We start from the raw sequence: 115,059 nt of genomic DNA on the forward strand, positions 1-115,059 counted from the left end.
TCAGTTCAAACCTGTTACTGTTTTCGGTTTCGTCAGAAACCGGTCGCTCACTCAACGTACTGACGATGATCAATCCGTCTTTCGACAGATAAACCTTCCTCTAATACTGTGTGAGGCTTTCTGATACTTTTTGCCTTGCAGCAGATCCAGAAGAATCCGCCGCCGCATTCCGCATCAAGCGCCCACACTTATCGGCTGTTAGTTTTTAAAGATCGATCCGCCCAACCCGCTGCGCCTGAACCACCACTACCCGGCACCGCTTCGTTTGCGTCGCTGCTTCTGCAGCAGAGAAACGAGATTATGGAGAGCGGTCGACAACACGTCAATACCCTTCTCACAAATTATCTTAAAAAGTTGAAGAGCTCAAAAATTAAGCAGCGCCACGCACAAGATGGAATTAGTTAGGCGTCCAATTGGATTCACTGGGAGCCGCGTCGAGTGGAGTTGCGAAAAGCCGTTAAGCAGCTTTTCCACAGAAAATGTTCGCAAGGCTGTGGATAACCGCTCCACAACCACGCCAAGTACTTGATCCAAAACCATTCTCGCGCATTGCGCGCGAAGCGTGGCCGCTTGCGCGGCCACGCGTCACGGTCCCATTCAGGCCGACTTCATCGTCACCCGCGCATTCGTTCGCATAAAAGCACTGCGCTCGACCATCGCGCCGAACAACAACCCGATCGTCGTCCACATGACCACCTGCATGCCGATCGCTGCGACGCGGAACTTCCACAGCAGCACGGCCGGGAACGTGGCCGGTACTTCATTGATGACCGGCATCGACAGTTGTACGGCCGCGATGATCACGACGAATACGAGTCCCGCGACGATCGAGCCGTTCCATGCACCCAGCTTCGCCGCCGCGCGGCGCCGCACCTTCAGCGAAAACACCATCGTCGTGAGCGAAATCGCGATCATCAGAAAGAACAGGCCCGTGCGCGTGCCGATCGTGTCCGGATCACCGACCGACGGCGGATTGGCCGGATACTTGATATTCGGCACGACCACGAGGGCAATGAACGCGCCAAGCGCGAGCCACGCGGACAGCGCGCGCACGCTCGAGGTACCCGTGCGTCCATATGAATAAGCAAACACCAGCGAGAACAGACCGCCGAATGCCGCACCATACGTGACCACGCCAGTCAGCAGGCCGAGGCCAGCCTGCGTCTCACGGCTCACGATTTCGGGCTCGGGCGCCTCGCCGCGCGCGGTGGCCGCTTTTTCTTCGAGCGAAATGGCCTGCTCGACCTGTGGTTCGCCGACGATTCGCGCGAAGGCGAACGTGAGCAAGCCCGCGACGATGCCCGCGAGCATCCCGCGCACCAACAATTTACCTACCATGTCGAACTCCGTTAGTGGCAGGGAAAGCCAAGCAGATGGCGGCCGTCGTGCACGAACTCATGCACGTACATGCCGGGCACGAGCGATGTCGCGCCCTGTTCCGCACCAACGAAGTAAAGCGCGAGCAACAGCAGCAAGCCGCCGAACACGACCCACGGCAGCAGTTCGCGCAAAGGAATGGGAGTGGGCTGGGCCGCCGGTTGCGCGGCGCGATCGAAAACAGCGTCGGTCATGATGGACATCTCCTGGGGTAACGCGCCCCGATAGTCGATTGCGGAAGAATGATGCGAAGCTCAGGTCTGGCTTTCGGCTCTTGTGGATTGCAAGGCCGATTACAGTGGCGCGACCGCGCCGGGCTCTCACCGGCTTCCGTGCTTCGCAGTGTCGGTATTCTACGCGCTAAACTGCGGCTTCCGCGACGACGAAGGCTACCTCGCAACGCGCAACGCGCAACGCCCGCAGCGAGCCGATGAAGCCATGCAGGCAAGTGCGAATGAGGCGCCAACGCAAAGAATGGATACGCGACTGTTACTGGTGAGCCATGCGGCAACGGCCGCACAGCGCGCGGGCCGCTTCCCCGCCGACGATCCGCTCGACGCGCGCGGCCGCGCCGAAGCCGAAGCGGCGCGCGCCCGTCTCGCGCTTCCCGCCGACGCCGCCGTGTTCACCAGTCCCGCCGCAAGCGCGCGCCAAACGTCCGCCGCGCTCGGTCTGAGCGCCACGCCTGCCGACGCATTGGCGGATATCGACTACGGCAAATGGCGCGGCCAGCGCCTCGCGGATATTGCCGACGAAGCCCCCCGCGAACTCGCGGCCTGGACACGCGAGCCCGACGCTGCGCCGCCCGGCGGTGAATCGTTCGATCGACTGGTGCGGCGGGTCGGAGAGTGGCTCGACGCGCAACAGGCAGACGCACACTCATGCAACGCGGTCAACGAAGCAGGCTTCGCGGCCTCTGCGCACGGTCGGACCATCATCGCGATCACTCACGCAACGCTTCTGCGAGCGGCAATCGTGCATGCCCTCGGCGCGTCGCCAACCGTGTTCTGTCACATCGAGATCGCGCCGCTGTCGGTCGTCGAATTACGCCACTCGCGACGCGGCTGGTCATGGTGGCCGGCCGCCACCGCCTGAACGGAACCGCCGCTTACCTGCCCGACACCACGAGCCGCAACCGGTTCGACCCCTCGGGCGTCAGCGTGATTTCGGTGCGTCGATTCTTCGCGCCGAGATAAAAGTGCTGACGTCCCGGCGAATTCTGATCGTGGGTTGCATCGGGCAGGCACGACGCGATGTCGGCCGCGACCGCTTCCAATGCATCCGCGTTCGAGCCCGTCGCCTGATGCGGCGTCCACGTGCACTGGAAACTACGATGCGCGGCCGAACATTGCGCGTCGTCGCCATAGGGTTGCGCGACGCCTTTGCCGTCGTCGGGCGTCAGCGAGGTGAAGCCGTCGGGCGCCGCGGCGACGATCCGTTTTAGCGCGCCGCAAGGTCTGGGGCTATCGTCGGCGGATGCGCCGGCCGGCAGCAGCGCAACGAGCGATGCCGCGGTAAGCGCGATAGCGGAGGGTCGATAGGCTTTCATGTTGTGCGTGAAGCTTCCAGAGTGCTGCTGAAAAAAGCTCGCAGCGAGCCACCTTCAACAGCACGCTTCATGCCCATTCGCGCGAGCCCCCGGCACGCAGGCCGCGCAGGACGGCACACAAATTGCGTGGCGCCATACCGGCCGCAACATCACGCCGCTTCCGATCAAAGCCACTGCCGACGTCATTGCAACCATCATGTCGACCACCACCGCCGCCCCCACCCCCGCCCGCTTATCGTCGGGCATCGCAGGAATCGACGACATCCTCGGCGGTGGTCTCACGCCGAACCGCATGTACCTCGTAGAGGGTGAGCCAGGCACGGGTAAAACCACCCTGGCGTTGCAATTCTTACTCAAGGGCCTCGACGAAGGGCAGACCGGTCTTTACGTCACGCTGTCCGAAACCCGTGCCGAACTGCTCGCGATCGGCGCGAGCCACGGCTGGGATCTGAACCGCTTCAAGATACTCGAACAGCTGCCCGAAGAAGGGCTCGAACCACAATACGAACAGAGCGTGCTGCACCCGGCCGAAGTCGAACTCGGCGAAAGCGTGCGCAACGTGATCGAACACGTCGACGAACTGAAACCCGCGCGCGTCGTGCTCGACAGCCTGTCCGAACTGCGGCTGCTGGCGGAGAACCCGTTGCGCTACCGCCGGCAGATTCTCGCGCTCAAGCACCATTTCTCGACACGCGCATGCACGGTGCTGCTGCTCGACGACACGTCGGCCAGCGCCTCCGGCATTCAGCTTCACAGCATCGTGCACGGCGTGATCAGCCTTGACAACATTTCCCACGATTACGGCGGCAACCGCCGCCGTCTGCGCATCGCGAAGATGCGCGGCATCAAGTTCCGCGAGGGCTATCACGACTTCACGCTGAACACCGGCGGTCTGCGCGTCTATCCGCGCCTGGTCGCCGCCGAGCATCACCGCGAATTCGGCACGAGCCCGATGAGCACCGGCACGCCCGGCCTCGACGCGCTGCTCGGCGGCGGCCTCGTTCCCGGCACCAATTCGCTGATCATCGGCCCGTCGGGGGTCGGCAAAACCACCACCGTCGTGTCGTGCCTGCTTGCCGCGCTCGAACGCGGCGAGCGCTGCGCGTACTACGTGTTCGACGAAACGCTCAGCACCCTGGTCACGCGCTGCGCGTCGCTCGGCATGGACCTCGCACCGCATGTCGACAGCGGTCTGCTGACTTTGCGCCAGATCGATCCCGCGGAAATCTCGCCGGGCGAGCTGTCGAGCGACGTGCGCAACGCGGTCGAAAACGAAGGTGTGTGCTATGTCGCGGTCGACAGCCTGAACGCCTATCTGCAGGCGATACCCGGCGAGCGCTTCCTGCTGCTGCACATGCATGAGCTACTCGGCTATCTGAATCAGCAGGGCGTGGTCACGATGCTCGTGCTCGGGCAGCACGGCATCATCGGCGAGGTGCAGACCGAGGTCGACATCAGTTATCTGAGCGACGTGGTCGTGCTGTTCCGCTACTTCGAGCATCACGGCGAAGTGCTGACCGCGGTAACCGCCGTCAAGAGCCGCGCGAACGATCATGAACGCACGATCCGCCAGTTCCGCCTCGGCACCGCAGGCGTCGAGATCGGCGAAGCGCTGCGTGATTTCGAGGGCGTGTTGTCGGGCCTGCCCTCGTATCGCGGCGGCACCGCGATGCTCGGCGCGGCGAACAATCTGATCGACACATCGGGACAGTAAGCGATGGAGCAGCGTGTCCTCATCCTCGCACCGTTCGGCCGCGACGCCGAAGTGATCGCCGCTGTGTTGCACAACGACGCACGCGCGTGCGTGACCTGCGACGACGCCGACGCGCTCACCAGCGAGCTCGACGCCGGAGCCGGCACCGCGCTGCTCACCGAGGAAGCGCTCGCGAACGGCCACGGCTCGGGCCTCTTTGCTTGGCTCGAACGGCAGCCCGCATGGTCCGACTTCCCGTTCATCCTGCTCGCCGCGCGCAGCATCGGCCATCGCTCCACGCGCGGGCTCGAAGTGCTCGAACGGCTCGGCAACGTCGTCGTGCTCGAGCGTCCGCTCAATTCGGAAACCTTGCGGCGCGCGGTCGCGTCGTCGTTGCGGGCCCGCGGGCGGCAATATGAATCGCGACGGCTGCTTGCCGAGCGCATCGAGGCACAGGACGCGCTGGAGCAGCTGAACGATTCGCTGGAAAGCCGCATCGCCGCGCGCACGCACGAACTCGCGTCGGCCAACGACCGGCTGATGGCCGAGATCCACGAACGCGCGAAGGTGCAGGCCGTGCTCGTGCAATCGCAGAAGATGGAGGCGCTCGGCCAGCTGACCGGCGGCATCGCGCACGACTTCAACAATCTGCTCAACGTGATCATGGTGAACGCGGAACTGATCGCGCGCGTGATCGGCGACGAACGCCTGCGCGGCATGGCCGCCACCGTCAAGCGCGCGACCGAGCGCGGCGCGAAACTGACCGGCCAGCTGCTGACCTTCTCCCGCAACAGCAACCCGAATCTGAAAGCGATCGACGTGGTCGCGCTGCTGCAAGGCATGCGCGACATCATCGCGGTGTCGCTCGGATCGAGCATCCGCTACGGCAACGACTTCGAGCGCAATGAAATGTGGACCCGCGCCGACGCGAATCAGCTCGAGCTCGCGGTGCTCAATCTCGCGATCAACGCGCGCGACGCGATGCCCGATGGCGGCCGCCTCGACATTCGCGTGACCCTGCGCGATGCGCCCGACCAGACGCTGAAGCAAGGCCGCTACGTCGTGATCGAAGTCACTGATACCGGAGAAGGCATTCCGCCCGACGTCGTGTCGCGCGTGTTCGATCCGTTCTTCACGACCAAGCCTGTCGGCAAGGGCACGGGGCTCGGCCTAAGCCAGGTGTATGGCATCGCGAGGCAGGCGGGCGGCACCGCGCGCATCTTCAGCGAAGAAGGCATCGGCACCACGGTGCAGATCTGGCTGCCGATGCGCGAGCGGGTGGTCGCGCACAACGAAGCGGAGTCCGACGCGGAAGCGAACGCGGCCGGCGACAAGCACGTGCTCGTGGTCGAGGACGACAACGAGGTGCGCGCGATGCTCGTTGAATCATTGCGCATGCTCGGCTATACGGTGACCGAGGCCGCCGACGGCCAGGCCGGCCTTGACCGCCTCGTCGACGATCATCCCGATCTGCTGATGGTCGACTTCGCGATGCCGGGCATGAACGGCATCGACGTGATCGCCGCGGCGCGCAAGCTTCGTGCCGATCTGCCGGTGATCCTCGCGACCGGTTATGCGGACGTCAACATCTCCGATCTCGCAGTCAAGCATTGCACGATCCTGCGCAAGCCGTTCCAGCTCGACGACCTGGCGCGCACGGTGCGGATCGGGCTGGTTGCGTGATTCGCGCCGCAGACTCCTCCGGTTCGGCCACGATTTCCAAAATCAATAGTTTGCTAACGAATATTTTGGAAATACAATACCGGCCATGTCGAATCTCGATGCCTTGCGCCGCACCGTCAGCAGCACGCTGGTCGTCGCCGCCAGAAAGTGGCGGCGCACGAGTCACGGTGTGCTCGCGGCCTTCAACGTCTCCGAAGCGTGCGCGACACCGCTTCTGACCGCAAGCCGGCTCGGCTCGGCGGTGCGTCAGGTCACGCTCGCCGATCACATCGGCATCGAGGGGCCATCGCTCGTGCGGCTGCTCGACCAGCTGTGCGCGGCCGGCCTGATGCGCCGTGACGAAGACCCCGAAGACCGCCGCGCGAAGACCGTCGTCCTGACCGACGAAGGCCGCGCCGTCACCGCGAAGATGGAAGAGGAGCTGGTCACGCTGCGCGCGCAGGCGCTCAAAGGTGTATCGCGCGACGATCTCGAAGCCGCGCTGCGCGTGCTCGACGCATTCACGACCGATGCCGCCGCACGCTCCGAACCGGGCGGCGGCGAGCCTGAGCCCGCCAAAGGCGAGCCGCTTGCCGGCAAGGTCAAACGGACGAGCGGCAAAAGCGCGGCCAAAACGGCCGGCAAATCCCGCGGCACCGTGAAGGCGCGCAAGTCCACCAGGCGCGGGGCGCGAGCCAGCGCGCCGCACAACGCCGATTCCGCGTAACGGCTCATGGTCTATCCCACTCTCCGCGACTGGCTGTTCTCAATCAAGACGTTCGCCGCGGCCATGCTCGCGCTCTACATCGGCCTCGCGTTCGAACTGCCGCGTCCGTACTGGGCGATGGCCACCGTCTATATCGTGTCGAACCCGTTCGTCGGCGCGACCCGCTCGAAGGCGATCTATCGTGCGCTGGGCACCGCGCTCGGCGCGTCTGGCGCGGTGCTGCTGGTGCCGCCGTTCGTCGAATCGCCGTACCTGTTCAGCGTGATCGTCGCAGCGTGGACCTGCACGATGCTGTACCTCGCGGTAGCGGACCGCACCGCGCGCAGCTACGTGTTCATGCTGGCCGCCTATACGATGCCGATCATCGCGCTGCCATCGGTGACGAATCCGACCGGCGTGTTCGATCTCGCCGTGAGCCGGACCGAGGAGATCATTCTCGGCATCGTGTGCGCGAGCATCGTCGGCAGCGCGGTGTTTCCGAGCCGGCTCGCGCCGACGATCATCGAGCGCACGGACGCATGGTTTCGCGACGCCGCGTTCTACGCGACCGAAACGCTATCGGGCCGCATCGCAAGCTCGGCGATTTCCGGCGCGCGGCAACGGCTCGCGAGCACGATCAACGGTCTCGAACTGCTGCTGAGCCAGCTCGCCTACGACCACACGCGGCCCGACGTGCTCGCGCGCGCGCATGAACTGCGCGGCCGCATGCAGTTGCTGCTGCCTATCATGTCGTCGCTCGCCGATCCGCTGCTCGCGCTCTACAACAACGGCCCGCAACATTGGCCCGAAGGGCTGCAGACGCTGATCGACGACGTCATCAAGTGGTTCAACCAACCGCTGCCCGAGCCGAGCGAGGGCTATCACGCGGACGAAACCGCCAACGCGCTGCGCGCGCGCATCGCCGCAATGCGCCCGCCCGCCGCCGCGCTCGCGCATTGGGACGGCGCGCTGCTGTCGAATGCGCTGTGGCGGCTGGGGCAAGTGATCGACGTGTGGCAGGACTGCCGCTCGCTGCGCATCATCATCACCCGCGAGGAAGGTTCGTGGCGGCCGCATTTCCGTCACTGGCGGCTCGGCGGCACCGAGCGCTTCTACGATCGCGGCATGATGCTGTTCGCGACCCTGTCGGCGGGCGCGGCCGTGGTGCTCGCGTGCGCGCTGTGGATCGGCTCGGGCTGGAACGACGGCGCGAGCGCGGTCACGCTGGCGGCGGTCGCCTGCTGCTTCTTCGCCGCGCTCGACGAACCAGCGCCGTTCATGTTCCGCTTCTTCGTCGCGACTGGCGTCGCCGTCGTGGCCGCGGGCCTCTATCTGTTCGTCGTGCTGCCGCAGGTACACGACTTCGCGATGCTGGTGATCCTGTTCGCCGCGCCGTTCATTCTGGTCGGCACGCTGATTCCGCGCCCGCAGTTCAACATGGTGACGGTGCTGGTCGCGGTGAACACGGCCACCTTCATCAGCATTCAGGACGCTTACGACGCGAACTTCCTGACGTTCCTGAACGCCAACCTCGCGGGCCTCTCCGGCCTGCTCTATGCATACCTGTGGACCCGCGTGACGCGCCCGTTCGGCGCCGAGCTCGCCGCGGCGCGCCTGTTGCGCTCGAGCTGGGCCGACGTCGCGCTGACCGCATCGACGCGGCCGATCGAAGATCCGCGCAACCTCGCGGCGCGCATGCTCGACCGGCTGATGCAATTGATCCCGCGCCTTGCCGCCACCGACGACCAACGCCATCCGTCGATCGAGAGCTTCCGCGATCTGCGCATCGCATTCAACGCGCTCGATTTGCGCCGCCTCACCCGCAAGCTCGGCGGCGAAGCGGCCGGCGCGATCGAGCATGTGCTGGATGGAGTGCGTGCATACTACGAAAGCTGCGTCGCGCGACGCCACCGCGAGCCGGTACCGGACAGCCTGATGTCGTTGATCGACGTGGCCGTCGCGCGTGTCACCGCGCAGGGGCTGGCCAACGCCGCGGCGCCGACCGAGACCTCGCCAACCTCCGCGCGCCAGTTGCGCGATGCGCTGCACGCGCTGGTCGGCTTGCGTCTTTCGCTGTTTCCGGCGACCCTCACGAAACCAACGCCGACCGAACCGGAGGCCGCCGCGTGATGTACCCATTCTTGCGCCACCGTTCGTACCCGCTGGCGCGCCCCGTCCCCCCTTTTCCCAGTTCCCGCGATGATCGGTGAAATCGATATCTTCGGCGTATTCGTACCGTCCGTGCTGGTTCTGATGTTGATCGCGTATCTGATCAACCTCGGCATCCGCACCGTGCTCGATTACGCCGGCTTTTACCGCTTCGTCTGGCATCGCTCCGTCTTCGATCTCGGCATCTATGTGCTGGTGCTGGGCCTTGTCGTCGTCGTTTCGCACAGACTAATAACGTGAAAAAAACCTGGTTCTCCGTCGGTCAGATCCTGCTGACCCTGATCGTCGTGGTGGTCGCGGCATTCGTGCTGTGGAAACTCGTCAACTACTACCTGTTCGCGCCGTGGACCCGCGACGGCCACGTACGCGCCGACGTGATCCAGGTCGCCCCCGACGTGTCGGGACTGATTTCGTCGGTCGAGGTCATGGACAACCAGCAGGTCAAGCAGGGCCAGGTGCTGTTCAGGATCGACCAGGCGCGCTACACGCTCGCCTTGCGTCAGGCCGAGGCAACCGCGCAGCAGCGTCGCGCGACGCTCGATCAGGCGCGCCGCGAATACGCGCGCAACCGCCAGCTCGGCAATCTCGTCGCCGCCGAAGTGCTCGAAGAAAGCCGCTCGCGCGTCGACGCTGGCGAAGCCGCGCTTGCCGATGCGAACGTCGCGATCGACACCGCGAAGCTGAACCTCGAACGTTCGACGATCAAAAGCCCGGTCGACGGCTATCTGAACGACCGCGCGCCGCGCGCCGGCGAATTCGTCGCGGCGGGCCGCGCGGTGGTCGCGGTGGTCGACATGCATTCGTTCCGCGTCGACGGCTACTTCGAGGAGACCAAGCTGCGCGGCATCGACATCGGCCAGCCGGTCGACATCATCGTGATGGGCGAGCCGAAGCCGCTGCGCGGGCACGTGCAGAGCATCGTCGCCGGTATCGAAGACCGCGACCGCACGCAAAGCGCCAATCTGCTGCCGAACGTGAACCCGGCGTTCAGCTGGGTGCGGCTCGCGCAGCGCATTCCGGTGCGCGTCGCGCTCGATGAAGTGCCCGCTGATTTTCGCCTGATCGCGGGGCGTACCGCGACCGTGTCGGTGCGTGATCTGTCGCCGGTCAGAACCCGAGCCGTGTCGGGCACGGGCGGCGCATCTGGCACGCTCGCCGCTTCGGCCGCGCCGGTGGCGCCGGGTTCGTCGGTGGGCTCCGGGTCGGCCGGGGCAACGGCCACCGCACCGTCGGGCGCGTCGCAATGAAGTTCGTGCGTACCTTGTCCTCGCTGGCGCCGCGCTTGCCGCTGCTGCCATTGCTGCCGTTATTGCCGCTCACCGTCGCGCTGAACGCCTGCATCAACGTCGGGCCGAACTACACGCTGCCGAAACAGGCGCTCGTCAATGCGCCGCTCGCAACTGCAGCGATCGAGGGCGCCGATCCCGCGCTGACGTCGAACCTCAACACGCCGACCGTCTGGTGGAAGCTGTACGACGATCCGGTGCTGAACGGTCTGGTCGACCAGGCGTTGAAATCGAATACCGACCTGCGCGTCGCGGCCGCGAATCTCGCGCGCTCGCGCGAGGCGCTGGGCGTGGCGCAGGCGCAGGGTGGCTTTTCCGGCAACGCGTCGGTGGCGATCCAGCGCGCGCAGGAATCGGCCGAGCAATTCCTGCTGTTCGAGAAACTGCCGGTCGCCAATCTGGGTGACATGGGCATCAACGTCTCGTACGAAATCGATCTGTTCGGCAAGCTGCGCCGCGGTGTCGAAGCGGCGGCGGCGGACACCGAGGCCGTGGAAGCCGCGGCCGACCTCGCTCGCATCACCGTCGTCGCGGACGTGGTGCGCTCGTACGTCGAACAATGCTCGGCGGCGGAGGAACTGCACATCGCGCAGCAATCGCTCGCGTTGCAGAAGCAGCGCGTGGATCTGTCGCGCCGTCTGCGCGACGCGGGCCGCGGCAACCAGACCGCGGTCACGAGCGGCCAGACCCAGGTCGAGACCCTGACGGCCGACATTCCACGCTACACCGCGCGCCGCAAGATCGCGCAATACCGGCTCGCAATGCTGCTGGCGCAGTCACCGTCGCAATTGCCGCCGGCCGTGCTCGCGTGCGACCGGCTGCCGCAAATCCACCAGCCGATTCCGATCGGCGACGGCGCCGGGCTGCTGCGGCGGCGCCCGGATGTGCACGAAGCCGAGCGTCAGCTCGCGGCGTCGACGGCGCGCATCGGTGTCGCGACCGGCGCGCTTTATCCGAGCATCAGCATTGGCGCGTCGGCGGGCTTCACCGGCATTCTGGAAGACATTCCCACCCAGCCGACGGCGCGTTGGGGCTTCGGTCCGCTGATCAGCTGGAACTTCCCGGCCAATGGCGCGCGGCAGCGGGTCCGCGAAGCGGAAGCGTCGAGCCAGGTCGCGCTCGCCAAGTTCGACGGCGTGGTGCTGGGCGCGCTGCGCGAAACCGAGACTAACCTCGCAACCTATTCGTCCGATTACGCACGCGCCGAAGCGCTGCGCGCGGCGCTGAAGTCGGCTGCGCAATCGGCGGATGAAACGCATCGGCTGTATCGCGCCGGCCGCGAGTCGTTCCTCGCCGATCTCGACGCGACGCGCACACTGACGGCCGCAAAGTCGCAGCTCGCGGCGGCGGAAGGCCAGGTGGCGGTCGATCAGGTCAATCTGTTCCTGTCGCTGGGCGGCGGGTGGGAGGTCGGCGGGCAAAGCACGCCGGGAGAAACGCGCCCGCAGTTGAAGGCAACACCCGTAGCGGGCAAGCCGAGCGCGAAGTCGGGAGCGTCGAGCGCCGCGACTGTGAAAGCGCCTTGATCGGCCGTCTTACGATTTATTTTTGACAAGCTTTCTTTTTGCTTTCTCTTTCGGTTAAATACGTGACACCACTTCAACTACGGGGTCTCGTATGTCGCCATTCATGCAGGGTGTAGTCACGTTGGGCGGATGCATCGGTGTCTTCACCGCGGTGGTTACGGTGGTCGAAATGTTCGCGCGTTGAGTTGGGCGGGCGGCGGTCCGGAAGAGCGGCTCAGCTCTTGCGCGACTTCGCCGCCGCCTGATGTATCGCCGCCCGCACCCGCGGATACGTGCCGCAACGGCATACCACCGGCGTCATCGCCTCGTCGATGTCGGCATCGGTCGGATCGGGTTTGTGCTTCAGCAACGCGCAAGCCGCCATCAATTGCGCGCTCTGGCAATAACCGCACTGCACCACATCGAGTTCGAGCCACGCGGCCTTCAGCGCCTGCGCCTCGGGCCCCTGCAAACCCTCGATCGTCGTGATCTTCTGCGTATGCAGGCTCGACATCGGCGTCTGGCAAGCGAGGCACGCGGCATCATCGAGATTGACCGTGCACGCGCCGCAGATGCCGACGCCGCAGCCGAACTTGGTGCCGGTCATGCCGAGATCGCAACGCAGTACCCATAGCAGCGGCATGTCCGGGTCGGCATTGACCAGCACCCTGCGTCCGTTGATGTTCAGTACCGCCATGCCTGCCTCCTGAGTCGCCACGCTGCATCGCAAGCTGTTGCCTGTCCGCCGTCCGTCATGCAAGCCGCAACGGCAGCGTCCGCAAACGCTGCCCCGTCAGCGCGAACACCGCATTGCCCACCGCCGGCGCGATCGGCGGCACGCCCGGCTCGCCGACACCTTGCGGATGCAGCTGACTCGGCATGATGTCGACTTCGATCGCCGGGCACACATTCATCCGCACGACGGGAAAGTCCACGAAGTTCTTCTGCTGCACCTGGCCGTTGAAGATCGTGATCTCGTTCTGCAACGCGCTCGACAGCCCAAACACGATGCCGCCTTCCATCTGCTGACGGATCAGGTTCGGGTTCACCGGTAAACCGCAATCGATCACGCACACCACGCGATGCACGCGAATCTGCCGGTTCGCCCCGACCGACACCTCCGCGACCTGCGCGACGACGCTGCCGAATGCCTCGTGCAACGCGACGCCACGCGCGCAGCGCGCGCCATCGGCGGCGGGTTTGAGCGGACGTCCCCAATCGGACAACTTCTCGACACGCTTCAGAACCGCCAGATGACGCGGATGCTCGGCGAGCAGCATCGCGCGAAACGCGATCGGGTCCTGGCCGGCCGCGACGGCGGCTTCGTCGGTGAAGCTCTCGGTGAAGAAAGCCTGATGCGAGTGGCCGACCGAGCGCCAGAAGCCAATCGGCACCGGCAATTCGACGATCTTGTGCGACACGCGCGCGGCCGGCCACTCGTACGGTTGATCGAACGCGCCTTCGCAGGTGGTCTTGTCGATCGGCATGTGCGGCACGCCGTAGTAGCGCGCGAGCGCATCCGGCACGATCGCCTGGCCCGCCGACTTCGCTTGCCACGCGACCAGCTTGCCGTGCTCGTCGAAGCCGGCCTGCAGCCGTGCCGCGCACGCGGGCCGGTAGAAGTCGTGCGTGAAATCCTGCTGGCGCGACCAGATGGTTTGCACCGGACGGCCATCGGCCTCGCGCGCGATCGCGGCGGCCTGCGCGACGAAATCGAGTTCGAGGCGCCGGCCGAACGCGCCGCCCAACAACTGCGTCTGCACATCGACGAGATCGACGTCGAGGTCGAGCACTTTCGCCGCATGGTGCCGCGCGAGCCGCGGCATTTGTGTCGACACCCAGACGGTCGCCGCGCCGTCGGCGACCTGCACGGTGCAGTTCAGCGGCTCGACCGCGCCATGCGCGAGGTAGGGCGCGTGATAGACCGCTTCGATCTTGCGCGCCGCGCGACTCATCGCGTTGTCGACGTTGCCGATGGCGTAATACACGTGGCCGTCCGTATGGTCGAGCGCGTCGACGAGGTGGCGATCCACCTCCGTGCTCGACAGCTTCGCGGCCTCGCCGTGATGCCAGGTCACGTTGATCGCCTCGACCGCGTTCATAGCGTGAAACGCGTTGTCCGCGATCACGGCGACGCCGCCGGTGCCGCCCGCATACGGCCGCACGGCGAGCGCCTTGATGAAGCCCGGCATCTTTTGCGCGGGCGTCGCATCGAAATGCGCGACCGTACCGCCGAGCGTCGGGCACATCACGACGCTCGCATAAACCAACCCGTTCGGCAGCACGTCGATGCCGAAGCGCGCCGCGCCGTCGATTTTCGACGCGGCTTCGATGCGCCGCACGGGCTGGCCGATCAGCTTGAAGTCGGCGGCCTGCTTCAGGACGACGCTGCGCGGCAGCGGCTGGCCCGCGGCCACCGACGACAATTCGCCGAACGTCGCCTTATGCCCCCACGAATGAAGCACGTGGCCCTTTTCCGCGCGACATTCGTGGACCGGCACGTTCCAGCGGTCGGCCGCCGCCCCGATCAGCATCGCGCGCGCCGACGCGCCGGCCTCGCGCATCGGCGTCCAGAGATCGTTCATGCTCGACGAGCCGCCCGTCATCATCGTGCCCACCTCACGCACCGCCTTGCTCGTAATCCACACGGTGCCGCGCCGGATATAGCTGTCGTCGTCCGGGCGAAACGGCAGATCGTCGACGATGCTCTGCACCGCGTTGTAGATCCGGTCGATCGGCGCCTCTTCGACGTGCACCTGCGACCAGTCGGCGTCGAGCTCCTCGGCGAGCAGCATCGCAAGCCCCGTATGGATGCCCTGCCCCATCTCTGCCTTCGGCACGATGATCGTCACGCGGTTGTCGGTGTCGATCTTGACCCAGCCGTTCAGCGCGACCTGAGTGCCTTGCGTCGGCAGCGGCGTCGACGTCATCAGGCGCTGGCGCGGCGGCAGCACGCCCCAGCCGACCAGCAGCCCGCCCAACGCACTGGCGCCGCCAAGCAGAAAGGTTCTGCGCGTCAACATGGCATGGCTGGCTCGATGGTAGGAAAACGGCGACAGCGCCGATGCACCCGTCTTTGACTGCGAATAGTAATAAGACGAATCGGCGTGCGTGATACTTAAATGCTCGCGTGAACCTGGAGCGGCCGTGCGGCGTGGAAAGGCGGGTACGGAAAGCGGCGGGGGAAAGTCGTGGGGTGTTTCATTAACTGCTATCGCGCGGGCCGCGGTGTGCGAGCGAGATTAAAACCGCTGGCACACCGCGAACCTTGCGCCTGATTCGATCAGGCGATCTTGCGACCGGATCAACGGCGGTTCGAACCCGACACCACGTCGATCCACACGGCCAGCACGAGGATGCCGCCCTTCACGATCATTTGCCAGTACGCGTCGACGTCGAGCATCGACATGCCGTTGTCGAGGCTCGCCATCACGAGCGCGCCGATCAGCGCGCCGTACACGGTGCCGGAACCGCCGCGCATCGACGTGCCGCCGATGAAGCACGCGGCGATCGCATCGAGCTCGCCCATCGAGCCGGCCGACGGCGAACCGGCGGCGAGCCGCGCCGTGTTGACGATGCCGGCGAACGCGCACATCAGCCCCATCAGCGCGAAGATCGCAAGCTTCACGCGGTCGGTGTTGACACCCGACAGCCGCGTCGCTTCGAGGTTCGAGCCGACCGCGTAGATGCGGCGTCCGAACACGGTCTGCGTCGCGATCCACGTGAAGATGCCGAGCAGCGCGAGCAGCAGCAACACCGGCACCGGAATGCCGCCGTAGTTGTCGAGCATCGCGACGAAGCCGGCGAGAATCGCGCCCGCGCCGACCACCTTCGCGACGTCCTGCCAGAACGGCACGACGCGCAGCTGATAACGCTGCCGGTTGGCGCGTTGGCGGATCGTCAGGAAGGCCAGCAGCACGAACAGCACGACGGCGAGCGTGTCCCCGGCAATGCGCGGCAGATAGCCCTGGCCGACGAACACGAAGCTGTCCGACACCGGCGCGATCGTCGAGCCGCCGGTAATGCCGAGCAGAATGCCGCGATACGCGAGCATGCCGCCGAGCCCGACGATAAACGACGGCACGCGCCGATACGTCGACCACCAGCCGTTGAACAAGCCGACCACGATGCCGAGCAGCAGCACGACCGGAATCGTCACGCCGATCGGCCAGTGCCGGTTCACGTCGAGAATCGCAGCGACGCCGCCGAGCAAACCGAGCAGCGAACCGACCGACAGATCGATCTCACCGGCGATGATCACGAACACCATGCCGCACGCCAGCATGCCGGTAATCGACATCTGCCGCAGCAGATTCGACAGATTACGCGGCGTCACGAACGCGCCGTGGGTGAGCGCCGAAAAGAAAATCCAGATCACGGCGACGGCGATCAGCAGCGCGAGAATCTTGTAGCGCGCGAACAGTTGCTGGAGCCGTTGCGTGCCGCCGAATGCGCCTCGCGGCGCGGCGTTGTCGGTGCGTTGGGAAGTTACGTCGGGAGTCATGCGGCACTCGCTGCGGTTGGGTTCGTAGATAGATGCACGGGGCGGATCGCGGCGCCGAGAATGTCTTCCTGCGTGAGACCGTCGTTGACGAAGTCGCCGCGCAACTCGCCCTCGCCGATCACCAGCACACGGTCGCTGATGCCGAGCACTTCCGGCAATTCGGACGACACCATCACGATCGACATGCCGCGCTGCGCCAGCTGGAAGATCAGCTTGTAGATCTCGTACTTGGCGCCGACGTCGACGCCGCGTGTCGGTTCGTCGAGGATCAGCACGGTCGGGTTGGTCAGCAGCATGCGCGTGAGCACGGCCTTCTGCTGATTGCCGCCCGACAGACTTGCAATCGATAGCATCGGATTCGCGGCGCGCACCGAAAGCCGCTTCATTTCCGTATGAATCGTGTCGAGTTCGGCCGCGGAATCGATGCGTCCGCCCGACGCGAAGCGCTGCAATACCGCAAGCGTGATGTTATGGCCGACGCTCATGCCCGGCACGATGCCGTGGCGTTTGCGGTCCTCCGGCACCATCGCGATGCCGGCGCGAATCGCGTCGATCGGCGCGCGGATTTTCAGCGGCTTGCCGTCGAGCACGACGTGCGCCTCGCTGATCCCCGCATACGCGCCGAAGATCGCCTGCATCAGCTCGGTGCGGCCCGCGCCGACGAGCCCGGCGACGCCGAGAATCTCACCGCGTCGCAACGAGAACGACACGTCGTCCACGCGCTTGCGGCGCGGATTCGTCACGTCGAAACACGTAACGTTGCGGGCTTCGAAGATCACGTCGCCAATCGGATGCGGCTCGCGCGGAAACAGGTTCTTGATCTCGCGGCCGACCATCAGCGAGATGATCCGCTCGGTCGTCAGCGAACGCATCGGCTCGGTGGCGACATGGCGGCCGTCGCGAATCACGCTGATCGTGTCGCAGACTGCCGCGACTTCGTCGAGCTTGTGCGAGATGTACACGCAGGCAATGCCGCGCCGTTTCAGATCGCGCACGATGTCGAGCAGGATCGCGATTTCCGAGGCGGTCAGCGAGGACGACGGTTCGTCGAGAATCAGCAGCTTCGCGCGCTTGTTCAGCGCCTTCGCGATTTCGATCAGCTGCTGATGGCCGCCGCCGTAGTTCATCACGGGCTGCGCGGCGTTGATGCCGCTGATGCCAAGTTCGCGCAGCAGTTCGTCCGCGCGCTGATACATCGCCGCGTAATTCATGCGGCCGCCCGGCAGCGTGATTTCGTTGCCGAGAAAGATGTTTTCCGCGACCGACAGCTCCGGCACGAGCATCAGTTCCTGGTGGATGATGATGATGCCCGCGCGTTCGGTGTCGCGTACGCTCGCGGCCTTCAGCGTTTCGCCTTCCCAGGTGATTTCGCCATCCCAGGTTCCGTGCGGATACACGCCGGATAGCACCTTCATCAGCGTCGATTTGCCCGCGCCGTTTTCACCGCACAGGCCCACGCATTCGCCCGGCGATACGGTCAGATCGATGCCGTCGAGCGCCTTTACGCCGGAAAAAGCTTTGACGATGCCGCGCATCGTCAGAAGAGGTTGCGTCATTCGCTATGCCTCGCTGCAAGTTGGGCCGATGTTCGAGCACGCTCCCGGGCGCGACGGCCCGGGAGCGTGGCGTTCACATCAAACCCGTCTCAGTGTTATTTGCTCGCGAGTTGCTGTTGCGTGTAGAAGCCGTCCTTTACGACGGTGTCGAGGTTCGCCTTCGTCAGCTTGGTCGGCTGCAGCAGCACCGTATCGACCTTCTTCTTGCCGTTGTCGTACTGCGCGTTGAACCCCGGCTTGTCACCCTTCGCCAGCGCGACCGACAGCTTGGCCGCTTCGCCCGCGATCAGCTTCAGCGGCTTGTAGACCGTCATCGTCTGCGTGCCGGCCGCCACGCGTTTCACCGCTGCGAGGTCGGCATCCTGGCCCGAGATGGGTACCTTGCCCGCGAGGCCTTGCGCCGCGAGTGCCTGGATCGCGCCGCCAGCGGTGCCGTCGTTCGAAGCGACGACTGCGTCGATCTTGTTGTTGTTCGCGGTCAGCGCGTCTTCCATGATGCGCAGCGCGGTCGATGCGCTCCACTCCGGCACCCACTGCTGGCCGACGACCTTGATGTCGCCCTTGTCGATCGCCGGTTGCAGCACCTTCAGCTGGCCCTGGCGCAGCATCTTCGCGTTGTTGTCGGTCGGTGCGCCGCCGAGCAGGAAGTAGTTGCCCTTCGGCCGCACGTCGTAGACGCCCTGCGCCTGCATTTCGCCGACTTTCTCGTTGTCGAACGAGATGTATGCGTCGATATCGGCGTCGAGGATCAGGCGGTCATACGACACGACCTTGATGCCCGCTTTGCGTGCTTCGGCCACCACGTTGCCGAGCGTCTTCGAATTGAACGGCACGATCACGATTACGTCGACGCCGCGCGAGATCAGGTTTTCGATCTGCGAGATCTGACGCTCTTCGCTCGCATCGGCCGACTGCACCGACACCTTCGCGCCGAGCTTTTCCGCTGCGGCGACGAAATAGTCGCGATCGCGCGACCAGCGCTCGACACGCAGATCGTCGATGCAGAAGCCGATTTCCGGATGATCCTTGCTGGCATGCGCGAGCGGCGCGGCGAGCGACAGGCTGGCGAGTACCGCGCCGCACAGCAGCGAGCTCAGTACGTTACGACGCATTGCGAACTTCATTTTTGTCTCCTTCGTTAGTGATCGCCGGAATACCGGACGTATCGGTCTGCGCTGCGAGCCGCAGACTCGGACAAGCGACAACCCACAGCTTGCTGGTGCGCGCGGTCCGCGTGGCCGCGCGATCTTTATTCAACGTCCGCTATAAATCGCCTGATTTACGATGTTTTCCATCTGTTCCTGCTGCCCGCTCACATGCCGCGGATTCAGATCGCGCGCCAGTGTGTCGTCCGCGAGCGTCGCCAGCGAATACTCGCCGGACAGGATCTTGCGGCCGAACTCGCCATCCCAGCCCGCGTAGCGTTGCCGCTTGAACTGCTCGAGGCGCTCGTTTTCGACCAGCACCGCCGCGCGTTCGAGACCGAGCGCGAGGTTATCGATCGCGCCGATGTGGCCATAAAACAGGTCTTCAGGATCGACACTCTGGCGCCGCACTTTCGCATCGAAGTTCATGCCGCCGGTCGTAAAGCCGCCGTGGCGCAGAATCTCGTAGAAGGCCAGCGTCAGTTCCTCGACGCTGTTCGGGAATTGATCGGTATCCCAGCCATTTTGCGGATCGCCGCGATTCGCATCGACGCTGCCGAAGATGCCGAGCGCAAACGCGGTCGCAATCTCGTGATGGAACGAGTGGCCCGCGAGCGTCGCGTGATTGGCCTCGATGTTGACGCGGATCTCCTTGTCGAGACCATGCTGCAACAGGAAGCCGTGCACGGTCGCGACGTCGTAGTCGTATTGGTGCTTGGTCGGCTCCTGCGGCTTCGGCTCGATCAGCAGCGTGCCCTTGAAACCGATCTGGTGCTTATGCTCGACCACCATGTGCAGGAAGCGCGCGAACTGCTCACGCTCGCGCACGAGGTCGGTGTTCAGCAGCGTGTCGTAGCCTTCCCGTCCGCCCCACAGCACGTAGTTCTCGCCGCCGAGGCGCAGCGTCGCGTCGAGCGCATGACGCACCTGGGTCGCCGCAAAGGCGAACACCTCCGGATTCGGGTTGGTCGCGGCGCCGGCCGCGTAACGCGGATGCGAAAACAGATTCGCGGTGCCCCACAGTAATTTGATACCGGTATCCTGCTGCTTGCGCGCGATGTAGTCGGATACGCGCAGGAAGTTTTCGCTGTATTCCTTGACGCTCGCGCCTTCGGGCGCGACGTCGGTATCGTGGAACGTGTAGTACGGCGTGCCGAGCTTCGAGAAGAATTCGAACGCGGCGTCGGCTTTCTGAAGCGCCCGCTCCATTGCGTCGCCGGGTTGCTGCCACGGCCGCCGGAACGTGCCCTGACCGAAGATATCGACGCCGGGCCATACGAACGTATGCCAATAGCACACGGCGATACGCAGATGCTCCTCGAGCGTTTTGCCGAGTACCTTCCTGGTTTTGTCGTAGTGACGGTACGCGAGTGGGTTGTCCGATTGCGGGCCTTCGTATCGAATCTCGGGAATGTGTTCGAAGTAGGACATCGGCGTCTCCGGTCGGCCCGAGTTGCCGCAAGGCGACTACTCGGGTCCCATGAAAGGTTTTCTTTGCATTCTTCACTGCGACCCGCGCGACTTGGCCGTGCAGGCCGACGAGGTGACGCAATGCTGCCGCTTGCACGATGTGCCGGCAATTGCGAAATTTCGCAGCGCGCTTGATGTTTCTTACCGCCCGCGCGTTTGTTTACTGCCGGCGCGCGATTCGACGCCTAGAATAGCCAGACGCTTAAAAACGGGATTGCCCCCAGGCACCCGACACAATGGAGACACAGGCGCGTGGTCCATCGTCCGCACGCCGCACACCGCCATGACCCGTCCACAAGCACCTCAGACAACCCATCGGATCGCGCTGCTGTTCAACGCGAACAAGGTCTACGATCGCGAGATCATCACCGGCATCGGCAACTACCTGCTGTCGACGCGCGTCGCGTGGGATCTCTTCCTGGAAGAGGACTTCCGCTGCCGGCTCGCCGGTATCCAGCGCTTCGACGGCGACGGCATCATCGCGGACTTCGACGATCCCGCCGTTGGCGAAGCCCTGCGCGACTGTCCGCTGCCGGTGGTCGCGGTCGGTTCGTCATATGAAGATCCGACGCAGTACCCCTCGGATTTACCCTATATCGCGACCGACAACAGCAAGCTCGTGTCGCTCGCGTACACGCATCTGATCGGCGCGGGCCTCGAAAACTTCGCGCTGTACAGCCTGCCGCAGGCGCAGGAAAACCGTTGGGCGCAACAGCGCGAACTCGCCTTCGCGCATCTGCGCAGCGCGGACGGACGCAGCGCGGCGCAGATCGATAGCGAGATCTATCGCGGTCTGTCGACGAGCGCGCCCTCCTGGAACCAGGCCATCGAACAGCTGACCACATGGCTGCGGCAACTGCCGAAGCCGGTCGGCATCATCGCGGTGACCGACGCGCGTGCACGGCATTTGCTCCAGGCATGTCTGATCGCGGGCATTCCGGTGCCCGAGGAAGTCGCGATCATCGGCATCGACAACGATCCGCTCACACGCACGCTGACGCGCATTCCGCTGTCGTCGGTGATACAGGGGACCGAGGAAATGGGCCGTACCGCCGCGCACATCCTGCATCAGATGCTGCACGGCGCGCGCTTTCCGGGGCGCCGCATTCTGGTGCCGCCGGTCGGCATCAACGTGCTCGAATCGACGCGGCATCAGCCGCTCGCGAGTCCGTACGTGATGCGCGCGCGCCATTTCATTCGCCAGTACGCGTGCCAGGGCATCCGCACCGAGCAGGTGGCCGACTATGTGGGCGTGTCGCGTTCGTCGCTCGAAGAGTATTTCCGGCGCGAGCGGCAATGCACCGTGCATCAGGAGATCCTGCGCCACAAGCTCGACGTCGCGAAGTCGCTGCTCGCGAAACGCGATGCGTCGAGCGCGGAGGTCGCGATTCGTTGCGGCTTCACGTCGCTGCAATACATGTACGCGGTTTTTCGCCGCGAACTCGGCTGCACGCCGCGCGAATACCAGGAGCGCGTAGGCCCGAAGACGAAAACCACTGGCTGAGCATGCTTTTCTATTTTTTCTTCGCACCGACCACATGATCAGCATCGCACAACTCTCTTCCGAACCATGGGGCACGCTGCAGGGCGGCGATCGAGTCCGGCTCTATACGCTGCGTAATGCACATGGCATGAAAGTCGCCATCAGCGACCTCGGCGCGACGCTGGTTTCGTGGCACGCGCCGGATCGCGCCGGACGTCTCGGCGATATTCTGCTCGGCCACGACACGCCCGCCGAGTACGTGGCGGCCTCGACTTACATGGGCGGACTGATCGGCCGCTGGGCGAACCGGATTGCGGGCGCGCGCTTTGCGCTCGACGGCATCGAGTACACGCTGGATCGCAACGAAGGCCCGAACCTGCTGCATGGCGGCACGGTCGGTTTTCATCGCGCGTTGTGGGACGTGGCCGAGGACGACGGCGCGCTGCTGATGCGCCTGGAGTCACCCGAAGGGGACGCCGGTTTTCCGGGCAACGTGACGGTGCAGGTGCGCTATTCGCTCGACGACGACGGCACACTGACGATCGGCTACGAAGCGATCACCGACGCGCCGACGCCACTCAATCTGACCAGCCATCCGTACTTCAACCTGACCGGGCGCGCGGGCACCGACATTCGCGGCCACGTGCTGTCGATCGACGCCGAGCGCTTTTTCGAAGTCGACGCGACGATGATTCCGTGCAAGCTCGCCGACGTCGCGGGCAACGCATTCGACTTCCGGCAGAGCGCGCCGATTGGCGGCCGGCTCGACTGGCCGCACTCGCAACTCGCGCGCGCTGGCGGCTTCGATCATTGCTACGTGCTGCGCGAGGCGCCGACAGACGCGATAAACGGCGACCACGGCCACACGCCGCCGCTGCGCGAAGTCGCCTGCGCATACGATCCCGGGAGCGGACGCGAACTGACCGTCGCGACCGATCAGCGGGGCTTGCAGTTTTACACGGGCAACGCGTTGAACGGCAACCCGGGACGCGGCGGCGTTCGCTATCAACGGCACGCCGGCTTGTGCCTCGAGGCGGGCGGTTTTCCGAACGAGGTCAATATGAGCGGCCTGGACGAAGTGATCGTGCGACCCGGCGATACTTACCGGCAAATCACGACTTATCGCGTCGATGTGCGCGAAGGTGTGTGACCAGATTCACGGGCGCTTTTCCAGTGTTTTACGAACACCGCGACGGCGAGATTACAGCTCGCCGACTAGCCGTTCTCTGCAATACTGAATTAGTCGACTAGTGGTTTTCCCGAAGTACGCACCCTTCTAGACTGTTTTTATGGCGCCGGCATCCTGCGGCGCCCGATAGACAACTACGGAGGGAAACATCATGAAATCGCTTATCCAGGCAGTTGCGCTTACGGCCGTGATCGCTGCTGCGCCGGTCGCGTCGTTCGCACAATCGGAACAGCCGATCACGCGAGCCGAAGTCAAAGCGGAACTGCAGCAACTCGAACAGAATGGCTATAACCCGGCCATCTCGCTCGATGCGCAGTATCCCGCGGACATTCAGGCGGCCGAGGCACGCGTCGCCGCGATGAACGGGAAGGGACAAGCCGATACCTCGGGTTACGGGTCGCCGATGGGCGGATCGTCGCAATCAGGCCATCATCCGATGGTAGTTAATCCGGACGGTCAATAACGAGTCGCGAACGTGTTGCGAATATCCGCAGCGAGGAAAGACTCGTGAGTTAGCGGCTTTCCAGTCTTTGCGGTTTTCGCCGTTTCTGACCGATATGAAGCGAGCGCATGTTTTCAACGCATGCGCTCGCTTTTCTACTTATGTGCGGCGCTAACAACGTACCGCTAATTCCGACGCCGCCGCGGATTCAGCCTGACCGTGCTTGCGGGCATTCCGTCTGATACCACATGTTCACCTGACGCTGCGCGCGTTCGAGACTCGCCGGATAGTCGGGATCAAAGCGTCGTTCAGGGTGGTAGCCTGCCTGCTGCAGAGCTGTCAGTTCGCTCATGCTCCGCTGATGCGTGGCCGGCGCCTTGTTCCTGAGGTCGGTCAGGTCCTGGCATTGCGTCGCACTCAGATGGGTTTGCGCGCCGCCGTTCCCGCCGCCCGCGGCGCAGCCAACGAGTGTGAGGAACAACAGGGCAGGGATCGACCGCATCTGCGTGGCGATGTTCATGTCGCGCCTCCTTGATGAAAGTGTCCTTCGCATTTCCGAGCCGGCTTGTTCGCCTGTCGGCATTTTGAATTATTCGCGCCACCTGTGAAAGTCGCAGCCAATTTCATCAGCCGCGCTTTCGATACGGACATAGACTTTCCCCTGGTGAATGCCGATTTGCCCACGCATCAGTTGAACCGACGTTTTCCCCTCAAAGAGGGAGCCGCGCTCCCTCACTCCAAGGAGACCCGCGATGCCCCGCACCGCCGCTGAAAAACGCGCCGCTTTCCGCGCGCTGCACTCGTCTGGCTGTTTCGTGCTGCCCAATCCGTGGGACGCGGGCAGCGCCCGTTATCTGCATACGCTCGGCTTCAAGGCGCTCGCCACCACCAGTTCTGGTTTTGCGTGGTCGACCGGACACGCGGACAACACCTTGCCGCGCGAAACGATCCTCGCCCACCTGCGGGCGATCGTCGATGCGACCGATCTGCCGGTCAACGCCGACTTCGAAAACGGCTTCGGCCGCGATCCGGACGAAGTCGCCGAGAGCGTGGCGCTCGCGGTGGCAACGGGCGTCGCGGGTCTGTCGATCGAGGACTCGTCCGGCAACCCCGCCGCGCCGCTGTTTCCGGTCGACGTCGCGGTGCAACGGCTCAGCGCGGCGCGCCGTGCGATCGATCAGAACGGCGGCGATACGCTGCTGGTGGGCCGCGCGGAAAACTTCCTCGCCGGCAAGCCCGATCTCGACGATGCGATCGCGCGGCTGAAGGCCTATGCGGCGGCGGGCGCCGACTGCCTGTATGCGCCCGGCATCCAGACGCCCGAGCAGATCGAAGCAGTGGTCGCGGCCGTCGCGCCGAAGCCCGTCAATCTGCTGATCGGCTCGACCTCGACGCTGACGTTGCAGGACGTGGCCGCCCTCGGCGTGCGGCGGATCAGCGTCGGCGGCGGCCTCGCTCGCGCGGCGTGGGGTGGCTTCATGCAGGCCGCTCAGGCGCTGGCCGATGGCCGCTTCGACTTCACCGGCGCGGTGGCGGGCAAGCAGCTCAATGAGCTTTTCAATCGCAACGCGTGAAAAACGGCGTGCGCACAGGTGTTCGCGCGCCGCGTCGACGTGATTGGAAAGCGGCGGCGTTTCCGATGAGAAAAGCGCGCGAACGCCTGAATCGGCGCCCAACGGCACCGATCACGCCAAATGTTATGATCGGAAACATTGTTCGCTCCGATTCAGCGCATACCCGACCCGCAGCAAGCCTCATGGACACCCATCTCAGCAAATCCGCCGACACCGCGTCCACCGATCTCGGCCGGCGCGTGCGCGCCGCCCGTCAGGCGCAGGATCTGACGCTCGAAACCGCGAGCCGCCTGTGCGGCGTCTCCCGCTCGACACTGTCGAAAATCGAAAACGGCCTGATGTCCCCCACTTTCGACGTGCTGCAGAAAATCGTGCTGGGCCTGAAGATCGAAATCGGCGAACTGTTCGGCTCGACGCCGAAAGTCAGCGCGAGCGGCCGGCGCGCGCTGACGCGCAAAAGCGAAGGCCAGCGCCACGCGTATCGCGGCTATCAGATGGAGTTGCTCGCTACCGAACTCGCGCACAAGGCGATGCTGCCGTTTCGCATCCGCATCTCGGCGCACACGCTCGACGCTTTCGACGACTGGGGCCGCCACGAAGGCGAGGAGTTTCTCTACGTGATCAGCGGCAGCGTGTGCCTTTATTCGGAGCTGTACGCGCCGACGCATCTGAACGCGGGCGACAGCCTCTACTTCGACAGCCGCACGGGTCACGCGGCGGTGTCGACCAGCGAGGAAGACGCCGAAGTGTTGTGGATGGCGACCAATGCGGACCTTCCGCATACACCGCCTGCCGCGAACGATTCAGCGAAGAAATAGCGCGCCCTGCACGGCGCGCGTGTACTCAGCGCGCAGCCAGCGCGCGTTGCGCGAGTTGCGCGATATGCAATGCGTGTCGCCCCGTGCCGTGCTCGATCTGCTCGCGACAACTGAAGCCATTGGTCAGCACGATCGTTTCCGCGTTCGCCGCCATCGCGTCTCGCACCAACGGAAATAGCTTGTCCTCGCCGATCTTTTCCGACAACGCGTGATGCTCGACATTGAAGCCGAACGATCCCGCCATCCCGCAGCAACCGGTATCGAGCAGCTTCCATCTGACGCCGAGCTTGTTCAGCAGCGCCGCATCGCCCTGCATGCCGAATAGCGCCTTCTGATGACAATGGCCATGCACGATCACGTTGGCCGCGAGCGTCGGCCACTCGAACGGCTGACGCGCGACGAAATCGGCGAACAGATACGTTTGGGCGGACAGCTTCTTCGCCAACGCATGATCGGGGAGTTGTTTCAGCAACTCGTCCTTGAACACCGATAGACAGCCAGGCTCCAGACCGACCAGCGGCACGCCGGCGGCGATGTCGTCCGCGAGATCGTCGACGATATGCGTAAGCAGTTCGCGCGCGCGTTCGAGCAGACCGAAGTCGTATAGCGGACGCCCGCAGCACAGACGCTTCTTCGGCAGCACCACGTGCCAGCCGAGTTGCGCGAGCACATCAGCTGCGGCCCGCGCGATCTCGGGCGTGAAATGGTCGTTGAACGTGTCGACCCACAGGATCACTTTCTTTGCGTCGCCGCCGCGCGCATCAATCGCGGATGCTTGCGACGATGCGCTCCGTCTATAAGTCGCGGCGGCGAAGCGCGGCAACGCACGGGTCTGCGCCACACCCGCCATCCATTTGCCGAGCGCGGACAAACCGGGCGCCGTCGTCAGAAAATTGGTCACGCGGGAAAAACGCGCGGCCCACGGCGCCCATTCGCCGATCCGCCCCATGAACAGCGCCTGACGCGGCCGCCGATTGTTCTCATAGTAGTGAGAAAGGAACTCCGCCTTGTACGACGCCATGTCCGTATGCGTCGGGCAATCGGATTTGCAGCCCTTGCATGCAAGGCAGGTATCGAGCGCATCTTTCACTTCGCGGCTGTTCCAGCCATCGGCGATCACGTCGCCTTGCAGCATTTCCCAGAACAGATGCGCGCGCCCGCGCGTCGAGTACTTTTCCTCACGCGTGCCGCGATAGCTCGGACACATCGTGCCGCCTTCGAGCGAGCGGCATTTGCCCATGCCGATGCAGCGTTCGATCGCACGCTGAAAGCCGTCGCCTTCCTGGCTCGCGAACGCGAGCTTCGTATGCAGCGTTACCGGCTTGTACGCGGGACCCGTGCGCAGGTTTTCGTCGGCGCGGTATGCATGCACGACCTTGCCCGGATTCAAACGATTCGCGGGGTCCCAGATCGCCTTGAATTGCTCCATTGCCTGCATCAGTTCAGGGCCGTACATGATCGGCAGAAACTCGGCCTTCGCCTGGCCATCGCCGTGTTCGCCCGACAGCGAGCCGCCGAATTCGACCACCAGTTCCGCCGCTTCGCGCAAGAACCCGCGCCACGTCGCGATACCTTCCGCGCTGCGCAGATCGAACGTGATGCGCGCGTGCACGCAGCCGTCGCCGAAATGGCCGTACAGGCTCGTCTCGTAGCCATAGCGATCGACGAGCGCCTGAAACGCGCGCAGATAATCGCCGAGCCGCAGCGGATCGACCGCGGCGTCTTCCCACCCGACCACCGGATCGGGCTTGTCGCGATCCACCGATAACGCAACCGCCGACGCGCCGGTCTCACGAATCGACCACACCTTCGCCTGCAATGCGCGATCTTCGACGAGCACCGTCGAGATATCCGGACCCGCCGCGCCCGACTGAAAATACGCGGCGGCGTCGCGCGCCTGCTGCAGTCCTTCATGCTGGGTGTCCGCGCCGAATTCGAGCACGACCCACGCATCGCCTTCGGGCAGCAGTGCGATCTCATCCTTCTTCAGACCGCGCGCCTGCAAGCCGCGAATGATCGCGCGGTCGAGTCCCTCGACTGCGATCGGCCCGCAGCGCATGAAATGCGGCACGGCGTCCGCCGCCGTATAAATGTCGGTAAAGCCGACCACGACGATCACGCGCCTCGCCGGACTCTTCACGAGCCTCACTTTGGCCTGCAACGTGACCGCGCAGGTGCCTTCGCTGCCAACCAGCGCACGCGCGACGTTGAAGCCGTTTTCCGGCAGCAGTTGATCGAGATTGAAGCCCGACACGCGCCGCTTGATCCGCGGGAACTTCGCGCGAATCCGTTCCGCGTAGGTGTCGCGCAGTTGCTTGAGCGCCGCATAGATTTCGCCTTGACGACCACCCGCCGCGATGATGCGTTCGAGTTCTTCTTCGGAGGTCGGGCCGACCCAGAAACGCGCGCCGTCGAAGGTGGCGATTTCGAGCGCCTCGATGTTCTCGACGGTCTTGCCGGCCATCACCGAATGCGCGCCGCACGAGTTGTTCGCAATCATGCCGCCTAGCGTGCAGCGGCTATGCGTGGCGGGATCGGGCGCGAACGTGAGACCGTGCTGTTCGGCGGCATCGCGCAACGAGTCGCACACGACGCCCGGCTCGACGATCGCGACGCCCGCCAGCGGATCGATCGAGACGACGCGGTTCAGATACTTGCTCGCATCGGCGACGACCGCGACGTTCACGCACTGGCCGTTCTGCGACGTGCCGCCGCCGCGCGCGAGGAACGGCACGTCGTTGCGACGGCATGCGGCGAGTGTCGCGAGCAGATCGTCGAGATCGGCCGGCACCACCACACCGAGCGGGATTTGCCGATAGTTCGACGCATCCGACGCATACAGTGCTTTGGAACCCTGATCGAAGCGCACTTCGCCGCGCACATGCTGGCGCAGGTCGCTTTCGAGCGCGTGCAATACCGCGGCGCTGCCCGCGAAAGGCCTGGCGACATGCGGTTCATTCGAAGCGCCGCGCTCGCCGACGCCGCGCTCTTCATCCAATGACAATGACGTCCCCACTGCGCTCCTCGTCTGCGATGCCGGCGCTCGCGCCGTCGTATGCGCTCAGGCAGCCTGGCTTGCGGTCATCCGGAAGATGCCCTGCGCGTTGCCCGCGTCGAAACGCAGGTCCGTTTCCCAGCGGCGCGTGTCCTGATCGAAACTGCGCTTGCGCGTGATGAATTCGTAGAAAGAGCCCGGCACGTCGCGCATGACGACACTGCCGTCGGCCGCGCGAAATTCGCGCTGCACGAGATCCGCGCGATACGCGGTCTGGAACACGCGCCCGGAACGCGAATGCTCGACTTCCGGCTTCATCGGCCGGCCCTTCGCCTTCTCTTCGTCCGACAGCTTGAATACATCCGCGACGCGGTCGGTCGCGTGATTGAACGCGTTACCTTCGGTCGCGATCCACGCCATCTCCGCCGATTCCTTCAACAATACTTCGTAGTCGGCTTCGCGTGGCATCTCGTGCTGACGCGCGAACGCACCGACTATTACCGGTAGCAACTCTTGCGCCGCATCCATCGGCAGCACGCCGTCGCGTTCGAGTTCCCACAACAGGCCATTAGCGCGCGGCGTCAACGGATCGCGCGATGCACCGGTCACGTTCGTCACCGCCTGCTGGAACGCCGCGGAAAAACGTTCCGGGTGCAGTTCACTGACGAAGAACTGCGCGATCTCGTCGGGCGCGTCGTCATGCGCCCACGCGCGGCCGGTCATGCCGAGCCGATCGAGCGGATAACGGCCGTTGATCCGAAAGCCGAGCGGCCGCAGGATGCGCGCGAACGCGGCCTCGCCGGGTGGCAGTGCGCCGCTGTGCGGCCAGCGCACGGTGCGCAGCGCGCCATGATCGAAGTACACGCTGCCGCCGGCGGCGACGGTTTCCTCCGTATAGCGGCGGCCGTTTTCCGAGCGCGCGAGCAGATCGTCGAACAGCGCCATGTTCATCGCCTGCGCGAGTTCCGCACGCGTGACGCCGCCGCTTTCCCACTCGTTCAACACATGCGGATGATTCAGCGTCGCAAACAGGCGCGCGGTTTTCTCCGCGCCCAGCAGTTTCACCAGCAGTTGTTCGACGTTCGCATTCTTCGAGTTTCGCATCCGGCTTCTCCACGCTATACGCTGAGCGCCCCCAGAAGCGCTCATGACGGGCGAGATTATTCAAAATCCGCTCCGCCCCCGTAAAGCGAGATAAAATCGCCACTTGATGCGTTTTTGGAATTAAGGTGCGAAAGTTCAAGATTCCCAACATGGGCGCGCTGCTCGCGTTCGAAGCCGCGGCGCGGCACGAGAGCTTCACGCATGCGGCGCGCGAGCTGTTCCTGACCGAAAGCGCGGTGTCACGACAGATCAATACGCTCGAAAGCAATCTCGGCGTGCGGCTGTTCGTGCGCGTCAAGCAACGCGTGGTGCTGACACGCGCGGGCAAGGTCTACAGCGCGCAGGTGCGACGCTCGCTCGAACACCTCGATCGCGACACGTTGTCGATCATCGCGCACGGCAGCGGCGGCGGTTATCTGGAACTCGCGGTATTGCCGACGTTCGCATCGCAATGGCTGATTCCGCGCATGGCCACATTCAATGAACGATACCCGGACGTGCGCGTGAACATGGGCGTGCGTACCGCGACGTTCCCTTTCGCCGACACGCATTTCGAAGCGGCGATTCACTACGGCAAGCCGACGTGGCCGGGTACATCGGCCGATTTTCTGTTCAGCGAGGAAGTCGTGCCGGTCTGCGCGGCGAGTCTGCTGAAGCGGCCGATCCGCAATGTCGCCGAACTGCTCAACTATCCGCTGCTGCATTCGACGACGCGACCCGATGGCTGGGCAACCTGGTTCGCGAATTTCGGCGTCGACGACAACCGCACGATGCAAGGCGTGCGCTATGAACTGCACACGATGCTGATCAGCGCAGCCGCGGCCGGACTCGGCATTGCGCTGGTGCCGCGCTTTTTCGTCGACACGCAGTTGCAGCAGTTCGGTCTCGTGATTCCGTTCGACGGACCCGCCATCGCCGACGCCGCGTATTACCTCGTGTACCCAACGGAGTTGAGCCACGGCAAACCGCTCGCGAATTTCCGCGAGTGGCTGCTGCGCGAAGCGGCCGCGTACGGTGCGATTTATCCGGAGTTGGCGGAGCGGCCCGAGGGGGCGTGAGGAAAACACCGGTCGCATGCGTGATTGGATCAATCACACATGCGACCGTGTGAAACTCAGTTGCCGGCGCGCGCCTGCGCCAATGCAGCCAGGTTGCCTTCGCCGAAGCCATGATGTCCCTGGCGTTGCACGATCTCGAAGAAGATCTCGCCAGCGCGACGGCGCACGAAGGTCTGGAAAAACAGCAGCGGCACGCCGTCCGCGCCGATCTCGCCATCCACGAGCACGTGCGTGCGCCGCAGCCGCTCGACATCGAGCCCGTGGCCCGGCAAGCGCGCATCGAGCTGCTCGTAGTAGCGCGGCGGCGGCTCGACGAATTCGACGCCGTTCGCGAGCAGACGCTCGACGCACGCGAAGATGTCGTCGGTAGCGAGCGCGATGTGCTGCACGCCTTCGCCCGGATGATCGGGCAGATACTCGTGCATCAGGTTGGTCCGGCGCGTGCCTTCCTCGTACAGCGGTACGCGGATCGCGCCGCACGGCGACACCATCACGCGCGATTCCGCCGACACGTGCCAATTCGCGTGCAACTCGTGAATCTCGCGGAAATTCAGCAGGTCGCGATAGAAGTCGATCCACTCCTGCATGCGGCCTTCGCCCACGGTTTGCGTCAAATGGTCGACCGCGATCAGGCCGCTGCCCGCGTGACTCAGATCGGCCTCGGCCGTGTCGATTTCGATGGGGCGGAAGTCGATGTCGAAGATCGAGATGTCGCCGAGGCCGCCGCGCTGGCCGCCGCGCCCGCGCCAGCGATCGACGAAATAGATGTGCGAATCGCCGATGCCTTGAATCGCCGGAATCAGCAGTTCGCCGGCACCGAGACGTTCGCCCTCGAACTCCCACGCGCCGAGTTCCACCGCGCGTTCGAACGCGCGCTGCGCGTTGGCGACCCGAATCCCGATCGCGCAGATGCCGACCCCGTATTCCTCCGCGTAGCGCGCCGCGAACGAATCGGGCTCCGCGTTGATCAGGAAATTCATCTCGCCCTGACGGTACAGCGTCACGTCCTTGCTGATATGACGCGCAATCGCCTTGAAGCCGAGCCGCTTGAAGGTCTCGCCGAGCGCTTGCGGATCGCGGGCGGCGAACTCGACGAATTCGAGGCCGGCCGTGCCGAGCGGATTGTGCTCCGGCGCCATTACGGCGTGCTGCGCGGCCTCGGGAGTGGGCAAGTCGCTGGGCATGGCAATCTCCTTGTACGGTCTTTCGATGCGGCGGCCGGTCGTTCCGGGATTCGGCGCGAACCGTTCCGGCCGTTCGCGTGGTCTGCGTGACGCTCGCCCGCTCGTGGCTTGCACGCGGTGTGCCGCGAAAAAAACGGGCTGCGGCGGCTTTCGCACCGTGTTTTTACACCGGGTCGCGGGGCATTCGCAACCGTCATTTTGTACTGGATGGTTCATCCATCGACCGGCATGCCGATGGGCGCGCGGGGGCATACGTGCGGCAGGCCGCCGGATCACTCGAGCGGCGCGTCGCCCGGGCCGCTTTTGCGCACCGTTTTGCCGCCGGTTTTAGCGGTGTTTTTGCCCGCATCCTTGCCCGACACCGCCGCCATTCTGCCCCGCGCGACCTCGCGCACCGCCTCGATGAACGCGCGCCCCACCGCCGACGGCTGCGTATCCGAGCGACGGATCAGCCCCACCGGCTCGCCGGTGCCCGCAAACGGCAACGGCAAGCGCACCAGCATGCCGTGCGCGAGTTCGTATTCGACCGCGCTTTGCGGCACGAACCACACCGCGCCGTTTTCGAGCGTCAGCGCACGCCCCGTCGATACCGACAACACCTCGACGAACCCCGACAACGGCGCCACGCCCCACGCGCTCAGCAGGCTTTCGGTCGACTGGCGGATCAGCGTGCCGAACGGCGGCAGCACGATCGGAAAATCGTCCAGCGACGTGGCCGGCAAGGCCGTTCCCTGCGCGAGCGGATGCCCGGCGCGCACGACCGCGATCAGCGGCTCGGTAAACAGTTGCTCGAAGCTCAGGCCGACCATCCGCTCGGGGTCCGCGAGGCGGCCGATCGCGAATTCGATCGAGCCCGCTTTCAGGCGTTCGAGCAATTCCGGATTTGCGCCGGTCGCGAGGCGCACGATCACGCGCGGCCACTGCGTCGAGAACTGTTTCAGCACGGGCGGTATCAGCGCCGCGGCGACGGTGGGCAGCACGCCGACTTCGAGCGTCGCGGCGGCCGCGCCCTCGTCGCGCGCGAGCAGATCGACGCCCTGGCGCAGCGCGCTCACGCAGGCGCTTGCGTGCGGCATGAAAAGCTGCCCCTCGCGCGTCGGCACCGCGCCGTGACGGCCGCGCTCGAACAGCTTCACGCCGAGAATGGTTTCCAGCTCGGCGACGGTCTTCGATACCGCCGGCTGCGTGATCGACAGACTGTCCGCCGCCCGCTGGACGCTGCCGAACTGCGCGACGGCCAGAAAGCACTGGAGATGACGAAATTTGACGCGGCTATCCGCGAGACTGCGTTGCATAACGAAAGGTTATACGAAACGGGCAAAAACGTCATTTTTCATAACCGCCTGCTTTGTATAAAGTGCGAGTCATAACGCCGCATCCCCCGATTCCTCCAACGGAGACACTTCATGGAAGATTCAATTCTTTCCCCGCGAGATTTCGCGTCCCATCCCGAGTACATCTATCCGCCGTACGGTTCGTCGGTCAAGCGCGGCCCGACCCGTCCGCTGATTCCGCTGAAAGAACGTCTGCGCGACCAGCGCGTGCCGGTCTACGGCACCGACGACCTCGACGCGCTCGACAACGACCTCACCCGCAACGCGGTGCGCAATGGCGAACCGCTCGGCGAGCGCATCATCGTGACGGGCCGCGTGCTCGACGAAGGCGGCCGTCCGGTGCGCAACACGCTCGTGGAAATCTGGCAGGCGAACGCCGCGGGCCGCTATGTGCACAAAGCCGACCAGCACGACGCGCCGCTCGATCCGAACTTCCTCGGCGCGGGCCGCTGCATCACTGACAACGAAGGCCGTTATCGCTTCCTGACCATCAAGCCGGGCGCGTATCCGTGGGGCAACCATCCGAACGCATGGCGTCCGCAGCACATCCACTTCTCGCTGTTCGGCGACCACTTCGGCTCGCGTCTCGTCACGCAGATGTACTTCCCCGGCGATCCGCTGCTCGCGTTCGACCCGATCTACCAGGGCACGCCGGAGAGCGCCCGTGAGCGCATGATCTCGAAGTTCTCGCTCGACACTACGCAAGAGGCCTATGCGCTCGGCTACGATTTCGACATCGTGCTGCGCGGCCCGAACGAAACCCCGATGGAGCGCTAAGCCATGACGACTCTCAAGCAAACGCCTTCGCAAACCGTTGGTCCGTACTTCGCCTACGGTCTTGTCCCGCAGCAATACGACTTCGACTACAAGAGCCTGTTCACCAACGTTCTGGCCGAGATGGAAGCGGCTGGCGAGCACATCACGATCGTCGGTCAGGTGTTCGACGGCGACGGCAAGGTAGTCGGCGACGCGATGATCGAAATGTCGCAAGTCGACTCGAACGGCCACTATCCGGAATCGCGCGACGAGATCCTGAAGACCGGTTTTCACGGCTTTGCGCGCGTCGGCACCGGTACGGACCCGCATAAGCGCTTTATCGTCGAAACGGTGAAGCCGGGCCGCGCGAACCCCGACGAAGCGCCGTACATCGACGTGATCCTGACGATGCGCGGCATGCTGCTGCACACGTTCACGCGCATCTATTTCGAGGACGAAGCGCAGGCGAACGAGCAGGACGCCGTGCTGGCGTCGGTGCCGGCCGAGCGCCGTGGCACGCTGATCGCGCGCCGCGTTGCCGGGACGGCCAACGTGTATCGCTTCGACATCCACATGCAGGGCGACAAGGAAACCGTGTTTTTCGACCTGTGATGCGCGATTCGTCGCGAAGCGCCGAGCAGTAAAAATCGAGCCCGCCTCGCGCGGGCTTTTTTTCGCGCGGGCGTTTCGCGGTGCGGCTGCGCGCGCTCAGCAGCGGAAGTGATCGATGCTCTGTCCGGCGTGAATCGCGCGCGCGAGCCACGCCGGTTTATCGCCGTGACCGTCCCACGTGTTGCCGAACGCGTCGCGATACTGCACCGCGGCCACGGCGTTCGCATCGGCTTCGAGCGATTCGGCCAGTGCTTCGAGGGTGATGTTGTGGTCGTCCATGCGTCGGCGGATCCACGCGATCATGCGCTCGCGCAGGTTCTCGTCGCGTTCGAACAGTCGTTGTTGTCCTTCTCGTTGTTTCATAACGTATTGGTGTCGCAGCTCTTGCTGGCATTAGACAAACTGGCAACTCGCATAGCAACGCGAGGCTCGTGCTTAATTCAATTTGAACGAATGCAATTCGACGAATTCACGCGATCCCTGCAAATGCGTAAAAACCCGCATTTGCAACTGATGCCTGTCAGAGTCTGGATTAAAGCGCTGGGATCAAGCGAATCGGCTACTCGAAGAATCGAAGGGGGCTCGAATTGCGCCCGTGTTTCGCTTCGTGCGTCGCCTCGTCGTGGCGAGGGAACATTATCGAAAGCGATTCTAGCATTCGATGTATTTTGGCCGCAGCAAAGAAGTTTTTCTAATTGTACTGATTGCGGTACTTCCGAGTTTTCGGTAATCGTGGCTTCCACCATCCGATTGGCGGACAATGCGAAACTCGGGATTCGCCAGAACATCTGGCATCGGCCCGACATCAGGAGACACGACCATGCCCGCCTCGACCGCCATCCTCACGATCCTCGCCGCGCTGCTATTGGGCGCGATGAGTCCGGGGCCCAGCTTCGTCATCGTCGCGCGCAACGCGATCGGTCTGTCGCGCGGCGACGGTCTCGCCACGGCGCTCGGCATGGGCATCGGTGGTGTGTTTTTTAGCGGCATCGCGCTGCTCGGGCTCTATACGCTGCTCGCGACGGTCGAATGGCTCTACGTCGGGCTGAAAGTGGCCGGCGGCGTCTACCTCATTTATCTGGCGTCGAAAATCTGGCGCGGCGCCGCGAAGCCGCTCGCGTTCAGCGAAACGCAAACCCGCAATGGCGTCAATCCGCGCAAGTCGTTCTGGATCGGCTTGAGCACGCAGCTCAGCAATCCGAAAACGGCCGTCTATTACGGCAGTATCTTCGCCGCGCTGCTACCGCAGCATCCGCCGGTGTGGTGCTATTTCGCGCTGCCGCCGGCGATCTTCGCGATCGAAGCGGGCTGGTACACGATCGTCGCTCTGTGCTTTTCGAGCCAACGTCCGCGCGAAATCTATCTGCGCTGGAAGGCGTGGATCGACCGCATCGCCGCGAGCGCGGTCACCGCGCTGGGCCTGCGGCTGATTCTGAACGCGCACAAGGTGGGGATTTGACCTCAGCATGAAACGGCGCGCGCCGACGTGACTCGGTGCGCGCCGCCGTGAGACAGCGGTAGTCGCGACGCGTTACGCCTTCCCCTCCGCCTTGATCCGCGCGCGCAACTCGAACTTCTGGATCTTCCCCGTCGAGGTTTTCGGCAACTCGCCAAAGCGCACCGCCTTCGGCAACTTGTAGCCGGCCAGGAACAGCCGGCAGTGCGCGATGATTTCCTCCTCGGTCGCCTGCGCGCCTTCCTTCAACTCGACGAACGCGCACGGCACCTCGCCCCACTTCGGATCGGCCATCGCGACCACCGCCGCCACCGACACCGCCGGATGCCGGTACAGCGTGTCCTCGACCTCGATGCTCGAAATGTTCTCGCCACCCGAAATGATGATGTCCTTGCTGCGGTCGCGGATGCGGATATAGCCGTCGGCCGTGCGCACGCCAAGATCGCCGGTGTGGAACCAGCCGCCTTTGAAAGCGGCTTCGGTCGCGCGCTCGTTCTTCAGATAGCCCTTCATGCAGATGTTGCCGCGAAACATGATCTCGCCGATCGTTTCGCCGTCGTCCGGCACCGGCGCGAGCGTGTCCGCATCGAGCACCGCGACCGCCGCCTGCAGGTGATACCGCACGCCCTGGCGTGCGGTCAGGTCGGCGCTGATTTGCTCGTCGAGCGCGTCCCACTCCTGTTGCTTCGCGCAGACGGCCGCCGGCCCGTAGGTTTCGGTGAGCCCGTACACGTGCGTCAGATCGAAGCCGATCTGCTTCATCTTCGCGATCACTGCGGGCGGCGGCGCGGCACCCGCGACCATCGTCGACACGCGATGCGTAATGCCCTCGCGCCATTCGGCCGGCGCGTTCGCGAGCGAACTCTGTACGATCGGCGCTCCGCAGTAGTGCGTGATGCGCTCGCGGCGAATCAGCTCGAACACCGTCTTCGCGTCGAACTTGCGCAGACAGACGTTGACGCCCGCGCGCGCGGCCACGGTCCACGGAAAGCACCAGCCGTTGCAGTGAAACATCGGCAGCGTCCACAGATAGACCGCATGCTTCGGCATATCCCATTCGAGAATATTGCTCAGCGCGTTCAGATACGCGCCACGGTGATGGTAGACGACGCCCTTCGGGTCACCGGTCGTGCCCGACGTGTAGTTCAGCGCGATCGCGTCCCATTCGTCGGTGGGCGGAGTCCACTCGTAGGACGGGTCGCCGGTTTGCAGGAACTGCTCGTAGTCGGTCGCGCGGATGAACTGCGCGGCGTCGGCGGGCTGCGCATCGGCCACGCTGATCACGCGCAGCTCCGGGAATTCGAGCGCAGCGCGATGCGCGAACTCGCCATATTCCGTATCGACGATCAGTGCCTTCGCCTCCCCGTGGCGCAGCATGAACAGCAGCGTCGCGACGTCGAGCCGCGTGTTCAGCGTATTCAGCACGGCGCCGGCCATCGGCACGCCGAAGTGCGCCTCCACCATCGCCGGGATGTTCGGCAGCAGCGCGGCGACCGTATCGCCGCGGCCGATGCCGGCCCCGTGCAGCGCGCTCGCGAGCCGCCGCGCGCGCTCATAGGTCTCGCGCCAGTTCCGGCGGGTCTCCCCGTGGACGATCGCGAGCCGCTCGCCATACACTTGCGCTGCGCGCACGAGGAAATCGATCGGCGTCAACGGGACATAATTGGCCTCGCGCCGCCCGAGGCCTTCGTCGCACATGTGCTGTGTCATTGCTTCGTCTCCTGAGGCGCGAGCCGCGCCGCCGATGGTTGTGATCGTTTTCTATGAATAACCAGCGCCTAGCCTAGCAATTGTCGTCATGAACTGTCTGTCATTCAAATGACAGAGTGGCGCCACTGACGTCCCGCCTTGACCTGGCTCAGCCGGAACCGCTCCCAAGCCGCTTATCGCCGATGACCGACGCTCCTCTCACCGACCGCGCCGACTCCCGCCCGCCGCAACGCGTCGCGCTCGCCGACCTTGCGCGGCTGTTCTCCACCTGCGCATGGTTTCGCGCGCTCGCCGCCGAGCATCAGGCGATGGTGCTCGCCAGCGCGCACGCCGAGCACTTTGAAGGCGGCGCGTGGATCGCGCGTCGCCAGCAACCGTCCGACTATTGGATCGGCGTGCACTCGGGGCTAATCAAGCTCGCTATCTACAATGCGTCGGGCCGCAGCTGCACGCTGTCGGGCGTGCCGCCGGGCGGCTGGTTCGGCGAAGGCAGCGTGATCAAGCGCGAGTTGCGCAAGTACGACGTGGCCGCGATCCAGCCGTCGCTGGTGATGTTCGTGCCGTCCGCGACTTTCCATGCGCTGCTCGAAGCGAGCCTGCCGTTCACGGGTTTCGTGATCCGCCAATTGAACAACCGGATGGGGGAATTCATCGCGTCGATCCAGAACAGCCGGCTGCTCGACGTGGACGCTCGCGTCGCGCAATCGCTCGCGCAGCTGTTCAACCCGGATCTGTATCCGGACACGGGCCGCACATTGGCGATTTCGCAGGAAGAGGTCGGTCTGCTCGCGGGGGTGTCGCGGCAGCGCATCAATCAGGCGCTGCAGAACCTCGAGAAGCTGCGGATTTTGCGTCTGTCGTATAACCAGATCGAAGTGCTCGATCTCGAGCGGTTAGGTGCGTACGGACGAGAGCAGATCTAGCGGCGCGGCTGGCGCGGGCTACCCGGCGCGCACGCCGCCCTTGCGTGTCGCGCGCGTTTGGATTGCGGCGTCGGTCTTGAACAGCGCGAGCATGATCGCGCTCAACACGCCCGATCTTTTCCAGCGCAGATAGTAGCGATGCGCGGTCTGGTACGGCACGTAGTGCCCGGGCATCGCGCTCCACGGCGCACGCGAGTGCAGCACCCACATCACGCTATTGAGCACGTGGCGAATATCGATCGGCGGACGACCACGCCGCGGGACGCCGTCATGCAGGGTTTCGGGCAATAGCGGCGCGACCTGCTGCCATTGCTCGTCGGTCAATTCCTGAACGACCGGCGTGGTCCCGATGGATTCGGAAGATGGACTATTCATGCGTGAAAGCGCACGCGTCAGGCGCGTGCTGGCGTCGCTCCAAAAGTAGTGTCGATACATCAACTCGTTCGAGACTACTCGAAGCTTGCCTGGGAGAAAGTCAACTTTTGTGATCCGAGCCGACGCAATCGTCAAATATGGCAATAGGTTATTGCGTCAAAGCCCTGATGGCCCAACGCGGATCGTGGTCTATGATCGGCGCGCCCGGCGCCGCCGCCCCTCGGCGCGCGCCGCGGCCGAACTAGAAAATCTCTCTCCACACGCAGGAAATCCCTTGAGACACATCCGCTTTATCAAGGCCGCCGCGCTCGTCGGCGGCGCCGCGCTTGCCGTGACGTCCGAACAGGCTTCGGCACAAAGCTCGATCACGCTGTACGGCGTCGCCGACGTCAGCGTGCGCTATCTGACGAACTCCAACGCCAAAAACGACGACCGTCTGTACATGACCAACGGCGCGATCACCAACAGCCGCTGGGGTCTGCGCGGCTCGGAAGATCTCGGCGGCGGCCTGAAGGCGATCTTTGATCTGGAAAGCGGTATCAACCTGCAGAACGGCTCGGCCTCGGATAGCCAGCGCATTTTCAATCGCAACGCATACGTCGGCGTCAGCAGTCAGTACGGCACGCTGACGCTCGGTCGCCAGAAGACGCCGCTGTTCGACCTGCTCGGCGACACCTACGACCCGCTCACGGTCGGCAACTACAACGAGAACTCGTGGCTGCCTGGCGCGCTCGGCGCGGGGCTGTACGCGGATAACGCGGTCAAATACACGGGCACGTTCAAAGGTCTGACGGTGGCCGCGATGTACTCGTTCGGTACGAACTCGCAATCGACCGGCGAGGGCGGCTTCTCGGGCCAGGTGCCGGGCCATCTCGGCGCGGGCAACATGTACGGCTTCACGCTGTCGTACGTGGCGGGTCCGTTGTCGGTCGCGGCCGGCATGCAGCAGAACAGCGACAACAGCAATCACAAGCAGACCATCTTCAACGCGAACGCGGTGTATGCGTTCAGTTCGACGAAGCTGTACGTCGGCTACCTGCATTCGAAGGACGACACCGGCTTCGTCGACAGCGCGCTCGCGCAGCAGACGCTCGTGCCGGGCGTCGATATCGTCAAGGGCTCGGGCCGCATCGACAATGGACCGTTCGCCGGCGTCACGTGGCAGGCCACGCGCGCGCTGACGCTGACGGGCGCCGCGTACTACGACCACATGTCGAACGCGGCGATCGGCAATGGTCAGGTCGGCAGCGGCTATCGCTACACGTTCGTCGGGTTGGCCGAGTACGCGCTGTCGAAGCGTGCCGAGGTGTACGGCACCGTCGATTTCGACAAGGTGTCTGGCGCGGCCTCGGTCGAACTGCCGGGCCGCAACAACCAGACCGGCGTTGCGCTCGGTCTGCGGACGATTTTCTAGGTCTCCGGGTCGTAATGGCAAAACGGGCGTTCCCAGGGACGCCCGTTTTTTGGCTCGCATACGGAAACCGGCTTACCGGTTTGCCGCGCGCATAAAAAAAGGTGCCGCGAACGGCACCTTTCTGTACTACAGGCAGCTTCTGCTGAAGCTTAGAAGCGGTGACGCAGACCGACCGTAGCAGCCGTCTGGTTCTTCGACGACGAGGTCGGAACCGTGTTGTCGCCGCTGTAGATCGAAGCCACGCCGCCGTCGCCCATTGCGTGCTGATACACAGCCTGAGCGTAGACGTCGGTGCGACGCGACAGCGAGTAGTCAGCCTGCAGGCCGATCTGGTGGTAACGGGTCTTCATGTCGTTACCGTCGGCGTTGATGCCGTAGCCGCGTGCGTCGGTGAACGTGTACGCAACGCCGAGAGCCATCGCCGGGGTCACGTTGTACTTGCCGTTGATTTCGTAGTTGTTGGTGTGGCCTTGACGCTGACCAGCTGCAGCACCAACCAGGTTGTCGATGCGCGATTGCGTCCAGGCCACGCCGACCAGCGCCGGGCCGAAGCCGTACGAAGCGCCTGCGCCGAACTGACGCTGACGGAAGTTGCCCGTCAGGACGCCCGCGGTGTTCGCCACGACGCCGTCCGATGCGCCGCTCGTGTTAGCAGCCGGGTTGTTTTGCTGTACGTACGCAGCACCGAGGTGCAGGCCTTGCCACTGGTATGCAGCGCCCAAGCTGTACTGGCGGTTGTTTGCGAAGTTACCAGCCTGGTTCGAGAAGCCGTACGTGCCGCCGAACGTGAAGCCAGCGTAGTTAGCGCTCGAGTACTTGACCGAGTTGTTGACCGACAGACCACCGTTGGTGCTCAGGTTGTCGTTGTTGAACGGGTGCGCGAAGTTCGTGCCGCCCCAGCTGCCCGTTGCGGTCAGCGGTGCAAGGTAGTCCTGCGCTGCGTCGTACTGGCGACCCAGCGTGACCGTACCGAATTGCGCGCTCGACAGACCGACGAAGGCCTGACGGTTGAACATGCCCTTGTTGTTAGCGAACTGGCCGTTGTTGATGTTGAAGCCGCTTTCCAACGTGAAGATTGCCTTCAGACCGCCGCCCAGATCTTCCGAGCCACGCAGGCCGAAGCGGCTCTGGTCGATGCCGCCGCTATTTGCTGCCCACTTGGAGCTGCCAGCAACGTTGCTGGTGTAGGTCAGACCTGCGTCGATCAGACCGTACAGGGTCACGCTGCTTTGTGCGTGAGCGACCGAAGCGAACGATGCGGCAGCCGCAACGACGATGAGACTCTTTTTCATGGGAACTCCAATTCGAAAAATTTATACGGGGAGCAGGACCTGCCTCAGCAGCCGATGCATCGCATCTGCCGCCGCCCGCTTGGCCGACCCGTTCGGATCGACCGGGCACCCTTGAAGCGAAGCGTGAGTGTAGGGGGACACCCTGGTATCGACGCCGACAATTCACGCAACAGGGTTTTTCGAATTTCGCAACAATGTTGGAGCCGATGGGGATAACTTCTTGTTTTTCCGACGTTTATCGCAAGATCTAAGTGCCCGATCGCCAGCCCCAATCAAAACGAATTTGCAACGCGCCAATATTCGAAGTTGTGCGTTTGCAACAGTGTTTTAATACGCGCGACGTAATCGGGTCGGAGCAAATCGACGAAAAAGCAGTCGATATTTCTGGTAATCGAATGGCTCGAATGACGGTTTTCCGCGTTGTTTTAAAATTTACTTTGAGCTGAAGGGAACTTAATGAGGTTAATGCAGTCTTCCTGGCTCATGTGGCAATTAATCGTTTCGAGCGAGCACGATTAACTCGTCGAATCGACAAGACCGCCTATTCACCTGGTCTTTATTGGCCAACGTAAGCAGTTGCTGCCACTCCTTGGCAGCACAACGGTCTCAGCCTGTCGCGTCGAATCAGCATTCACTATTGAGACACCGCCATTGCGGCGGGCTTCTGATTTCACGCTTTAGCAAGCCCCCTCTGTCACGTCTCTAAAGATGCGCTCGCGATCACTCGAAAAAGCCTTCAGCACGGGCATTGCCCGGAGGTGAATTGCGGCGCCGGCCGCCGCGTGATAAGACCCGCGCTGAAAGCGGACGGCGTGCATCAACAGGCCTTCCACATTCAATTAACGGCCGGGCGGCACCCGCATTTACACGGAGTTTCCCTGATTACGCGCGATCGGCGCTTATGGCTTGCGGGGAGCGCGCTCGAGCGCCTCCTCGTCCTCGGGCGAGGAACCCGGAGCGAGCGGGTCGGTATCGGGCGGCGTGTCGGGCAATGGACGCGGCTGGCCGTCGGATTCTTCGAGCGGCTGATTCGGAGGCGCGACGGGATCGATGGTTGGGTCGGTTTGCATGACGGCCTCCACGTGGACGGGAACTTCTCCCTACGTTGGATGCGCAACGGCTATTCCTGCGATCGCTGGCAAGCTCGCCGGCGGCGGCGCCTGTAGAAGTTGCGTTGGCTCGAAACCGAAATTGCAACGCCCGACGCCTCAGTGACGTTCGAAGCGCGAATCCCCCACCTCATCCGACGAAGCCGTGAGGAACGGCTCCAGCCCGAATAGCCACGCGAAGCAGAATGCGACCCGCGTCAGTGCTCGCACTGATGGCTGCGGCGGGTCTTCGTTGGCGTCATCGAGCGACGCGGGCGACGCGGCTGGCAGGGGTTGGGGCGGGATTAACTCGGCTGCGCTGTGGTCGGTTCGCATGATCGTTCTCGTTATTGGATGGGCGTGGAAGCCGAGTCAGAGCAAGCGACATGCCAATGAGTGTCGCGAAACACAGGCAGCCGAAGGCCGCCCAAAAACAAAAAAGGGTTCCGGAATTCGGAACCCTTTCTTCAATACTTTGGTGGGCCGGGTGGGGTTCGAACCCACGATGTCCTTTCGGAGGTGGATTATGAGTCCACTGCCTGCAACCAACACGGCGTCCAGCCCAAGAAAAAGACCCGGTCGTGAAGGCCGGGCCCGTTTCGTCGATTGGCCGACATACTACACGAAAAAGGGGCCTCCGCAACCGCTTCGCTTCCGCGAAACGACCGGGAGGCCCCTTTAATCGCATCATTTGCGGCGAGCCGCGGCCGTCGACGTCAATTGCCTTCGAGGAACGACTTCAGCTTGTCCGAACGGCTCGGATGACGCAGCTTGCGCAGCGCCTTCGCCTCGATCTGACGAATCCGCTCACGCGTCACGTCGAACTGCTTACCGACTTCTTCGAGCGTGTGATCGGTGCTCATCTCGATACCGAAACGCATGCGCAACACCTTCGCTTCGCGCGGCGTGAGCGAGTCGAGCACATCCTTCACGACGTCGCGCATGCTCGCGTGCAACGCCGCATCCGCCGGGGCGACCGTGTTCGTATCTTCGATGAAGTCGCCCAGATGCGAATCGTCGTCGTCGCCGATCGGCGTTTCCATCGAGATCGGCTCCTTCGCGATCTTCATGATCTTGCGGATCTTGTCTTCCGGCATTTCCATCTTCTCGGCCAGCGTTGCCGGATCCGGCTCGAGACCGGTTTCCTGCAGGATCTGACGCGAGATGCGGTTCATCTTGTTGATCGTTTCGATCATGTGAACCGGAATCCGGATCGTGCGCGCTTGGTCGGCGATCGAACGCGTAATGGCTTGGCGAATCCACCACGTCGCATACGTGGAAAACTTGTAGCCACGACGGTATTCGAATTTGTCCACCGCCTTCATCAGGCCAATGTTGCCTTCCTGAATCAGGTCGAGGAACTGCAGACCGCGGTTCGTGTACTTCTTCGCGATCGAGATCACGAGACGCAGGTTGGCCTCGGTCATCTCGCGCTTCGCCTGACGCGCCTTCAGTTCGCCGGCCGCCATCTGACGGTTGGTTTCCTTCAGGTCCTTCAGCGGCAGCACCACGCGCGCCTGCAGATCGAGCAGACGCTGCTGCTGTTCGCGAATCGCCGGAATGTTGCGCGTGAGGATCGCGCTATATACATGCCCCTCGGCTACGATCTTGTCGGCCCATTCGAGGTCCGTCTCGCTGCCCGGGAAACGCGCGATGAATTCCGCGCGCGGCATGCCGCACTTGTCGACTACGGTATGCAGGATCTGACGCTCGACCTGGCGCACTTCATCGACCTGCGCGCGCAACGTGTCACACAGACGCTCGACGGTACGCGCGGTGAAGCGGATCGTCATCAGCTCGTTCTGGATGGTTTCCTGCGCCTTCAGGTACGACTTGGACTTGTAGCCTTCCTTCTCGAACGCGCGACGCATCTTGTCGAACCATTCGCTGATCAACGCGAATTTTTCGAGCGACGCGCGCCGCAGCGCTTCGAGTTGCGCGGCGTTGGCGGTGGCTTGCGCCGAGCCGTCGTCCTCTTCCTCGTCCTCTTCGTCCTCTTCCTCGGCTTCCTCGTCTTCGTTCTCGATCGCTTCCGCTTCCTGGGCGGAGAAGCCGTCGGCGTCTTCCGCGTCGGCGTCGATCAGACCGTCGACGAGTTCGTCGATGCGCACTTCGTCATTGGCGACGCGCTCGGCCATCGCGAGGATGTCGGCGATCGTGGTCGGGCACGCGGAGATGGCCATCACCATGTGCTTCAGGCCGTCTTCGATGCGCTTGGCGATCTCGATTTCGCCTTCGCGCGTAAGCAGCTCGACCGTGCCCATTTCGCGCATGTACATGCGCACGGGATCGGTGGTGCGGCCAAATTCGGAGTCGACGGTGGACAGCGCGACTTCGGCTTCCTCTTCGACTTCATCGTCCGACGAAGCCGCGGGCGCGTTGTCGTTGAGCAGCAGCGTTTCAGCGTCAGGGGCCTGTTCGTAGACCGCGACGCCCATGTCGTTGAACGTGCTGATGATGCCTTCGATCGCCTCGGTCTCGGTGAAGTTGTCCGGCAGGTGATCGTTGATTTCAGCGTACGTGAGGAAGCCGCGCTCCTTGCCGAGTTTGATCAGCGCGCGCAGCTTGGAGCGACGCTCCTCGAGCTCCTCCACCGTGCCAGGCTGCGACGACGCGAACGCATCCTTCAGCAGCGCTTTTTCCTTTGCACGACGGTCGCGAGCCTTGACCTTTTCCACCTTGCCCGGTGCGGCGGCAGCGGTTTCTTCGGCCTGGGTTGCATCGTCATCGACGGGTACTTCATTCAGCTTTTTCGTCATGGAGTTCGCCGTACCGGCTGTAGTCTCGACCCCCGGCTGTTGGACAACAGCCGGATGAACCGTGGATACTGAAGTCACGCGCGCTGCCGCATCGTCCTTAACGGCAGCCGCTTCCCTTGCGCTTCTGACACCCGCCCGCTTGGCAGCCGGCGGTGCTACAGCTTTCGCCGCCCGAACCGGTGCGGCCTGCGCGGCCGCAGTGGTCGACGACTTCTTCCCGGCAGCTGGTGCAACGCTGACAGCAGACGTCCTTTTGGCGGATGCAGTCAGCCTGGCTTCGGTAACTTTTCCGGTGCGCTCTTTAGCGCGTGAGCCAGTTGTCTGATTTCCGCCTGTCGTCTTTGCCATCGCATCGCCTTTCGCCTTTGCTAGGAAAACCCTTGAAAAAACAAACTGCTAGAAACTTTTGATTATAGCACCCGAGGTTTTGCCCTCTCCGCTACAGACCGAGTTGACGCTTCATGTCGGCCCGCTTCCGGTTGAGCTCCGAAAACTCGGCAAACTCTTCCGGCGTATGTCGTGACTGTCGCGAAAGCTGTTCGAGACGATCGCAATAAGCGTCGTATCGCATCTTCAAAATTGCGGCCTTCAACTCCTCGCCGACGATTCGTTCCTGCTCGCGCCGCTCCTCGATGACGGCCGCGTCCTGCGGGTCTTTCAGCAGCAAATCCCGGACGTTTTCATCATAGTCTAGAATTTTGCGAAAGATTTCCTCGAAAGTTGGGGCGTTCGCGCCATTTCGCAAGAGATCTGACAACAACTGGAACGCCGCCGAATCGCCGAGGGCGCGCGCGTGCGTCGTCACTTCCGCGAACAGTTCGCCGTGCCGGGTCACGGTGAGCAGTGCCTCTTCGGCCTCTTCGTCGAGCATCGCGACCGTGCGCGGATACATCACCAGGTTGCGCAGCGTCTTTTCCTCGATTCCGGTCACGCTGCGGCGGTCCTTGCGGGCCGGCGCCTCGCGCGCCGCGGCCGCAATCCGGGCATCGACTTCGCAAAGCGCCGCGACTTCGCTGAACGGCACATCGAGCCGGTCGGCGAACATATGCATGATCTGCGCTCGCAGCGCGTTGGCCGGCAACGCCTGCAGCAGCGGCTTCGCGTCGAACAGCGCGCGGGCTTTGCCTTCGGGCTGATCGAGCTCCTTGCCGGTCAGTACCTCGTTGAGCATGAACTGCGACAGCGGCATCGCCCGTTCGACCTGCTCGGCGAAAGCCTCGGTGCCGAACTCGCGCACGTAGCTGTCGGGATCGTGCTCGCTCGGCAGGAACAGGAAACGGATCGTCCGGTTGTCGGCGGCATGCGGCAGGCACGCGTCGAGCGCGCGGCGCGCTGCACGCCGGCCGGCCGCGTCGCCGTCGAAACTGAAAATGACCGTGTCGGTCTGGCGCATCAGTTTCTGCACATGAATCGGTGTGCAAGCGGTGCCGAGGGTCGCGACCGCGTTCTGGAAGCCCAATTGGGCCAGCGCAACCACGTCCATATAACCTTCGACGACCAGCACGTAATGTTGCTCTCGAATCGCCAGACGCGCCTCGAACAGCCCGTACAGCTCGCTGCCCTTGTTAAATAGCGGCGTTTCGGGCGAATTCAAATATTTCGGCTCGCCGCCGTCGAGCACGCGGCCGCCGAAGCCGATCACCTGCCCTTTGACATTGCGGATCGGGAACATGATCCGCTCGCGGAAGCGGTCGTAGCGGCGGTTCTGACCCTGCGCGTCCGACTTTTCGCTGACGATCACGAGGCCCGCTTCGACCAGCGCGTCGTCGCGATAGTTCGGGAACGCCGCCTCGAGGTTTTGCCAGCCTTCGGGCGCATAGCCGAGACCGAAGCGCGCGGCGATTTCGCCGGTCAGACCGCGCTTTTTCAGATACTGGATCGCGCCCGGCGCACCGCGCAGTTGCTTGCGGTAGTAGTCACAGGCGATCTGCATGAGATCGGACAGCGCTGTGGTGACAGCCTTCGACGCCGCCGGCACGTAGCCGCCGCCAGCTCCGCCACCACCGCCATATCCGGGCGAAGGCTCGTTCGGCACGGTGAGACCGACCGATTGCGCGAGCTCGTTGACCGCTTCGGGAAACGACGCCCCCACGTGTTCCATCAGGAAACCGATGGCCGTGCCATGCGCACCGCAGCCGAAGCAGTGATAAAACTGCTTAGTCGGACTAACCGTAAACGAGGGACTCTTCTCGTTGTGAAACGGGCACAGCCCCATGAAGTTCGCGCCGCCCTTTTTCAGCTGCACATACCGGCCGACCACGTCGACGATATCGACGCGGTTGAGCAGGTCCTGCAGGAATGACGGTGGGATCACAGTAAATAACGCTGCCTGGAAAGCTTCAAAATCCAAGCCCGGAGTCCGGGCTCGACACCGCGGCCAAGCCCCGCGCCTCGCCTTCCGGAGGGGCGCGCGACCCGGACAAATCGACAGGGTTACTTCGCGAGCGCGGCCTTGACCTGCGCGGAGACGGCGGTCATGTCGGCGCGGCCGGCCAGCTTCGGCTTCAGCACGCCCATCACCTTGCCCATGTCCTGCGGGCCGGCAGCGCCAGTCTGCGCGACCGCCGCCTGCACTTCGGCAACGATTTCCGCTTCGGACATCTGCTCGGGCATATAGGCGGAAAGAATGGCCAGCTCAGCCTTTTCCTTGTCCGCGAGATCCGTGCGTCCGGCGGCCTCGAACTGGCTGATCGAATCTTTGCGCTGCTTGATCATCTTGTCGACCACGGCGGTTATGCCGGCATCGTCGAGCGTGACCCGCTCATCGACTTCACGCTGCTTGATCGCGGCGAGCAGCAGGCGGATCGTACCGAGACGCTCGGTCTCGCGCGCCCGCATGGCAGCTTTCATATCGTCGTTGATCCGGTCCTTGAGACTCATCACTCACCTGAATTGCGTTGAAAAGTTGAAAAACCGGCCGGTCGATGGCGGCGATACCGCCGCATCAGCACGAAAACCCGCTTGGGACTTCTTCCTCAAGCGGGTTGGCGCAATATGCGTAGTGGATGCGACCCTGCCGGCTGGCCCGATGGGCCGGGTTTGCCGTGATGGCACTGTGGTGCCGCCATCGGCTGGGATGCTGCCGCGCCGCGTACAGCGGGGCAACGCCAGAATCAGTAGAGCTTTTTTGGCAGCATCTGGCCACGCAGACGCTTGAAATGACGCTTCACCGCCGCCGCTTTCTTGCGCTTGCGTTCGGCTGTGGGTTTCTCGTAAAACTCGCGAGCGCGAAGTTCCGTCAGTAAGCCGTTTTTCTCCATGGTGCGCTTGAAACGGCGCATGGCGACTTCGAACGGCTCATTGTCTTTTACGCGGATAGTCGTCATTTTTCAATAACGGAACTTTGTAAAGGTTCAGGAGTATAGCAGAGCTTTCTCACAAAGCCATTGCGCCGTCAAGCCCCCCGGGCATATTGGGCGGCCGCCTCTCCGGCCGCGACACCCGACGCCCACGCCCACTGGAAGTTGTAGCCGCCGAGCCAGCCGGTCACGTCGACCGCCTCGCCGATGAAGTAGAGGCCCGGCACCCGCGCGCTCATCATCGTCGTCGATGACAAACCGCGCGTATCGACGCCGCCGCGCGTCACTTCGGCCTTGCGATAACCCTCGGTGCCGTTCGGCGTGAGCGTCCAGCGCGACAGCGCCTCACCGATGCGGCGCAGCGACTTGTCCGGCAAATCGGCGACGCGGGCCTCGGCGGCCACCTGGTGCGTGTCGAGCCACACGTGCGCGAGCCGCTGCGGCACCCACTCCGACAGCAGATTGCCAATCTGCCGCTTAGTGCCGTTTTTCGCGTCGATCAGCGCGACCGCGGCGTCGCGCTCCGGGAGCAGATTGATGTGAATCGGCTCGCCGGGCTGCCAGTAGCTCGATATCTGCAGCACCCCCGGACCCGACAGGCCGCGGTGCGTGAGCAGCAGATCTTCGGTGAACTCCGCGCCGGTCTTCTTATTGCCGGTCGACAGCTGGACTTCGAGCGACACGCCCGACAGCGCCGCAAACGGCTCCCAGTCGGCGGGCGCGAAGGTCAGCGGTACCAGCGCGGGGCGCGTGTCGATCAGCTTGTGGCCGAACTGCTTGGCGATTCGGTATGCGAAATCGGTCGCGCCGATCTTCGGGATCGACAGACCGCCCGTAGCGATCACGAGCGCACGGGCGGCGATCGTGCCCGCCGTCGTGCCAAGCAGGAACCGCCCTTCTGCGTCCTGGCGCACTTCTTCGACGGACAGCGGCGTGCGCCATGCAACGCCACCGGCGTCGCACTCGTTTTTGAGCACGTCGATGACCGCGTCGCTCGACTGATCGCAAAACAGTTGGCCCTTGTGCTTCTCGTGCCATGTCACGCGATGCTGCTTCAGCAGCGCCATGAAGTCGCGCGGCGTATAGCGTGCAAGCGCCGAGCGGCAAAAATGCGGATTCGCCGACAGATAATTGGCCGGCCCCGCATACAGATTCGTGAAGTTGCAGCGGCCGCCGCCGGAAATGCGGATTTTTTCCGCGAGACGCTGCGAGTGGTCGATCAGCGCCACACGCCGACCAAGTTGACCGGCAACTGCAGCGCACATCATGCCGGCCGCGCCCGCGCCGATCACCGCGATATCGAAGGATTCCATGGGGCCGCATTGTACCTGCCGGGCCCTCGCGCCCATGCCCGTGCGCAGCCGGCCGCCAGCGGCCGCTTGTGCGCGCTGGTATACTTTCAGGCCTACCTTTTACTTTCGGACGCGCGTCGCGCGCGCCCGTCCCAAGCGATTCATCATGCTCGTTCTCGGCATCGAAAGCTCCTGCGACGAAACCGGTCTCGCGCTCTACGACACGGAGCGCGGCCTGCTCGCGCACGCGCTGCATTCGCAGATTGCGATGCATCGGGAGTACGGCGGCGTCGTGCCGGAGCTTGCATCGCGCGACCATATCCGCCGCGCGCTGCCGCTGCTCGAAGAGGTGATGGAGCGCGCTGGCGTCGCGCGCGGCGACATCGACGCGATCGCCTACACACAAGGGCCCGGGCTCGCAGGCGCGCTGCTGGTCGGCGCGAGCGTCGCCAATTCGCTGGCGATGGCGTGGAACAAGCCGACCGTCGGTATTCACCATCTCGAAGGGCATTTGCTGTCGCCGCTGCTCGTCGACGAGCCGCCGCCGTTTCCATTCGTCGCGCTGCTGGTGTCGGGCGGCCATACGCAGCTAATGCGCGTGACGGACGTCGGCGTCTACGAGACGCTCGGCGAAACGCTCGACGACGCCGCCGGCGAAGCCTTCGACAAAACCGCCAAGCTGCTGGGCCTCGGCTATCCGGGCGGCCCGGAAGTCTCGCGCATGGCCGAGTTCGGCACACCCGGCGCGGTCGTGCTGCCGCGCCCGATGCTGCATTCCGGCGACCTCGATTTCAGCTTCAGCGGCCTGAAGACCGCCGTGCTCACGCACGCCAACCGGCTGGGCGGCGCAAACATCTGCGAGCAGGCCAAGGCCGACCTCGCGCGCGGTTTCGTCGATGCCGCCGTCGAAGTGCTGGCCGCGAAATCGCTCGCCGCGCTCAAGCGCACGAAGCTGAACCGGCTGGTGGTGGCGGGCGGCGTCGGCGCGAACCGGCAGTTGCGCGAAGCGCTGTCGGCCGCCGCGCAGAAGCGCAATTTTTACGTGCACTATCCCGACCTGTCGCTGTGCACGGACAATGGGGCGATGATCGCGCTGGCCGGCGCGCTGCGTCTGCAACGCTGGCCCGAACAGGCCGTCAACGACTACGCGTTCACCGTGAAGCCGCGCTGGGATCTGACGTCGCTCGCGCACTGAACCGGCGCCGCAAGACGATAAAAAAGCCGCTTTAAAAGCGGCTTTTTCATGGGTTCAATGCTTTTGCAACGAGCGGCGTAGACCGACACAGAACGTATCAGGCCAGGCGCTTGTCCTGCTCAATCACCGCATAAGCGCTGTGATTGTGAATCGACTCGAAGTTCTCGGCTTCGAGCACATACGCGACGATGCGCTCGTCGGCGTTCAGACGCTGGGCAACGTCGCGCACGAGGTCTTCGACGAACTTCGGATTTTCATACGCGCGCTCGGTAACAAACTTCTCGTCCGGACGCTTGAGCAGACCCCACAGCTCGCACGACGCTTCTTCCTCGGCGATGCGGATCAACTCTTCGACAGCGACGTCGCCGATGAGCTCGGCATCGATCGTCACGTGCGAGCGCTGGTTGTGCGCGCCGTACTGCGAGATTTTCTTCGAGCACGGGCACAGGCTCGTGACCGGCACCAGCACCTTCAGAAACAGCCGCGTCGCGCCATGGCGGGTCTCGCCGGTCAGCGTGACTTCGTAGTCGAGCAGGCTCTGCACGCCCGACACCGGCGCGGTCTTGTTCACGAAGTAAGGGAATGACACTTCGATGCGGCCCGCCTCGGCCTCGAGCTTATCGAGCATGGCCGCGAGCATCGTGCGGAACGTGGCCGGTTCGAGCGGCGCCTTGTTCTCTTCGAGCAACGCGACGAAGCGCGACATGTGCGTGCCCTTCTGCTCGGCCGGCAGATGCACGTCGAGATTCCACGTGCCGACCGTTGGCTGCACTTCACCGGCTTGCGTGCGGACCGTCAACGGATGACGCACGCCCTTCACGCCGACCCGCTGGATCGGAATCTGGCGCGTGTCGGGGGTGCTTTGCACGTCGGGCATCACGAAGGCGGGATTCATCTGATTCATTCTTCTGTCCTTTCTGGAAAGCGCCTGGCTACGTCAAGGTCTCGCTGCATCGGCGACCATCGCGCAGCGAGCTCGAAGCGCCCAGCGGCCGTGCAGATCAGCGCGCGCAACGGCGAACGCCGGCTGCCGCCGGCGTTGGGTGACGGGCCGCAGGACCCGTCGATTCAAACTGGAGATTGCCGAAGCCGCCGTCGCATGACGGCGGCATGAGTCGTACCGCGGCGGCACGACAGGCGACAGCGCCTTAAGCGACGCGCTTCACCGACGACTGACCGCCGACCGCGCCGCTTGCGAGGAAGCGTTCGCGAATCGACCGGGCGATACCCGCGGCGTCGAGACCGCACGCGGCGAGCAGCTTGGCCGGGTCCCCGTGATCGATGAACCGATCGGCGAGGCCCAATTGTAGTACGGGGCGCATAACCCCACTTGCGAGCAGGGCTTCGACGCAGGCCGAACCCGCGCCACCCATGATGCAGCCTTCCTCGACGGTGACGATCGCGTCGTGCGTCTCGGCCAGCTTGCGCACGAGTTCGGTGTCGAGCGGCTTCACGAAGCGCATGTTCGCGACGGTGGCGTCGAATTGCTCGGCGGCCGCGAGCGACGGCGCGACCATCGTGCCGAACGCGAGAATCGCGATGCGCTTGCCAGCCGGCGCCGACGTCTCGCGACGCAGTTCACCCTTGCCGAGCGGCAACGCGGCCATCTGCTTGACGGTTGCGACACCGGTACCCGCGCCGCGCGGGTAGCGCACAGCGGTCGGATGCGACTGCTGCAACGCGGTGTACAGCATCTGACGGCACTCGTTTTCGTCCGACGGCGCCATCACGGTCATGTTCGGGATACAACGCATGAACGCTAGGTCGTACGCGCCCGCATGCGTCGCGCCGTCCGCACCGACGAGACCCGCGCGATCGATGGCGAACACCACCGGCAGGTTTTGCAGCGCGATGTCGTGAATCAACTGGTCATACGCGCGTTGCAGGAAGGTCGAATAGATCGCGACGACCGGCTTCATGCCGTCCGCGGCGAGGCCGCCCGCGAACGTCACCGCGTGCTGCTCGGCGATGCCGACGTCGAAGTAACGATCCGGGAAGCGCTTTTCGAACTCGACCATGCCCGAGCCTTCACGCATCGCCGGTGTAATGCCGACCACGCGCGAGTCGAGCTCGGCCGCATCGCACAGCCATTCGCCGAACACCTGCGTGTAGGTCTTCTTCGACGGCGTCGCGGCCGGCTTGATGCCCTCGGCCGGGTTGAACTTGCCCGGGCCGTGGTACAGCACCGGATCGGCCTCGGCCAGCTTGTAGCCCTGGCCTTTCTTCGTGACCACGTGAAGGAATTGCGGCCCGCGCAGTTCCTTGATGTTTTGCAGCGTCGGGATCAGCGAATCGAGATCGTGACCGTCGATCGGCCCGATGTAGTTGAAGCCGAACTCTTCGAACAGCGTGGCCGGCACAATCATGCCCTTCGCGTGCTCCTCGAGCTTGCGCGCGAGATCGAGCACCGGCGGCGCAACCCGCAGCACGCGCTCGACGCCCGCACGCGCGGCCGCGTAGAAGCGCCCAGACATCAGACGCGCGAGATGGCGATTCAGCGCGCCGACCGGCGGCGAGATCGACATGTCGTTGTCGTTGAGGATCACGAGCAGCGGGACGTCGTCTTCGACGCCCGCGTTGTTCATGGCCTCGAAGGCCATGCCGGCCGTCATCGCGCCGTCGCCGATAACCGCGATACCCATGCGATTGTCGCCCTGCAGCTTACTCGCGATCGCCATGCCGAGCGCGGCCGAGATCGACGTGCTCGAGTGCGCGGTGCCGAAGGTGTCGTATTCCGATTCGTCGCGTTTCGGGAAGCCCGAGATGCCGCCCAACTGACGCAGCGTGTGCATCTGGTCGCGACGACCGGTCAGGATCTTGTGCGGATAGGTCTGATGGCCTACGTCCCAGACGATCCGATCGTGCGGCGTGTCGAACACGTAATGCAGCGCGATGGTCAACTCGACCGTGCCGAGGTTGGACGAGAGATGGCCGCCCGTCTGCGATACGCTGTCGAGCACAAAGGCGCGCAACTCGTCGGCAAGCGGTTGCAATTGACGGCGATCGAGGCGGCGCAGGGCTGCCGGGTCGTCGATGGTTTTCAGCAAGTCGTACATCGTCGTTCCATTGTAGGAAAACTTACGCGCCCGCACTTCATTCATGCACCCCGGGGATGGAGGGTGCGCGGCGGCGGGCTTTCGCGTTCAGCTGACCCGGTTCACCACCAGGTCGGCCAGTTCGGCAAGACGCTGTGCGCGAGCGCCGAACGGTGCAAGCGCCGCGTGAGCGTCGCTGCGCAGTTGCGCCGCGAGCGCGCGCGACGCGTCGAGCCCGATAATCGACACGTAGGTCGGCTTGCCGTCCTTCGCGTCCTTGCCGGCGGTCTTGCCGAGCGTTGCGGAGTCGGTCGTGACGTCGAGAATGTCGTCGACGACCTGAAACGCGAGACCGACCGCGGCGGCGTAGGCGTCGAGCGAAGCCAGAGCCTGCGCGTCCGGCGTCTCGCCAGCCAGTGCGCCCATGCGCACGGCCGCGCGCAGCAGCGCGCCGGTCTTCATGCGATGCATGGTCTCGAGTTGCGGGCGGGTCAGCGTGTGGCCGACGCTCGCCAGATCGATGGCCTGCCCGCCGCACATGCCGATCGAGCCGCTGGCGAGCGCGAGTTCGCGCACGAGCGAGGCCTGCTGCGGCTGGCCCAATACGTCGGACGTGAGCACGACGAATGCCTGCGATTGCAGCGCGTCGCCGACCAGCAGCGCGGTCGCTTCGTCATACTTGACGTGGACCGTCGGCTTGCCGCGGCGCAGTTCGTCGTCGTCCATGCAGGGCATGTCGTCGTGCACGAGCGAGTACACGTGGATCATTTCCAGCGCCGCCGCCGCCGCATCGAGGCGTTCGGCGCGCGCGCCGGTCAGCTCGCCGGCCGCGTGGCACAGGAGTGGCCGCACCCGCTTGCCGCCACCCAGCACCGCATAGCGCATCGCCTCGTGTAGCTTGGCGGGTTCGGTCGTCTCGGCCGGCAGATAGTGTTCCAGAGCCGTTTCGACGCGTTCGAGCACCGAGCGCGTCCATTGTTCGAATGTCATAGGTCGTCCCCGCTCTCAGTCGCGGCTGTGCCTGCGGTATTCATGGGCAGCGGCTTGAGGGTCTCGCCATCGAGGACCCGCACCTGCTGCTCGACCTTTTCGAGCTGCTGTTGACAGAATGCGACAAGTGCCGCCCCGCGACGGTAGGCGGCCAGCGATTCCTCGAGGCTCAGGCTGCCGCCTTCCATGCGCGCAACGAGCTCTTCCAGCTCCGTCTGCGCTGCCTCGTAATTCTCCGGCAGCGGCGCGCTGTCGCCGCTTTCGGCTGGCGCGGCGGCGGAATCGTTCGATGCGGTCTTCGCCATGAATAGTCGCAAAATTAAAACAAGTCGGACATTCTACGGCAAAAGCGACATTTTCGATCCGCTCGAAGGCCTGCGCTCCGCCGTGCCACCTTGCTTCGAGCCTGTCCGATGTCCACCTTTGCCCCGCTTCGACCCTGAAGTCTCGCAGAAAAAAAGCTCGAGGTCTGCGGCGAAAATGCCGAACTTTCTTGACATTTTTAACCCAAATCAGGGACTTAAGTGTCCCTGTCACAGGGAAACGGGTATAATCGCGGGCTCCCTAAATCGAATCTTCGATGGTTGGGTTGTTCACTGCTTTCACGTCTTCATCGGGAGTGGGAATGTCCAATCTGAGCAATGCATTGCAGTTGCGGTCTGTTCACAGCCAGCTGCCAGTCACGGCTTACTTTGACGAAGCGCTTCTTACGCGCGAAATCGACACCCTTTTCAAGAAAGGTCCTCGCTACATCGGCCACGATCTCATGGTGCCCGAAGCGGGGGATTATTTTGCCTTGCCCAGCGAACGCGAGGGGCGGGTACTCGTCCGTAACCAGCAGTCGCAAGTTGAGTTGCTGTCGAATGTGTGCCGCCACCGGCAAGCCATCATGCTCAACGGCCGCGGGCAGACGCAGAACATCGTCTGTCCGCTGCATCGCTGGACGTACGACCTGAAGGGCGAGCTGCTCGGCGCGCCCCATTTCGCCGACAACCCGTGCCTGAATCTCGGCTCCACGCCGCTGCAGAACTGGCAGGGTCTGCTGTTCGAGGCGCAAGGTCGCAACGTCGCGAAAGATCTCGCACGCCTCGGCACCAAGCGCCACTTCGACTTCTCGGGCTTCATGTTCGATCACGTCGAAGTCCACGAGTGCAACTACAACTGGAAGACCTTCATCGAGGTCTATCTGGAGGACTATCACGTCGCGCCGTTCCATCCGGGCCTCGGCAGCTTCGTCAATTGCGATGATCTAACCTGGGAGTTCGGCGACTGGTACAGCGTGCAGACAGTCGGTGTGCACAAGGCGCTCGAGCAACCGGGAAGCCCGACGTATCGCAAGTGGCACGATGAAGTGCTGCGCTTTCGCGACGGCAATCCGCCCGAGTTCGGCGCGATTTGGATGGTGTACTACCCGGGCATCATGATCGAGTGGTATCCGCACGTGCTGGTGGTGTCATGGCTGATTCCGCGCGGTCCGCAGAAGACCACCAACGTGGTGGAGTTCTATTACCCCGAGGAAATCGCGCTGTTCGAGCGCGATTTCGTCGAAGCCGAGCGCGCCGCCTATATGGAGACGGCCCGCGAAGACGACGAGATCGCCGAGCGCATGGACGCCGGCCGTCTCGCGTTGATGGAGCGCGGCGAGTCGCAGGTCGGTCCGTATCAGAGCCCGATGGAAGACGGCATGCAGCACTTCCATGAGTTTCTGCGGCGCGAACTCGGCACGATCTGATCCGCGCCGCGCGGCGCATCGATCGACTCAAGGAAAGACGGGCTTCGACCCGTCTTTTTTTGTTTAGACTAACGACATAGACCGGCGATTGCGCCAACCGCGTGAACGACGCGGCCCGCAGCCGCCATCGCCCGTATCGAGGAGACGCTCATGCCCCACACTCATTACACCACCCTGATCTCCGCGACCAATCTTGCCGAGCGGCTCACGGCCGCGCCGGGCAGCGTGTTCGTGATCGACTGCCGGTTCGACCTCGCCGATACCGACGCGGGGGAGAAAGCCTGGCTGGCTGGCCATCTGCCGGGCGCGCACTATCTGCATCTCGATCGCGATCTGTCCGGGCCGAAGAACGGCTCGAACGGCCGGCATCCGCTGCCCGATCGCGCGCGGCTCGTCGAAACGCTCGAGTCGCGGGGGCTGAAGCAAGGTCAACAGGTCGTCGCATACGACGCGCACGGCGGCATGTACGCGGCGCGCGTCTGGTGGCTGTTGCGCTGGCTCGGCCACGACGCGGTCGCGCTGCTCGACGGCGGGCTGCAGGCATGGGAAGCGGCTGGCCAACCGCTGACGCAGGCCGTACCCGCGCAGAATACCGGCGACTTCAAGGCGGCCGCGCCGCTCGCGGTGACCATCGATAGCCAGGCGATCGAGCGCAACCTCGACTCGAAGGAGCGAATCGTCGTGGATGCGCGCGCGCCCGATCGCTATCGCGGCGAAAACGAGACGCTCGACCGCGTCGGCGGCCATATCCCGGGCGCGCTGAACCGCTTCTTCAAGGACAACCTGACCGCCGACGGCCGCTTCAAGCCGGCGCACACTCTGCGCGAGGAATTCCATGCGCTTCTCGGCGACACGTCGCCGGAGCACGTGGTGCTGCAATGCGGCTCGGGCGTGACCGCCTGCGTGAATTCGCTCGCGATGGAGGTTGCCGGCCTGCATGGCTCAGCGTTGTACCCGGGCTCATGGAGCGAGTGGAGTTCCGATCCGAAACGGCCGGTGGCGACCGGAGCGAACCCCTGAGCACTTGCCGCGGCGAGTCGTCATCAGACAAAAAGGCCGTTGCCGATTCGAAGCGGCAACGGCCTCTTTTTATCGGATTTATCGCTAGAGAAACAAACACATGAGGGTTTTCAAGCAACCCCATGTTGCTTGAACCACACGAGCGTGCGACGCCAGCCATCCTCGGCATCGGCCTTCTTGTAGCTCGGACGGTAGTCGGCGAAAAACGCGTGACCTGCGTCGTCATAAACGACGAACTGCGAGCCGCGTCCCGCTTGCGGCCCTTGCGCGATCGCCTGCTTCATCTGCTCGAGCGTGTCCTGCGGAATGCTTTGATCCTGGCGTCCATACAGGCCGAGGACGGGCGCATGCAGGTCGGCGACGAGATCGAGCGGATTGGCCGGCGTCATCGCATTCTTCGCGCCGGTCACGCGACCATACCAGGCGACGCCCGCCTTCACGCGCGGATTGTGCTCCGCATACAGCCACGAGATGCGCCCGCCCCAGCAAAAGCCGTTCACGCCGAGCCGGTTCAGGTCGCCGCCGTTCTCGCCGGCCCACGCGGCGGCCGCGTCGAGGTCGGCCAGCACCTGCTCGTCGGGCACTTTGCTGACCAACTGCTCGTTGAGTTGCTGCATGCTCGTGTAGGCGGTCGGGTCGCCCTCGCGCTCGTACAGATTCGGCGCGATCGCCAGATAGCCCTGCTTCGCGAAGCGCCGGCACACGTCGGCGATATGCTCGTGGACGCCGAAGATTTCATGCACGACGAGGATCACCGGCAGATGCGTCTTGCCCTTCGGCTGCGCGCGATAGGCCGGTATCAGCGTACCGCCCGAATGGAACGCCACTTCCCCTGCTTCGAGGCCGTCGCTGTCGGTATGAATGGTCTGCGCCGAGACTGGCAGCACCGCTGCCGCGAAACCAGTGCCGAGCGCCGCCTTCATGAAGGTGCGCCGATCGAAGGAAACGTGCGGAATCAGACAATCAACTTCAGGCTTCAGCATGGGGCGCTCCTCGAAGAATTGTTAGAGGCAACAGGATACGCCTTGCGCGCATCCCGTTGCAGATTCAACTGAGCAGAACGTCCGCCCGCGCCGATGCAGTCAGTGCAGCTTGACGCGCGGCAGCGTGGTACGGCGCAACCAATGCGCGAAGGTGTCGAGCATCATGCGCGGATAGCCGTGCAGCGCCGCGATATGCAGCCGGTACAGCGACATGTACATGAAGCGCGCGAACAGCCCTTCGATCAGCATATTGCCGCCGATCACCCCGCCCATCAGATTGCCGACCGCGCTGAAGTGTCCGAGCGAGACCAGCGAGCCGAAGTCGCGATAAGTGAACTCCGGTAGCGGCCTGTTCTCGAGGCGCGCCGCCAGTCCCTTCATCAGAAAGCTCGCCTGCTGATGCGCGGCCTGCGCGCGCGGCGGCACGTTGCGCTCGTTGCCCGGCCACTCGCAGGCCGCGCAGTCGCCGAGCGCGAAGATGTTGTCGTCGACCTCGGTTTGCAGCGTGCGGCGCACCACCAGCTGGCCGAGCCGGTTGACCGGCAAGCCGTCGAGCTGGCCGAGCACCGCCGGCGCCTTGATGCCCGCCGCCCACACGGTCAGATCGGCCCGCACTGTGTGACCGCTCGCGGTGCGGATGTAGCCCGGCGCAACCTCGGCCACGGTCTCGCCGATCATCAGCTTCACGCCGAGCTTGGTCAGCAGTTCGGCGGTGGCCGTGGAAACGCGTTCCTGCAACGCGGGCAAAATGCGTGGCCCCGCCTCGATCAGCACGATGCCGACGTCATGCCGCGGATCGAGCTTGTGCAAGCCATATGCGGACAGCACCTGGGCGGTATTACGCAACTCCGCCGATAACTCGACCCCCGTCGCGCCGCCGCCGACAATCGCCACCTGAATGCGCGGCTCGCTGGACGTCCACGTGCCGGGTCCCGGTCGCGACTCGACGGGCTGGTGCGCCTGATGTTCGGCGCGCATGCACGCCGCGATGAGCCGCTTGCGGAAACGCTCTGCCTCGCTAACCGTATCCAGTGCAATCGAGAATTCGGCCGCTCCCTTGACGCCGAAGAAGGCCGTGGTACTGCCGATCGCGATGACCAGCGTGTCGTACTCGAGCACACGTTCGGGCAGCAGTTCCGCGCCGTCGTCGTCGAGCACGGTGCCGAGCGTGATGCGCCGGTTCGCGCGGTCGAGTGCGGTCAGATCGCCTTGCTGGAACTCGAAGCCATGCCAGCGCGCCTGCGCCGCGTAAGGGAGCTCCTGCGTGAACGGGTCCATGCTGCCCGCCGCCACTTCGTGCAGCAGCGGCTTCCAGATATGCGTCGGAAAGCGATCGACCAGCGTGACCTGGGCCTGCGCGCTGCGCCCCTTCTTGCCGGCCCCGTAGCGATCGCCAAGACGCGTCGCCAGTTCCAGTCCTCCCGCACCTCCGCCAACGACGATAAATCGATGCATTGCACTTCTCCGTGTAGCCGATGAATTATCTGTCGCGACGCGGCGCATGAATGCGCCGTCCTGAAACGATTGTCCTCGACCCGCCGGGGAAGTCACAAGTGACCAATACCCATGTGTGACATGCGCACGACGTTATCGTGCGCGTGTCACGGGCATGTCAATGTGCCTCCTCCCAGTTCAGCCCCGCGCCGACTTCGGCGACCAGCGGCACCTTCAGCGCGGCGACACCGCACATCAGTTCTGGCAGGCGCTTGCGGACTTCGGACAGCTCAGCGTCGGGTACTTCGAGAATCAGTTCGTCGTGCACCTGCATGATCATGCGCGTGCCGATCTTCGAGTCTTCGATCCAGTTCTGCACGGCGATCATCGACATCTTGATGAGATCGGCCGCGGTGCCCTGCATCGGTGCGTTGATCGCGGCCCGCTCCGCGGCCTGGCGGCGCGGACCGTTGCCGCCGTTGATCTCGGGCAGCCACAGCCGGCGGCCGAACACCGTTTCGACGTAGCCCTTCGCCTTCGCGCTCAAACGCGTCTCGTCCATATAGCGAGCGACACCGGGATAGCGCGCGAAATAGCGGTCGATATACATCTTCGCCGCATCGCGCGTGATGCCGAGATTCGACGCGAGGCCGAACGCGCTCATGCCGTAGATGAGACCAAAGTTGATGACCTTCGCGACCCGCCGCTGATCGCTCGACACTTCGAGCGGCGTCACGTTGAAGATTTCCGATGCGGTGGCGCGGTGAATGTCTTCGCCCTGCGAGAACGCGCGCATCAGCGATTCGTCGCCGGAGATGTGCGCCATGATGCGCAATTCGATCTGCGAGTAATCGGCGGATACGAGCTTGTGCCCCGGCGGCGCGATGAACGCTTCGCGGATGCGCCGGCCTTCGCCGGTACGCACCGGAATGTTCTGCAGGTTCGGATCGTTCGACGCGAGCCGCCCCGTCACCGCGACGGCTTGCGCGTAGTTCGTATGCACGCGGCCGGTTTGCGGATTGACCATGCGCGGCAGCTTGTCGGTATAGGTCGACTTCAGCTTCGACAGGCCGCGATGTTCGAGCAGGATCTTCGGCAGCGGGTAGTCTTCGGCGAGCTTCTGCAGCACTTCTTCGTCGGTGGAAGGTGCGCCGCTCGGCGTTTTCTTGATGACCGGCAGTTCGAGCTTCTCGAAGAAAATCTGGCCGATCTGCTTCGGCGAGCCCAGGTTGAATTCACCGCCAGCCAGTTCGTACGCCTTGCCTTCGAGCTCGATCAGACGCGTGGCGATCTCGCTGCTCTGCTGACGCAGCTTCTCCGCGTCGATCAGCACGCCGGTGCGCTCCATCTTGCGCAGCACGCGCGAAGTCGGAACTTCGATCTCGCGATACACGTGGTCGAGCGACTTCTCCACGGCGATTTGCGGATACAAGGCCTGATGCAACCGCAGCGTGATGTCTGCGTCTTCGGCCGCATATTCGGCGGCTTTGTCCAGCGCGACTTCGTCGAAGCCGATCTGCTGCGCGCCCTTGCCCGCGACCTCTTCATACTTGATCGTCTTCACGCCGAGATGACGCAGCGCGAGGCTGTCCATGTCGTGCGTGCGATGCGATTCGAGCACATACGATTCGAGCAGCGTGTCATGCTCGACGCCGCGCATTTCGATGCCGTAATTGGCGAGCACCTGTTCGTCGTACTTCAGATGCTGACCGACCTTCTTATGGTCCGCGCTTTCGAGCCACGGCTTGAGCTTCGCGAGCACTTCGTCGAGCGGCAGCTGCACCGGCGCGTCGGGGCCGCGATGCGCGAGCGGCACATACGCGGCGCGGCCCGCTTCGACCGACAGCGATAAGCCGACGATCTGCGCGACCATCGGATCGAGCGACGTGGTTTCGGAATCGAACGAAGTTATCTCGGCCGCATTGATCTTGTCCAGCCACGCGTCGAGCTGCTCCCATGTTTGCACGGTCTCGTAGTGGCGCTCGTGATCGACGGACAACGCGGGCGGCACGTCGGTTTCCGGACCTTCGACCGCGTCGGCAATCTCGACTTCGCGCAGCCACGTCTTGAAGCCGTGGCGCGTGAACACCTCGCGCAACTCTTCGCGCGACTCGGGAAGGCTCGGCAAGCTTTCTTCGATCGATACGATGTGGCCGGTCAGATCGCAATGACGCTCGACTGTGACGAGCTTACGCGCCATCGGCAAGAAGTCCAGCGCGCGGCGCAGATTATCGCCGACCGCGCCCTTGATCTCGTTCGCATGCTCGACGATGCCATCTAGCGACTCATATTGCGTCAGCCATTTGACCGCGGTTTTCGGACCGCATTTCTCGACGCCCGGCACGTTGTCGACGGTATCGCCGATCAGCGACAGATAATCGATGATCCGCTCCGGCGGCACACCGAACTTCGCGACCACGCCGTCGCGATCGAGCGTTTCGTTGGTCATCGTATTGACGAGCGTCACGCGGTTCGACACCAGCTGCGCGAGGTCTTTGTCACCGGTCGACACGACCACGTCCATGCCGAGCTTTTCCGCCTCGGTGCACAGCGTGCCGATCACGTCGTCCGCTTCGACACGATCGATCATCAGCAGCGGCCAGCCGAGCGCACGCACCGCGACGTGAATCGGCTCGATCTGACGGGCAAGATCTTCCGGCATCGATGGACGGTTCGCCTTGTACTCCGGATACCAGTCGTCGCGAAACGTTTTGCCCTTGGCGTCGAACACGCACGCGCTATACTCTGCTGTGACTTCCTTGCGCATGCGCCGCAGCATGTTGATCATCCCGTAGAGCGCACCCGTCGGGCCACCCTCGGGGCCGCGTAGATCAGGCATCGCATGGTAGGCCCGGTACAGATAACTCGAACCGTCGACCAACAGCAGGGTCTTACCTTCAAGGCTTCGTTCTTCAGGCATTATGACTAAGAGAAAAGTGATTCCGAGTCTGCGATCGCTCGCAGATCAAGAGCGCGCAACGGCCAAAAAAGCCCGCGCATCGTGGCAGATGTTCACGATTATGGCAGAGTTTATCGAGGCGACCGAGTACCTGTCGGAGATTCGACCGGCGGTCAGCATCTACGGTTCGGCGCGCCTGAAACCGAACTCGCCGTACTACAAACTCGCCACGCAGATCGCGCGCAAATTGTCGGATGCTGGCTTCGCGGTGATCTCCGGCGGCGGCCCCGGCATCATGGAAGCGGCCAACAAGGGCGCGCATGCGGGTAAGGCACCGTCGGTCGGTCTGAACATCGAGTTGCCGCACGAGCAGTCGGGCAACCAGTGGCAGGACATCTCGTTGCGCTTCCGCCATTTCTTCACGCGCAAGGTCACGTTCGTGAAGAACTCGGACGCGGTGATCGTGATGCCCGGCGGCTTCGGCACGCTCGACGAACTGGCCGAAGTACTCACGCTGATCCAGACCAAGAAGTCGCGCCACGTGCCGATCATTCTGGTCGGCGGCGAGTTCTGGGAGGGTCTGCTCGCGTGGTTCAAGAGCTCGCTGATTCCGATGGGTTTGATCAATCCGACCGATATCGATCTGATGCAGGTGATCGACAATCCGGACCAGGTGCTCGAAGCGGTGCTCAAGTTCTACGAAGACCGTGAAGAAGGCGAAGCGCATCCGGTCAAGTCGGACGAAGACCGGATGTTCTACCTGTGATCGCATGACGCTGCGCGCCTCGCAATACGCGTAGCACGATGCATTGCGCACCCATCAGGTCGCGCACATGGCGGGCAGCCTTCCGGCTGCCCGCTTTCGTTTTGCAGGCTTGCCGTTCGGCGCTAACCTCCCCAGCTTGTACCCGAAGCTCGCGATATGAACAACGACCTCACCTCGCCCGAAGCCGCGCTCGCACCCACGCCAACGTTGCGTGAGATCTTCGGCGGCTTTCTCGGGCTCGGCCTCATTTCATTCGGTGGCGCGTTGCCGCTCGCGCGCCGCGCACTCGTCGAGCAACGCCGTTGGCTGACCAGCGACGAATTCACCGACCTGCTCGGCCTCTGTCAATTCCTGCCCGGCGGCAACGTCATCAACCTATCGGTCGCGATCGGCATGCGCTTTCGCGGCGTGCCCGGTGCGCTGGCCGGTTTGCTCGGCTTGATTGCCGGGCCTTCGCTGGTGGTGATCGGGCTCGGCGTGCTGTACGAACACACGCAGAACGATCCGCACGTGCGTCATCTGTTCACGGGGCTCGCCGCGGCGGCTTCGGGCCTGCTGATTTCGATGGCATTCAAGATCGTGCTGCCGTTGCGCAACAAGCCGCTCGCCGCGTTGATCGCCGTGCTCGGCTTCGTCGCGATTGCCGTGCTGCGCTTGCCGCTGCTGCCAACGATGCTCGTGCTCACGCCGCTCAGTATTTATCTTGCGGCAAGGAGCGCGCGATGAACGACACGCTCGTATCCCTCGCGGCGATTTTTAGTCAGCTGTCGCTGCTCGCGTTCGGCGGCGGCAATACGATCCTTCCGGAGATGCAGCGGCAAGTGGTCGACGTGCATCACTGGATGCCTGCCAGCGAATTCAGCGCGCTGTTCGCGCTCGCTCAAGCCGCGCCCGGCCCGAACCTGATGATCGTCACGCTGATCGGCTGGCATGTAGCGGGTTGGGCCGGCATGCTCGTCACGTCGATTGCGAAGTTCGGGCCTTCGTCGCTCGTGACGATCCTCGCGCTGCATGCGTGGGACCGCTTCAAGGACCGCCCGTGGCGCCGCTATGCGCAACTCGGACTCGTGCCGGTGACGGCCGGCCTCGTGGCGGCGAGCGCGGCGCTGATCGCGCGCGCGTCAAATCCGACCGCGATAGCGTGGGCGATCACCGCGTTCACGTCCGTGATGGCGACGAAGACGCGGATTCATCCGTTGTGGCTGTTAGCCGCTGGAAGCCTGATCGGGTTGACCGGGTTCGGGCAGGGTTGAACACGCGAGCGTCACCCTGCCTCGGCCCGAGTTACTGAAACGCGACTTCCGCGAAACTCCGCAGCTTGCGGCTATGCAACCGATGCAGCCCGTTCATGCGCAGCAGTTCCATCGCCTTCACGCCGATCTGCAGATGCTGGTCGACCTGCGCGCGATAGAACTGATCGGCCATGCCCGGCAGCTTCAACTCACCGTGCAGCGGCTTGTCCGACACGCATAGCAGCGTGCCGTAAGGCACCCGGAAGCGAAAGCCGTTCGCGGCGATCGTCGCGCTTTCCATATCGAGCGCGATCGCGCGGCTCTGCGATAGCCGCTGCACCGGCTCGCGATGATCGCGCAGCTCCCAGTTTCGATTGTCGACGCTCGCCACGGTGCCCGTGCGCATCACGCGCTTCAGCTCGACGCCATCGAGTTGCGTGACCTGCGCGACCGCGCGCTCGAGCGCGACCTGCACTTCGGCGAGCGCCGGAATCGGCACCCACAGCGGCAGATCGGCATCGAGCACATGATCTTCGCGCACATAGCCGTGCGCGAGCACGTAGTCGCCGAGACGCTGCGTGTTGCGCAGCCCCGCGCAGTGGCCGAGCATGATCCACGCATGCGGGCGCAGCACCGCGATGTGATCGGTGATGGTCTTCGCATTCGACGGCCCGACCCCGATGTTGACCATCGTGATGCCACTGCCGTCCGCGCGTTTCAGGTGATACGCGGGCATCTGCGGCAGACGCGGCGGCGGCGTGCCCTCCTGCGCCTGCTCGCCGAGATTCTCGTTGTAGGTGACGACGTCACCGGGTTCGACGAACGACGTGTATTCGCTGCGATACGCGCGCAACTCCGCGTCGTCGGTGCGGGCCATCATGGCGCGGCCGAGCTTGACGAATTCGTCGATATAGAACTGGTAGTTCGTGTACAGCACGTAGTTCTGCACATGCGTCGGCGAAGTCGCCGTGTAGTGCTTCAGCCGATGCAGCGAAAAATCGACGCGCGCCGCCGTGAACAATGCGAGCGGATGCGGCTCGCCCGGCAGCGGCTCGTACGTGCCGTTGACGATGCGGTCGTCGAGCAGCGCGAGGTCCGGTGTATCGAAGATGTCGCGCATCAGGAACAGGCGCTCGCGGTCCAGATCGCCTTCGAGGTGGATGCCCTCGGCGAATGCGAAATGAATCGGAATCGGCTGGTCCGATACGCCGACCTCGATCTGCACGTGATGGTTTTTCGCCAGCAGCCGCAATTGCTCGCGATAGTAGTTACCGAACAGGTCCGGTCGCGTGACGGTCGTCTCGAACACGCCCGGCCCCGCGACGAACCCGTACGAGCGGCGCGAATCGATGTGCGTGTTGACGTCGGTACGCACGCGCACGAACGGATAGCAGGCGCGCACACGATGGTCGAACTGCTCGTTGCGGCGGTAGCGCGCGAACGCATCGCGCAGGAACGACGTGTTCGCCTCGTAGATCGCGGCGAGGCGGGTGACGGCTTCGGCCGCGTCGTCGAAGCCTTCGGTGGGGAAGCTGTTGGCGGGAGTCTGCACCGTGCGCTGATTGATATCGTTGTTCATCATCGTTCACCCTTTTTGATGAGACGACATTACCACGGAACCCGCTATTGCCAAATGTCGGCGGCTACGCTCGCAACAGCGCTCGCGAGAACGCGCGCGTGATGTGCGAAAGCGGCGCAAAATAAGGCTTCGCGCCCGAACGCCAGGCCGGATTTGCTAGAATCCGGGCACCCCATTGGAGAATCACCATGAAGCCGCTCCTTCCCATCGCTGTTGCGCTGGCTCTCGCCTTCGGCAACGCCGCGATGGCTGCCCAGCCCGTCGACGAACCGCCGCCCGCCGGCGTGCCCCAGTCCGCCAATGAACGGGCCGGTCTGCCGGACCTCGCCAAGATCAACCGTCCAGCCGCAGAGGTCAGCTCGAAGGTCGACATCAACAACGTTCCGCGCACGCCGAGCTTTCACGAGGTCAGCCCGAACGGCACCGAAATCACTGAATTCCGCGACAAGGGCAAGCCGGTCGAAATCAACGTGCAATCGAATTTCGGCACGCGCTACCAGATGAGCGCGTCGCCCGACACCTCGCCGACCGTTCACGACAGCGGCAAGCCCAGCACCCGCCTGCCGTCGGTGAATCTCCGCTATTGATCGTTACGAAAGCGGCCCGCCGGCAACGGCGGCCGCGGCGTGGTCGTGACCCGGTTACACCCGATCGCGGCCGCGGCGCGATGAACTTGCGCTGAATGCGGCGACGCGTACATTTCGCCGTTCCGCACTCGTCGCGCGCTGCACCCCATTCGCTTGTCTCACCTCGCACTGGCCGCACAGCGCCAGCCCGAACAACCTGATCCGACGTTTCCGCATGGCCGTCTTCACCGCTGTCAACGAATCCCAACTCGCAGAATGGATGAGTCACTACGATCTCGGCGATGTCGTCGAGTTTCGCGGCATTTCGTCCGGCATTGAAAACAGCAACTTCTTTCTGACGACGACGCGCGGCGAATACGTGCTGACCATTTTCGAGAAGCTGACAGCTGAACAACTGCCGTTCTATCTGGACCTGATGCGGCATCTTGCCGCGCATCGCGTGCCGGTGCCGGATCCGATGCCGCGCCTCGACGGCGCGCTGTTCGGCATGCTGCTCGGCAAACCCGCGACGATCGTGACGAAGCTCGAAGGCGCGCCCGAACTCGCGCCCGGCGTCGAGCACTGCGCCGAGGTCGGCCACATGCTCGCGCGCATGCACCTGGCGGGCCGCGACTATCCGCGTTATCAGCCGAACCTGCGCAGCCTGCCGTGGTGGCGCGAGACCGTGCCGACGATCCTGCCGTATCTCGAAGGCGAGCAGCGCGATCTGCTGGCGTCCGAGCTTGCGCATCAGGAGGCGTTCTTCGCCTCCGCAGATTACGCGGCCATGCCCTCGGGTCCGTGCCACGCCGATCTGTTCCGCGACAACGCGATGTTCGCGCACGCGGCGCCCGAGACCGGCCACGAAGTGCGGCTCGGCGGTTTCTTCGATTTCTATTTCGCCGGCTGCGACAAGTGGCTATTCGACGTCGCGGTCACGGTCAACGACTGGTGCGTCGACCTCGCGACCGGCAAGCTCGACTCCGAACGCACCGAGGCGCTGTTGCGCGCGTATCAGACGGTGCGGCCGTTCACCGTCGAGGAAAACCATCACTGGGGCGACATGCTGCGTGCGGGTGCATACCGTTTCTGGGTCTCGCGCCTGTATGATTTTCATTTGCCGCGCGCGGCCGAACTGCTGAAGCCGCACGACCCCGGTCATTTCGAACGCATTCTGCGCGAGCGCCTGCTGGGCGTCGCGAATCCAGGCATCCATACCCCATGCAACTGATCGAAGTCCCCGCGAAAACCGGCTACGTGTGGTTCCGCCAGGGCATCTGGCTGTTCCGCAAGAATCCGCTCGCTTTTCTGACGCTGTTCTTCACCTATTTGCTGGTGATGACGCTCGTGTCGCAAATTCCGGTGGTCGGCGGCGTGTTGCCGCTGTTGTTCATTCCGGGTGTCGCGGTCGGCTTCATGGCCGCGTGCCGCAACACGATCGCGGGCAAACCGGTGTTTCCGACCATTCTCGTCGACGGCTTTCATTCGTATGGCCCGGTGGTTGCGCGGCGGTTGCTCGTGCTCGGCGCGCTGTATGTGATCGCGATGGCGCTCGTGCTGGCCGGCTCGGCGCTCGCCGACGGCGGCATGCTGCTGAAGGTGATGCTCGGCAACGCGTCGATGGATGAAAACGCAATCGCCAACAGCAATATCCCGCTCGCGGTGATCACCGCGCTCGCGTTCTACGTGCCGGTCGCGATGCTGTTCTGGTTCTCGCCGATCCTCGCCGCCTGGCATGACGTGCCGCCCGTCAAAGCGATGTTCTTCAGCGTCGTCAGTTGCTGGCGCAATCGCGGCGCTTTCATCGTGTTTGCGGCGCTGTGGTTCGCAGTCGCAACGGTCGTGTCGATCGGGCTGTCCGCGCTGATGCAGGCGCTCGGCGCGGCGGACTTCGCGTTTGCGATCCTGATGCCCGCGACGATGATCGTGACGACCATGCTGTACTGCTCGTTCTACGCGACCTATCGCGGCTGCTTCGGCGTGCAGACGCCGCAAACGCCGGATCTGCCGACCACGCCGGCGGCCTGATCCGTCGTTCCCGCGCGGGTGCCGTTCTGGCGCCCGCGCATTGCGTGTTACGCATCTCCCCGACGTCTCTGTCGGAACACCTGCTCCCAACGCCCGGCATTCTGAATCGATTTGCGGCACAATGGTTTGTGTGCAATCCATTTGCACGCTTTTTTTTGCCGAGGTGGATCATGACCCAGCGCCCCGCTCTCCCCTTCACGCTCGACGAGCAACTGTGCTTCGCGCTCTACTCGACCTCCCTTGCGATGACGAAAGCGTACAAGCCGCTGCTCGAAAGGCTCGGACTCACGTATCCACAATATCTGGCGATGCTCGTGCTGTGGGAAACCGACGACGTCACCGTCAAGGACATGGCCACGCGTCTGAATCTCGACCCGGCGACGGTCACGCCGCTGCTCAAGCGCCTCGAAGCGCAGGGACTCGTGGAGCGCGCGCGGGGCACCGACGATGAGCGCCTCGTCTACATTCGCTTGACCGGCGCGGGCAAAGCGCTCAAGCGTCAGGCGCGCGACGTGCCCGGCGAGATCCTCTGCGCGACGCAGCAGTCGCCGGACTTCCTGCTGCGTCTGCGCGACGACCTCACCCGCCTGCGCACGACGCTCAACGACTTTATGGACCAGTAGTGCGATAACTGAAACGGACTAGTTCCGGTTTAACCGCAAAATTAATTTGCACACAAATGATTTGTGTACTATCTTACTCACATGCCGCTTCGCTAGCACTTCGCCAGACCGGCGAACCGGCAGCCAGCGGCAAACATGCCAACTTCGACACCCAAAACAAGGAGCTGCACCATGAACATCCTCTACAAGGCAAGCGCAACGAGCACCGGTGGCCGCGACGGCCGCGCCGTATCGTCGGACAATGCATTGGAAGTGAAGCTGGCCGCGCCGCGTGAGCTCGGCGGGAATGGCGCGGCAGGCACGAACCCTGAACAGCTGTTCGCGGCCGGCTACTCGGCCTGTTTCCTGAGCGCCATGAAGTTCGTCGCCGGCCAGCGCAAGCAGGCCCTGCCGGCCGACACGCAGGTTTCCGCCGACGTCGGCATCGGCCCGAACGACAAGGGCGGCTTCGCGCTCGACATCGATCTGCGTATCTCGCTGCCGGGCCTCGCTGCGGACGCAGCGAAGGAACTGGTCGATGCGGCACACCAGGTCTGCCCGTACTCGAACGCTACGCGTAACAACGTCGCGGTTCGTCTGCACGTTGCTTGAGGTGAGGTCGGCCGTCGCGCCGATCAGCACCGCCAGGGAAGAACCGCTGACGGCGCATTACCCGGCGCCGTCGCGAGCAGCGCCCGCACCCTGCACAATAGGGACGGGCGCTGATCATTCTGGCGCGTGCGGCACGCTATGTGCGATGCCGGTCGTCAACTACCTTCATTCCGACCGCTCTTCCCGATGACACGCGCCCGCCGCCTGCACGACAGTTTCGACGCCGGCCTCGTCTGGTTTCGCCGCGATCTGCGCAGCACCGACCATGCCGCGCTGTACTACGCACTCAAGCATTGTGAGCGCGTCTGGTGCGTGTTCGTGTTCGACACGACGGTCCTGCAGCCAATCGTCGATGCCTGGCAGACGCGCCACCCAGGCGAGCCGGTGCGGGATCGCCGCATCGACTTCATTCTCGCGTCACTGGCTGAACTCGACGACGCGTTGCGCGTGCTCGGCGGCGGCATCGTCGTGCTATACGGCGATCCGGCCGAACTGGTGCCGAAGCTCGCGGCGGAGTTGCGCGTCGATGCGGTGTTCGCGAATCACGACTATGAGCCAGTGGCGATCGAACGCGACGCGACAGTCGGCGAGCGTCTCGAGAATGCGGGCCGGCAGTGGCTAACGTTCAAGGACCAGACGATTTTCGAGCGCGACGAGCTGCTGAACGGCCAGGGCAAGCCGTTCGCGGTCTTCACGCCGTACAGGAACGCGTGGCTCAAGCAATTGAACGGGTTCGATCTCAAGCCCTACCCGGTGGAGACCTACACGAAGCATCTGGCGGCGCTGCCGCGCGAGCTCGATCGTCGCTTGCCCACGCTCGATCAGCTCGGCTTCGCGCCGAGCAACCTGACGGACTTGCAACTGCCCGCCGGCATGAGCGGCGCGCAACAGTTGCTCGACGATTTTCTGACGCGCATCGATAGCTACGCGGACAGGCGTGATTTCCCCGCTGCCAAGGGGCCGAGCTATCTGTCGGTGCACCTGCGCTTCGGCACGATATCGATCCGCACACTCGCACGGCTCGCGTACGAGATGTCGCTGCAACCCGACGGCAAAGGCGCGGCAACGTGGTTGTCGGAACTGATCTGGCGGGACTTCTACTTCATGGTCCTGGCGCACCATCCGCGCATCGCGAAAGGCGCGCCGTTCAAACCGGAATACGAGCATTTGCGCTGGGAAAAAGGTCCCTCGGCCGACGCAGCGTTCGCCGCCTGGTGCGACGGCCGCACCGGCTATCCGCTCGTGGATGCCGCGATGCTGCAGTTGAACCGGACCGGCTATATGCACAACCGCCTGCGGATGGTCACGGCGAGCTTCCTCGCGAAAGATCTCGGCATCGACTGGCGTCTCGGCGAGCGCTACTTCGCCGATCTGCTGAACGACTTCGATTTCTCGGCGAACAACGGCGGCTGGCAGTGGGCCGCCTCGACCGGCTGCGACGCGCAACCTTACTTCCGTATTTTCAATCCGGTCACGCAATCCGAAAAATTCGACCCCGACGGACGCTTTATCAAACGATATCTACCCCAGCTCGCCAAGTTGCCGGCAAAATGGATTCACGCGCCGTGGCGGGCAGGTGCGGAGCGGCTCGCGGAGTTCGGCGTGGTGTTAGGCGGAAATTATCCCGAGCCGATCGTCGATCACGCACAAGCCCGCGAGCGCACACTGGCCCGATACGGAAAGTGAGTGCCTGCTCACATCGTTGAATAAGAACGTCTGGAGGGGGTGAAGATGCGCCGTCTGCCGTCGCTGCTCGTGTTTCTGATTCTGACGCTGGCGGCCGGCTGGGCCGCGAGTCTGTCGCTGCCGGATGCGTGGTACACGGGCCTGCAAAAGCCCGTGTTCAATCCGCCGAACTGGGTTTTCCCGCCCGTGTGGACCGTGCTTTACGTGCTGATGGCGTTTTCCGCCTGGCGCGTGTGGAAGCGCGACGGCCCGAGCGCGGCGATCGTACTGTGGGTCGTGCAGTTGCTGTTCAACGCAGCATGGATGTGGCTGTTTTTCGGCCTGCATCGGCCGCAGATAGCACTGATCGACATCCTGATCTTGCTGCTGCTGATCGTGATGCTGACGTATGTGTTCTGGCGACGCGATCGCCTCGCGGGCATTGTGCTCGTGCCGTACGTCGTGTGGGTCGCGTATGCGGCCCTTCTGAACTACGCGTTGTGGCAGCTGAATCCGGCTGCTTAGCCGTAGTGCTGGCTCATCCACGACGGCGCACGCAGGTTCGATTCCTGATCGAGCTTGCGCATACGGAATTCGAGGTCGTAGAGATCGGTCGCTTCGGCCAGATAAGCGTCAGCGCGCTCTTTTGCGAGCTGGTCCGGCGACTTGGTCAAAAAGAGGAACAGGCGGCTGAGCAGATACATGGTTCACCTCGGCAATGATAGCTAGGCGTTTGCGCCTAAGGGATAACCCGTATTATAGGGAAAACCCTGAGTTCGCGCTACTGTTCATTTTCGAGGTGTTGCTCGGACGTCACCGCCCAGCCGAAGACGCCGCGAATCCCTCCGCGAAGCGGCCCGCGTCCGTGCGACGCTGGTGCCGGAAAAACTCCCACAACATAGCGCTCGCGTCCGGGCCCTTGGACGAATGGAACGGCAGCGCATCGTCGCCGCCGGCCCATGCGTGACCGAGCCCTTGCACGCGACACACCCGCACCACGCGCCGCCCGCCGCGCAGATAATCGCGCACCACGACGCCATTTTTGCGGTCTTCGCGCGTCTCGCCGGCTTTGCGCGCGCCGTTTGCGTCGATGAGGCGGTTCAGGCGCACGAACTGTGTCGCCAACTGGTCGGCGTTGACCGGCGTGACCACATGGTCGGCGTCGCCATGGATGATCAATGCCGGCATGCCCGGGTACTGCGCGACGTTCGTCGTTTCGTCGACGAGTTCGACCGGCTCGCGACGCGCGCCACGCCGCATGACGTCCATCGCGGTAATGCCGGAGCGGGCTTCGCCGAACGCGGGGCCGGAATGCAGCGCGACAGCGGCGAAATGCTGCGGATACTTGACGGCCAACAGCGCCGTCAGCCCCGCGCCCGCCGAAATCCCCGCCACGTACACACGCTCGCGGTCAAAGCCGTGCTGCTCGACCAGCGCATCCACCAGCGAGACGACCGCGCGCGCTTCCGCGCCGCCCGCGTTGTCGCCGGCGTCGTACCAATGCCAGCAGCGGTGCGAGTGCGCGTGCTTCGATTGTTCGGGGTACACGACCGCGAAGCCGTAGCGATCGGCGAGCAGGTTCATCCGCGTGCCTTCGGCGAACTCGTCGATCGACTGCGTGCAGCCGTGCAGCATCACGACAAGCGGCATCGCCTCGTGCGCGTGCCCGGACGGTATATAGAGCCCGTACTGCAAATGATTGACCAGCCGGCCCGGCGCGGCCGGCGCGGAATGGAACGAGCGCGTCCACGCGCCGCTCGCCCATGCGGCCGCGCGGGGACGCACGCGCGACTCGCGCGGCGCTTCGCGTTTCGCGGGCTTGCGCAGCGCCGCAGTCGGCTTCAGTGGATGAGCCTTGCTCGACGGTTTGGTGGTAGCGGCGCGAGCCGGTCGCGCCTGTACTCGCTTGGCGGTTTTTTGCGCGTGTTCGGTTTGGATCGCGAGCAGGCGCTTGAAACCGCGCAGCCAGATTTTCGACAGGCTTTTTGCCATCGGCGATAGCCTCGCAAAAGGGACAAAAACGGACCCCAGATACCGCGGATCAGATGAAGTTGTGCAATGCACAATAACATCATTTTTCCTGCGTTGCTGAACGTCGGCGCCGGTCTTCGTGCCCATTTCAGTCACCGCGAACCTTGCCTGCGGCCTGTCGTCAAACTGCGTCGATAGCTGTTCGGCAGCCCACACTTCGGCGCGCAAATGCGCCGTGCGCCGCGAGACCGTTCGCGCGACACCCGACTATACTGGCGGTTGATTTCCCGACGTGTCGATCCTGGCCGCAGCGGCGTTTCGCGCCGGCAGCGCGCCGATTTCCACCAACCCGATTTCACGCGACCCCGTCGCGCTTCGCCCATGCCCGATTTACCGATCCACCTGTGGTATTCGATCACTAGCCTCGGCGGCGCCGGCTTGACGCTGCCGCTCGCGTTCGCCATAGCGCTGTGGTTGGCGGTCGGCTACTCGTGGCGCCTCGCGGCCTGCTGGCTCGCACTGCTGGGTACGGCGATCGGCGTCGTGACCGTGACCAAGCTCGCCTTCCTCGGGTGGGGCGTCGGCGTACGCGAACTCGATTTCACCGGCGTCAGCGGTCACTCCATGCTGTCCACGGCCGTCTATCCGGTCGCGTTATTTTTGATGCTATTGCCTGCGCGCCGCGCCATCCGGGTGCTGGGTGTGCTTGCAGGGCTTGCCGCCGGCCTGGCGGTGGGCTTGTCGCGCGTCGTGCTGAGCGCGCATTCGCCGTCCGAAGCGGTGACTGGCTGCCTCGTCGGCGCGCTTGCCGCGCTCGCGTTCGTGCGAATCGCGTGGAATGCCGAAGCGGACCGGCTGTCGGCGCTGCCGGTCGCCGTCAGCATGATGGTGCTCGCACTGCTGATGCATGGCGTGCACGTGCCCACGCAGCGCTGGGTCACGCATATCGCGCTGAAGGTGTCCGGCCACGACCGGCCGTTCATTCGCGCGACATGGCGGTCCACCCGCATCATTCGGCCATCGGCCGCGCCGCTGTCGCAAACTCGCAATACGCTCGAGCCGATGCGCGCGTCGGACATCTGAACGCTGCGCCGGCCCTTCCGGCGCGTTTTCGAGCTTCCTTTTACAGCTTCGTAACAGTTCGCTTGCGCTCGCGCTATGCGCGAAGCGCAACACCGAATCGATCGTTTCGCCCACCGCTATAACCGCGCATATATTACGATAGAGTTTTTAAGCCGCTGCTTCTCGTTCACGTCAGACTCCAGAGCCTACATGACCCTCTCTCGCCATCTGAAGCAGTACGCGCTGTGCGTCGCAGCCGCTGCCTCCGTCGTGGTCAGCGTGAATGCGCACGCCGATGAACTGGTGGTCTCGGCCGCCGCCAGTCTGACCAATGCGTTCAAGGCGGTCGGCGACGCGTTCGAGCAGCAGCATCCGGGCACCAAGGTTCTGCTGAACTTCGGCGCGTCCGACGTGCTGATGCAACAGATCGTCAAAGGCGCGCCCGCCGACGTTTTCGCGTCCGCCGATCAGAAGGCAATGGACAAGGCCGCCGCAGAAAAGGTGATCGTGCCTGCGACGCGGCGCGACTTCGCCGCCAACTCGCTGGTGCTGATCGTACCGGCCGACAGTCATCTCGCTCCCGCCAACCTGAACGCGCTGACGACCGCGAACGTCAAGCGCGTCGCATTCGGCGATCCGGCCTCGGTGCCGGTCGGCCGCTACACGCAGGGCGCGCTGCAGGCCGCGGGCGTGTGGGACGCGGTCAACGCGAAGGCGGTGCTTGCGTCGAATGTGCGTCAGAGCCTCGATTACGTCGCGCGCGGCGAAGTCGACGCCGGTTTCGTGTTCGGCACCGACGCCGCGATCATGCCCGACAAGGTCAAGGTCGCGATGAGCCTGCCGACGCAAACGCCGATCACCTATCCGATCGCGCAGGTCGAAGGCAGCCATCACGCAGCCGACGCTCAGGCATTTATCGACTTCGTGCTGTCGCCGGCCGGCCAGGCGGTGCTCGCGAAGTACGGCTTCAAGCCGGCGCATTGATTCACACGGAGAGCACACGCTCATGGAACAGGCCTGGGTTCCGCTGCTGCTGTCGCTGAAGGTCGCGGGCTGGGCCACCGCGCTCAATCTCGTGCTCGGCGTCGCGGTGGCGCTCGGTCTGTCGCGCTGGCGCTCCGGCGCGCGCGACGTGATCGATTCGCTACTGATGCTGCCGCTCGTGCTGCCGCCCACCGTGCTCGGCTACTACCTGCTCGTGCTGCTCGGCCGACGCGGCGTGATCGGCGCGTGGCTCGACCGCTTCGACATCCAGCTCGTCTTCACGTGGCAGGGTGCGGTGATCGCGTCGACGGTGGTCGCGTTTCCGCTGGTGCTGAAGTCGGCGCGCGCCGCCTTTGAAGGCATCGATCCGCAGCTGGAGCACGCGGCGCGCACGCTCGGGATCAGCGAGCCCGCGGTGTTTTTCCGCGTGACGCTGCCGCTCGCCGCGCGCGGCATCCTCGCCGGCGGCCTGCTCGCGTTCGCGCGCGCGCTCGGCGAATTCGGCGCGACGCTGATGGTCGCGGGCAACCTGCCGGGCCGCACGCAGACACTGTCGGTCGCGGTCTATTCGGCGGTGCAGGCCGGCGACGACCGCACGGCCAACTTCCTCGTGCTCGTGACCTCGGTCGCGTGCGTGACGATCCTGCTGCTCGCGGGACGCCTCGTGCCGCAGCACACGCTTCTGAGAGCCCGCTGACATGCCGCTCAACGTCGCCATCCGCAAGACCTTCGAGACCGCCGAGCGGCGCTTCACGCTCGACATCGCGTTCAGCGCGAACACGCAACGGCTCGTGCTGTTCGGACCGTCGGGCGCGGGTAAAAGCCTGACGTTGCAGGCGATCGCCGGCTTGCTGCGTCCTGATGAAGGGATCATCACCCTGCACGGCACCACCTTGTTCGATAGCGCGGTCGGTATCGATCAGAAGCCGCAGGCGCGCAAGATCGCGTATCTGTTTCAGGACTACGCGCTGTTTCCGCATCAGAACGTGCGGCAAAACATCGGCTTCGGGCTACACCAGGGCTGGCTCAATCCGCGCGCGCGCGGCGCGCACACGGAGGTCGATTACTGGCTCGACGCGCTCGAATTGAGGGGCGTGGCGGGCAATCATCCGGCGCAACTGTCGGGCGGGCAGAAGCAGCGGGTCGCGCTCGCGCGCGCGCTCATTTCGCAGCCGCGCCTGCTGCTGCTCGACGAGCCGTTTTCCGCACTGGATAGCCAGTTGCGCCAGCGCATGCGGCGCGAGCTATCGGACCTGCAAACGCGGCTCGACATTCCGATGGTGCTGATCACGCACGATCCCGACGACGTCGCCGCATTCGGCGATCAGGTCGTGCAGATCAGCGACGGCCGCGTGCTCGAGGATCATCCTTTTCCCGGGTATGCGCGCAGCGAGGCGTCACCTCGTTGAGCGGGCGGCCTGGCGTCCTCGCTTCGAGGCTTGGCTTGCGCCTCCACTACGCCCCGGCAACCCTCAATCCTTCACGCCGAGTATCACGCTCGACGCCTTGAACACGGCGACCGCACTCGCGCCTTCCTGCAAACCGAGCGTGTCGACGCTGCCATTGGTGACGATCGCGGTGACAACCGCGCCGCCTTCGAGCCCGAGCGACACTTCCGCGTTCACCGCGCCGCGCTTCACGCTCTGCACGGTGCCGCGCAACTGATTGCGCGCCGACAGCTTCAACGGCGCATCGCCATCGCCGTCACCCGCAACGAGCAGCACGACCCACGACGCCTTGATCAGCGCAAACGCCGCCACGCCGACCGCGAGCCCGAGCGCTTCGGTGCTCTCGTGCGTGAGCACCGCGACGATCGTGTGGCCGCCGGGCAGCGCGAGCGACACCTCGTCGTTGACGGTGCCGCGCTCGATCGTCGACACCGTGCCGTAGAACTGATTGCGCGCGCTCGTCTTCACGCCGATGCGGCCGATCAGGTCCCAGTCCGTCGCGAAGCCTTCGCCGATCGCCGCGCCGGCGCGTTCGAGAAAGCGCCGATGCTCGCGCTCGACCGCGCGAAACGTGTCGATCAGCTTCACCGCGCGCGGCGTCAGCGTCGTGCCGCCGCCGCCCTTGCCGCCGGTCAGACGCACGACGAGCGGCTCGCCGGCGAGGTTGTTCATCGTGTCGATGGCATCCCACGCGCCTTTGTAGCTGATGCCGACCGCCTTCGCCGCGCTCGTGATCGAGCCGGTCTCGCCAATCGCTGCGAGCAGCGCGATACGGGCCGCGCCGCCGAGCGTCTGCGTGCCGGCTTGAAACCAGACGGAGCCGCCGAGTTCGAGAGCGTCGCGCGGAGGATCGGGGCGGTCGGTGGTCATGACGGACAGTAGTCGAGCGTACGTGGTCGGGGCGGAAAATCATTATAGCGACGCGCTCTTGCGCCGCTGGCCGCTGCGCTCGCGGCTCACCACGGCACGACTCTGCCGAGGTAGTCGAGGTAATGCAAACCGGTGCGGCCTTCGTAAGCGTCGATCGTGCTGACCAGGTTCGGGATGCTTTCGTCGATGCTCAGACGCGCGTCCGGGCCGCCCAGGTCGGTTCGCACCCAGCCGGGCGCCATCAGCAGCAGGGTTTTGGTGTCGCTTCGATGACGCGCGGCAAAGCTGCGCATGAACATGTTGAGCGCGGCCTTGCTGCCGCGATAGACCTCGTAGTTGCCGTTCTCGTTGTTGGCGACGCTGCCCTGCCCCGACGACATCACGCCGATCGTGCCGCTCGGCCGAACGAGATCCTGCAGCGCCTCGACGACCCGCATCGGACTCAACGCGTTGGTCACCATCACGCGCACGAATTCGTCGGTCGATACATCCGCGATCGTTTCGCGATCGTCGTTCTTGACGCCGGCATTGACGAAGAGCATGTCGATCGGGCGTCCTTCGAGGCGGCCGCGCAGCGCGGCGACCTGTTCGGGAATCGTGATGTCGACCGTTTCGACTTCGAGCGCCGCAGGTGACGCCTTCGCAAGCTGAAGGAGCCGGCTCGTGGAATTTTGCCTGCCGGTGGCGATGACTCGCCAGCCGCGTTTCAGGTACTCCTCGACCATTGCGAAGCCGAGGCCGCGCGAGGCGCCGATCAGAAGCACGGTTTTTTGTTCGGTTGCGGGTTGCATGGAGCGTTTCCTGTCGATGGACTCGGGTTGAAACTGGTCAACGAAACATAGTCACGCGTGACACGGCGCGGAAGATGCAATGCTTGCACTTATCGACCGTGAATCGTCGACAATGAGCAAAAGCCCGAATCAGGAGACCGCCCGATGCCACTCTCTGATCACTACTGGTTCCCGGCTAAACGCTATGGCTGGGGCTGGGGCTTTCCCGTGCGCTGGCAAGGATGGGTGACGCTGCTCGCGTATCTCGTGTTGCTCGGGGTGGTCGCTTTCCGCTTTCATCCCGCGGGTCATCCGCTCATGTTCGCGTTGCTGGTCGCGCTATTGACCGCGGCTCTCGCGCTCGTGTGCTGGCTGAAGGGCGAGCCGCCACGCTGGCGGTGGGGTAAGCACTAGCCAGCCCGCTCGGCCACGCCAGCACCCGCGTCTTCAGCCGGGCATGCAGGTGCTCGGGTTAAGGGTTCATTCGGTTTCGCTGTCGTCGGTGTCGGCATTGGAGCTGATTTCGTGCCGCATCGCCGCGCCTGCAAGCAGGCTCCCCTGCATCGGCGCAGCCTCCTTGCGCTCGCTGTACCGATCGGTCAGATAGTCCGAACGGTCCCGCACCAGCAGCGTGAACTTGAACAGCTCTTCCATCACATCGACCACGCGGTCATAGTAGGACGAGGGCTTCATCCGGCCATCGGAATCGAACTCCTGGTATGCCTTCGCGACCGACGACTGATTGGGGATGGTCACCATCCGCATCCAGCGGCCAAGCACGCGCAGCGCGTTCACCGCATTGAACGATTGCGAACCTCCGCACACCTGCATCACAGCCAGCGTGCGGCCTTGGGTCGGCCGTATTCCCGCGCTTTCGAGCGGCAGCCAGTCGATCTGATTCTTGAATACGGCCGTGAGATTGCCGTGGCGCTCCGGGCTGCACCAAACCTGCCCCTCCGACCATTCGGACAGCTTGCGCAGTTCGACGACTTTCGGATGGTCTGCAGGGACACTATCGGCGAGCGGCAAGCCGTGCGGGTCGAATACCCGCGTTTCAGCGCCGAAATGCCGGAGGATGCGCTCGGCTTCGAGCGTCAGCAACCGGCTATACGACGTTGCTCGCAGCGAACCATACAGCAGCAGGATGCGTGGCGGATGCGCCGAAATCGTCACGGGTGCCAGCTTGTCCGCGTCCGGTATGTCGAGGTGCAAAGGGCTGACGTTCGGCAGGTCACTCATCACGGTCCGTTTCTCCCCAAGGCGGGCGCGATTTTTCGCTGCCCTGATTCGTACCATCCTTGCGAACGCTTCACGACGCCCACGACGAGCAGCATCACCGGGACCTCGATCAGGACGCCGACCACGGTCGCGAGCGCGGCACCCGAATGAAAACCGAACAGGCTGATCGCCGTGGCCACGGCGAGTTCGAAAAAGTTGCTCGCGCCAATCAGACTCGACGGGCCAGCGACGCAATGCGCGACGCCCAACTGGCGGTTGAGCAGGTAGGCCAGTCCCGAGTTCAGAAACACCTGGATCAGGATTGGCACGGCGAGCATCGCGATTACCAGCGGCTGCTCGAGGATCTGTTGACCCTGAAACGCAAACAGCAGGACCAGCGTCAAGAGCAAAGCGCAGATGGACCAGGGACCGAGACGGGCAACGACACTAAGGAAATGCTCTTCGCCCTTTCGAAGCAAGCGGTGGCGCAGCAGTTGCGCGAAGATGACCGGGAACACGATATACAGGCCAACCGAAGCAATCAGTGTGTCCCACGGCACCGTAATCGCGGACAGCCCCAGCAGCAATGCGACGAGTGGCGCGAACGCTACGACCATGATCGAATCGTTCAGCGCGACCTGCGACAGAGTGAAATACGGATCGCCCTTGCACAACTGCGACCACACGAAAACCATCGCCGTGCACGGCGCGGCCGCGAGCAGAATGAGACCCGCGACGTAGCTGTCGAGTTGCCCGTCGGGCAGCCACGGCCTGAACACATGACGAATGAACACCCAGCCCAGCACGGCCATAGAGAACGGTTTGACGAGCCAGTTGACCGCGAGCGTGACACCGATGCCGCGCCATTGGCTGCCGACCTGCTTCATCGCCGAGAAGTCGATCTTGATGAGCATCGGGATGATCATCACCCAGATCAGCACGCCGACCGGGAGGTTCACGTGCGCGACTTCCATGCGCCCGAGCGCCTGAAACACGTTGGGCGAGATCTGGCCGAGTATCACGCCTGCCACGATGCACAACGCGACCCACACTGTCAGATAGCGCTCGAAGAAGCCGATAGCTGGGCGCGCGGCTGCACGAGCGTCAGCGCGACTCATTGGTTTCCTCTGCCGGACGCTCGCCGATCGCACGCATTTCGCGCTCGATCGTGTCGTGGCTGAGCGCATGCAGCGGCAGGTTCACGAACTGGTTCACTCGGTTCATGATCTGTCGATAGATCTTGTCGAAAACTTCGCGCTTTTCGTCGTCGGTTCCGTGGCAGGCTGCGGGATCTTCAAAGCCCCAGTGTGCGCTGACCGGCTCGCCGGGCCAGATCGGGCAGACCTCGCCCGCAGCCTGATCGCATACGGTAATGACGAAGTCCATCCGCGACGCGCCGGGCGTGGCGAACTCGTCCCAGCTCTTGCTGCGCATCTTCGCGGTGTCGTAGCCAAGCGCCGCGCATTTCTCGATCGCGAACGGATTCACTGCGCCGGACGGATGGCTGCCCGCGCTGTACGCGCGAAACTGGCCTTTGCCGAGCACGTTGAACAGCGCCTCAGCCATGATGCTGCGGGCGCTGTTGCCAGTGCAGAGAATCAGCACGGAATACGGTTTGCCGCTCACGTGCGGCTCCGAAATGAAATGCTTGTCTGCGACGGAGCGCAGCAGGCTGCCGCGGGTTCGTTCGCTGCCAATGCCTGGGTATGAGACTGTCCATAGATCGGAGCTGATTCGAGCGTCCGGAAGGTTTCCCAGGCCACGCCCTGCGGATCGACTGTCCATGCCTTGTCCGACTTCGCGTAACAGCATGTCGTGCCGCTCTGATGTTGCACGGGAACTTCAGCGGCGGCGAAACGCGCGTTCATCTCTGCCAGTTCCTCGTCGGTTTCGACCTGGATGCCGATGTGATCGACGCCAGGCTTCGCCCCGCGTTGCGAGATCGCGAAGTTCACGACCGGGTCGCTCAACTCCCACTTGCAGTAATCGCTCTTGATGACCGTCGGCTCGACGTTGCCGAACATCGCGCTGTAGAAGCGGATGCTGTCGGCAAGATTGTCGACAGCCACGTGAATGTGCATGCGTTTCATGTTTCGTCCGGGCAGCAGTTGGGAAGGTCGCTGGCGGCACACGAGGTACCGGAGCAGCAGTTCTCTGTGAGGAAGCCGATCAGCGACGTCATCGCGTCGAAGTTCGCGGTGTAGATGACGAAGCGCCCTTCCTGCCGCGGATTCACCAGTGCGGCGTGGGTCAGGTCTTTCAGGTGGAATGAAAGGCCGGAAGGCGAAATGCCCAATTGCTGCGCTATTTCGCCAGCCGCCATGCCTTTGGGACCGGCAACGACGAGCTGGCGAAAGATCGCGAGACGGGATTCGTGAGCGAGCGCGCCAAGCGCGCGTACGGCATTGATCGTGTCCATGAAGACACTATAGCCACTCCATCTCTACATTTCAACATTTGTTGAAATGTAGAGATCAGGGCGCTAGTCGGGACGGCTCGCGTACTGCGCAATCCCATTCCCAAACGACCAGTTCTCCTTCTCGACCTCGACGAGATTGATGAACACATCCTCGGGCCGCACGCCGGGCGACTTCCCGAGTTCATCGACGATCCGCCGGTACAGCGCCTTCTTCTGCTCGACCGAGCGCGTGTTGCTGACGGTCAGCTGGATCACGACGAGATCGTCGCCGCGCTCGATATTCTGGTATTGCCGGTCGTAGATCATGTTGTCGGCCGAGTGCTCCGTGATCAGCATGAACATGTCGTCCTTCGGCACGTTGAACGTGTCCACCAGCGAGCGTTGAATACCGGCGGTCAGCGCATGGCGATAGTCGGCCGGCTTGCCGGCGCGCAGTGAGATTCGGGTGAGCGGCATGATGGGCTCCTTGTTGCGGTGTTGGAATGAACACAGCTTAGGCGCACTCGATCATAATAAACAGATATCCATGTCTATTTCATCCATTTCCATCCGAAATGAAAGTCCTCGATCTCGATGCGGTGCGGGCCTTTGTGCTTGTTGCCGATCTGCGCAGCTTCACGCGCGCCGCGGACGCGCTCTACACCACGCAATCGGCCGTCAGCCTGAAATTGAAGCGACTGGAGGCTCACCTTGGCAAGCAGTTGCTGGAGCGCACGCCGCGCGTCGTGCGTCTGTCCGCCGACGGCCAGGCGTTTCTCGGCGCCGCGCGCGAGTTGCTGAACGCGCACGAGCGCGCGCTCGGCGCGCTGTCGGTGGAGCGGCGGCGGCTCGTGCTCGGGCTGAGCGAGCACGTCGCTGGGCCCGATCTGCCGCACCTGCTAGGCCGGCTCAACGCGCACGATCCGGGTCTGGTGGTCGAGCTGCATATGGGCACGTCGGCGGCGCTGCTCGCGCAGTTCGACGAACGCCGGCTCGATGCGGCGATCGTCCGCTACGGCGCCGACGAACCGCCGCGCGACGACGGGCAGACGCTGTTCAGCGAACCGCTCGGCTGGCTGGCGACGCCGACATGGCTACCGCGACTCGATGAGCCGCTGGCGCTCGCGTTATTGAGCCCGCCGTGCAACGTGCGCGACGTCGCGTTGCGCACGCTCACAGCGGCGGGGGTCGCATGGCAGGAGGTGTTTGTGGGGGGTGGTGTCGCGGCGGTGGGCGCGGCCGTGGCCGCCGGGCTCGCCGTGTCGCCGCTCGCGCGCCGGGTTGCGCCGCGCGGATTGATCGACGTCGGCGCGCGGCTCGGCCTGCCTGCGCTACCGGAATCGCGTGTAACGCTGCATTCCCGCGTGCGCGAGGCTCGCTCGGCGGAAACGCTGCGGCTGCTCGCAAACGGCCTCGCCGCGGCGTGACACGTCGACCGATGCCGCACCACGCGGCATCGGTCGACGGAGTCTCAGTGGATGATCGGCGGCAGCGAACCGCTGCTGGCGGTCGCCGGATTGGGCACGGAGCCCATCGGCGCGACGCCGCTAACGTTTGCGGACGTGTCCGGCGAAGTCTGCGTAGCGGGCCTGATCGGATTCGCACGGGAATCCGCCGGCTTGACCGCAACCTTGTCCACATGCGGACGCGCGGTGTGAACTGCCGCGAAATCGACGTGCACGACCTTGCCCTGAGCCGGCTTTGCGTGCGCCAGTTGCACATGCGGCTGCGCTTGCTGCGCGGTCCGCGCGGCCACGGTGGCGTGCGACCGGTTCTGGCTCGACGCCGCGACTTTCACGCCGCCGCCATGCGCCGCGACTTTGCCGCCGTGGCTCGCGCCGGCCGATGCGACATGAGGCGCCGCGTGCCGGACACTGGCCGCCTGCTGCGCATGCGCACCGGCCTTGGACTTGACGCCACTCCGCGTGCCCGCCTTCACCTTCACCTTCGTCGCCTCAGGCTTTTTCCGCGCGTGCGCCTGCCTGACAACGTGTCCGCTCGCCTCCGGCGGATTCCATACTTCCGCATAACCGGCGGCCGACGCCACCTGCGACACACACCACACGGCCAGCGCCGCTGCCACTGCTCGAACCCGCATCTGCTGCTCTCCTGATCGACGACTGCCCAAACGAGCCGGGATTATATTCTCTTGCAAAAATCCATTTATGGACTAATATCATTGAAAAGTACACATAGGGACTTACCCGAAATGGCTCACGCTGCCCGAATTTCCTCGCCCGAGGCGTCGCCGCGACGATCGCTTTCGGAACCCACGCTAACGCAAATGTCCGCGGCGGGTCTGCGTGCGTTCTTCAACATCGCGCGCGACTGGGACCTGAGCGCCGACGAGCAGATCGTGCTGCTCGGCAAGCCGGGCCGCTCGACGTTCTTCAAGTGGAGGGCGACGCCCGAGACCGCACGCCTCAGCCACGACACGTTGGAGCGACTGTCGCTGCTGCTTGGCATCTACAAGGCGCTGCAGATTCTGCTGCCGCAGCCCAACGCCGCAGACACTTGGGTCAAACGCCCCAACAGCGCACCGCCGTTCGGCGGCAAACGCGCGCTGGACCGCATGCTGGCGGGCAACATCAGCGATCTCGTGGCCGTGCGCCAGTATCTCGACGCAATGCGAGGCGGCTGGGCGTGACAAAACCGCAATGGCAGGACCGCTGGACCAGCGCCGCGCTCGACTGGACGCCCGCGTATCGCGTGATTCCGACGCGCTTCCCGGCCATCAATCTGTTCGATCGGGTCGCGTCGCCGGAAGATTTCGAAGCGCTGTACGCGCTCGAAGCGATGACCAACGACCGTCTGCGCACCGAAATCGGCGAACTCGATCTGGTGCCGCGCGAGGAGCGCCGCTTCGGGCCGGGCTACGGGCCGATCATGGCCGCGCTCACGCATTTGAATCCGCTTGGCAGCCGCTTTTCCGACGGCACCTACGGCGTGTTCTATTGCGCGCGTTCACGCGAGACGGCGATCGCCGAAACGCGCTATCACACCGGTCAGTTTCTCAAAGCGACCGCCGAGCCGCCGATGCGTCAGCAGATGCGTCTTTACACGGTAGCCGCGCAAGGCAGCGTGGTCGACTTGCGTCGCGACCCCGAGCTCGACGCAGCCGTGCTATCGCCCGACGACTACGTTGCCGGGCAGGCGCTCGGGCGCGCGGTGCGCGAGGCGGGCGCGCCGGGCATCGTCTATCCGTCGGTGCGCGACAGCGCTGGCGAATGCCTCGCGGCGTTCCGCACGGCGCTGCTGCGCGACTGCCATCACGCGGCATACCTCGAATACAACTGGAACGGCACGAGCGTGGATATGGTGTTCGAGTTGAACCAGGTCGGCTGACAGAAAAGCGGCGCAGCCGCGTGGCGACTTCAGCCGCTCAAGGCAAGGCCAGTTCCGCCGCGCCTTCCGCGCGAGCGGCTTCGACCGAGATCGACCAGCGGCGCAGCGCCTGCGGCTGCACGATCGTCAGCGTGCCGTCCGGCCCGAACGCGCCGGTATCGATGAACACCTGCGAGCCGATCTGCGTGATGTCGCGCACCGGCGTATGGCCGCAATAGGTCAGCGACAGTCCGCGTTGCCGCAGCGGATCGCCATGACCGAGCGCGAGCTCGCGGCCCCACAGCAATTGCTGGCGCGTTGCGGCCGAATAATTGCCCGCGTCGAGATCGGCGTCCGAGCCGAAGAATTCGGCGTGCAGAACGTTGAAGCGCGTCTTGCCGCTGCCGACCACGCGCACGAGCGGCAGCATGCGCAGATGCTCGGCGTAGTAACGCAGACGTTCGTCGGGCACGTTGGCCGCCCACGCGCCGCCGATGCCGTACCACCACTGCCGCCGCAAGCGGCCGTCGGCGACCGCGCACAGCGCGTCTTCGTGATTGCCGAGCACCGCATAGAACCACGGCTTCGCGAGCAGCGCGAGCGCCTGCTCCGAGTGCTCGCCCCGATCCACCAGATCGCCGACCGAAAACAGCCGGTCGCACGTCGGATCGAACGCGATCTGACGCAGCAGGTAGCGCAACGCATCGACGCAGCCGTGCAGATCGCCGACCACGAAATCGCGGCCGGCCTCGTTGGCGTCGTGATGCTGAACGAAGTTGGCGGGGGTGGCGTTCATCTCATCATGATAATGCCGCCGACGCGCCCGCGTATGCGGGGTGCCTATCGTATCGGCGCGCGTCATCGAGCAAGAAAGAGATCGAACGACGCAAAAACGACGCTGAAACGACACGTTCGCGGTATGCGTTACCGGAAATGCACGCTTTCGCGAGTCACTCCTGCCGCGCGCGCGAGTCGCCTCGCGTGCTATTGCAGCGTGCGCAGCTTCGCCACCTGGCCGGTCGTGATCGTCGCCTGCGGATTGCCGAACTGTTTCGTCACGTAGTTGGTGATCGCCGCGATCTGCTCGTCGTCGAGATGGCCGCAGAACGCGGGCATCAGCACGTCCGCGTGCGCGGTCGTGCGGTTCACGCCGTGCAGAATCACCAACGCGAGATTGTTTGCGTCGTTCGCGCCGACCGTCGAGTTGTGGATCAGCGACGGATACGCGCCCGGCGCGCTCGCACCCACGCCCTGCCCGGTCCAGTTATGACAGGTCGCGCAATTGGCGACGAACAGCTGTGCGCCGTTCACGCCGGTGATCGCGGTGCCGCGCAGCGCGGTGACATCGTTGGCGGGATTGCCCCATTGATGACGGGGACGCGCGTCACCGCCGCTCACGGCCGGCACCGAGCGCAAGAACTCGACGATCGAGCGCAGATCCACCGGCGTCAGATACTGCGTGCTATTCGCGACCACCTCGCCCATCGGTCCGGCAGCGTTCGCGCGGCCCGGCGCCGCGCCGGTCGACAGATATGACGTGAGTTCGTCGTCGCGCCAGTCGCCGACGCCGCTCAGCTTGTCCGGCGTGATATTGAACGCATGCCAGCCGGCCTGCACCGCACCGGAGAAACGCGCGCTCGACTGCAGACCCTGCATGAAATTGCGCGGCGTGTGGCATTCCTCGCAATGCGCAAGCCCTTCGACCAGATACGCGCCTCGGTTCCATTCGGCGCTCTTTTTCGGGTCCGGCACGAAGCGCCCCTCGGTGAAGTTGAACATGTTCCAGAACACCATCAGCCAGCGCTGATTGAACGGGAACTTGAGACTGTTCGCGGGCGGCGTGTAGTGAATCGGCGTCAGCGTGTTCAGATAAGCGCGAATCGCGAGCACGTCCTCATTGGTCGCGCGCGTGTAGGCCGTGTACGGAAACGCCGGATAGAGCCGCTCGCCGCCCTTGCCGATGCCTTCGTGCATCGCGCGCATGAAATCGGCGTCGCTCCATCGGCCGATGCCGGTGTCGGGATCGGGCGTGATGTTCGGTGTCACGATCGTGCCGAACGGTGTGCTGATCGGCAGGCCGCCCGCGAATGGGCGCGACTTGTCCGCCGTATGGCAGGCCGCGCAATCAGCGGCACGGGTCAGGTATTGGCCGCGCTTCACGAGTTCGCCATTCGTGGCGCTGCCGTCGAGCGTGGCCGGGGCGCCGTCCGTCGCCTGCGCCGCGTCGTCTGCGCGCGCCTGGGTGATCGGCATTTCGTCGGTCGAAACTGCGTCCGGGCCGTGCGACTCGTGCCACGCAATCGACAGCGCGAACAGCGAAAACGCGGCCGCGAGCGCCGCGCCGCCGAAGCGGCGGCGCTGGGCCACGTGCGTCCGCGCAGGATCCGGCCGCACGCGAGAGATGTTCTTCAGCATTTGTGGCTCCCCGGTCAGCGCTCAGATTTCGCGCTTCAGCCTGTCGGCCAGCTTCAGCGACAAGGCCGCGATCGTCAGCGTGCAGTTCACCGACGCGGCGGTAGGCATCACGCCGCTGCTGGCGATGAACAGGTTCGCATGATCGTGCGTGCGGCAGTCGGCGTCGACGACCGAACTCGCCGCATCGCTGCCCATGATCGTCGTGCCCATGATGTGATTGTTCGGCGCGAAGCTGTCGTCGAACGAGACCTCGCTGCCGCCGAATAGCGCTGCGATCTTCGCGTACTGTTCGTGCGTATCGGCGGCGCTCTTCTTCACGTAGTCGTTGATCGAGTAGCAGATCTCGGGCTGCGGAATGCCGAGCGCGTCCTTGTGATCCGCCGACGGCACGATGCGGTTCTGCGGCTCCGGCAGATGTTCGTGAAAGCTGTTGATACTCAGCGTGCGCGCCGCGCGGTCGCGAATCTGCCGGTCGAGCTCGGCGCCGGTCAGGCCGCTTTTCAGCAGGTCGGCGGTAACGCCCATGGTCGGCACGCCGTTCGACAGATGCAGCTTCTTCGACGCGTAGTCGGAGCGGAACGCGCCGTCGCGGAAGTTGACGATCGAGGTCATCTCCATCGGACCGCGGCCGGGCCACAGCGGTTCGTTGGCGAGAAACGTGACGCCGGTACCCGGATGGTCCATCAGGTTGCGGCCGACCTGATCGGAGCTGTTGCCGACGCCGTGCGGGAACTTGTCCGAGGTCGACATCAGCATCAGCTTCGGCGTTTCGATGCCGTTCGCCGCGAGCACGAACAGCTTGCCGGTGACGCGTGTGCTATTGCCGTTCGGGTCCTTGTAGTGGACCGCGGTGATGAGCCCTTTGTCGTCCGCTTCGATGCGATACACGACCGCTTCGGGAATCAGCTTGGCGCCGGCCTGCTCGGCCTTCTCCGCATGGATCACGCCGTTGTACATCGCGGCGATCGGGCAGATCGGCATGCAGTTGTTGTTGCCGCAGCAGGTCGGTCGCGCATCGTAGGGCCGGCTGTTGCGCGCGACCGGCTCGGGCACGACCTTGAAGCCCTGGGCATTGAGCACGTCGCTGAAACGCTGATCCATGTACGACAGCGGCAACTGGCGCATCGGATAGGGCTTCGAGCGCGGCGAACCGAGATCGATCGAACTATCCGGACCGGACACGCCGAGCTGCACTTCGGCGGCGACGTACCACGGCTCGAGCGTTTCGTACGGATATGGCCAATCGCGCCCGACGCCATACAGCTTGTGCAACTGGAAGTCCGACGGCAGCAGCCGCCACGCGGCGGCCGCCCAGTGCCACGTCGTGCCGCCGACGAGCCGCACGTATTGTGAGTTGTACGGATAATCGCCCTTCTGGATCAGGTAGTTGTTCGCGGGCGCGTACTCGGGATGCGGCGCGTAAGGCGTCGACGGATACGGCGTCGCGAAGTCGGACTTGGCCGGCGAGTTGCGGAAGTTCTCGACGATCTGCCAGCGTGGAATGCGCGGCCCAGCTTCGAGCAGGATCACCGACGCGCCCGCCAGCGCCAGTTGATGCGCAACCAGACTGCCGGCGACGCCCGAGCCGACCACGACGATATCGGCGGATTGTGTGTTTGCCATCGTTTCTCTCTTCGGTGCCCTGCCTGTTGCGGGCTTTGTTCGTGCGCTGCTGGCGTGGCCCGCTAGCGGGCCCGCGCGGCTCACGCGTGCAGCGGCTTCTGCGTCCAGTAGAACGGCACGTCGCGGCAATAAGAGGGAATCGTAAGCACGTCTTGCACGGGCTCGAACATCAGCGCCTTTTCATACGCGACCACCTGGACGTGCGGCATGTCGCCGACGAGTCCGAGATACCACGCGCGCATGATCGCGCCGACCGCTTTCGCAAGCGCCGGATGGTCGGTCTGCAGCGCCTGCGTGACGGTATCGGACGGCACGCCGCCGTGGCCTTGCAGCCACGTATTCAGCGCCGCGACGTTCTGCGCGAACTGGTTATCGGCCCGCGACAGCGCATCGTAGACACGCTGGCCGAGCACGGTGTCGAAACTGCCACGACCGGTGAGGTGTTGCGACAGCGCGAGGAAGGCATCGAGTCCGCCGCCGGCTGGCGGCGTCGCGGCGAAGACGGGCGCGAGCCACGACAGCGAACGGCTCGCGCCGGCGAACGCGAGCGCCGCGGCCGCCGCGCACGAACCGAGCACCGAGGCCCTGCGCGAAGCGGAAAACGACTGGGATAAACCGGTGAAACGCGTGGCACTGCGATAGGACTTCGCTCCTTGCCGATGCGTCATGTGGGGATGCGCATCGTTATCCTCAGGAACATCTGTCATGGGGGCTCCAGATGATGAGTCGTTCTCGACGAGCCGCACTCGGAAGGCATGATGCCGTTCGCGTGCCGCTTCGTTTGCTCTTCCCCAAACCTGGTCTGACGCCGCTTCAGCGGTCTCGAATCGTGCGCGCGATTCACGCGCGCCGCATGTGTGGTGTTGCATGCATGAGCGAAATGGCAACGATTACTGCCGTTTTCTGCCAATCGCCTTTCAACTGAAAGCGGCGCGCAAGGCCGCTGCGAAAGACTATAGCCTGTGACCCACCATTCGACAATCGGTCCTCGTTGCACGCGTAGAATCCGCGACACCGACTGCCCTATACTTCGCCGTACATCTCGACTCATGGCCATCAACTACTATCCGCAGGTTCTTCGCAATCGGCCCCGCACGGTGATCGGCCTCGTGATCGGGATCGTCGTCGCGTTCCTCGTGCCCGTTCATACGAGTCCGATGGCGCGCACACTGATCGGCTGGGACGCGGCCATCTGGAGCTACCTGCTGATGATCTGGGTGCACATGGCTCTCGCCGACGAGCACCGCGTGCGCGAATACGCGATACGCGACGACGAAAACGCGGGCGTCGTACTGATCGTGATCTGCGTCGCGACAATCGCAAGCATCGCCGCGATCGTGCTCGAACTCGCGTCGGCCAAGGGCTCGGGCGGCGCAACGACCTTCTGGCACTACCTGCTGACCGGTCTGACGCTGATCGGCGCATGGTTTCTGATTCCGACGATCTTCACGCTGCACTACGCGCGCCTCTACTACGACACCGACGCCAAAGAGACCGCGTTGAAATTTCCCGATCATCATTTACTGCCGAATTACTGGGACTTCCTGTACTACTCGTTCACGATCGCGGTCGCGTCGCAGACCTCCGACGTGGTGCTGCGCTCGCGCGAAATTCGTCGCGCGACACTCGCGCAATCGGTCCTGTCGTTCTACTTCAACGTCGCGGTGCTCGGCTTGTGCGTGAACATCGCGGCGGGGCTGCTCGGTTCGTGACTCGGCCATTGCGCAGCGCTCGCATGAATTTCATGCGAATGCCACGCGCGTGCCACATGGTTGCCACGTGAGCGTCACGCTGGCATCGCGCGTCCGTCCGTGTAAATCCGACCCGCGTGGTCCCGTTTTACATGCCGCGCCACCCGCGGCGTGCGTAACAATGCCCGCTTAATCGCACGCGCTCCGTGCGGACGCGCACCTTCGGCACCCGCCATCTCAACGTAACCTCCCCCTTTTCCCGCTAGCGGGTCGCCGCGTTGGCACACGGTTTGCTCCCTTTCCGCCACGAGTGACGACCAGTCCCACCGGACCGGCGTCTGGCGCGAAAGCACCCGCGACTGGCCAGCGGCGTGACGATCTTTGCACTACATTGACCAGTACGTGCCCCCGCTGACGCATCGCGCGGTATCCGGCTCGGGAAGCCCAATGAGCGCTGTGATCGCATGCCAACTGCATCCACACCGCAGCAGGACAACTCTGGAAACGACCGATGGAACCTCCAAACGGGTACGCGCCGCGGATTTACTTTTTTCACTCTCTTCTCGTCGGGCCTCTCGATGCCTGGCCCGCGCAGTTCGCTCACGCGGCCGGGCTCGGCTTCGATCACGCGTTGATCGCCGGGCTGTTCGAGCCGGGCCAGGCGGGCCACGCTCAGGTGGTCGGCAATCACGCGCGGCTGCATCCGGTGTTCGAGGCGCAGCATTCGGTGCCCGACGCCGTACGCATGCTCGCCGATGCCGCGCGCCGCAATAATCTGACGCTGCTGATCGATCTGGTGATCGACCGCGTGGCCGCCGACGGCGTGCTGTACAGCGAACATTCGGACTGGTTTCACGCGCGCGAGTCCGAGCTCGCGCGGCTCGATCCGCGTCACGTGCATCGTGAAGACAACGTCGCCTATGCGAATTTCGACGACCCCGCGACGAGTGCCTCGCTGTGCGTCTGGTGGACCCAGCAACTGCTCGCGCTCGCCGAGGCGGGCGTCGGCGGCTTCCGTTTCGATTCGCCGCACCGCGTGCCGGCTGCCGTATGGCGGCATCTCGGCGATGAAGTGCGCGCGAAGCATCCGCATATGCGCTTTCTCGCGGCAACGCCGGGCCTCGCGCGCGGCGATCTGCCCGGGCTCGAAGCAGCCGGCTTCGACAGCGCGTTTTCGTCCGCGCGCTGGTGGGACTTCCGTTCGAGCTGGATGGCCGAGGAGCATGCGGCGCTCGCGCGCGTCGGTGCGCCGATCGCCTTTCCCGAAGCGCCGTACGGCACGCGCCTCGCCGCCGAGTTGAGCGACGTGCACGATGCGGCGATCGTCGAGCGGGCGTATCGGCGCGCGCTGTTCACGTCGGTTGCACTGGGCAGCGGCTGGATGATGCCGATGGGCTTCGAATACGGCATCGCCGAACCGATGTCGCAAACGCGCGGCGACGCCGCGCAGTTCGCGCGCGCCGTGCAGTCACGGCGCTTCGATCTGAGCGCCGCCGTCACCCAGGCGAACGACTTCGCGCGCAATACGCCGACGCTGCATGCGAACGGTGAATTGCGCCAATGGAGCGGACCCGGCGCATCGGCCGCGGTTCTGCTGCGCGCCGACGCGGCCGATCTGCGCGACGCCAGCGAAGCACTCCTGATCGTCGTGAATCCCGAACTCGGCGCGCCAGTGCGGGTCGATCCCGCGCGCTTCCTCGCGGGCGTGCCGGGCAGCTTCACGCGCTTCGTGCCGCTCGATGCGCGCGGCCGGAACGAACCCGCGGCCCTCGCGCCGTTCGCGCTCGCGCCGGGCGCGGTGCGGCTGCTGCGCGCGTTCGCGGAACAGCCAATCTACCTCGCGCCGCCCATCGACAAGTCGAACAGCAAGCGCAGCGGCCACAAGACCGTGCTCGACGCGATCGAAGCGCCGCGCGTCGCAATCGAGAGCGTGTCGCCGTCGGTGGAAAACGGCCGCTTCGCGGCCAAGCGCAGCGTCGGCGAGCGCGCGGAGATTCGCGCGGCGATCTTCGCCGAAGGTCACGACAAGATCGCGGCCGCCGTGCTGTGGCGCGCGGCCGACGAAACCGCGTGGCACGAAGAGCTGATGTCGCCCGCGCCGCCGGCCGGTCTCGACTTGTGGAGCGCGCGGATTCCGCTCGAGCGGATCGGCCGCTATGAATTCACCGTGATCGCGTGGCGCGACGACTTTGCCTCGCTCGTCGAGCACATCCAGAAGAAGTTGAAGGCGAACCAGACCGTCGAGATCGAACTCGACGAAGCCGCGCATCTGTTCGCGCTCGTGCTCGCCGAAGTCGAGACTAGCGAAGGCGCGGACAAGGAGCAGCTCGAACACATCGTGCGCGACTTCCAGAAGGCCGACGCCGAACAGAAGCTCGCGCTGATTCTCGCGCCCGCCACCGCGGCAGCGATGACCGCCGCGCGCCACCGGCCGTTTCTGAGCCGCGATCAGGTGATCTACAAGATCGACGCGGAACGCACCGCGGCCTATTTCGCGAGCTGGTACGAGATCTTCCCGCGTTCGATGAGCGACGACGAATCGCGCCACGGCACGTTCGCGGACGTGACCGCGAAACTGCCGCGCATCCGCGACATGGGCTTCGACGTGCTGTACTTTCCGCCGATTCATCCGATCGGCCTCGCGAACCGCAAGGGCCGCAACAACACGCTGACCGCGCAGCCGGGCGATGTCGGCAGTCCCTATGCGATCGGCGCGGCCGAAGGCGGCCACACCGCCGTGCATCCGCAGCTCGGCACGCTCGACGATTTCAAGGCGATGCTGGCCGCCGCGCATGCGCACGGCCTCGAAATCGCGCTCGACTTCGCGATCCAGTGCTCGCCCGATCACCCGTGGCTGAAGGAGCATCCGACATGGTTCGCGTGGCGCCCCGACGGCACGCTGCGCTATGCAGAGAATCCACCGAAGAAGTATCAGGACATCGTCAACCCGGACTTCTACGCGCACGATGCGAAGCCCGACCTGTGGCTCGCGTTGCGCGACGTGATCCTGTTCTGGGTCGACGCGGGTGTGCGCATCTTCCGCGTCGACAATCCGCACACCAAGCCGCTGCCGTTCTGGGAATGGATGATCGCCGACGTGCGTGCGCGCCACCCCGATGTCATCTTCCTCGCCGAAGCGTTCACGCGGCCGCGCATGATGAACCGGCTCGGCAAGATCGGCTTCTCGCAGTCGTACACGTACTTCACGTGGCGCGAGTCGAAGCGCGATTTCATCGAGTACATGAGTGAGCTCACGCAGACCGGCGCGCGCGATTTCTACCGGCCGAACTTCTTCGTCAATACCCCGGACATCAACCCGCGCCATCTGCAATCGCAGGGACGCACGGGCTTTCTGATCCGCGCGGCGCTGGCCGCGACACTGGCCGGGCTGTGGGGCGTGTATAGCGGCTTCGAACTGTGCGAGGCCACCGCGCTGCCGAACAGCGAAGAGTACCTGGACTCCGAAAAGTATCAGTTGCGCGCGTGGGACTGGCACCGGCCCGGCAATATCGTCGGCGAGATCACCGCGCTGAATCGCATCCGGCGCGCGAATCCCGCGCTGCAAACGCATCTCGGTCTCACGTTCCTCACCGCGCACAACGATCACATCCTGTTCTTCGAGAAAGCGACCGAGTCGCGCGACAACGTGATCGTCGTCGCGATCAATCTCGATCCGTTCAACGAACAGGGCGCGGACATCGAGTTGTCGTGGGACACGTTCCAGCGCTGGCATCTGCACGACCACGCCGCGCTCGAAGTGATCGACCAGATGACCGGCGCACGCTTCGAATGGCACGGACGCTGGCAGCACGTGCGGCTCGGCTCGGGCCAACCGTTCTCGATCTGGCGCATCGCGCCGCTAGGCGGCCTGCCCGCCGATCGCCCGGAGGACAGCGACCACGAACACGACAGCACTCTTCACGCAGACGCTGTCACCCCAACCTGGATGGAAGGTGGAACATGAAGCGCGACGATCCAGCCCAATCCACGCACGAGGCGCAAACGGCCGCGGCCGTCGGCACTGCGGCGAAGGTACGCACGCGCCGGCGCGGCAAACCCGCGGCGCTCAGCGACGATCCGCTATGGTACAAGGACGCGATCATCTACCAGGTGCACATCAAGTCGTTTTTCGATGCGAACAACGACGGCGTCGGCGATTTCCCCGGCCTGATCGCCAAGCTCGACTACATCGCCGAGCTCGGCGTCAACGCGATCTGGCTGCTGCCGTTCTATCCGTCGCCACGCCGTGACGACGGCTACGACATCGCCGACTACCGCAACGTGCATCCCGACTACGGTCAGCTCGCGGACGTGCGGCGCTTCATTCAGGAAGCGCACGCGCGCGGCATCCGCGTGATCACCGAGCTCGTCATCAACCACACGTCGGATCAGCACCCGTGGTTCCAGCGCGCGCGGCGTGCGAAGGCCGGCTCGAACTATCGCAACTACTACGTGTGGTCCGATACCGATCAGAAGTACGCGGAGACGCGCATCATCTTCATCGACTCGGAGCCGTCGAACTGGACGCACGATCCGGTTGCGGGCGCGTACTACTGGCACCGCTTCTACTCGCACCAGCCCGATCTGAATTTCGACAATCCGGCGGTGATGCGAGAGGTGCTGCAGGTGATGCGCTTCTGGCTCGACATGGGCATCGACGGGCTGCGGCTCGATGCGGTGCCGTACCTGGTCGAGCGTGAAGGCACCAACAACGAGAACCTGCCGGAAACGCACGAGATCCTGAAGCGGATTCGCGCGACCATCGACGCCGAGTATCCGAACCGGATGCTGCTCGCCGAGGCGAACCAGTGGCCCGAGGACGTGAAGGAGTACTTCGGCAACGAAGACGAATGCCATATGGCGTTCCACTTCCCGCTGATGCCGCGCATCTACATGTCGATCGCGAGCGAGGACCGCTTCCCGATCACCGACATCATGAAGCAGACGCCGGACCTCCCCGATTCGAACCAGTGGGCGATTTTCCTGCGCAATCACGACGAGCTGACGCTCGAAATGGTCACCGATTCCGAGCGCGACTATCTGTGGAACACCTATGCGAGCGATCGCCGCGCACGTCTGAATCTCGGCATTCGCCGCCGTCTCGCGCCGCTGATGGAGCGCGACCGCCGCCGCATCGAGCTGATCAACTCGCTGCTGCTGTCGATGCCCGGTACGCCCGTCATCTACTACGGCGACGAACTCGGCATGGGCGACAACATCCACCTCGGCGACCGCGACGGCGTGCGCACGCCGATGCAGTGGTCGTCGGATCGCAACGGCGGCTTCTCGCGCGCCGACCCCGAGCAACTGGTGCTGCCGCCCGTGATGGGTACGCTGTACGGCTTCGACGCGGTCAACGTCGAAGCGCAGAGCCGCGACCCGCACTCGCTATTGAACTGGACGCGCCGCATGCTGTCGACGCGGCGCTCGAAGCAGACCTTCGGACGCGGCACGATCCGCTTTCTGAAGCCGGAAAACCGCAAGATTCTCGCGTATCTGCGCGAGATGCCCGGCGAGGCGCCGATCCTGTGCGTCGCGAATCTGTCGCGCGCGCCGCAGGCGGTCGAGCTGGACCTGTCCGAATTCAACGGCTTCGTGCCGGTCGAGATGACCGCCGATTCGGTGTTCCCCGCGATCGGCCAACTGACCTATCTGCTGACGTTCCCGCCATACGGCTTCCTGTGGTTCATGCTGTGCGAAGGCGGCGGACGGCCGACGTGGGCGCAGGCGCATTCCGAGCCGCTGCCCGAGTTCGTCACGATCGTGATCCGCGAGGGGCAGACCGGGCCGACACCCGAAAACGTGCGGCTGCTCGAATCCGAAGTGCTGCCGTCGTGGCTGAGCCGGCGCCGCTGGTTCGCGTCGAAGGATCAGAAGATGCATGCGGTGCGGCTCGCCGCGCTGACGACGATTCCGAACGGCGGCTTCGCATTCACCGAAATCGAAGTGGACGTCGGCGATCACACCGAGCGCTACGTCGTGCCGATCGCGCTCACATGGGGCGGTGAAACCACCACGCCGCTGTTCCTGCAATTGGCATTGGCGCGCGTGCGACGCGGCCGCACCGTCGGCCATCTGACCGACGCGTTCTCGCTGCCGATCTTCGCGCACAACGTGCTGCGCAAGATGCGCGAACACGCAGTCGTGCCGACCGTGCAGAAGAGCGAAATCAAGTTCCTGCCGACCGAGCGCTTCGCCGAACTCGACAATCTCGGCGAGCGGCCCGAGATTCGCTGGCTTGCCGCCGAGCAGAGCAACAGCTCGCTGATCATCGCCGATGCCGCGGTGCTGAAGCTGGTGCGGCGGCTCGTCAGCGGCATCCATCCGGAAGCGGAAATCAGCCGCTATCTGACACAGCTCGGCTATGCGAACACCGCGCCGTTGTATGGCGAAGTGGTGCGCGTCGATCCCGAGGGCGTGCCGCATACGCTCGCGATCCTGCAGGGCTTTATCGACAATCAGGGCGACGCGTGGAACTGGTCGCTCGATTATCTGCGCCGCTCGGTCGACGAGCTGGCAATCGCGGTCGACACCGAAACGCAGACCGCACCCGATCGCACGAACGAGTCGATTCTGCTGGACGGCTACGGTGAACTCGCGGGCATCATCGGCCGACGGCTCGGCGAGCTGCACGTCGCGCTCGCCACGCCGAGCGACGACCCCGCGTTCGCGCCGGAACATGCCAACGCCGAGCAGGTGAAAGCATGGGTCGACGCAACGCAGACGATGCTCGCGAGCGCGCTCGATCTGCTCGCGCCGCGCATCGCGGAGATGAGCGACGCGGACACGAAGGGGCTCGCGCAAAGTCTGATCGATCGGCGCGCCGCGCTGGTCAAGGCGGTCGACAATCTCGTGCCGGGCGACGCGGGGGCGTTGCGCATCCGCATCCACGGCGACTTCCATCTCGGTCAGGTATTGGTCGCGCACGGCGACGCGTATCTGATCGACTTCGAGGGCGAGCCCGCGCGTTCGCTCGAGGAACGTCGCCAGAAATCGAGCCCGTTGCGTGACGTGGCCGGTCTGATGCGCTCGCTGTCGTATGCGAGCGCGGCCGCGCAATCGACCACCGAAAGCGCGCCGCAACAGACCGCGGATCGCAAGCGTGCTCTGTTCGAGCGCTTCCGCTCCCACGCGACCACGGCGTTCCTCGCCGAATACCGCGCGGCGGCCGCTCAGTCATCGGAGCCGCTCGTCGCGCCCGAATCCGAAGAGGCGCTGCTCGATCTGTTCCTGATCGAGAAGGCCGCTTACGAGATTCGCTACGAGGCGGCCAACCGGCCGACATGGCTCGGCTTACCGGTACGCGGCCTCGCCGCGCTCACGAGCCGACTGCTGGGCGATACCGGCGCACCGCCGCATTACGATCCATCAACCCGGGTGTCCGGCTCCGCTACGCCGCCCAACCCGGCCGAGGGCGACTATGAGTGAGCATGATCCGGCCGCAGGCCTTCAACCCGTCGATATCGACGCGCTCGTCGAAGCGCGCCACCCCGATCCGTTTTCGCAGCTGGGGCTGCATCAGACCGCCGCGGGTCCGATCGTGCGCGCGCTGCTGCCGAATGCCGCGCACGTCACCGTGATTTCGCGCGCCGATGGCGCGACGCTCGGCGAGCTCGAGCAACTCCGGCCTGGCCTGTTCGCGGGCCGCATCACGTCGGCGATGCCGTATCGGTTGCGCATCGACTGGCATGGCGTCGTGCAGGAAGTGGAAGATACCTATTCGTTCGGTCCGGTGCTCGGCGACGAGCCGCTCCAACGTCTTGCGCACGGCGATCCGTACGCGGTGCTCGAATGTCTGGGCGCGCGGCCGGTCGACATCGACGGTGTGCCGGGCGTGCGCTTTGCCGTGTGGGCACCGAATGCACGGCGCGTGTCGGTGGTCGGCGACTTCAACGCGTGGGACGGCCGCCGTCATCCGATGCGGCTGCGTCACCAGGCGGGCGTGTGGGAGCTGTTCGTGCCGCGCGTCGGCGCCGGCACGCGCTACAAGTACGAGCTTCTGTCGCGCGACGGCCATCCGCTGCCTTTGAAGGCCGATCCGTGCGCGATGCAGACTGAAAAGCCGCCGGGCACCGCGTCGATCGTCGCGCACGTGGACGAGATCGAGCAGTTTCCGTGGACCGATCACGAGTGGATCCAGTCGCGCGCCGGCAAGCAGACCGCGCGCACGCCGATTGCGATCTACGAAGTGCATGCAGAGTCATGGCTGCGCATCGCCGAAGAAGGCCAGCGCGGTCTCGTCTGGGAAGAGCTCGCCGAGCGGCTGATTCCCTACGCGAAGAGCATGGGCTTCACGCACATCGAATTTCTGCCGATCGCCGAGCATCCGTTCGGCGGCTCGTGGGGCTATCAGCCGCTCGGGCAGTTCGCGCCGTCCGCGCGCTTCGGCAAGCCCGAGCAGTTCGCGCGTTTCGTCGATCGCGCGCACGAAGCGGGGCTCGGCGTGATTCTCGACTGGGTGCCCGCGCATTTTCCGAACGACGCGCATGGCCTGATCGATTTCGACGGCACGCCGCTCTACGAACATGCCGATCCGCGCGAGGGCTATCACCAGGACTGGAACACGATGATCTACAACCTCGGCCGCAACGAGGTGAGCGCGTTCCTGATCGCGTCGGGGCTCGCGTGGCTGCAGCGCTATCACGTCGACGGCCTGCGCGTGGATGCGGTTGCGTCGATGCTGTATCGCGACTACTCGCGCGCGGCCGGCGAGTGGGTGCCGAACATCTATGGCGGGCGCGAGAATCTCGAATCGATCGCGTTCCTGAAGCGCTTGAATCATGAAGTCCGCTATGTGCCGGGCGCACCCGGCGCGATCACGGTCGCGGAGGAATCCACCGCATGGCCCGGCGTGACCGCAAGCGTCGCGGACGGCGGTCTCGGCTTCGACTTCAAGTGGAACATGGGCTGGATGCACGACACGCTGCACTACATGCACGAAGACCCGATGTATCGCCAGTACCACCACCACAACATGACGTTCGGCATGGTCTACGCGTATTCCGAGCGCTTCGTGCTGCCGCTTTCGCACGACGAGGTGGTGCACGGCAAGGGTTCGCTGCTTGGCAAGATGCCCGGCGACCGCTGGCAGCGTTTCGCGAATCTGCGCGCGTACTTCGGTTTCATGTGGACGCACCCGGGCAAGAAGCTGATGTTCATGGGCGGCGAATTCGGCCAGATGGCGGAGTTCGATCATGACGGCTCGCCGCATTGGAATCTTCTCGACGATCCGGCTCACCACGGCGTGCAATTGCTGGTGCGCGACCTGAACCATCTGTACCGCAACGAGCCGGGGCTGCATCTGCTCGACAGCGAACCGGGCGGCTTCGAATGGTTGATCGGCGACGACAGCGCCAACAGCGTGTTCGCCTATCGGCGCACCGACGGCGCGGGCCAGGAGTTCGTCGTGGTGTGCAACATGACGCCGGTGCCGCGGCTCGGCTATCGGCTCGGCATGCCGCGCGGCGGGCGCTGGGTGGAAGTGCTCAATACCGACGCGGCCGTATACGGCGGCTCGAACATGGGCAACGGCGGGCTGATCCATTCCGACCAGGTAACGAGCCACGGCAGGCCGCATTCCGCCGCGCTGACTTTGCCGCCACTCGCAACTATCGTCTTGCGCGCGGACTAAGGAAACGTGCCGCAGCACAGGCGCGCGGCGCGAAGGCAAGCGCCGCGCCCCCGTTGCATGAAGACTCGGACGGACCCGGGCTCTAGCTCGACAATCAGAACAGGAAAGGGAAAACATGTCGCATGCGTTGCCCGACCGGTTGCTGCCCGGCTCACCGTATCCGCTCGGCGCGAGCTGGGACGGGCTGGGCGTCAACTTCGCGGTGTTCTCGGCCAATGCGCAAAAAATCGAGCTGTGCCTGTTCGATTCCACCGGACGCAAGGAGATCCGCCGCTTCGCCATGCCCGAATGCACCGACGAGATCTGGCACGGCTATCTGCCGAACGCGCATCCGGGCACCGCGTACGGCTTTCGCGCGCACGGGCCGTATCAGCCGCATTTCGGGCATCGCTTCAATCCGCACAAGCTGCTGCTCGACCCGTATGCGCGCAAGCTCGTCGGGCAGTTTCGCTGGTCCGACGCGCTGTTCGGCTATCGCGTGCATTCGAATCGCGCGGACCTTTCGATCGACCGGCGCGATTCCGCGCCCGCGATGCCCAAGTGCGTCGTCGTCGACGAGGCGTTCGACTCGTCGCACGACCGGCGTCCGGACGTGCCGTGGGGCGAAACCGTGATCTACGAAACGCACCTGCGCGGCGCGTCGATGCTGCGCTCCGATCTGCGCCAGCATGAACGCGGCACGTTCGCGGCACTCGCGGCGCCGGAATTCATCGAGCATCTGCTGAAGCTCGGCGTGACCGCGGTCGAGCTGCTGCCCGTGCACGCGTTTCTGAACGACCGCTTCCTCGTGGAGCGCGGCCTGCGCAACTACTGGGGCTACAACACGGCCGCGTTCTTCGCTCCGGAGCCGACCTACCTGAGCACGCACCGGCTCGACGAAATGCGCATCGCCGTGCGGCAACTGCACGCGGCCGGTATCGAGGTGATTCTCGACGTGGTCTACAACCACACCTGCGAAAGCAACGAGATGGGCCCGACCATCTCATGGCGCGGCCTCGACAACGCCAGCTACTACCGGCTGATCCCCGGCGACGAGCGTCACCATATCAACGACACGGGCTGCGGCAATACGGTCAATCTGCCGCATCCGCGCGTGATGCAGATGGTGATGGATTCGCTGCGCTACTGGTCGACCGCGTTCAACATCGACGGCTTCCGTTTCGATCTCGGTGTGACGCTCGGGCGCGAAAGCCACGGCTTCGACCCGGGTTCGGGCCTGTTCGACGCGTTGCGCCAGGACCCGGTGCTGTCGCAACGCAAGCTGATTTCCGAGCCATGGGATATCGGCCCTGGCGGCTATCAGCTAGGCAATCATCCGCCGGGCTTCAGCGAATGGAACGACCGTTTCCGTGACACGGTGCGACGGTTCTGGCGCGGCGACGCCGGCCTGCGGCCCGACCTCGCCGCGCGCCTGACCGGTTCGGCCGATCTGTTCAACCGGCGGCATCGCAAGCCGTGGGCGTCGCTCAACTTCGTCACGTCGCATGACGGCTTCACATTGGCCGATGTCACCGCGTACGAGCAGAAGCACAACGAAGCGAATCAGGAAGACAACAACGACGGCCACAACGAGAATTGCAGCCGCAACTGGGGTGTCGAAGGCGCGACCGACGACCCCGCGATTCTCGCCACGCGCCGTCGCGTGTCGCGCTCGCTGATCGCGACACTGATGATCGCGCTCGGCACGCCGATGCTGCTCGCCGGCGACGAAGCGCTGCGCACCCAACGCGGCAACAACAATGCTTACTGTCAGGATAACGACCTATCGTGGATCGACTGGGACCTTGCGGATTCGCCCGAAGGCCGGCGCATGACCGAGTTCGTCGCGCGCGTGATCGGCTTGCGAAAGCGCCACCCGCTGTTGCGTGAAACGCGCTTTCTGTTCGGCGACCGCGAGGTGCTGCCCGGCCTGTTCGACGTCGGCTGGTTCGACGAACACGGCGATCCGCTGACGATCGAAGCGTGGCAGGACCCGGAGGGACGCGCGTTCACGTTGCGTCGCGCGGGACCGGGCCTGAATGGCGAAACCGAAGTATTGTTATTGATGCTCAACGCTCACGACGAACCGCTGCAGTTCTCGCCTCCCGCGCCGCATCTGGAATGGCATGTGCTGCTGGACACCGCCGATCCGGACCGCGCGCCGCAGAGACTCGCCACGGCCGAACTCGAGGTCGGCGCACACGGCCTCATGATACTAGCCGCGCAGCCGACCGGCGAAGCGGATTGGCAAGCCGGCTGGGTGGCCGGCGCGCAGCACGGGCCGCGGTTGTTGACCGCGCTGCCGCCCGACCCCGGCGCGCAGACACCAGACGACGATGGCTCGCAATGAACGATGCACTGCGGCGACATAGTTCGAGCGTGGACAAATCGCAACGCGGCCGGGGTGGCAAGAATGTTGCGACGCAATGCTTGCGTTGCGTCACCTTGCTAGCCAGGCGCGTTTGCAGATTCGAATGGTGAAGACATGTCCGATAGTCCGATTGATCCTCACACGCATCATCACGCGCACTGTCTGCCGTTCAGCGCGCAGTTGATCGGCGCGAGCGGCGCGCGACCGCGCACGCGGTTCCGTTTCTGGGCACCGTCGTGCAACAGCGTGCAGGTGGTCATCGAAAGCGACCACGCGCAAGGCACGCACGACATGGCGCCGACCGGCAACGGCTGGTTCGAGACCACCGTGGAGAGCGGTGCGGGCACGCTGTATCGGTTCCAGCTCGACGGCAAGCAGACAGTGCCCGATCCCGCCTCGCGATTCCAGCCGCGGGACGTGCATGGCCCGAGCGAGGTCATCGATCCGCGCGCCTACCATTGGGAACACACCGAATGGCACGGCCGGCCCTGGGAAGAAACGGTACTGTACGAATTGCACGTCGGTGCAATGGGCGGCTATGCGGGCGTGCAAAAACGTCTGCCCGAGTTCGCCGCGCTCGGCGTCACCGCAATCGAACTGATGCCGTTGAACGACTTTCCCGGCCGTCACAACTGGGGTTACGACGGCGTGCTGCCGTATGCGCCCGACTCCGCGTACGGCCGCCCTGAAGGACTGAAGGCGCTGATCGACGCCGCACATGGTATCGGCCTGATGGTGTTTCTCGACGTCGTCTACAACCACTTCGGACCCGACGGCAACTATCTGCATACTTACGCGGAGCCGTTTTTCCGCGCGGGCGTAAAGACGCCATGGGGCCCCGCGATCGACTTCGAGCGCAGCGAAGTCAGCGACTTCTTCACCGACAACGCGGTCTACTGGATCAACGAGTACCGCTTCGACGGCCTGCGCTTCGACGCGGTGCATGCGATCGACAACCCCGCGTGGCTGCGCGAGCTGTCGGACCATATCCGCGCGCGCGTGCAGCATGGCCGCCATGTGCATCTGGTGCTCGAAAACGAGCACAACAGCGCGAGCCTGCTCGACGCGCATTTCGACGCGCAATGGAACGACGACGCGCACAACACGCTGCACGTGCTGCTGACCGGCGAAACCGAAGGCTATTACCACGCGTATGCGAACGAACCGATTCGCCGGCTCGCGCGTGTGTTGTCCGAAGGCTTCGCGTATCAGGGCGAGCCGTCGCCGCTGCACGATGGTGCACCGCGTGGCGAAGCGAGTGCGCATCTGCCGCCGACGTCGTTCGTGATGTTTTTGCAGAACCACGATCAGATCGGCAACCGTGCGTTCGGCGAACGTCTACGCAAGCTGACTTCGGATGACGCGCTGCGCGCCGCGACCGCGTTGCTGTTGCTGTCGCCGCAAATTCCGCTGCTGTTCATGGACGAAGAATACGGCTCGACGCAACCGTTCCTGTTTTTCACCGATTACACCGGCGATCTCGCCGACGCGGTGCGCGAAGGGCGACGCCGTGAATTCGCGCGCTTCGCCGCGTTCAGCGACGAGAAAAGCCGCGCGCAGATTCCCGATCCGAACGATGCCCAGACCTTCGCCGCGTCGTCGCCGCCCGCGCCCGATGCGAAGCCGACACCGGATCGGCTCGACTGGATGCATTACTACAAGTCAGCGCTCGCGGTGCGCGCGAAGCTGATCACGCCGCGCCTGAAACATACGAAGGCGTGCGGCGCGACCGTGCTGCGCGACGCAGGTGGCGGCGACGCGAACGCGCTAGTCGCGCGCTGGAAACTCGGCGATGGCGAGACGCTATCGATCGCGCTGAATCTGTCGAAACAGAGCGTCGCGTTCGACGACATCCCCGCCGGCAAGATCATTTTCGAAACGCCACCACGCGCGCGCGAGCAGGCCGACGCGCGGCTATTGCCCGCTGACGCGTGCATCGCATGGCTGACCGGCGACATCAACGAATTCGCCAGCCGCCACGATGCGCGCATCGCATCGCACGAGGAGCAGCGCGCGTGACGACCCGACGCCCCAACGACCGGCTCGTCGCGCTCGCCACCCGTGCAGGCTTCGAGGTGGAGTGGCAGGACGCGCACCACAACGCGCAGCACGTGCCCGAGAAGACGCTTGGCACGCTGCTCGAACGCATGGGTCTGCCGTGCGGCAATGCCACCGATATCCGCCACAGCGCCGCTGCTCTGGAGGCCGAACTATCGGGCCGACGGCTACCGCCGCTGATGACCGCGGTGATCGGGCGTGGCATCGCGCTGCCGGCGGCCGCGGTCAAGTCGGGCAGCCATTACCGGATCGAGTTGGAGAGCGGCGCGATCATCGACGGCCGCTTCACCGCGCCGAAAGGCGAGGGAGCGCTGCTCGCGCCGATCGACGAAGCCGGCTATCACACGCTCGTGATCAACGACCAGCGCATGACGCTCGCGGTCGCGCCGCCGCGCTGCTACACCGTCGCCGACGCGTGGCGCACGCTGCACGGCGGCGAAGGCGATGGCGAACGCGAGGGCGTGCCGCCCATGCCGCCCCTGTGGGGCATCGCCGCGCAGCTGTATGGCTTGCGTCGCGTCGGCGATGGCGGCATCGGCGATTACACGGCGCTCGCGCAGCTTGCACGGCACGGCGCGCAGCGCGGCGCGCACGCACTCGCCGTCAGTCCGACCCACGCGATGTTCAGCGCGCAGCCCGAGCGCTTCAGCCCATACGCACCGTCGTCGCGTTTGTGGCTCAACGTCACGCATATCGATCCGGCCGCGGTGTTCGGCGCCCACGCGTGCGCATCGGCATCGGCGCGGGCCGGCAACGCATCGTCGAAATACGAAGATCTGCCGCTGATCGACTGGCCGCACGCGACAGCGTTGAAACTCGCGGTATTGCGCGCGCTGTACGAACAGTTCAACGCGCACGAGCGCCCGCAGCACTCGCCCCGCGCACTCGAATTTCACGGCTTCTGCGAACGCGCGGGGCGCGCGCTCGAAGATCACGCGCGCTTCGAAGCTCTGCAAGCCGCGCAACTCGCGCAAGGCGGCGACGGCCATTGGCGCAACTGGCCCGACGCGTTGCGCGACCCGCGCAGCCCCGAAGTCGACGCGTTCGCCGCCGCGCATCGCAACGAGGTCGACTTTCATCTGTTCCTGCAATGGCTGGCCTCGCGCGGCCTGTTGCACGCGCAGCACACCGCGCGCGAAGCCGGCATGGCGGTCGGCCTGATCGCCGATCTCGCGGTGGGTTGCGACAGCGCCGGCAGCCATGCATGGTCCTACCCCGACGACATGCTTCAGGGCGTGTCGGTCGGCGCGCCGCCCGATCTGTTCAACCAGGCCGGCCAGTCGTGGGGACTCACCACCTTTTCGCCGCGCGCGATGCGCACGCAAGGCTTCGCCGCGTTCATCGACATGCTGCGCGCGGCGTTCGCGCATGCGGGCGGCATCCGCATCGATCACATTCTCGGCTTGCGGCGCCTGTGGCTCGTGCCCGAAGGCGAAAGCGCGCGCAACGGCGCGTATCTGCGCTATCCGCTCGAAGACCTGCTGCGGCTGATCGCGCTCGAATCGTGGCGGCATCGCGCGATCGTGATCGGCGAGGATCTCGGCACCGTGCCGTCCGGTTTTCGCGAGCGGCTCGACGAGCACGGCATCGAAGGGATTCGCGTGCTGTGGTTCGAAGGCGCGCCAGATGGCCACGGTTTCAAGGCGCCCGCCGATTGGGACCGCTACGCGGTCGGCACGACGACCACGCACGATTTGCCGACCGTTGCCGGCTGGTGGCGCGGCAGCGACATCATGTGGCGCAATCGCATCGGCCAGACGATGGCGCGCGCCGACGGCCGCGACCCCGAAGAAGCGGCGCTCGAAGAGCGCGCGCAGCAGCGCGCCGACTTGTGGCGCGCGTTTCAGCGAGCGGGCGTGGCCGCGCCCGACGTCGCGCCGCCGGACGCCGACAACCCGCCAGTCGACGAAGCGCTCGCATTCGTCGCCGCGACGCCCGGGCCGCTCGTCACGTTCCCGCTCGAAGACCTGCTCGCGCTTGCCGAGCAGCCGAACCTGCCGGGCTCGATCGACGAACATCCGAACTGGCGCCGCCGCATGACGCTGCCCGTCGACGCGATGTTCGACGACCCTGTATTCACCGACCGACTGCTGGCCGTCGACGGCGCCCGCCGCGCCGCCGCGCCTTCACCGAACACTTCCGCGGAGCCCGACACGCCATGACCGTCCCACGCTCCACACTGCGCCTCCAGTTCCATCGGGGCTTCACGTTCGACGACGCCGCGCGCCACGTCGAATATTTCGCCGCGCTCGGCATCAGCCATCTGTACGCGTCGCCGATCACGACGGCCGAGCCCGGCTCGATGCACGGCTACGACACCGTCGACTACACCCAGGTCAGCGCCGAATACGGCGGCGAGGCGGGCTTGAGGCGCCTCGTCGACAAGCTGCGCGCGCACGACATGGGGCTCATCGCCGACATCGTGCCGAATCATATGGGCGTCGGCGGTTCGAGCAACGCGTGGTGGCTCGACATCCTCGAATGGGGACGCCACAGCGCGTTTGCGCGTCATTTCGACGTCGACTGGCATTCGCCCGATCCCGCGCTGCGCGGCAAGGTGCTGCTGCCGACGCTCGGCGCGTCGTACGGCGATGAACTGGTGGCGGGCCGCATCGCGCTGCATTTCGCCGCTGACAGCGGACGCTTTTATATCGGCTACGGTCCGCACGTGTTCCCGGTCTGCCCGGTCGATTACGCGGCGATCCTGCAAGGCGCCGACCGCGCCGATCTGAGCGCGCTCGCCAATCGCTTTCACGGACTCACGACGCAGCCCGCCGATCAGCCGCGCGCCGCCGAGGCGCGCGACGCGCTGCGCGAGTTCGTCGCGCGCGAAGGCGCGTCGGCGATCGAGTTCGTGCTGGAGACTTACTCGCCGCAAGATCCGGTCACGCGCGACCGGCTGCATCGGCTGATCGAGCGGCAGCATTTCCGGCTCGCGTGGTGGCGCACCGCCTCCGACGAAGTGAACTGGCGGCGCTTCTTCGACATCTCCACGCTCGCCGCCGTGCGCGTCGAGCGGCCCGAGGTGTTCGAGGCGGTGCATGCGCTGATCTTTCGCCTCTACCGCGAAGGGCTCATCGACGGCTTGCGGATCGATCATATCGACGGGCTCGCCGAGCCGCGCGAATACTGCCAGCGTTTGCGCCAGCGGCTCAGCGAGTTGCGCGACACCGCGCCGTACGTGGTGGTCGAGAAAATTCTCGGCCGCGGCGAGCCGTTGCGCGACGACTGGCCCGTCGACGGCACGACCGGCTACGACTTCATGAGCGACGTCGGCGCGCTGCTGCACGATCCGGCCGGCGCAGAACCGCTCGCCAACACCTGGGCCGAGCTGACCGGCCGCAGCGCGCGCTTCGCCGATGAAGCGCACGCGGCACGGCGCAAGATTCTCGCGGAAAACTTCTCGGCGGAACTGGACCGCGCGGCGCGCGCGCTGCATCGGATCGCACGCGATTCGCTGAGCACGCGCGACTTCACGTACCCGGCGCTGCGCCGCGTGCTGACCGAACTGGTCGTGCATTTCCCCGTGTACCGCATGTATCCGCTGGGCGGACTGCGCAGCGCCGCCGACAACGTCTATTTCGAGCAGGCGCTCGCCGGCGCGCGCGCTTCGCTGCCGCGCTCGGACGACGCGACGCTCGAGCGCGTGAATGCGTGGCTCGGCGGCAGCGCCGAAGAGGGGCCGCCCGCGCGGCCCGGCGCGCAGTCGCAGCAGCAGGCGCAAGGCGGCGGGCCGCCGCCGCACGCGGGATCGTCCCGGCGCAGCGCGCAAACGCTGTTTTCGCAGCTGACCGCGCCGCTCGCCGCCAAAGCGATCGAGGACACCGCCTGCTATCGCTACGGGCGTCTGCTGTCGCGCAACGAAGTGGGCTCGGATCCCGGCGAGTTCGCGCTGTCGGTCGAGCAGTTTCATGCGGGCAATCTCGAGCGCGCGCAACGTTTTCCGCATGCGATGCTGGCGACCGCCACGCACGATCACAAGCGCGGTGAAGACGTGCGAGCGCGGCTCGCGGTGTTGAGCGAGATCGCCGACGAATGGGGCGCGACGCTGCGTGCATGGTCGACGTTGAACGCGCCGCAGCGTCGCGCGCTCGACGGCACGCCGATCAGCAGTGTGAGCCAGGACAAGAGCGACGCATGGGCTCCCGGCCCCGCCGCCGAGGATATGCTGTACCAGACGCTGGTGGGCTGTTGGCCGCCCGATCTGCGTGCCGACGACGAAGCCGGCGTCAAGGAGCTGGCCGAACGCGTCGCGCAATGGCAGTTGAAGGAGCTGCGCGAGGCGAAGCTGCAAACCAGCTGGCTCGCCCCCGACGAAGCCTACGAAGCCGGCTGCCGCGAGTTTCTGTTCGGCATCCTCGCGCCGCAGCGGCGCGACGCGTTCCTGAAGGAACTGTCTGCGTTCGTCGAGCGAATCGGTCGCGCGGGCGCGCTCAACAGTCTGCAGCAGACGGTGCTGCGTCTCGCGTCACCAGGAATCCCCGATCTTTACCAAGGCACCGAGCTGTGGGACTTCAGCCTTGTCGATCCGGACAATCGGCGGCCCGTCGATTTCGCGAAACGCGAGGCATGGCTGCCTCAGCCGCAAACGCCGCCGTCGGAATTCCTCGCGGACTGGCGCGACGGGCGCGTGAAGCTCGCGATGATCCAGCGCGTGCTGGCGCTGCGCGCGCATCTGCCGGAGCTGCTGAGTCAGGGCACGTATTTGCCGCTCACGGTGCGCGGCGTGCATGCGTCGAATGTGATCGCGTTCGCGCGGCGCCATGGCAATGCGTGGGCCGTAGTGATCGCCAGCCGGTTGGCCGCGGGCCTGCTTGGCGACGAAGGCGATCTGCCGCTCGTCGAACCGGCGCAATGGGCGGATACGGCCATCGAGATGCCGCCCGATCTGTCGGCGCGCGCGCTGTTCGACTGGCTGAGCCCCGCGGCGCCGAAAGTCGACGATCACGGGCTGCTGTATCTGCGCGACGCGCTCGCCGCGATGCCGGTCGCGGTGTTGGTGGAGGATGGAGTGCCTCGAAGCTGAGGCGGATGAACCGGGTTGAGGCTGCGGGTCGGCTCGGGCCTTCAACCGCCCTCGTCGTCGAACACCTTCGGATACACGCGCACCAGCACGATGCGCGGTCCCTTCATCTTCTTGACCACCACGTCGAAGTCTTCGAACTCGACGCGCTGCCCTTCGCCGGGCAGATCGTTGAGCGCCTGGATCACGAGGCCGCCCACGGACTCGGCCTTGCCCTCATCGATGTCGATACCCAGCGCCCGTTCGAGCGACACCACCGGCAAGCTGCCCTTGCCCATCAGCGTGCCGTCGTCCATGCGGGTCCAGTCGGCGTCGCCCTGACGGAACTCGTCGTGGATCTGTCCGACCAGCGCGCCGAGCAGGTTGTCGAGCGTCAGGAAGCCGATCGGCTTCTCGTTCTTGTGGCCGACCAGCGCGAAGTGCGGCGCACCTTTGCGAAAGCGCCGGAACAGTTCCAGCGCCGGCATGTCCGGCTTCACGTACTGCACGGGGCGCACGTAGCGCGACAGGTCTTCGAGCGTGCTGCCCGCCTGGCGCGCGAGCAGCAGATCCTTCAGATGGATCATGCCGGCCACGCGCTCGCCCGCGGCATCCTCGAACAGCGGATAGCGGCTGAAGCGGTGCCGCGCGACCACCTGCATGTTGTCGCGCAGCGGCAGATCGCGCCGCAGACAGACCATTTCATGCGACGGCCGCATCAGGTCGGATACGGTCATACGCGAGAAGTCGAGCGAGTGCGCGATCGTGTTCCATTCGTCCTGGCTGTACGCGCCGCTCGACGAACCGAGTTCGCTCGCGACGTTCGCGCGGCGGCCGCGCAGGATCAGCTTGAGTTCCTCGGTCGAGTAATGCGAGTCGTGGCCGTGGTCGGTATCGAGGCCCGCGGCCTTCAGCACCGCGTTCGCGCTCGTGTTGAGCAGCCAGATGGCCGGGTACATCGCCCAGTAGAACGCGTACAGCGGTGTGGCGGCCCATAGGGAAATTTTCTCCGCCTCGCGGATCGCCAGAGATTTCGGCGCGAGCTCGCCGACCACGATATGCAGGAACGAAATGCACGAAAACGCGAAGAACAGCGAAATGCCGTGGATCAGCTTCTCGGACTCGACGCCGATCAACGAGAAAAGCGGCATCAGCAGTTGCGCGAAAGCCGGTTCGCCGATCCAGCCGAGCCCGAGCGACGCGAGCGTGATGCCGAGCTGACAGGCCGACAGATAGGCGTCGAGCTGTCCGTGCACCTTCGCGAGCAGACGGCCGCGCATGCCATGCTGGGCGGCGAGGCTTTGCACGCGGGTCTGCCGCAGTTTGACCAGACCGAATTCGGCTGCGACGAAAAAGCCGTTGAGTGCAACCAGAAACATTGCACCGATGAGGGCGACAACCTGTATCAAAGCGACGGGCTCCGGCAACAAAAGTTGTCAGTATAGGGGCTGAAAGCTCAATGAAATCTTTATTGTGCGCAAACGCATTCGCGTGCGACGCTCATTTCGGCACCGCCGCGCTGAACGGCACGCGCAGCACGAGCGTAGCGGGCGTCGCGGTAACGCTGCCCGCTTCCGTCGAATCGCTTTGCTCGAAGCTGCCGCCGTGCGCCTCCGCGACGCGCTTGCACAACGCGAACACCCACGCGATGCGCTTCGCCTCGCGCGGCTCGCCCGCCTGCTTGCGCGCGAACGCTTCGAGCACGTGCGGCAGCGCGGCGTCGTTCAACGCGGCCTCGTTCGGCTCGTACGTGACGCTCGCATGCCATGTGCCGTTGTCCGCGCGCGCGGCCAGTGCGACCTCGGCGCCCCGCGCGCTCGCTTCGACGGCGAACGTCAGCATCAGCCACAGCGCGGCGGCAAGACGAGCGCGGTCGCCGTTCAGTTGCTCGGTGGCGATCTGCGAGTCGAGCCGCACGTCGACGCCGCGCGCGCGGGCGAGGCCGGCGCGGACTTCCTCGACGGTTTCGGCAAGCAGCGGATGCAGCGGAAAAGGCTCATACGTGAGCGCGAGCGATTTGGTTTCGGCGCGCGTCGTATCGACGATCGTCTCGAGCAGCTTCACCTGCTGATCGACGCCGCTGCGAATGCCGGTGATCGCGCGCTGCGAGTTGGGATCGTTCGCGTCGAGCTTGCGCTCGAGCACGTAAGCCCAGCTATGAATCGCATTCAACGGACCGCGCAGGTCGTGCGACACCAGCGACAGCACATGATCGCGCATGAACAACGCGGTTTCCGCGCGCAGCAGCGCGCTGCGTTCGGAGATGACGAAGCCGGCCGACGCCGGCTGGGCGCCAGCAGTCCCGGTGGGTGACGTAGTCACGATCGAGTCCTCTCAGGCAGTGCTGGATGATGGGGGGAAGCCTCATTATAGGCATCCCGTTCGGACCGACCAGTGGAGGCCGAACCGCGAGACGCGACGCAATCCGCATGCCATGCGCGAAACCGGACAAGATTCGGCGATCGGCGTCAACGCGCCTACAATGTCGGTTTTACGTTTTTGATCTGAGGAGCAACGCATGTCGACTATGACGACCGAATCCGGCCTGAAGTACGAAGACCTCGTGGAAGGCACCGGCGCCGAAGCCGTCGCCGGCAAGAGCGTGACCGTGCACTACACGGGCTGGCTGACCGACGGCCAGAAGTTCGATTCGAGCAAGGACCGCAATGACCCGTTCGCGTTCGTGCTGGGCGGCGGCATGGTCATCAAGGGCTGGGACGAAGGCGTGCAAGGCATGAAGGTCGGCGGCAAGCGCAAGCTGACCATTCCGCCGCAACTCGGCTACGGCGTGCGCGGCGCGGGCGGCGTGATCCCGCCGAACGCGACGCTCGTGTTCGAAGTCGAACTGCTCGCGGTCTGAGCTAGACCCAAGTATTGCCATGAGCCACGCCGCCGTCACCGCCCCTAACGTTTCGCTGCGCTGCTACGGCGCGATCGAAGCGTCGGACGTGCACGACTTCCATCAGGTCGTGCTGGGACTCGACGGTGCGATGGTGATGGCGGTGGACGGCGTCGCGGAGCAGATCGACGCCGGCTCCGCATGGCTGATCCCGGCCGGCGCGCGGCACGATTACTCGGGCGTCGGCACGAACCGTCAGCTCGTACTCGATTTGCCCGCGACGTCGCT

General features: G+C 64.6%; 100 protein-coding genes, 1 tRNA gene and 1 riboswitch (1 of these 102 only partly in view). Of the genes, 50 read left to right on the forward strand and 51 right to left on the reverse strand.

Annotated elements, in window-relative coordinates; all coding sequences use genetic code 11:
• Positions 1–597: 597 nt before the first annotated feature.
• Together AB3X89_RS15500 and AB3X89_RS15505 are read right to left on the reverse strand one after the other, a co-directional pair.
• Complete coding sequence (locus AB3X89_RS15500) at positions 598–1,338, reverse strand: CbtA family protein (RefSeq protein ID WP_368584073.1); 741 nt, start codon at positions 1,336–1,338, stop codon at positions 598–600.
• A gap of 11 nt (positions 1,339–1,349) precedes the next feature.
• On the reverse strand, positions 1,350–1,571 hold the full coding sequence (locus tag AB3X89_RS15505) for a CbtB-domain containing protein (protein ID WP_368584074.1): 222 nt from the start codon (positions 1,569–1,571) through the stop codon (positions 1,350–1,352).
• A 40-nt stretch (positions 1,572–1,611) separates the two neighbouring features.
• Positions 1,612–1,767: riboswitch (cobalamin riboswitch) on the reverse strand.
• An 84-nt stretch (positions 1,768–1,851) separates the two neighbouring features.
• On the opposite strand from AB3X89_RS15505, the gene AB3X89_RS15510 reads away from it, so the two are divergent.
• A complete protein-coding gene (locus AB3X89_RS15510) occupies positions 1,852–2,472 on the forward strand; it encodes a histidine phosphatase family protein (RefSeq protein WP_368584075.1) in 621 nt (206 codons plus the stop codon).
• A gap of 13 nt (positions 2,473–2,485) precedes the next feature.
• Here the strand turns inward: AB3X89_RS15510 and AB3X89_RS15515 are convergent, their stop codons facing one another.
• Complete coding sequence (locus AB3X89_RS15515) at positions 2,486–2,926, reverse strand: hypothetical protein (RefSeq protein WP_368584076.1); 441 nt, start codon at positions 2,924–2,926, stop codon at positions 2,486–2,488.
• A gap of 196 nt (positions 2,927–3,122) precedes the next feature.
• Between AB3X89_RS15515 and AB3X89_RS15520 the strand changes: the two genes are divergently transcribed.
• The 7 genes from AB3X89_RS15520 to AB3X89_RS15550 all read left to right on the forward strand — a co-directional run bounded on the left by AB3X89_RS15520 (position 3,123) and on the right by AB3X89_RS15550 (position 11,968).
• Positions 3,123–4,640, forward strand: a complete 1,518-nt coding sequence (locus tag AB3X89_RS15520; protein WP_368584077.1) for an ATPase domain-containing protein — start codon at positions 3,123–3,125, stop codon at positions 4,638–4,640.
• Positions 4,641–4,643: 3 nt separating this feature from the next.
• Positions 4,644–6,302 carry an ATP-binding protein gene (locus tag AB3X89_RS15525; protein ID WP_368584078.1) on the forward strand — a complete coding sequence of 553 codons (1,659 nt, stop codon included), beginning with the start codon at positions 4,644–4,646 and terminating at the stop codon, positions 6,300–6,302.
• A gap of 85 nt (positions 6,303–6,387) precedes the next feature.
• On the forward strand, positions 6,388–7,008 hold the full coding sequence (locus AB3X89_RS15530; protein ID WP_368584079.1) for a MarR family winged helix-turn-helix transcriptional regulator: 621 nt from the start codon (positions 6,388–6,390) through the stop codon (positions 7,006–7,008).
• A 6-nt stretch (positions 7,009–7,014) separates the two neighbouring features.
• A complete protein-coding gene (locus AB3X89_RS15535) occupies positions 7,015–9,117 on the forward strand; it encodes an FUSC family protein (protein ID WP_368584080.1) in 2,103 nt (700 codons plus the stop codon).
• A 69-nt stretch (positions 9,118–9,186) separates the two neighbouring features.
• Entirely contained in the window at positions 9,187–9,396 is a 210-nt protein-coding gene (locus AB3X89_RS15540; RefSeq protein WP_176123222.1) for a DUF1656 domain-containing protein, read from the forward strand.
• A complete protein-coding gene (locus AB3X89_RS15545; RefSeq protein WP_368584081.1) occupies positions 9,393–10,403 on the forward strand; it encodes an efflux RND transporter periplasmic adaptor subunit in 1,011 nt (336 codons plus the stop codon). Before AB3X89_RS15540 ends, AB3X89_RS15545 begins: the two co-directional genes overlap by 4 nt.
• Positions 10,400–11,968 (forward strand): efflux transporter outer membrane subunit, encoded by a 1,569-nt coding sequence (locus AB3X89_RS15550; protein ID WP_368584082.1) that lies wholly within the window; start codon positions 10,400–10,402, stop codon positions 11,966–11,968. Before AB3X89_RS15545 ends, AB3X89_RS15550 begins: the two co-directional genes overlap by 4 nt.
• A gap of 214 nt (positions 11,969–12,182) precedes the next feature.
• Here AB3X89_RS15550 and AB3X89_RS15555 read toward each other — a convergent pair whose 3' ends face one another.
• The 6 genes from AB3X89_RS15555 to xylA all read right to left on the reverse strand — a co-directional run bounded on the left by AB3X89_RS15555 (position 12,183) and on the right by xylA (position 20,583).
• Entirely contained in the window at positions 12,183–12,644 is a 462-nt protein-coding gene (locus AB3X89_RS15555; protein ID WP_368584083.1) for a (2Fe-2S)-binding protein, read from the reverse strand.
• Between the two features lie 55 nt (positions 12,645–12,699).
• Entirely contained in the window at positions 12,700–14,970 is a 2,271-nt protein-coding gene (locus AB3X89_RS15560) for a molybdopterin cofactor-binding domain-containing protein (RefSeq protein WP_368584084.1), read from the reverse strand.
• Positions 14,971–15,251: 281 nt separating this feature from the next.
• Positions 15,252–16,451, reverse strand: a complete 1,200-nt coding sequence (locus tag AB3X89_RS15565; protein ID WP_368584085.1) for a sugar ABC transporter permease — start codon at positions 16,449–16,451, stop codon at positions 15,252–15,254.
• Positions 16,448–18,007, reverse strand: a complete 1,560-nt coding sequence (gene xylG / locus AB3X89_RS15570; protein ID WP_368584086.1) for a D-xylose ABC transporter ATP-binding protein — start codon at positions 18,005–18,007, stop codon at positions 16,448–16,450. Before xylG ends, AB3X89_RS15565 begins: the two co-directional genes overlap by 4 nt.
• Positions 18,008–18,102: 95 nt before the next feature.
• Positions 18,103–19,131 (reverse strand): D-xylose ABC transporter substrate-binding protein, encoded by a 1,029-nt coding sequence (gene xylF, locus AB3X89_RS15575; RefSeq protein ID WP_013093030.1) that lies wholly within the window; start codon positions 19,129–19,131, stop codon positions 18,103–18,105.
• 129 nt (positions 19,132–19,260) lie between these two features.
• On the reverse strand, positions 19,261–20,583 hold the full coding sequence (gene xylA, locus AB3X89_RS15580; RefSeq protein WP_368584087.1) for a xylose isomerase: 1,323 nt from the start codon (positions 20,581–20,583) through the stop codon (positions 19,261–19,263).
• A 322-nt stretch (positions 20,584–20,905) separates the two neighbouring features.
• Between xylA and AB3X89_RS15585 the strand changes: the two genes are divergently transcribed.
• The 3 genes from AB3X89_RS15585 (at position 20,906) to AB3X89_RS15595 (ending at position 23,757) form a co-directional block, all read left to right on the forward strand.
• Complete coding sequence (locus AB3X89_RS15585) at positions 20,906–22,126, forward strand: DNA-binding transcriptional regulator (RefSeq protein WP_018433875.1); 1,221 nt, start codon at positions 20,906–20,908, stop codon at positions 22,124–22,126.
• 34 nt (positions 22,127–22,160) lie between these two features.
• Entirely contained in the window at positions 22,161–23,255 is a 1,095-nt protein-coding gene (locus tag AB3X89_RS15590) for an aldose epimerase family protein (protein ID WP_368584088.1), read from the forward strand.
• Positions 23,256–23,445: 190 nt separating this feature from the next.
• Positions 23,446–23,757: a DUF4148 domain-containing protein gene (locus tag AB3X89_RS15595; RefSeq protein WP_368584089.1), complete on the forward strand. Its 312-nt coding sequence runs from the start codon at positions 23,446–23,448 to the stop codon at positions 23,755–23,757.
• A gap of 187 nt (positions 23,758–23,944) precedes the next feature.
• Here the strand turns inward: AB3X89_RS15595 and AB3X89_RS15600 are convergent, their stop codons facing one another.
• The gene (locus tag AB3X89_RS15600) at positions 23,945–24,256 is read right to left on the reverse strand and encodes a hypothetical protein (protein ID WP_368584090.1); all 312 of its coding nucleotides are present in this window, start codon (positions 24,254–24,256) and stop codon (positions 23,945–23,947) included.
• Positions 24,257–24,488: 232 nt separating this feature from the next.
• On the opposite strand from AB3X89_RS15600, the gene AB3X89_RS15605 reads away from it, so the two are divergent.
• Both AB3X89_RS15605 and AB3X89_RS15610 read left to right on the forward strand, forming a co-directional pair.
• Entirely contained in the window at positions 24,489–25,310 is an 822-nt protein-coding gene (locus AB3X89_RS15605) for an oxaloacetate decarboxylase (protein ID WP_368584091.1), read from the forward strand.
• A gap of 182 nt (positions 25,311–25,492) precedes the next feature.
• Entirely contained in the window at positions 25,493–26,128 is a 636-nt protein-coding gene (locus AB3X89_RS15610) for a helix-turn-helix domain-containing protein (RefSeq protein ID WP_368584092.1), read from the forward strand.
• Positions 26,129–26,153: 25 nt separating this feature from the next.
• On the opposite strand, the gene AB3X89_RS15615 is transcribed toward AB3X89_RS15610, so the two are convergent.
• Together AB3X89_RS15615 and AB3X89_RS15620 are read right to left on the reverse strand one after the other, a co-directional pair.
• Positions 26,154–29,126, reverse strand: coding sequence for an FAD-binding and (Fe-S)-binding domain-containing protein (locus tag AB3X89_RS15615; RefSeq protein ID WP_368584186.1), 2,973 nt, complete (start codon positions 29,124–29,126; stop codon positions 26,154–26,156).
• Positions 29,127–29,189: 63 nt separating this feature from the next.
• Entirely contained in the window at positions 29,190–30,227 is a 1,038-nt protein-coding gene (locus tag AB3X89_RS15620) for a DUF1338 domain-containing protein (RefSeq protein ID WP_368584093.1), read from the reverse strand.
• A gap of 125 nt (positions 30,228–30,352) precedes the next feature.
• Between AB3X89_RS15620 and AB3X89_RS15625 the strand changes: the two genes are divergently transcribed.
• Positions 30,353–31,285 (forward strand): LysR substrate-binding domain-containing protein, encoded by a 933-nt coding sequence (locus AB3X89_RS15625; protein ID WP_368584094.1) that lies wholly within the window; start codon positions 30,353–30,355, stop codon positions 31,283–31,285.
• Positions 31,286–31,341: 56 nt separating this feature from the next.
• On the opposite strand, the gene AB3X89_RS15630 is transcribed toward AB3X89_RS15625, so the two are convergent.
• Positions 31,342–32,469 carry a 4-hydroxyphenylpyruvate dioxygenase family protein gene (locus tag AB3X89_RS15630; RefSeq protein WP_368584095.1) on the reverse strand — a complete coding sequence of 376 codons (1,128 nt, stop codon included), beginning with the start codon at positions 32,467–32,469 and terminating at the stop codon, positions 31,342–31,344.
• A gap of 272 nt (positions 32,470–32,741) precedes the next feature.
• Entirely contained in the window at positions 32,742–33,764 is a 1,023-nt protein-coding gene (gene pcaQ, locus AB3X89_RS15635; RefSeq protein WP_368584096.1) for a pca operon transcription factor PcaQ, read from the reverse strand.
• Between the two features lie 111 nt (positions 33,765–33,875).
• Here pcaQ and pcaH point away from each other — a divergent pair, with 111 nt between their 5' ends.
• On the forward strand, positions 33,876–34,580 hold the full coding sequence (gene pcaH / locus AB3X89_RS15640; protein WP_368584097.1) for a protocatechuate 3,4-dioxygenase subunit beta: 705 nt from the start codon (positions 33,876–33,878) through the stop codon (positions 34,578–34,580).
• Between the two features lie 3 nt (positions 34,581–34,583).
• On the forward strand, positions 34,584–35,171 hold the full coding sequence (gene pcaG / locus AB3X89_RS15645; protein WP_368584098.1) for a protocatechuate 3,4-dioxygenase subunit alpha: 588 nt from the start codon (positions 34,584–34,586) through the stop codon (positions 35,169–35,171).
• Positions 35,172–35,267: 96 nt separating this feature from the next.
• On the opposite strand, the gene AB3X89_RS15650 is transcribed toward pcaG, so the two are convergent.
• Positions 35,268–35,534: an H-NS family nucleoid-associated regulatory protein gene (locus AB3X89_RS15650; protein ID WP_368584099.1), complete on the reverse strand. Its 267-nt coding sequence runs from the start codon at positions 35,532–35,534 to the stop codon at positions 35,268–35,270.
• A gap of 457 nt (positions 35,535–35,991) precedes the next feature.
• Here AB3X89_RS15650 and AB3X89_RS15655 point away from each other — a divergent pair, with 457 nt between their 5' ends.
• A complete protein-coding gene (locus AB3X89_RS15655) occupies positions 35,992–36,630 on the forward strand; it encodes a LysE family translocator (protein ID WP_368584100.1) in 639 nt (212 codons plus the stop codon).
• Between the two features lie 72 nt (positions 36,631–36,702).
• Here the strand turns inward: AB3X89_RS15655 and AB3X89_RS15660 are convergent, their stop codons facing one another.
• A complete protein-coding gene (locus AB3X89_RS15660) occupies positions 36,703–38,337 on the reverse strand; it encodes an acyl-CoA synthetase (RefSeq protein ID WP_368584101.1) in 1,635 nt (544 codons plus the stop codon).
• A 182-nt stretch (positions 38,338–38,519) separates the two neighbouring features.
• On the opposite strand from AB3X89_RS15660, the gene AB3X89_RS15665 reads away from it, so the two are divergent.
• Positions 38,520–39,260, forward strand: coding sequence for a Crp/Fnr family transcriptional regulator (locus tag AB3X89_RS15665; RefSeq protein WP_368584102.1), 741 nt, complete (start codon positions 38,520–38,522; stop codon positions 39,258–39,260).
• 18 nt (positions 39,261–39,278) lie between these two features.
• On the opposite strand, the gene AB3X89_RS15670 is transcribed toward AB3X89_RS15665, so the two are convergent.
• Entirely contained in the window at positions 39,279–39,635 is a 357-nt protein-coding gene (locus tag AB3X89_RS15670) for a transposase (RefSeq protein WP_368584103.1), read from the reverse strand.
• A gap of 274 nt (positions 39,636–39,909) precedes the next feature.
• Here AB3X89_RS15670 and AB3X89_RS15675 point away from each other — a divergent pair, with 274 nt between their 5' ends.
• On the forward strand, positions 39,910–41,049 hold the full coding sequence (locus AB3X89_RS15675; RefSeq protein WP_368584104.1) for a porin: 1,140 nt from the start codon (positions 39,910–39,912) through the stop codon (positions 41,047–41,049).
• A gap of 149 nt (positions 41,050–41,198) precedes the next feature.
• Here AB3X89_RS15675 and AB3X89_RS15680 read toward each other — a convergent pair whose 3' ends face one another.
• The 9 genes from AB3X89_RS15680 to AB3X89_RS15720 all read right to left on the reverse strand — a co-directional run bounded on the left by AB3X89_RS15680 (position 41,199) and on the right by AB3X89_RS15720 (position 50,800).
• Complete coding sequence (locus tag AB3X89_RS15680) at positions 41,199–42,341, reverse strand: porin (protein WP_368584105.1); 1,143 nt, start codon at positions 42,339–42,341, stop codon at positions 41,199–41,201.
• Positions 42,342–43,240: 899 nt separating this feature from the next.
• On the reverse strand, positions 43,241–43,411 hold the full coding sequence (locus AB3X89_RS15685; protein ID WP_368584106.1) for a hypothetical protein: 171 nt from the start codon (positions 43,409–43,411) through the stop codon (positions 43,241–43,243).
• 138 nt (positions 43,412–43,549) lie between these two features.
• Positions 43,550–43,765, reverse strand: a complete 216-nt coding sequence (locus AB3X89_RS15690) for a hypothetical protein (RefSeq protein WP_368584107.1) — start codon at positions 43,763–43,765, stop codon at positions 43,550–43,552.
• A gap of 140 nt (positions 43,766–43,905) precedes the next feature.
• A tRNA-Ile gene (locus AB3X89_RS15695) sits at positions 43,906–43,993 on the reverse strand.
• A gap of 152 nt (positions 43,994–44,145) precedes the next feature.
• Positions 44,146–46,536, reverse strand: coding sequence for an RNA polymerase sigma factor RpoD (gene rpoD / locus AB3X89_RS15700; protein ID WP_368584108.1), 2,391 nt, complete (start codon positions 46,534–46,536; stop codon positions 44,146–44,148).
• Positions 46,537–46,627: 91 nt separating this feature from the next.
• The gene (gene dnaG, locus AB3X89_RS15705; protein ID WP_368584109.1) at positions 46,628–48,502 is read right to left on the reverse strand and encodes a DNA primase; all 1,875 of its coding nucleotides are present in this window, start codon (positions 48,500–48,502) and stop codon (positions 46,628–46,630) included.
• A 119-nt stretch (positions 48,503–48,621) separates the two neighbouring features.
• Positions 48,622–49,068, reverse strand: a complete 447-nt coding sequence (locus tag AB3X89_RS15710) for a GatB/YqeY domain-containing protein (protein WP_176378918.1) — start codon at positions 49,066–49,068, stop codon at positions 48,622–48,624.
• 233 nt (positions 49,069–49,301) lie between these two features.
• The gene (gene rpsU / locus AB3X89_RS15715) at positions 49,302–49,514 is read right to left on the reverse strand and encodes a 30S ribosomal protein S21 (protein WP_008919901.1); all 213 of its coding nucleotides are present in this window, start codon (positions 49,512–49,514) and stop codon (positions 49,302–49,304) included.
• 68 nt (positions 49,515–49,582) lie between these two features.
• Entirely contained in the window at positions 49,583–50,800 is a 1,218-nt protein-coding gene (locus AB3X89_RS15720) for an NAD(P)/FAD-dependent oxidoreductase (protein ID WP_368584110.1), read from the reverse strand.
• Positions 50,801–50,945: 145 nt separating this feature from the next.
• Here AB3X89_RS15720 and tsaD point away from each other — a divergent pair, with 145 nt between their 5' ends.
• Positions 50,946–51,974, forward strand: a complete 1,029-nt coding sequence (gene tsaD, locus AB3X89_RS15725) for a tRNA (adenosine(37)-N6)-threonylcarbamoyltransferase complex transferase subunit TsaD (protein ID WP_013093004.1) — start codon at positions 50,946–50,948, stop codon at positions 51,972–51,974.
• A 97-nt stretch (positions 51,975–52,071) separates the two neighbouring features.
• On the opposite strand, the gene folE2 is transcribed toward tsaD, so the two are convergent.
• The 4 genes from folE2 to AB3X89_RS15745 all read right to left on the reverse strand — a co-directional run bounded on the left by folE2 (position 52,072) and on the right by AB3X89_RS15745 (position 56,304).
• Positions 52,072–52,878: a GTP cyclohydrolase FolE2 gene (gene folE2, locus AB3X89_RS15730; protein WP_368584111.1), complete on the reverse strand. Its 807-nt coding sequence runs from the start codon at positions 52,876–52,878 to the stop codon at positions 52,072–52,074.
• Positions 52,879–53,122: 244 nt separating this feature from the next.
• On the reverse strand, positions 53,123–55,030 hold the full coding sequence (dxs, locus tag AB3X89_RS15735) for a 1-deoxy-D-xylulose-5-phosphate synthase (RefSeq protein WP_368584112.1): 1,908 nt from the start codon (positions 55,028–55,030) through the stop codon (positions 53,123–53,125).
• Positions 55,031–55,117: 87 nt separating this feature from the next.
• On the reverse strand, positions 55,118–55,999 hold the full coding sequence (locus tag AB3X89_RS15740) for a polyprenyl synthetase family protein (RefSeq protein ID WP_368584113.1): 882 nt from the start codon (positions 55,997–55,999) through the stop codon (positions 55,118–55,120).
• Positions 55,996–56,304: an exodeoxyribonuclease VII small subunit gene (locus AB3X89_RS15745; protein WP_090808406.1), complete on the reverse strand. Its 309-nt coding sequence runs from the start codon at positions 56,302–56,304 to the stop codon at positions 55,996–55,998. Before AB3X89_RS15745 ends, AB3X89_RS15740 begins: the two co-directional genes overlap by 4 nt.
• A 320-nt stretch (positions 56,305–56,624) precedes the next feature.
• Between AB3X89_RS15745 and AB3X89_RS15750 the strand changes: the two genes are divergently transcribed.
• On the forward strand, positions 56,625–57,731 hold the full coding sequence (locus tag AB3X89_RS15750; RefSeq protein ID WP_368584114.1) for an aromatic ring-hydroxylating dioxygenase subunit alpha: 1,107 nt from the start codon (positions 56,625–56,627) through the stop codon (positions 57,729–57,731).
• A gap of 150 nt (positions 57,732–57,881) precedes the next feature.
• Entirely contained in the window at positions 57,882–58,751 is an 870-nt protein-coding gene (locus tag AB3X89_RS15755) for a sulfurtransferase (RefSeq protein WP_368584115.1), read from the forward strand.
• Positions 58,752–58,861: 110 nt separating this feature from the next.
• Here the strand turns inward: AB3X89_RS15755 and AB3X89_RS15760 are convergent, their stop codons facing one another.
• From AB3X89_RS15760 to polA, 3 genes are all read right to left on the reverse strand, one after another.
• The gene (locus AB3X89_RS15760) at positions 58,862–59,734 is read right to left on the reverse strand and encodes a dienelactone hydrolase family protein (RefSeq protein ID WP_368584116.1); all 873 of its coding nucleotides are present in this window, start codon (positions 59,732–59,734) and stop codon (positions 58,862–58,864) included.
• 99 nt (positions 59,735–59,833) lie between these two features.
• Positions 59,834–61,189: an NAD(P)/FAD-dependent oxidoreductase gene (locus AB3X89_RS15765; RefSeq protein WP_368584117.1), complete on the reverse strand. Its 1,356-nt coding sequence runs from the start codon at positions 61,187–61,189 to the stop codon at positions 59,834–59,836.
• A gap of 157 nt (positions 61,190–61,346) precedes the next feature.
• The gene (gene polA, locus AB3X89_RS15770; protein ID WP_368584118.1) at positions 61,347–64,088 is read right to left on the reverse strand and encodes a DNA polymerase I; all 2,742 of its coding nucleotides are present in this window, start codon (positions 64,086–64,088) and stop codon (positions 61,347–61,349) included.
• Between the two features lies 1 nt (position 64,089).
• On the opposite strand from polA, the gene AB3X89_RS15775 reads away from it, so the two are divergent.
• The 3 genes from AB3X89_RS15775 to AB3X89_RS15785 all read left to right on the forward strand — a co-directional run bounded on the left by AB3X89_RS15775 (position 64,090) and on the right by AB3X89_RS15785 (position 66,086).
• The gene (locus AB3X89_RS15775) at positions 64,090–64,833 is read left to right on the forward strand and encodes a TIGR00730 family Rossman fold protein (protein ID WP_368584119.1); all 744 of its coding nucleotides are present in this window, start codon (positions 64,090–64,092) and stop codon (positions 64,831–64,833) included.
• A 156-nt stretch (positions 64,834–64,989) separates the two neighbouring features.
• Positions 64,990–65,559, forward strand: coding sequence for a chromate transporter (locus tag AB3X89_RS15780; protein ID WP_368584120.1), 570 nt, complete (start codon positions 64,990–64,992; stop codon positions 65,557–65,559).
• Positions 65,556–66,086: a chromate transporter gene (locus AB3X89_RS15785; RefSeq protein WP_368584121.1), complete on the forward strand. Its 531-nt coding sequence runs from the start codon at positions 65,556–65,558 to the stop codon at positions 66,084–66,086. Before AB3X89_RS15780 ends, AB3X89_RS15785 begins: the two co-directional genes overlap by 4 nt.
• Positions 66,087–66,117: 31 nt before the next feature.
• Here AB3X89_RS15785 and AB3X89_RS15790 read toward each other — a convergent pair whose 3' ends face one another.
• A complete protein-coding gene (locus AB3X89_RS15790; RefSeq protein ID WP_368584187.1) occupies positions 66,118–67,644 on the reverse strand; it encodes an AMP nucleosidase in 1,527 nt (508 codons plus the stop codon).
• A gap of 245 nt (positions 67,645–67,889) precedes the next feature.
• On the opposite strand from AB3X89_RS15790, the gene AB3X89_RS15795 reads away from it, so the two are divergent.
• The 7 genes from AB3X89_RS15795 (at position 67,890) to AB3X89_RS15825 (ending at position 73,642) form a co-directional block, all read left to right on the forward strand.
• Positions 67,890–68,231 carry a hypothetical protein gene (locus AB3X89_RS15795; protein ID WP_227717644.1) on the forward strand — a complete coding sequence of 114 codons (342 nt, stop codon included), beginning with the start codon at positions 67,890–67,892 and terminating at the stop codon, positions 68,229–68,231.
• A gap of 214 nt (positions 68,232–68,445) precedes the next feature.
• Positions 68,446–69,441, forward strand: a complete 996-nt coding sequence (locus AB3X89_RS15800; RefSeq protein ID WP_176107219.1) for a homoserine kinase — start codon at positions 68,446–68,448, stop codon at positions 69,439–69,441.
• Complete coding sequence (locus AB3X89_RS15805; RefSeq protein WP_368584122.1) at positions 69,432–70,238, forward strand: BPSS1780 family membrane protein; 807 nt, start codon at positions 69,432–69,434, stop codon at positions 70,236–70,238. The genes AB3X89_RS15800 and AB3X89_RS15805 overlap by 10 nt, the downstream gene beginning before the upstream one ends.
• Before the next feature lie 170 nt (positions 70,239–70,408).
• Positions 70,409–70,861 (forward strand): MarR family winged helix-turn-helix transcriptional regulator, encoded by a 453-nt coding sequence (locus AB3X89_RS15810; RefSeq protein ID WP_368584123.1) that lies wholly within the window; start codon positions 70,409–70,411, stop codon positions 70,859–70,861.
• 171 nt (positions 70,862–71,032) lie between these two features.
• On the forward strand, positions 71,033–71,452 hold the full coding sequence (locus tag AB3X89_RS15815) for an organic hydroperoxide resistance protein (protein WP_368584124.1): 420 nt from the start codon (positions 71,033–71,035) through the stop codon (positions 71,450–71,452).
• 186 nt (positions 71,453–71,638) lie between these two features.
• The gene (locus AB3X89_RS15820) at positions 71,639–73,138 is read left to right on the forward strand and encodes a deoxyribodipyrimidine photo-lyase (RefSeq protein ID WP_368584125.1); all 1,500 of its coding nucleotides are present in this window, start codon (positions 71,639–71,641) and stop codon (positions 73,136–73,138) included.
• 45 nt (positions 73,139–73,183) lie between these two features.
• Positions 73,184–73,642 carry a TspO/MBR family protein gene (locus AB3X89_RS15825; protein ID WP_368584126.1) on the forward strand — a complete coding sequence of 153 codons (459 nt, stop codon included), beginning with the start codon at positions 73,184–73,186 and terminating at the stop codon, positions 73,640–73,642.
• Here AB3X89_RS15825 and AB3X89_RS15830 read toward each other — a convergent pair.
• Both AB3X89_RS15830 and AB3X89_RS15835 read right to left on the reverse strand, forming a co-directional pair.
• Entirely contained in the window at positions 73,639–73,821 is a 183-nt protein-coding gene (locus AB3X89_RS15830) for a DUF3563 family protein (protein WP_176378905.1), read from the reverse strand. The two genes, AB3X89_RS15825 and AB3X89_RS15830, sit on opposite strands and share 4 nt — an antisense overlap.
• A gap of 109 nt (positions 73,822–73,930) precedes the next feature.
• A complete protein-coding gene (locus AB3X89_RS15835; protein ID WP_368584127.1) occupies positions 73,931–75,109 on the reverse strand; it encodes a PHB depolymerase family esterase in 1,179 nt (392 codons plus the stop codon).
• 360 nt (positions 75,110–75,469) lie between these two features.
• Here AB3X89_RS15835 and AB3X89_RS15840 point away from each other — a divergent pair, with 360 nt between their 5' ends.
• The 4 genes from AB3X89_RS15840 to AB3X89_RS15855 all read left to right on the forward strand — a co-directional run bounded on the left by AB3X89_RS15840 (position 75,470) and on the right by AB3X89_RS15855 (position 78,543).
• On the forward strand, positions 75,470–76,171 hold the full coding sequence (locus tag AB3X89_RS15840; RefSeq protein ID WP_368584128.1) for a phosphatase PAP2 family protein: 702 nt from the start codon (positions 75,470–75,472) through the stop codon (positions 76,169–76,171).
• Between the two features lie 189 nt (positions 76,172–76,360).
• Positions 76,361–77,134 (forward strand): molybdate ABC transporter substrate-binding protein, encoded by a 774-nt coding sequence (gene modA / locus AB3X89_RS15845; protein WP_368584129.1) that lies wholly within the window; start codon positions 76,361–76,363, stop codon positions 77,132–77,134.
• Between the two features lie 22 nt (positions 77,135–77,156).
• Positions 77,157–77,831, forward strand: coding sequence for a molybdate ABC transporter permease subunit (gene modB, locus AB3X89_RS15850; RefSeq protein WP_368584130.1), 675 nt, complete (start codon positions 77,157–77,159; stop codon positions 77,829–77,831).
• Position 77,832: 1 nt separating this feature from the next.
• The gene (locus tag AB3X89_RS15855) at positions 77,833–78,543 is read left to right on the forward strand and encodes a sulfate/molybdate ABC transporter ATP-binding protein (protein ID WP_368584131.1); all 711 of its coding nucleotides are present in this window, start codon (positions 77,833–77,835) and stop codon (positions 78,541–78,543) included.
• Positions 78,544–78,606: 63 nt separating this feature from the next.
• Here the strand turns inward: AB3X89_RS15855 and AB3X89_RS15860 are convergent, their stop codons facing one another.
• Together AB3X89_RS15860 and AB3X89_RS15865 are read right to left on the reverse strand one after the other, a co-directional pair.
• A complete protein-coding gene (locus tag AB3X89_RS15860; RefSeq protein WP_368584132.1) occupies positions 78,607–79,452 on the reverse strand; it encodes a TOBE domain-containing protein in 846 nt (281 codons plus the stop codon).
• 86 nt (positions 79,453–79,538) lie between these two features.
• Positions 79,539–80,243, reverse strand: a complete 705-nt coding sequence (locus AB3X89_RS15865; protein WP_368584133.1) for an SDR family NAD(P)-dependent oxidoreductase — start codon at positions 80,241–80,243, stop codon at positions 79,539–79,541.
• A 144-nt stretch (positions 80,244–80,387) separates the two neighbouring features.
• Here AB3X89_RS15865 and AB3X89_RS15870 point away from each other — a divergent pair, with 144 nt between their 5' ends.
• Positions 80,388–80,636 (forward strand): hypothetical protein, encoded by a 249-nt coding sequence (locus AB3X89_RS15870; protein WP_368584134.1) that lies wholly within the window; start codon positions 80,388–80,390, stop codon positions 80,634–80,636.
• Between the two features lie 66 nt (positions 80,637–80,702).
• On the opposite strand, the gene arsH is transcribed toward AB3X89_RS15870, so the two are convergent.
• From arsH to AB3X89_RS15900, 6 genes are all read right to left on the reverse strand, one after another.
• Positions 80,703–81,464: an arsenical resistance protein ArsH gene (arsH, locus tag AB3X89_RS15875; protein ID WP_368584135.1), complete on the reverse strand. Its 762-nt coding sequence runs from the start codon at positions 81,462–81,464 to the stop codon at positions 80,703–80,705.
• Entirely contained in the window at positions 81,461–82,558 is a 1,098-nt protein-coding gene (gene arsB, locus AB3X89_RS15880) for an ACR3 family arsenite efflux transporter (RefSeq protein WP_368584136.1), read from the reverse strand. Before arsB ends, arsH begins: the two co-directional genes overlap by 4 nt.
• Positions 82,545–83,066: an arsenate reductase ArsC gene (locus AB3X89_RS15885; protein ID WP_368584137.1), complete on the reverse strand. Its 522-nt coding sequence runs from the start codon at positions 83,064–83,066 to the stop codon at positions 82,545–82,547. The genes arsB and AB3X89_RS15885 overlap by 14 nt, the downstream gene beginning before the upstream one ends.
• Complete coding sequence (locus AB3X89_RS15890; protein ID WP_368584138.1) at positions 83,063–83,530, reverse strand: ArsI/CadI family heavy metal resistance metalloenzyme; 468 nt, start codon at positions 83,528–83,530, stop codon at positions 83,063–83,065. The genes AB3X89_RS15885 and AB3X89_RS15890 overlap by 4 nt, the downstream gene beginning before the upstream one ends.
• A complete protein-coding gene (locus AB3X89_RS15895; protein WP_368584139.1) occupies positions 83,527–83,859 on the reverse strand; it encodes an ArsR/SmtB family transcription factor in 333 nt (110 codons plus the stop codon). The genes AB3X89_RS15890 and AB3X89_RS15895 overlap by 4 nt, the downstream gene beginning before the upstream one ends.
• Positions 83,860–83,922: 63 nt before the next feature.
• Positions 83,923–84,315: a tautomerase family protein gene (locus AB3X89_RS15900; protein WP_368584140.1), complete on the reverse strand. Its 393-nt coding sequence runs from the start codon at positions 84,313–84,315 to the stop codon at positions 83,923–83,925.
• Between the two features lie 98 nt (positions 84,316–84,413).
• Between AB3X89_RS15900 and AB3X89_RS15905 the strand changes: the two genes are divergently transcribed.
• Entirely contained in the window at positions 84,414–85,265 is an 852-nt protein-coding gene (locus AB3X89_RS15905) for a LysR family transcriptional regulator (protein ID WP_368584141.1), read from the forward strand.
• A 44-nt stretch (positions 85,266–85,309) separates the two neighbouring features.
• On the opposite strand, the gene AB3X89_RS15910 is transcribed toward AB3X89_RS15905, so the two are convergent.
• Positions 85,310–85,936 (reverse strand): hypothetical protein, encoded by a 627-nt coding sequence (locus tag AB3X89_RS15910; protein WP_368584142.1) that lies wholly within the window; start codon positions 85,934–85,936, stop codon positions 85,310–85,312.
• A gap of 186 nt (positions 85,937–86,122) precedes the next feature.
• On the opposite strand from AB3X89_RS15910, the gene AB3X89_RS15915 reads away from it, so the two are divergent.
• Both AB3X89_RS15915 and AB3X89_RS15920 read left to right on the forward strand, forming a co-directional pair.
• The gene (locus AB3X89_RS15915; RefSeq protein WP_368584143.1) at positions 86,123–86,485 is read left to right on the forward strand and encodes an antitoxin Xre/MbcA/ParS toxin-binding domain-containing protein; all 363 of its coding nucleotides are present in this window, start codon (positions 86,123–86,125) and stop codon (positions 86,483–86,485) included.
• Positions 86,482–87,183, forward strand: coding sequence for an RES family NAD+ phosphorylase (locus tag AB3X89_RS15920; RefSeq protein WP_368584144.1), 702 nt, complete (start codon positions 86,482–86,484; stop codon positions 87,181–87,183). Before AB3X89_RS15915 ends, AB3X89_RS15920 begins: the two co-directional genes overlap by 4 nt.
• A gap of 37 nt (positions 87,184–87,220) precedes the next feature.
• Here the strand turns inward: AB3X89_RS15920 and AB3X89_RS15925 are convergent, their stop codons facing one another.
• From AB3X89_RS15925 to AB3X89_RS15940, 4 genes are all read right to left on the reverse strand, one after another.
• Positions 87,221–87,958 (reverse strand): metallophosphoesterase, encoded by a 738-nt coding sequence (locus AB3X89_RS15925; RefSeq protein WP_368584145.1) that lies wholly within the window; start codon positions 87,956–87,958, stop codon positions 87,221–87,223.
• A 188-nt stretch (positions 87,959–88,146) separates the two neighbouring features.
• Positions 88,147–89,577: a cytochrome c gene (locus AB3X89_RS15930; RefSeq protein WP_368584146.1), complete on the reverse strand. Its 1,431-nt coding sequence runs from the start codon at positions 89,575–89,577 to the stop codon at positions 88,147–88,149.
• A gap of 21 nt (positions 89,578–89,598) precedes the next feature.
• On the reverse strand, positions 89,599–91,200 hold the full coding sequence (locus AB3X89_RS15935) for a GMC family oxidoreductase (RefSeq protein ID WP_368584147.1): 1,602 nt from the start codon (positions 91,198–91,200) through the stop codon (positions 89,599–89,601).
• Between the two features lie 80 nt (positions 91,201–91,280).
• Entirely contained in the window at positions 91,281–91,907 is a 627-nt protein-coding gene (locus AB3X89_RS15940) for a sugar dehydrogenase complex small subunit (RefSeq protein ID WP_368584148.1), read from the reverse strand.
• 342 nt (positions 91,908–92,249) lie between these two features.
• On the opposite strand from AB3X89_RS15940, the gene AB3X89_RS15945 reads away from it, so the two are divergent.
• The 8 genes from AB3X89_RS15945 to treY all read left to right on the forward strand — a co-directional run bounded on the left by AB3X89_RS15945 (position 92,250) and on the right by treY (position 111,956).
• Complete coding sequence (locus AB3X89_RS15945; RefSeq protein WP_368584149.1) at positions 92,250–92,912, forward strand: DUF1345 domain-containing protein; 663 nt, start codon at positions 92,250–92,252, stop codon at positions 92,910–92,912.
• A 490-nt stretch (positions 92,913–93,402) separates the two neighbouring features.
• The gene (locus AB3X89_RS15950) at positions 93,403–96,855 is read left to right on the forward strand and encodes a maltotransferase domain-containing protein (RefSeq protein WP_368584150.1); all 3,453 of its coding nucleotides are present in this window, start codon (positions 93,403–93,405) and stop codon (positions 96,853–96,855) included.
• Positions 96,852–100,319, forward strand: a complete 3,468-nt coding sequence (gene treS / locus AB3X89_RS15955; protein WP_368584151.1) for a maltose alpha-D-glucosyltransferase — start codon at positions 96,852–96,854, stop codon at positions 100,317–100,319. Before AB3X89_RS15950 ends, treS begins: the two co-directional genes overlap by 4 nt.
• Positions 100,312–102,522: a 1,4-alpha-glucan branching protein GlgB gene (gene glgB, locus AB3X89_RS15960; protein ID WP_368584152.1), complete on the forward strand. Its 2,211-nt coding sequence runs from the start codon at positions 100,312–100,314 to the stop codon at positions 102,520–102,522. Before treS ends, glgB begins: the two co-directional genes overlap by 8 nt.
• Before the next feature lie 115 nt (positions 102,523–102,637).
• Entirely contained in the window at positions 102,638–104,851 is a 2,214-nt protein-coding gene (glgX, locus tag AB3X89_RS15965; RefSeq protein WP_368584153.1) for a glycogen debranching protein GlgX, read from the forward strand.
• A 135-nt stretch (positions 104,852–104,986) separates the two neighbouring features.
• Positions 104,987–106,891, forward strand: a complete 1,905-nt coding sequence (gene treZ / locus AB3X89_RS15970) for a malto-oligosyltrehalose trehalohydrolase (protein ID WP_368584154.1) — start codon at positions 104,987–104,989, stop codon at positions 106,889–106,891.
• The gene (gene malQ / locus AB3X89_RS15975) at positions 106,888–109,092 is read left to right on the forward strand and encodes a 4-alpha-glucanotransferase (RefSeq protein ID WP_368584155.1); all 2,205 of its coding nucleotides are present in this window, start codon (positions 106,888–106,890) and stop codon (positions 109,090–109,092) included. Before treZ ends, malQ begins: the two co-directional genes overlap by 4 nt.
• Positions 109,089–111,956: a malto-oligosyltrehalose synthase gene (treY, locus tag AB3X89_RS15980; RefSeq protein ID WP_368584156.1), complete on the forward strand. Its 2,868-nt coding sequence runs from the start codon at positions 109,089–109,091 to the stop codon at positions 111,954–111,956. Before malQ ends, treY begins: the two co-directional genes overlap by 4 nt.
• A gap of 41 nt (positions 111,957–111,997) precedes the next feature.
• Here the strand turns inward: treY and AB3X89_RS15985 are convergent, their stop codons facing one another.
• Together AB3X89_RS15985 and AB3X89_RS15990 are read right to left on the reverse strand one after the other, a co-directional pair.
• The gene (locus AB3X89_RS15985; RefSeq protein ID WP_368584157.1) at positions 111,998–113,341 is read right to left on the reverse strand and encodes a hemolysin family protein; all 1,344 of its coding nucleotides are present in this window, start codon (positions 113,339–113,341) and stop codon (positions 111,998–112,000) included.
• A gap of 91 nt (positions 113,342–113,432) precedes the next feature.
• Positions 113,433–114,254, reverse strand: a complete 822-nt coding sequence (locus tag AB3X89_RS15990) for a sensor histidine kinase (protein WP_368584158.1) — start codon at positions 114,252–114,254, stop codon at positions 113,433–113,435.
• A gap of 196 nt (positions 114,255–114,450) precedes the next feature.
• Here AB3X89_RS15990 and AB3X89_RS15995 point away from each other — a divergent pair, with 196 nt between their 5' ends.
• Complete coding sequence (locus AB3X89_RS15995; RefSeq protein ID WP_368584159.1) at positions 114,451–114,792, forward strand: FKBP-type peptidyl-prolyl cis-trans isomerase; 342 nt, start codon at positions 114,451–114,453, stop codon at positions 114,790–114,792.
• A 19-nt stretch (positions 114,793–114,811) separates the two neighbouring features.
• Positions 114,812–115,059: the start of a helix-turn-helix domain-containing protein gene (locus AB3X89_RS16000; RefSeq protein WP_368584160.1), read on the forward strand. 541 nt of this gene lie beyond the right edge of the window; 248 of the gene's 789 nt are visible here — the first part of the coding sequence; the start codon lies at positions 114,812–114,814; the stop codon falls past the right edge of the window.

This window comes from Paraburkholderia sp. BR14320 (assembly GCF_040948665.1).
Classification (GTDB): Bacteria; Pseudomonadota; Gammaproteobacteria; order Burkholderiales; family Burkholderiaceae; genus Paraburkholderia; species Paraburkholderia youngii.

Bases quoted from the DNA above. Each gene is read 5' to 3' on its own strand.
- AB3X89_RS15500 (WP_368584073.1), bottom strand. From the start codon at position 1,338: ATGGTAGGTAAATTGTTGGTGCGCGGGATGCTCGCGGGCATCGTCGCG.
- AB3X89_RS15505 (WP_368584074.1), bottom strand. From the start codon at position 1,571: ATGACCGACGCTGTTTTCGATCGCGCCGCGCAACCGGCGGCCCAGCCC.
- AB3X89_RS15510 (WP_368584075.1), top strand. From the start codon at position 1,852: ATGGATACGCGACTGTTACTGGTGAGCCATGCGGCAACGGCCGCACAG.
- AB3X89_RS15515 (WP_368584076.1), bottom strand. From the start codon at position 2,926: ATGAAAGCCTATCGACCCTCCGCTATCGCGCTTACCGCGGCATCGCTC.
- AB3X89_RS15520 (WP_368584077.1), top strand. From the start codon at position 3,123: ATGTCGACCACCACCGCCGCCCCCACCCCCGCCCGCTTATCGTCGGGC.
- AB3X89_RS15525 (WP_368584078.1), top strand. From the start codon at position 4,644: ATGGAGCAGCGTGTCCTCATCCTCGCACCGTTCGGCCGCGACGCCGAA.
- AB3X89_RS15530 (WP_368584079.1), top strand. From the start codon at position 6,388: ATGTCGAATCTCGATGCCTTGCGCCGCACCGTCAGCAGCACGCTGGTC.
- AB3X89_RS15535 (WP_368584080.1), top strand. From the start codon at position 7,015: ATGGTCTATCCCACTCTCCGCGACTGGCTGTTCTCAATCAAGACGTTC.
- AB3X89_RS15540 (WP_176123222.1), top strand. From the start codon at position 9,187: ATGATCGGTGAAATCGATATCTTCGGCGTATTCGTACCGTCCGTGCTG.
- AB3X89_RS15550 (WP_368584082.1), top strand. From the start codon at position 10,400: ATGAAGTTCGTGCGTACCTTGTCCTCGCTGGCGCCGCGCTTGCCGCTG.
- AB3X89_RS15555 (WP_368584083.1), bottom strand. From the start codon at position 12,644: ATGGCGGTACTGAACATCAACGGACGCAGGGTGCTGGTCAATGCCGAC.
- AB3X89_RS15560 (WP_368584084.1), bottom strand. From the start codon at position 14,970: ATGTTGACGCGCAGAACCTTTCTGCTTGGCGGCGCCAGTGCGTTGGGC.
- AB3X89_RS15565 (WP_368584085.1), bottom strand. From the start codon at position 16,451: ATGACTCCCGACGTAACTTCCCAACGCACCGACAACGCCGCGCCGCGA.
- xylG (WP_368584086.1), bottom strand. From the start codon at position 18,007: ATGACGCAACCTCTTCTGACGATGCGCGGCATCGTCAAAGCTTTTTCC.
- xylF (WP_013093030.1), bottom strand. From the start codon at position 19,131: ATGAAGTTCGCAATGCGTCGTAACGTACTGAGCTCGCTGCTGTGCGGC.
- xylA (WP_368584087.1), bottom strand. From the start codon at position 20,583: ATGTCCTACTTCGAACACATTCCCGAGATTCGATACGAAGGCCCGCAA.
- AB3X89_RS15585 (WP_018433875.1), top strand. From the start codon at position 20,906: ATGACCCGTCCACAAGCACCTCAGACAACCCATCGGATCGCGCTGCTG.
- AB3X89_RS15590 (WP_368584088.1), top strand. From the start codon at position 22,161: ATGATCAGCATCGCACAACTCTCTTCCGAACCATGGGGCACGCTGCAG.
- AB3X89_RS15595 (WP_368584089.1), top strand. From the start codon at position 23,446: ATGAAATCGCTTATCCAGGCAGTTGCGCTTACGGCCGTGATCGCTGCT.
- AB3X89_RS15600 (WP_368584090.1), bottom strand. From the start codon at position 24,256: ATGAACATCGCCACGCAGATGCGGTCGATCCCTGCCCTGTTGTTCCTC.
- AB3X89_RS15605 (WP_368584091.1), top strand. From the start codon at position 24,489: ATGCCCCGCACCGCCGCTGAAAAACGCGCCGCTTTCCGCGCGCTGCAC.
- AB3X89_RS15610 (WP_368584092.1), top strand. From the start codon at position 25,493: ATGGACACCCATCTCAGCAAATCCGCCGACACCGCGTCCACCGATCTC.
- AB3X89_RS15620 (WP_368584093.1), bottom strand. From the start codon at position 30,227: ATGCGAAACTCGAAGAATGCGAACGTCGAACAACTGCTGGTGAAACTG.
- AB3X89_RS15630 (WP_368584095.1), bottom strand. From the start codon at position 32,469: ATGCCCAGCGACTTGCCCACTCCCGAGGCCGCGCAGCACGCCGTAATG.
- pcaQ (WP_368584096.1), bottom strand. From the start codon at position 33,764: ATGCAACGCAGTCTCGCGGATAGCCGCGTCAAATTTCGTCATCTCCAG.
- pcaH (WP_368584097.1), top strand. From the start codon at position 33,876: ATGGAAGATTCAATTCTTTCCCCGCGAGATTTCGCGTCCCATCCCGAG.
- pcaG (WP_368584098.1), top strand. From the start codon at position 34,584: ATGACGACTCTCAAGCAAACGCCTTCGCAAACCGTTGGTCCGTACTTC.
- AB3X89_RS15650 (WP_368584099.1), bottom strand. From the start codon at position 35,534: ATGAAACAACGAGAAGGACAACAACGACTGTTCGAACGCGACGAGAAC.
- AB3X89_RS15655 (WP_368584100.1), top strand. From the start codon at position 35,992: ATGCCCGCCTCGACCGCCATCCTCACGATCCTCGCCGCGCTGCTATTG.
- AB3X89_RS15660 (WP_368584101.1), bottom strand. From the start codon at position 38,337: ATGACACAGCACATGTGCGACGAAGGCCTCGGGCGGCGCGAGGCCAAT.
- AB3X89_RS15665 (WP_368584102.1), top strand. From the start codon at position 38,520: ATGACCGACGCTCCTCTCACCGACCGCGCCGACTCCCGCCCGCCGCAA.
- AB3X89_RS15670 (WP_368584103.1), bottom strand. From the start codon at position 39,635: ATGAATAGTCCATCTTCCGAATCCATCGGGACCACGCCGGTCGTTCAG.
- AB3X89_RS15680 (WP_368584105.1), bottom strand. From the start codon at position 42,341: ATGAAAAAGAGTCTCATCGTCGTTGCGGCTGCCGCATCGTTCGCTTCG.
- AB3X89_RS15685 (WP_368584106.1), bottom strand. From the start codon at position 43,411: ATGCAAACCGACCCAACCATCGATCCCGTCGCGCCTCCGAATCAGCCG.
- AB3X89_RS15690 (WP_368584107.1), bottom strand. From the start codon at position 43,765: ATGCGAACCGACCACAGCGCAGCCGAGTTAATCCCGCCCCAACCCCTG.
- rpoD (WP_368584108.1), bottom strand. From the start codon at position 46,536: ATGGCAAAGACGACAGGCGGAAATCAGACAACTGGCTCACGCGCTAAA.
- AB3X89_RS15710 (WP_176378918.1), bottom strand. From the start codon at position 49,068: ATGAGTCTCAAGGACCGGATCAACGACGATATGAAAGCTGCCATGCGG.
- rpsU (WP_008919901.1), bottom strand. From the start codon at position 49,514: ATGACGACTATCCGCGTAAAAGACAATGAGCCGTTCGAAGTCGCCATG.
- AB3X89_RS15720 (WP_368584110.1), bottom strand. From the start codon at position 50,800: ATGGAATCCTTCGATATCGCGGTGATCGGCGCGGGCGCGGCCGGCATG.
- tsaD (WP_013093004.1), top strand. From the start codon at position 50,946: ATGCTCGTTCTCGGCATCGAAAGCTCCTGCGACGAAACCGGTCTCGCG.
- folE2 (WP_368584111.1), bottom strand. From the start codon at position 52,878: ATGAATCAGATGAATCCCGCCTTCGTGATGCCCGACGTGCAAAGCACC.
- dxs (WP_368584112.1), bottom strand. From the start codon at position 55,030: ATGTACGACTTGCTGAAAACCATCGACGACCCGGCAGCCCTGCGCCGC.
- AB3X89_RS15740 (WP_368584113.1), bottom strand. From the start codon at position 55,999: ATGACATTCGAACAATGGACGCGCTCGGTGCTCGAACGCGTCGAAACG.
- AB3X89_RS15745 (WP_090808406.1), bottom strand. From the start codon at position 56,304: ATGGCGAAGACCGCATCGAACGATTCCGCCGCCGCGCCAGCCGAAAGC.
- AB3X89_RS15750 (WP_368584114.1), top strand. From the start codon at position 56,625: ATGTCCAATCTGAGCAATGCATTGCAGTTGCGGTCTGTTCACAGCCAG.
- AB3X89_RS15755 (WP_368584115.1), top strand. From the start codon at position 57,882: ATGCCCCACACTCATTACACCACCCTGATCTCCGCGACCAATCTTGCC.
- AB3X89_RS15760 (WP_368584116.1), bottom strand. From the start codon at position 59,734: ATGCTGAAGCCTGAAGTTGATTGTCTGATTCCGCACGTTTCCTTCGAT.
- AB3X89_RS15765 (WP_368584117.1), bottom strand. From the start codon at position 61,189: ATGCATCGATTTATCGTCGTTGGCGGAGGTGCGGGAGGACTGGAACTG.
- polA (WP_368584118.1), bottom strand. From the start codon at position 64,088: ATGCCTGAAGAACGAAGCCTTGAAGGTAAGACCCTGCTGTTGGTCGAC.
- AB3X89_RS15775 (WP_368584119.1), top strand. From the start codon at position 64,090: ATGACTAAGAGAAAAGTGATTCCGAGTCTGCGATCGCTCGCAGATCAA.
- AB3X89_RS15780 (WP_368584120.1), top strand. From the start codon at position 64,990: ATGAACAACGACCTCACCTCGCCCGAAGCCGCGCTCGCACCCACGCCA.
- AB3X89_RS15785 (WP_368584121.1), top strand. From the start codon at position 65,556: ATGAACGACACGCTCGTATCCCTCGCGGCGATTTTTAGTCAGCTGTCG.
- AB3X89_RS15790 (WP_368584187.1), bottom strand. From the start codon at position 67,644: ATGAACAACGATATCAATCAGCGCACGGTGCAGACTCCCGCCAACAGC.
- AB3X89_RS15795 (WP_227717644.1), top strand. From the start codon at position 67,890: ATGGCTGCCCAGCCCGTCGACGAACCGCCGCCCGCCGGCGTGCCCCAG.
- AB3X89_RS15800 (WP_176107219.1), top strand. From the start codon at position 68,446: ATGGCCGTCTTCACCGCTGTCAACGAATCCCAACTCGCAGAATGGATG.
- AB3X89_RS15805 (WP_368584122.1), top strand. From the start codon at position 69,432: ATGCAACTGATCGAAGTCCCCGCGAAAACCGGCTACGTGTGGTTCCGC.
- AB3X89_RS15810 (WP_368584123.1), top strand. From the start codon at position 70,409: ATGACCCAGCGCCCCGCTCTCCCCTTCACGCTCGACGAGCAACTGTGC.
- AB3X89_RS15815 (WP_368584124.1), top strand. From the start codon at position 71,033: ATGAACATCCTCTACAAGGCAAGCGCAACGAGCACCGGTGGCCGCGAC.
- AB3X89_RS15820 (WP_368584125.1), top strand. From the start codon at position 71,639: ATGACACGCGCCCGCCGCCTGCACGACAGTTTCGACGCCGGCCTCGTC.
- AB3X89_RS15825 (WP_368584126.1), top strand. From the start codon at position 73,184: ATGCGCCGTCTGCCGTCGCTGCTCGTGTTTCTGATTCTGACGCTGGCG.
- AB3X89_RS15830 (WP_176378905.1), bottom strand. From the start codon at position 73,821: ATGTATCTGCTCAGCCGCCTGTTCCTCTTTTTGACCAAGTCGCCGGAC.
- AB3X89_RS15835 (WP_368584127.1), bottom strand. From the start codon at position 75,109: ATGGCAAAAAGCCTGTCGAAAATCTGGCTGCGCGGTTTCAAGCGCCTG.
- AB3X89_RS15840 (WP_368584128.1), top strand. From the start codon at position 75,470: ATGCCCGATTTACCGATCCACCTGTGGTATTCGATCACTAGCCTCGGC.
- modA (WP_368584129.1), top strand. From the start codon at position 76,361: ATGACCCTCTCTCGCCATCTGAAGCAGTACGCGCTGTGCGTCGCAGCC.
- modB (WP_368584130.1), top strand. From the start codon at position 77,157: ATGGAACAGGCCTGGGTTCCGCTGCTGCTGTCGCTGAAGGTCGCGGGC.
- AB3X89_RS15855 (WP_368584131.1), top strand. From the start codon at position 77,833: ATGCCGCTCAACGTCGCCATCCGCAAGACCTTCGAGACCGCCGAGCGG.
- AB3X89_RS15860 (WP_368584132.1), bottom strand. From the start codon at position 79,452: ATGACCACCGACCGCCCCGATCCTCCGCGCGACGCTCTCGAACTCGGC.
- AB3X89_RS15865 (WP_368584133.1), bottom strand. From the start codon at position 80,243: ATGCAACCCGCAACCGAACAAAAAACCGTGCTTCTGATCGGCGCCTCG.
- AB3X89_RS15870 (WP_368584134.1), top strand. From the start codon at position 80,388: ATGCCACTCTCTGATCACTACTGGTTCCCGGCTAAACGCTATGGCTGG.
- arsB (WP_368584136.1), bottom strand. From the start codon at position 82,558: ATGAGTCGCGCTGACGCTCGTGCAGCCGCGCGCCCAGCTATCGGCTTC.
- AB3X89_RS15890 (WP_368584138.1), bottom strand. From the start codon at position 83,530: ATGAAACGCATGCACATTCACGTGGCTGTCGACAATCTTGCCGACAGC.
- AB3X89_RS15895 (WP_368584139.1), bottom strand. From the start codon at position 83,859: ATGGACACGATCAATGCCGTACGCGCGCTTGGCGCGCTCGCTCACGAA.
- AB3X89_RS15900 (WP_368584140.1), bottom strand. From the start codon at position 84,315: ATGCCGCTCACCCGAATCTCACTGCGCGCCGGCAAGCCGGCCGACTAT.
- AB3X89_RS15905 (WP_368584141.1), top strand. From the start codon at position 84,414: ATGAAAGTCCTCGATCTCGATGCGGTGCGGGCCTTTGTGCTTGTTGCC.
- AB3X89_RS15910 (WP_368584142.1), bottom strand. From the start codon at position 85,936: ATGCGGGTTCGAGCAGTGGCAGCGGCGCTGGCCGTGTGGTGTGTGTCG.
- AB3X89_RS15915 (WP_368584143.1), top strand. From the start codon at position 86,123: ATGTCCGCGGCGGGTCTGCGTGCGTTCTTCAACATCGCGCGCGACTGG.
- AB3X89_RS15925 (WP_368584145.1), bottom strand. From the start codon at position 87,958: ATGAACGCCACCCCCGCCAACTTCGTTCAGCATCACGACGCCAACGAG.
- AB3X89_RS15930 (WP_368584146.1), bottom strand. From the start codon at position 89,577: ATGCTGAAGAACATCTCTCGCGTGCGGCCGGATCCTGCGCGGACGCAC.
- AB3X89_RS15935 (WP_368584147.1), bottom strand. From the start codon at position 91,200: ATGGCAAACACACAATCCGCCGATATCGTCGTGGTCGGCTCGGGCGTC.
- AB3X89_RS15940 (WP_368584148.1), bottom strand. From the start codon at position 91,907: ATGACAGATGTTCCTGAGGATAACGATGCGCATCCCCACATGACGCAT.
- AB3X89_RS15945 (WP_368584149.1), top strand. From the start codon at position 92,250: ATGGCCATCAACTACTATCCGCAGGTTCTTCGCAATCGGCCCCGCACG.
- AB3X89_RS15950 (WP_368584150.1), top strand. From the start codon at position 93,403: ATGGAACCTCCAAACGGGTACGCGCCGCGGATTTACTTTTTTCACTCT.
- treS (WP_368584151.1), top strand. From the start codon at position 96,852: ATGAAGCGCGACGATCCAGCCCAATCCACGCACGAGGCGCAAACGGCC.
- glgB (WP_368584152.1), top strand. From the start codon at position 100,312: ATGAGTGAGCATGATCCGGCCGCAGGCCTTCAACCCGTCGATATCGAC.
- glgX (WP_368584153.1), top strand. From the start codon at position 102,638: ATGTCGCATGCGTTGCCCGACCGGTTGCTGCCCGGCTCACCGTATCCG.
- treZ (WP_368584154.1), top strand. From the start codon at position 104,987: ATGTCCGATAGTCCGATTGATCCTCACACGCATCATCACGCGCACTGT.
- treY (WP_368584156.1), top strand. From the start codon at position 109,089: ATGACCGTCCCACGCTCCACACTGCGCCTCCAGTTCCATCGGGGCTTC.
- AB3X89_RS15995 (WP_368584159.1), top strand. From the start codon at position 114,451: ATGTCGACTATGACGACCGAATCCGGCCTGAAGTACGAAGACCTCGTG.